104 protein-coding genes, 1 tRNA gene and 3 pseudogenes (1 of these 108 cut by a window edge) are annotated in these 113,638 nt (G+C 66.8%); 66 read left to right on the top strand and 42 right to left on the bottom strand.

Translation table 11 applies throughout. From position 1 onward, the window contains the following. Window positions 1-333 (top strand): annotated as a pseudogene (locus ASE61_RS26820) (hypothetical protein); the annotation flags it as partial. A gap of 43 nt (window positions 334-376) precedes the next feature. On the opposite strand, the gene ASE61_RS15420 reads toward ASE61_RS26820, so the two are convergent. The 4 genes from ASE61_RS15420 to ASE61_RS15435 all read right to left on the bottom strand — a co-directional run bounded on the left by ASE61_RS15420 (window position 377) and on the right by ASE61_RS15435 (window position 3,596). Then, complete coding sequence (locus tag ASE61_RS15420; protein ID WP_061968360.1) at window positions 377-892, bottom strand: OsmC family protein; 516 nt, start codon at window positions 890-892, stop codon at window positions 377-379. 97 nt (window positions 893-989) lie between these two features. Beyond that, entirely contained in the window at window positions 990-1,772 is a 783-nt protein-coding gene (locus ASE61_RS15425; RefSeq protein ID WP_061969105.1) for an ABC transporter ATP-binding protein, read from the bottom strand. A 12-nt stretch (window positions 1,773-1,784) separates the two neighbouring features. Next, a complete protein-coding gene (locus ASE61_RS15430; protein WP_061968362.1) occupies window positions 1,785-2,615 on the bottom strand; it encodes an ABC transporter permease in 831 nt (276 codons plus the stop codon). A gap of 18 nt (window positions 2,616-2,633) precedes the next feature. Continuing rightward, a complete protein-coding gene (locus ASE61_RS15435) occupies window positions 2,634-3,596 on the bottom strand; it encodes an aliphatic sulfonate ABC transporter substrate-binding protein (RefSeq protein ID WP_061968364.1) in 963 nt (320 codons plus the stop codon). A 311-nt stretch (window positions 3,597-3,907) separates the two neighbouring features. Between ASE61_RS15435 and ASE61_RS15440 the strand changes: the two genes are divergently transcribed. The 3 genes from ASE61_RS15440 to ASE61_RS15450 all read left to right on the top strand — a co-directional run bounded on the left by ASE61_RS15440 (window position 3,908) and on the right by ASE61_RS15450 (window position 8,068). Further along, on the top strand, window positions 3,908-6,673 hold the full coding sequence (locus ASE61_RS15440) for a [protein-PII] uridylyltransferase (protein WP_413813543.1): 2,766 nt from the start codon (window positions 3,908-3,910) through the stop codon (window positions 6,671-6,673). A 170-nt stretch (window positions 6,674-6,843) separates the two neighbouring features. Further along, entirely contained in the window at window positions 6,844-7,443 is a 600-nt protein-coding gene (gene grpE, locus ASE61_RS15445; protein ID WP_061968366.1) for a nucleotide exchange factor GrpE, read from the top strand. A 4-nt stretch (window positions 7,444-7,447) separates the two neighbouring features. Beyond that, window positions 7,448-8,068: a trimeric intracellular cation channel family protein gene (locus ASE61_RS15450; protein ID WP_082617458.1), complete on the top strand. Its 621-nt coding sequence runs from the start codon at window positions 7,448-7,450 to the stop codon at window positions 8,066-8,068. Here ASE61_RS15450 and ASE61_RS15455 read toward each other — a convergent pair. The 3 genes from ASE61_RS15455 to ASE61_RS15465 all read right to left on the bottom strand — a co-directional run bounded on the left by ASE61_RS15455 (window position 8,065) and on the right by ASE61_RS15465 (window position 10,652). Next, complete coding sequence (locus ASE61_RS15455; protein ID WP_061968369.1) at window positions 8,065-8,688, bottom strand: alpha-ketoglutarate-dependent dioxygenase AlkB family protein; 624 nt, start codon at window positions 8,686-8,688, stop codon at window positions 8,065-8,067. The genes ASE61_RS15450 and ASE61_RS15455 overlap by 4 nt on opposite strands. A 2-nt stretch (window positions 8,689-8,690) precedes the next feature. Further along, on the bottom strand, window positions 8,691-9,497 hold the full coding sequence (gene dapB, locus ASE61_RS15460; RefSeq protein ID WP_061968371.1) for a 4-hydroxy-tetrahydrodipicolinate reductase: 807 nt from the start codon (window positions 9,495-9,497) through the stop codon (window positions 8,691-8,693). A gap of 162 nt (window positions 9,498-9,659) precedes the next feature. Next, a complete protein-coding gene (locus ASE61_RS15465; protein ID WP_061968373.1) occupies window positions 9,660-10,652 on the bottom strand; it encodes a Tim44 domain-containing protein in 993 nt (330 codons plus the stop codon). Window positions 10,653-10,846: 194 nt separating this feature from the next. Here ASE61_RS15465 and ASE61_RS15470 point away from each other — a divergent pair, with 194 nt between their 5' ends. Both ASE61_RS15470 and ASE61_RS15475 read left to right on the top strand, forming a co-directional pair. Next, on the top strand, window positions 10,847-11,146 hold the full coding sequence (locus ASE61_RS15470) for a hypothetical protein (RefSeq protein WP_142114771.1): 300 nt from the start codon (window positions 10,847-10,849) through the stop codon (window positions 11,144-11,146). A gap of 591 nt (window positions 11,147-11,737) precedes the next feature. Continuing rightward, a complete protein-coding gene (locus tag ASE61_RS15475; RefSeq protein WP_162260105.1) occupies window positions 11,738-12,877 on the top strand; it encodes an extensin family protein in 1,140 nt (379 codons plus the stop codon). Window positions 12,878-12,985: 108 nt separating this feature from the next. Here the strand turns inward: ASE61_RS15475 and mepA are convergent, their stop codons facing one another. Continuing rightward, window positions 12,986-13,924, bottom strand: a complete 939-nt coding sequence (mepA, locus tag ASE61_RS15480; protein WP_061968378.1) for a penicillin-insensitive murein endopeptidase — start codon at window positions 13,922-13,924, stop codon at window positions 12,986-12,988. A gap of 116 nt (window positions 13,925-14,040) precedes the next feature. On the opposite strand from mepA, the gene ASE61_RS15485 reads away from it, so the two are divergent. Continuing rightward, complete coding sequence (locus ASE61_RS15485) at window positions 14,041-15,021, top strand: tripartite tricarboxylate transporter substrate binding protein (RefSeq protein WP_061968379.1); 981 nt, start codon at window positions 14,041-14,043, stop codon at window positions 15,019-15,021. Between the two features lie 91 nt (window positions 15,022-15,112). After that, window positions 15,113-15,283, top strand: a complete 171-nt coding sequence (locus ASE61_RS26010; RefSeq protein ID WP_082617459.1) for a DUF3309 family protein — start codon at window positions 15,113-15,115, stop codon at window positions 15,281-15,283. 24 nt (window positions 15,284-15,307) lie between these two features. Here the strand turns inward: ASE61_RS26010 and ASE61_RS15490 are convergent, their stop codons facing one another. From ASE61_RS15490 to ASE61_RS15520, 7 genes are all read right to left on the bottom strand, one after another. Next, on the bottom strand, window positions 15,308-16,261 hold the full coding sequence (locus ASE61_RS15490; RefSeq protein ID WP_061968381.1) for an ornithine cyclodeaminase family protein: 954 nt from the start codon (window positions 16,259-16,261) through the stop codon (window positions 15,308-15,310). Beyond that, on the bottom strand, window positions 16,261-16,599 hold the full coding sequence (locus tag ASE61_RS15495; RefSeq protein ID WP_061968383.1) for a LapA family protein: 339 nt from the start codon (window positions 16,597-16,599) through the stop codon (window positions 16,261-16,263). The genes ASE61_RS15490 and ASE61_RS15495 overlap by 1 nt, the downstream gene beginning before the upstream one ends. 37 nt (window positions 16,600-16,636) lie before the next feature. Beyond that, window positions 16,637-16,921, bottom strand: coding sequence for an integration host factor subunit beta (gene ihfB / locus ASE61_RS15500; RefSeq protein WP_061968384.1), 285 nt, complete (start codon window positions 16,919-16,921; stop codon window positions 16,637-16,639). A 28-nt stretch (window positions 16,922-16,949) separates the two neighbouring features. Further along, window positions 16,950-17,921: a signal peptide peptidase SppA gene (gene sppA / locus ASE61_RS15505; RefSeq protein ID WP_061968387.1), complete on the bottom strand. Its 972-nt coding sequence runs from the start codon at window positions 17,919-17,921 to the stop codon at window positions 16,950-16,952. 161 nt (window positions 17,922-18,082) lie between these two features. Next, window positions 18,083-19,372, bottom strand: a complete 1,290-nt coding sequence (locus ASE61_RS15510; protein ID WP_061968388.1) for an Hsp70 family protein — start codon at window positions 19,370-19,372, stop codon at window positions 18,083-18,085. 157 nt (window positions 19,373-19,529) lie between these two features. Further along, window positions 19,530-21,233, bottom strand: a complete 1,704-nt coding sequence (rpsA, locus tag ASE61_RS15515; protein WP_061968390.1) for a 30S ribosomal protein S1 — start codon at window positions 21,231-21,233, stop codon at window positions 19,530-19,532. Window positions 21,234-21,547: 314 nt separating this feature from the next. Continuing rightward, window positions 21,548-22,069, bottom strand: a complete 522-nt coding sequence (locus ASE61_RS15520) for a hypothetical protein (protein WP_244492868.1) — start codon at window positions 22,067-22,069, stop codon at window positions 21,548-21,550. A gap of 199 nt (window positions 22,070-22,268) precedes the next feature. Between ASE61_RS15520 and ASE61_RS15525 the strand changes: the two genes are divergently transcribed. Further along, window positions 22,269-22,826 (top strand): LemA family protein, encoded by a 558-nt coding sequence (locus ASE61_RS15525; RefSeq protein ID WP_061968393.1) that lies wholly within the window; start codon window positions 22,269-22,271, stop codon window positions 22,824-22,826. A gap of 37 nt (window positions 22,827-22,863) precedes the next feature. Beyond that, complete coding sequence (locus tag ASE61_RS15530; protein WP_061968395.1) at window positions 22,864-23,937, top strand: M48 family metallopeptidase; 1,074 nt, start codon at window positions 22,864-22,866, stop codon at window positions 23,935-23,937. 3 nt (window positions 23,938-23,940) lie between these two features. Here the strand turns inward: ASE61_RS15530 and ASE61_RS15535 are convergent, their stop codons facing one another. Both ASE61_RS15535 and ASE61_RS15540 read right to left on the bottom strand, forming a co-directional pair. Next, a complete protein-coding gene (locus ASE61_RS15535) occupies window positions 23,941-24,840 on the bottom strand; it encodes a hypothetical protein (protein WP_210171888.1) in 900 nt (299 codons plus the stop codon). 10 nt (window positions 24,841-24,850) lie between these two features. After that, window positions 24,851-25,459 carry a 2-hydroxychromene-2-carboxylate isomerase gene (locus ASE61_RS15540; protein WP_061968398.1) on the bottom strand — a complete coding sequence of 203 codons (609 nt, stop codon included), beginning with the start codon at window positions 25,457-25,459 and terminating at the stop codon, window positions 24,851-24,853. Between the two features lie 247 nt (window positions 25,460-25,706). Between ASE61_RS15540 and ASE61_RS15545 the strand changes: the two genes are divergently transcribed. Further along, entirely contained in the window at window positions 25,707-26,939 is a 1,233-nt protein-coding gene (locus ASE61_RS15545; RefSeq protein ID WP_061968400.1) for an argininosuccinate synthase, read from the top strand. A gap of 123 nt (window positions 26,940-27,062) precedes the next feature. Here ASE61_RS15545 and ASE61_RS15550 read toward each other — a convergent pair whose 3' ends face one another. Beyond that, window positions 27,063-28,292: a hypothetical protein gene (locus ASE61_RS15550; protein ID WP_061968402.1), complete on the bottom strand. Its 1,230-nt coding sequence runs from the start codon at window positions 28,290-28,292 to the stop codon at window positions 27,063-27,065. Between the two features lie 178 nt (window positions 28,293-28,470). Here ASE61_RS15550 and ASE61_RS15555 point away from each other — a divergent pair, with 178 nt between their 5' ends. Further along, window positions 28,471-28,824, top strand: a complete 354-nt coding sequence (locus tag ASE61_RS15555) for a hypothetical protein (protein WP_061968404.1) — start codon at window positions 28,471-28,473, stop codon at window positions 28,822-28,824. Window positions 28,825-28,893: 69 nt separating this feature from the next. On the opposite strand, the gene ASE61_RS15560 is transcribed toward ASE61_RS15555, so the two are convergent. From ASE61_RS15560 to fabA, 5 genes are all read right to left on the bottom strand, one after another. Continuing rightward, entirely contained in the window at window positions 28,894-29,139 is a 246-nt protein-coding gene (locus ASE61_RS15560; RefSeq protein ID WP_061968406.1) for a DUF2188 domain-containing protein, read from the bottom strand. A 54-nt stretch (window positions 29,140-29,193) separates the two neighbouring features. After that, window positions 29,194-30,027, bottom strand: a complete 834-nt coding sequence (gene fabI, locus ASE61_RS15565) for an enoyl-ACP reductase FabI (protein WP_061968407.1) — start codon at window positions 30,025-30,027, stop codon at window positions 29,194-29,196. A 124-nt stretch (window positions 30,028-30,151) separates the two neighbouring features. Continuing rightward, complete coding sequence (locus ASE61_RS15570) at window positions 30,152-30,424, bottom strand: DUF3303 domain-containing protein (RefSeq protein ID WP_061968409.1); 273 nt, start codon at window positions 30,422-30,424, stop codon at window positions 30,152-30,154. 7 nt (window positions 30,425-30,431) lie between these two features. Then, window positions 30,432-31,658 (bottom strand): beta-ketoacyl-ACP synthase I, encoded by a 1,227-nt coding sequence (gene fabB / locus ASE61_RS15575; protein WP_061968410.1) that lies wholly within the window; start codon window positions 31,656-31,658, stop codon window positions 30,432-30,434. Window positions 31,659-31,769: 111 nt separating this feature from the next. Next, on the bottom strand, window positions 31,770-32,282 hold the full coding sequence (fabA, locus tag ASE61_RS15580) for a 3-hydroxyacyl-[acyl-carrier-protein] dehydratase FabA (RefSeq protein ID WP_061968412.1): 513 nt from the start codon (window positions 32,280-32,282) through the stop codon (window positions 31,770-31,772). 285 nt (window positions 32,283-32,567) lie between these two features. On the opposite strand from fabA, the gene irrA reads away from it, so the two are divergent. Both irrA and ASE61_RS15590 read left to right on the top strand, forming a co-directional pair. Continuing rightward, window positions 32,568-33,032: an iron response transcriptional regulator IrrA gene (gene irrA / locus ASE61_RS15585; RefSeq protein WP_061968414.1), complete on the top strand. Its 465-nt coding sequence runs from the start codon at window positions 32,568-32,570 to the stop codon at window positions 33,030-33,032. A 32-nt stretch (window positions 33,033-33,064) separates the two neighbouring features. Next, window positions 33,065-33,835, top strand: a complete 771-nt coding sequence (locus ASE61_RS15590) for a YbaY family lipoprotein (protein ID WP_061968416.1) — start codon at window positions 33,065-33,067, stop codon at window positions 33,833-33,835. A gap of 15 nt (window positions 33,836-33,850) precedes the next feature. Here ASE61_RS15590 and ASE61_RS15595 read toward each other — a convergent pair whose 3' ends face one another. Further along, the gene (locus ASE61_RS15595; protein WP_061968418.1) at window positions 33,851-34,381 is read right to left on the bottom strand and encodes an SH3 domain-containing protein; all 531 of its coding nucleotides are present in this window, start codon (window positions 34,379-34,381) and stop codon (window positions 33,851-33,853) included. 178 nt (window positions 34,382-34,559) lie between these two features. Here ASE61_RS15595 and ASE61_RS15600 point away from each other — a divergent pair, with 178 nt between their 5' ends. Next, the gene (locus ASE61_RS15600; RefSeq protein WP_061968419.1) at window positions 34,560-35,555 is read left to right on the top strand and encodes a 2-hydroxyacid dehydrogenase; all 996 of its coding nucleotides are present in this window, start codon (window positions 34,560-34,562) and stop codon (window positions 35,553-35,555) included. 9 nt (window positions 35,556-35,564) lie between these two features. Here the strand turns inward: ASE61_RS15600 and ASE61_RS15605 are convergent, their stop codons facing one another. After that, window positions 35,565-36,245, bottom strand: a complete 681-nt coding sequence (locus tag ASE61_RS15605; protein ID WP_061968421.1) for an HAD family hydrolase — start codon at window positions 36,243-36,245, stop codon at window positions 35,565-35,567. Between the two features lie 19 nt (window positions 36,246-36,264). Further along, entirely contained in the window at window positions 36,265-37,269 is a 1,005-nt protein-coding gene (locus tag ASE61_RS15610; RefSeq protein WP_061968423.1) for a complex I NDUFA9 subunit family protein, read from the bottom strand. A gap of 285 nt (window positions 37,270-37,554) precedes the next feature. Here ASE61_RS15610 and ASE61_RS15615 point away from each other — a divergent pair. Then, window positions 37,555-37,641 (top strand) — tRNA-Leu (locus ASE61_RS15615). A 328-nt stretch (window positions 37,642-37,969) separates the two neighbouring features. Here the strand turns inward: ASE61_RS15615 and ASE61_RS15620 are convergent. The 3 genes from ASE61_RS15620 to ASE61_RS15630 form a co-directional block, all read right to left on the bottom strand. After that, a complete protein-coding gene (locus tag ASE61_RS15620; protein ID WP_061968424.1) occupies window positions 37,970-39,121 on the bottom strand; it encodes an ABC transporter substrate-binding protein in 1,152 nt (383 codons plus the stop codon). Next, window positions 39,121-41,304 carry a TonB-dependent receptor gene (locus ASE61_RS15625; protein WP_244492870.1) on the bottom strand — a complete coding sequence of 728 codons (2,184 nt, stop codon included), beginning with the start codon at window positions 41,302-41,304 and terminating at the stop codon, window positions 39,121-39,123. The genes ASE61_RS15620 and ASE61_RS15625 overlap by 1 nt, the downstream gene beginning before the upstream one ends. 296 nt (window positions 41,305-41,600) lie before the next feature. Next, window positions 41,601-42,347, bottom strand: a complete 747-nt coding sequence (locus ASE61_RS15630; RefSeq protein WP_061968428.1) for a Crp/Fnr family transcriptional regulator — start codon at window positions 42,345-42,347, stop codon at window positions 41,601-41,603. 222 nt (window positions 42,348-42,569) lie between these two features. On the opposite strand from ASE61_RS15630, the gene ASE61_RS15635 reads away from it, so the two are divergent. The 4 genes from ASE61_RS15635 (at window position 42,570) to ASE61_RS15650 (ending at window position 47,528) form a co-directional block, all read left to right on the top strand. Then, window positions 42,570-43,919, top strand: coding sequence for a substrate-binding protein (locus ASE61_RS15635; RefSeq protein ID WP_061968429.1), 1,350 nt, complete (start codon window positions 42,570-42,572; stop codon window positions 43,917-43,919). Window positions 43,920-44,101: 182 nt separating this feature from the next. Then, the gene (locus ASE61_RS15640; RefSeq protein WP_061968432.1) at window positions 44,102-44,977 is read left to right on the top strand and encodes a branched-chain amino acid ABC transporter permease; all 876 of its coding nucleotides are present in this window, start codon (window positions 44,102-44,104) and stop codon (window positions 44,975-44,977) included. Between the two features lie 5 nt (window positions 44,978-44,982). Continuing rightward, on the top strand, window positions 44,983-46,833 hold the full coding sequence (locus tag ASE61_RS15645) for an ABC transporter permease subunit (protein ID WP_061969109.1): 1,851 nt from the start codon (window positions 44,983-44,985) through the stop codon (window positions 46,831-46,833). Further along, a complete protein-coding gene (locus tag ASE61_RS15650; RefSeq protein ID WP_061968433.1) occupies window positions 46,830-47,528 on the top strand; it encodes an ABC transporter ATP-binding protein in 699 nt (232 codons plus the stop codon). Before ASE61_RS15645 ends, ASE61_RS15650 begins: the two co-directional genes overlap by 4 nt. A 152-nt stretch (window positions 47,529-47,680) precedes the next feature. On the opposite strand, the gene ASE61_RS15655 is transcribed toward ASE61_RS15650, so the two are convergent. Further along, complete coding sequence (locus ASE61_RS15655; protein ID WP_200959644.1) at window positions 47,681-48,598, bottom strand: LysR substrate-binding domain-containing protein; 918 nt, start codon at window positions 48,596-48,598, stop codon at window positions 47,681-47,683. 97 nt (window positions 48,599-48,695) lie between these two features. On the opposite strand from ASE61_RS15655, the gene ASE61_RS15660 reads away from it, so the two are divergent. The 8 genes from ASE61_RS15660 to ASE61_RS15695 all read left to right on the top strand — a co-directional run bounded on the left by ASE61_RS15660 (window position 48,696) and on the right by ASE61_RS15695 (window position 58,543). Next, window positions 48,696-49,916 carry a pyridoxal-phosphate dependent enzyme gene (locus tag ASE61_RS15660; RefSeq protein ID WP_082617462.1) on the top strand — a complete coding sequence of 407 codons (1,221 nt, stop codon included), beginning with the start codon at window positions 48,696-48,698 and terminating at the stop codon, window positions 49,914-49,916. Further along, window positions 49,913-50,755: a transporter substrate-binding domain-containing protein gene (locus tag ASE61_RS15665; protein WP_061968438.1), complete on the top strand. Its 843-nt coding sequence runs from the start codon at window positions 49,913-49,915 to the stop codon at window positions 50,753-50,755. Before ASE61_RS15660 ends, ASE61_RS15665 begins: the two co-directional genes overlap by 4 nt. Window positions 50,756-50,826: 71 nt before the next feature. Further along, window positions 50,827-51,489, top strand: coding sequence for an amino acid ABC transporter permease (locus ASE61_RS15670; protein WP_061968440.1), 663 nt, complete (start codon window positions 50,827-50,829; stop codon window positions 51,487-51,489). 10 nt (window positions 51,490-51,499) lie between these two features. Further along, window positions 51,500-52,216 (top strand): amino acid ABC transporter permease, encoded by a 717-nt coding sequence (locus ASE61_RS15675; protein WP_061968445.1) that lies wholly within the window; start codon window positions 51,500-51,502, stop codon window positions 52,214-52,216. A gap of 37 nt (window positions 52,217-52,253) precedes the next feature. Further along, window positions 52,254-53,753: an argininosuccinate lyase gene (gene argH, locus ASE61_RS15680; RefSeq protein ID WP_061968446.1), complete on the top strand. Its 1,500-nt coding sequence runs from the start codon at window positions 52,254-52,256 to the stop codon at window positions 53,751-53,753. After that, window positions 53,750-54,514 (top strand): amino acid ABC transporter ATP-binding protein, encoded by a 765-nt coding sequence (locus tag ASE61_RS15685; protein WP_061968448.1) that lies wholly within the window; start codon window positions 53,750-53,752, stop codon window positions 54,512-54,514. Before argH ends, ASE61_RS15685 begins: the two co-directional genes overlap by 4 nt. Next, the gene (locus ASE61_RS15690; protein ID WP_061968449.1) at window positions 54,507-55,832 is read left to right on the top strand and encodes an NAD(P)/FAD-dependent oxidoreductase; all 1,326 of its coding nucleotides are present in this window, start codon (window positions 54,507-54,509) and stop codon (window positions 55,830-55,832) included. The genes ASE61_RS15685 and ASE61_RS15690 overlap by 8 nt, the downstream gene beginning before the upstream one ends. A gap of 149 nt (window positions 55,833-55,981) precedes the next feature. Continuing rightward, entirely contained in the window at window positions 55,982-58,543 is a 2,562-nt protein-coding gene (locus ASE61_RS15695; protein WP_061968451.1) for a bifunctional acetate--CoA ligase family protein/GNAT family N-acetyltransferase, read from the top strand. Between the two features lie 33 nt (window positions 58,544-58,576). Here the strand turns inward: ASE61_RS15695 and ASE61_RS15700 are convergent, their stop codons facing one another. Beyond that, complete coding sequence (locus tag ASE61_RS15700; protein ID WP_061968452.1) at window positions 58,577-59,329, bottom strand: IclR family transcriptional regulator; 753 nt, start codon at window positions 59,327-59,329, stop codon at window positions 58,577-58,579. A gap of 192 nt (window positions 59,330-59,521) precedes the next feature. On the opposite strand from ASE61_RS15700, the gene ASE61_RS15705 reads away from it, so the two are divergent. From ASE61_RS15705 to ASE61_RS15735, 8 genes and pseudogenes are all read left to right on the top strand, one after another. Continuing rightward, complete coding sequence (locus tag ASE61_RS15705) at window positions 59,522-60,463, top strand: ABC transporter permease (RefSeq protein ID WP_061968454.1); 942 nt, start codon at window positions 59,522-59,524, stop codon at window positions 60,461-60,463. Next, on the top strand, window positions 60,460-61,341 hold the full coding sequence (locus tag ASE61_RS15710) for an ABC transporter permease (protein ID WP_061968456.1): 882 nt from the start codon (window positions 60,460-60,462) through the stop codon (window positions 61,339-61,341). The genes ASE61_RS15705 and ASE61_RS15710 overlap by 4 nt, the downstream gene beginning before the upstream one ends. Beyond that, window positions 61,341-63,128 carry an ABC transporter ATP-binding protein gene (locus ASE61_RS15715; protein WP_061968457.1) on the top strand — a complete coding sequence of 596 codons (1,788 nt, stop codon included), beginning with the start codon at window positions 61,341-61,343 and terminating at the stop codon, window positions 63,126-63,128. The genes ASE61_RS15710 and ASE61_RS15715 overlap by 1 nt, the downstream gene beginning before the upstream one ends. A gap of 25 nt (window positions 63,129-63,153) precedes the next feature. Further along, window positions 63,154-64,506 carry an MmgE/PrpD family protein gene (locus tag ASE61_RS15720; protein ID WP_061968459.1) on the top strand — a complete coding sequence of 451 codons (1,353 nt, stop codon included), beginning with the start codon at window positions 63,154-63,156 and terminating at the stop codon, window positions 64,504-64,506. Between the two features lie 71 nt (window positions 64,507-64,577). Beyond that, a pseudogene (locus ASE61_RS27420) lies at window positions 64,578-64,970 on the top strand (ABC transporter substrate-binding protein); the annotation flags it as partial. Window positions 64,971-65,013: 43 nt separating this feature from the next. Continuing rightward, window positions 65,014-66,072 (top strand): ABC transporter substrate-binding protein, encoded by a 1,059-nt coding sequence (locus ASE61_RS15725; protein ID WP_274532876.1) that lies wholly within the window; start codon window positions 65,014-65,016, stop codon window positions 66,070-66,072. A gap of 52 nt (window positions 66,073-66,124) precedes the next feature. Next, window positions 66,125-67,420: an NAD(P)/FAD-dependent oxidoreductase gene (locus ASE61_RS15730; protein WP_061968461.1), complete on the top strand. Its 1,296-nt coding sequence runs from the start codon at window positions 66,125-66,127 to the stop codon at window positions 67,418-67,420. A 25-nt stretch (window positions 67,421-67,445) separates the two neighbouring features. Beyond that, window positions 67,446-68,831: an RNB domain-containing ribonuclease gene (locus ASE61_RS15735; RefSeq protein ID WP_061968462.1), complete on the top strand. Its 1,386-nt coding sequence runs from the start codon at window positions 67,446-67,448 to the stop codon at window positions 68,829-68,831. Between the two features lie 22 nt (window positions 68,832-68,853). Here the strand turns inward: ASE61_RS15735 and ASE61_RS15740 are convergent, their stop codons facing one another. After that, window positions 68,854-69,477 (bottom strand): alpha/beta family hydrolase, encoded by a 624-nt coding sequence (locus ASE61_RS15740; protein ID WP_061968463.1) that lies wholly within the window; start codon window positions 69,475-69,477, stop codon window positions 68,854-68,856. Window positions 69,478-69,677: 200 nt separating this feature from the next. On the opposite strand from ASE61_RS15740, the gene ASE61_RS15745 reads away from it, so the two are divergent. The 4 genes from ASE61_RS15745 to ASE61_RS15760 are packed head-to-tail and all read left to right on the top strand — an operon-like array spanning window position 69,678 to window position 73,259. Continuing rightward, window positions 69,678-70,148 carry a MarR family winged helix-turn-helix transcriptional regulator gene (locus tag ASE61_RS15745; RefSeq protein WP_061969111.1) on the top strand — a complete coding sequence of 157 codons (471 nt, stop codon included), beginning with the start codon at window positions 69,678-69,680 and terminating at the stop codon, window positions 70,146-70,148. Beyond that, window positions 70,141-71,382, top strand: a complete 1,242-nt coding sequence (locus tag ASE61_RS15750; protein ID WP_082617463.1) for an HlyD family secretion protein — start codon at window positions 70,141-70,143, stop codon at window positions 71,380-71,382. Before ASE61_RS15745 ends, ASE61_RS15750 begins: the two co-directional genes overlap by 8 nt. A gap of 17 nt (window positions 71,383-71,399) precedes the next feature. Further along, window positions 71,400-72,950: a DHA2 family efflux MFS transporter permease subunit gene (locus tag ASE61_RS15755; RefSeq protein WP_061968465.1), complete on the top strand. Its 1,551-nt coding sequence runs from the start codon at window positions 71,400-71,402 to the stop codon at window positions 72,948-72,950. A 9-nt stretch (window positions 72,951-72,959) separates the two neighbouring features. Beyond that, window positions 72,960-73,259, top strand: a complete 300-nt coding sequence (locus ASE61_RS15760; RefSeq protein ID WP_061968467.1) for a hypothetical protein — start codon at window positions 72,960-72,962, stop codon at window positions 73,257-73,259. Here the strand turns inward: ASE61_RS15760 and ASE61_RS15765 are convergent. Further along, on the bottom strand, window positions 73,229-74,950 hold the full coding sequence (locus ASE61_RS15765) for a glucan biosynthesis protein G (RefSeq protein WP_200959647.1): 1,722 nt from the start codon (window positions 74,948-74,950) through the stop codon (window positions 73,229-73,231). The two genes, ASE61_RS15760 and ASE61_RS15765, sit on opposite strands and share 31 nt — an antisense overlap. 199 nt (window positions 74,951-75,149) lie before the next feature. Here ASE61_RS15765 and bglX point away from each other — a divergent pair, with 199 nt between their 5' ends. Both bglX and ASE61_RS15775 read left to right on the top strand, forming a co-directional pair. After that, complete coding sequence (gene bglX, locus ASE61_RS15770) at window positions 75,150-77,549, top strand: beta-glucosidase BglX (protein ID WP_200959648.1); 2,400 nt, start codon at window positions 75,150-75,152, stop codon at window positions 77,547-77,549. 185 nt (window positions 77,550-77,734) lie between these two features. Beyond that, the gene (locus ASE61_RS15775; protein WP_061968470.1) at window positions 77,735-79,147 is read left to right on the top strand and encodes a mannose-1-phosphate guanylyltransferase/mannose-6-phosphate isomerase; all 1,413 of its coding nucleotides are present in this window, start codon (window positions 77,735-77,737) and stop codon (window positions 79,145-79,147) included. A gap of 52 nt (window positions 79,148-79,199) precedes the next feature. Here the strand turns inward: ASE61_RS15775 and ASE61_RS15780 are convergent, their stop codons facing one another. Beyond that, window positions 79,200-79,646, bottom strand: coding sequence for a VOC family protein (locus ASE61_RS15780; protein ID WP_061968472.1), 447 nt, complete (start codon window positions 79,644-79,646; stop codon window positions 79,200-79,202). Between the two features lie 282 nt (window positions 79,647-79,928). Here ASE61_RS15780 and ASE61_RS15785 point away from each other — a divergent pair, with 282 nt between their 5' ends. The 8 genes from ASE61_RS15785 to ASE61_RS15820 all read left to right on the top strand — a co-directional run bounded on the left by ASE61_RS15785 (window position 79,929) and on the right by ASE61_RS15820 (window position 91,001). After that, window positions 79,929-81,524 carry an acyl-CoA carboxylase subunit beta gene (locus ASE61_RS15785; protein ID WP_061968474.1) on the top strand — a complete coding sequence of 532 codons (1,596 nt, stop codon included), beginning with the start codon at window positions 79,929-79,931 and terminating at the stop codon, window positions 81,522-81,524. Window positions 81,525-81,529: 5 nt separating this feature from the next. Continuing rightward, window positions 81,530-83,524, top strand: a complete 1,995-nt coding sequence (locus tag ASE61_RS15790; protein ID WP_061968475.1) for an acetyl/propionyl/methylcrotonyl-CoA carboxylase subunit alpha — start codon at window positions 81,530-81,532, stop codon at window positions 83,522-83,524. 94 nt (window positions 83,525-83,618) lie between these two features. Next, window positions 83,619-84,539, top strand: coding sequence for a GntR family transcriptional regulator (locus ASE61_RS15795; RefSeq protein ID WP_082617523.1), 921 nt, complete (start codon window positions 83,619-83,621; stop codon window positions 84,537-84,539). A 149-nt stretch (window positions 84,540-84,688) separates the two neighbouring features. Then, window positions 84,689-85,969: an aspartate aminotransferase family protein gene (locus ASE61_RS15800; RefSeq protein ID WP_061969117.1), complete on the top strand. Its 1,281-nt coding sequence runs from the start codon at window positions 84,689-84,691 to the stop codon at window positions 85,967-85,969. 40 nt (window positions 85,970-86,009) lie between these two features. Then, window positions 86,010-86,849 carry a hydrolase gene (locus ASE61_RS15805; protein ID WP_061968479.1) on the top strand — a complete coding sequence of 280 codons (840 nt, stop codon included), beginning with the start codon at window positions 86,010-86,012 and terminating at the stop codon, window positions 86,847-86,849. A 70-nt stretch (window positions 86,850-86,919) separates the two neighbouring features. Then, complete coding sequence (locus tag ASE61_RS15810) at window positions 86,920-88,473, top strand: ABC transporter substrate-binding protein (protein WP_061968480.1); 1,554 nt, start codon at window positions 86,920-86,922, stop codon at window positions 88,471-88,473. A 222-nt stretch (window positions 88,474-88,695) separates the two neighbouring features. Then, a complete protein-coding gene (locus ASE61_RS15815; RefSeq protein WP_162260106.1) occupies window positions 88,696-89,907 on the top strand; it encodes an MFS transporter in 1,212 nt (403 codons plus the stop codon). Window positions 89,908-90,053: 146 nt separating this feature from the next. Then, on the top strand, window positions 90,054-91,001 hold the full coding sequence (locus tag ASE61_RS15820) for an N-carbamoyl-D-amino-acid hydrolase (RefSeq protein WP_061968484.1): 948 nt from the start codon (window positions 90,054-90,056) through the stop codon (window positions 90,999-91,001). 18 nt (window positions 91,002-91,019) lie between these two features. Here ASE61_RS15820 and hydA read toward each other — a convergent pair whose 3' ends face one another. Further along, window positions 91,020-92,462, bottom strand: a complete 1,443-nt coding sequence (gene hydA, locus ASE61_RS15825) for a dihydropyrimidinase (RefSeq protein ID WP_061968485.1) — start codon at window positions 92,460-92,462, stop codon at window positions 91,020-91,022. Between the two features lie 70 nt (window positions 92,463-92,532). On the opposite strand from hydA, the gene ASE61_RS15830 reads away from it, so the two are divergent. Continuing rightward, on the top strand, window positions 92,533-93,384 hold the full coding sequence (locus tag ASE61_RS15830; RefSeq protein ID WP_061968487.1) for a hypothetical protein: 852 nt from the start codon (window positions 92,533-92,535) through the stop codon (window positions 93,382-93,384). A 20-nt stretch (window positions 93,385-93,404) separates the two neighbouring features. Here the strand turns inward: ASE61_RS15830 and ASE61_RS15835 are convergent, their stop codons facing one another. The 5 genes from ASE61_RS15835 to ASE61_RS15855 all read right to left on the bottom strand — a co-directional run bounded on the left by ASE61_RS15835 (window position 93,405) and on the right by ASE61_RS15855 (window position 97,470). Further along, a complete protein-coding gene (locus ASE61_RS15835) occupies window positions 93,405-94,079 on the bottom strand; it encodes an amino acid ABC transporter permease (RefSeq protein WP_061968489.1) in 675 nt (224 codons plus the stop codon). After that, window positions 94,079-94,753, bottom strand: a complete 675-nt coding sequence (locus ASE61_RS15840) for an amino acid ABC transporter permease (RefSeq protein ID WP_061968490.1) — start codon at window positions 94,751-94,753, stop codon at window positions 94,079-94,081. The genes ASE61_RS15835 and ASE61_RS15840 overlap by 1 nt, the downstream gene beginning before the upstream one ends. 6 nt (window positions 94,754-94,759) lie before the next feature. Beyond that, window positions 94,760-95,509, bottom strand: a complete 750-nt coding sequence (locus tag ASE61_RS15845) for an amino acid ABC transporter ATP-binding protein (protein WP_061968491.1) — start codon at window positions 95,507-95,509, stop codon at window positions 94,760-94,762. 14 nt (window positions 95,510-95,523) lie between these two features. After that, a complete protein-coding gene (locus ASE61_RS15850; RefSeq protein WP_244492871.1) occupies window positions 95,524-96,399 on the bottom strand; it encodes a substrate-binding periplasmic protein in 876 nt (291 codons plus the stop codon). Between the two features lie 144 nt (window positions 96,400-96,543). Continuing rightward, the gene (locus ASE61_RS15855; protein WP_061968493.1) at window positions 96,544-97,470 is read right to left on the bottom strand and encodes a LysR family transcriptional regulator; all 927 of its coding nucleotides are present in this window, start codon (window positions 97,468-97,470) and stop codon (window positions 96,544-96,546) included. 176 nt (window positions 97,471-97,646) lie between these two features. Here ASE61_RS15855 and ASE61_RS15860 point away from each other — a divergent pair, with 176 nt between their 5' ends. The 7 genes from ASE61_RS15860 to ASE61_RS15890 all read left to right on the top strand — a co-directional run bounded on the left by ASE61_RS15860 (window position 97,647) and on the right by ASE61_RS15890 (window position 104,666). Next, complete coding sequence (locus tag ASE61_RS15860) at window positions 97,647-98,744, top strand: DUF917 domain-containing protein (protein ID WP_061968495.1); 1,098 nt, start codon at window positions 97,647-97,649, stop codon at window positions 98,742-98,744. A 49-nt stretch (window positions 98,745-98,793) separates the two neighbouring features. Next, on the top strand, window positions 98,794-100,143 hold the full coding sequence (locus ASE61_RS15865; RefSeq protein ID WP_061968497.1) for a dihydroorotase: 1,350 nt from the start codon (window positions 98,794-98,796) through the stop codon (window positions 100,141-100,143). 5 nt (window positions 100,144-100,148) lie between these two features. After that, the gene (locus ASE61_RS15870) at window positions 100,149-101,393 is read left to right on the top strand and encodes a Zn-dependent hydrolase (RefSeq protein WP_061968498.1); all 1,245 of its coding nucleotides are present in this window, start codon (window positions 100,149-100,151) and stop codon (window positions 101,391-101,393) included. A 4-nt stretch (window positions 101,394-101,397) separates the two neighbouring features. Beyond that, window positions 101,398-102,060, top strand: a complete 663-nt coding sequence (locus ASE61_RS15875; RefSeq protein ID WP_082617465.1) for a flavin reductase family protein — start codon at window positions 101,398-101,400, stop codon at window positions 102,058-102,060. Continuing rightward, window positions 102,057-102,740 carry an aspartate/glutamate racemase family protein gene (locus tag ASE61_RS15880; RefSeq protein ID WP_061968500.1) on the top strand — a complete coding sequence of 228 codons (684 nt, stop codon included), beginning with the start codon at window positions 102,057-102,059 and terminating at the stop codon, window positions 102,738-102,740. Before ASE61_RS15875 ends, ASE61_RS15880 begins: the two co-directional genes overlap by 4 nt. 211 nt (window positions 102,741-102,951) lie before the next feature. Continuing rightward, entirely contained in the window at window positions 102,952-103,881 is a 930-nt protein-coding gene (locus ASE61_RS15885; protein WP_061968502.1) for a dihydrodipicolinate synthase family protein, read from the top strand. Continuing rightward, complete coding sequence (locus ASE61_RS15890) at window positions 103,881-104,666, top strand: SDR family oxidoreductase (RefSeq protein ID WP_061968504.1); 786 nt, start codon at window positions 103,881-103,883, stop codon at window positions 104,664-104,666. Before ASE61_RS15885 ends, ASE61_RS15890 begins: the two co-directional genes overlap by 1 nt. A gap of 184 nt (window positions 104,667-104,850) precedes the next feature. On the opposite strand, the gene ASE61_RS15895 is transcribed toward ASE61_RS15890, so the two are convergent. Further along, on the bottom strand, window positions 104,851-105,066 hold the full coding sequence (locus ASE61_RS15895) for a hypothetical protein (protein ID WP_156407117.1): 216 nt from the start codon (window positions 105,064-105,066) through the stop codon (window positions 104,851-104,853). Between the two features lie 234 nt (window positions 105,067-105,300). Between ASE61_RS15895 and ASE61_RS15900 the strand changes: the two genes are divergently transcribed. Then, the gene (locus ASE61_RS15900; RefSeq protein WP_274532880.1) at window positions 105,301-105,960 is read left to right on the top strand and encodes a beta-ketoacyl-[acyl-carrier-protein] synthase family protein; all 660 of its coding nucleotides are present in this window, start codon (window positions 105,301-105,303) and stop codon (window positions 105,958-105,960) included. 27 nt (window positions 105,961-105,987) lie between these two features. Here the strand turns inward: ASE61_RS15900 and ASE61_RS15905 are convergent, their stop codons facing one another. Then, on the bottom strand, window positions 105,988-107,334 hold the full coding sequence (locus ASE61_RS15905) for a UDP-glucose dehydrogenase family protein (protein ID WP_061968509.1): 1,347 nt from the start codon (window positions 107,332-107,334) through the stop codon (window positions 105,988-105,990). A 330-nt stretch (window positions 107,335-107,664) separates the two neighbouring features. Here ASE61_RS15905 and ASE61_RS15910 point away from each other — a divergent pair, with 330 nt between their 5' ends. The 7 genes and pseudogenes from ASE61_RS15910 to rfbA all read left to right on the top strand — a co-directional run. Beyond that, a complete protein-coding gene (locus ASE61_RS15910; RefSeq protein ID WP_061968511.1) occupies window positions 107,665-109,083 on the top strand; it encodes a phosphomannomutase in 1,419 nt (472 codons plus the stop codon). Between the two features lie 89 nt (window positions 109,084-109,172). Next, window positions 109,173-110,020, top strand: an 848-nt coding sequence (locus ASE61_RS27185) for an acetyl-CoA C-acyltransferase (RefSeq protein ID WP_244492875.1), incomplete at its 3' end; no start/stop codon positions are given. A 1-nt stretch (window position 110,021) separates the two neighbouring features. Next, window positions 110,022-110,481 (top strand): annotated as a pseudogene (locus ASE61_RS27190) (3-oxoadipyl-CoA thiolase); the annotation flags it as partial. Window positions 110,482-110,716: 235 nt separating this feature from the next. After that, window positions 110,717-111,772, top strand: coding sequence for a dTDP-glucose 4,6-dehydratase (gene rfbB, locus ASE61_RS15920; protein WP_061968513.1), 1,056 nt, complete (start codon window positions 110,717-110,719; stop codon window positions 111,770-111,772). A 12-nt stretch (window positions 111,773-111,784) separates the two neighbouring features. Next, complete coding sequence (gene rfbC, locus ASE61_RS15925) at window positions 111,785-112,342, top strand: dTDP-4-dehydrorhamnose 3,5-epimerase (RefSeq protein WP_061968514.1); 558 nt, start codon at window positions 111,785-111,787, stop codon at window positions 112,340-112,342. Beyond that, window positions 112,342-113,247 carry a dTDP-4-dehydrorhamnose reductase gene (rfbD, locus tag ASE61_RS15930; RefSeq protein WP_061968515.1) on the top strand — a complete coding sequence of 302 codons (906 nt, stop codon included), beginning with the start codon at window positions 112,342-112,344 and terminating at the stop codon, window positions 113,245-113,247. The genes rfbC and rfbD overlap by 1 nt, the downstream gene beginning before the upstream one ends. Window positions 113,248-113,249: 2 nt before the next feature. Continuing rightward, on the top strand, window positions 113,250-113,638 hold the 5' portion of the coding sequence (gene rfbA / locus ASE61_RS15935) for a glucose-1-phosphate thymidylyltransferase RfbA (RefSeq protein WP_061968517.1). Its footprint extends 487 nt past the window's final position; the window shows 389 of its 876 coding nt (coding positions 1-389); the start codon lies at window positions 113,250-113,252; its stop codon lies beyond the right edge, outside the window.

A 113,638-nucleotide genomic window follows, 5' to 3' on the forward strand; every position in this document is an offset into this window, starting at 1 on the left:
AACGGCATCGACGAGATGAGCCAGGCGGTGGCGCATCTCGACGAGATGACCCAGCAGAACGCGGCTCTCTCCGAGCAGAGCGCGGCCTCGGCCAACGCCCTCTCCGGCCGGATCGAGCAGCTCAACGGACTGGTCGCGACCTTCAAGACCGATCAGGGCCAGACCTCGGCGTCGCGCGCGCCTGTCCCTGCCCGCCCGGCAGCGTCGGAGCCGGACCGGTTGCGCCAGCTCGCCGAAGCGGCCTTCCAGCAATCGCGACGCCCTGCCCCTGCCGAGACCGTGAAGCGCACGGCCAATGCCCGCAACGGCAGCACAGGCTGGGAGGAGTTCTAGCTCCTCCCGACCCATCCTGCTTCCGCTCGCTTCCCGGTTCGCGTCAGGAAGCGTTGCGTTCCAGGGTAGCCGACAGCTCGGGCTTCACGTTCAGCGTCTGGAAGACCACGCAATAGCGCTCGGTGAGCTTGAGCAGCGTGTCGAGCTTCTCCTGCGGCGCGTCGGTCTCGACGTCGAAGGAGAGGCGGATCGCCTTGAAGCCGACGGCCGCGTCCCTGGCGACACCGAGCGTGCCGCGGAAATCGAGATCGCCCTCGGCGCGGACCACGCCCTTCTTCAGCTCGATCTCGAGCGCCGTCGCGACCGCCTTCAGCGTCACGCCGGCGCAGGCGACCAGCGCCTCCAGCAGCATGTCGCCGGAGCAGAGCTCGGCGCCCGAGCCGCCCGTGGCCGGATGGAGGCCTGCGAGCGCGATGGCACGGCCGGTCTCGACCTTGCAGGCGATGTGCTGGTCGTCGAGCTCGCCATGGGCCTTGAGCGTAATGACCGCCGCCTCGGGATTGGTCCGGTATTCATCCTTGAGGGGGGCCTGCAAGGCCCGCAGTGCGGTGACGTCCATGGAATTCGAGCCTCTCGTTCGTCCTGAAGATCGCTTATGCGGCTGATAGGCTGAAAGCAGGGCTGCGTGCCAGCCCGGCCGATGCGATCCGGTCCGGCTACCACCACATGCCCGCGGTCTCGGCCGCCTTCTCCTGATGCGGGGCCTCGTCGCGCAGCGAGCGGTCGAGCGCGCGCAGGGCCTCGCGCTTCGCCGCCTCGAAGGCCGGCGAAAGCCGGTCGCGCGGGCGGGCGAGCGGGTTGTCGAGCTCGTCGAAGATGCGACCGGGCTTGGGCTGCATCACGACGATGCGGTCGGCCAGCGTCACGGCTTCCTCGACGTCATGCGTGACCATGACCACCGTCGGCCGGCTCTCCTGCCAGAGCGCCAGCAAGTGGCCGTGCAGGCTCGCTCGCGTCGTCGCGTCGAGCGCCGAGAAGGGCTCGTCCATCAGCAGGAGCTTCGGCCGGGTCACGAGGGCGCGCGCGATGGCAACGCGCTGTTGCTGACCGCCGGAGAGTTCGCGCGGCCAGCGCTTCTCATGGCCGGCGAGGCCGACGCGGACCAGCGCATTGGTCACCAGCCCCTCGCGCTCGAAGGCCGAGAGATGCGACAGGCCGAAACCGACATTCTCGGCAACGCTGAGCCAGGGGAAGAGCCGCGGCTCCTGGAAGATGACGCCGACATCGGCGCGCGGCTCGGCGATCGCCTCGCCGTCGAGGCGGATCGCGCCCTCGCTCGGCCGGTCGAGCCCGGCAATGAGGCGCAGCAAGGTGGTTTTGCCGCAGCCGGAGCCGCCGAGCAGCGCGACGATCTCGCCGCGCCCGACATCGAGCGCGATCGATGCCAGCGCATGCGTGCCGTCGGCATAGGTTTTGGACAGCCGGTCGAAACTCAGCACGGGGTTCAACCTTCAGAGCTTGTCGCGCGCCGTATCCTGCCAGGCGAGGAAGGGCCGCGTGATGGCGACGAGCAGGCCGTCCGCCAGCTTGCCGAGCACGGCGAAGCTGATGATGGCCGCGATGATGGAGTCGGGGCGGCCGAGCTGCTGGCCGTCCACGAGCAGATAACCCAGCCCCTCGCTCGCCCCCATGATCTCGGCCGCGACCACGAACATGAAGCCGAGGCCCAGTCCGGAACGCAGCGCGACGATCCAGTCCGGCAGGATCGCCGGCAGGAGCACGCGCCTGACCATGGCGAGGCGCGAGAGGCGGAAGACGCGGCCGACCTCGACGATCTTGCGGTCGATGCCCTGGATCGCCGCGGCGACGCCGAGATAGACCGGGAAGAAGACACCGGCCGCGATCAGCGCCACCTTCGAAGCCTCGAAGATGCCGAACCAGAGAATGAAGAGCGGCACCCAGGCGATCGAGGGGATCGCGCGCAGCGCCTGCAAGGTCGGATCGAGCAGGCTGCGGGCGACAGGCAGCGCGCCCGTCACTGCACCGAACACCGTGCCGGCGAGCGCGCCGAGGCCGAAGCCCGCCCCTACCCGCCAGAGCGTCGCCCCGGCATGGGTCAGGAGTTCGCCCGAGGCGGCGAGGCCCCAGAGCGTGCGCCCGACGACGCTCGGCGGCGGCATCAGGCGCCCGTTGGCGATGCCGGCAGCGACGAGGCATTCCCAGAGGATGGCCAGCACGACCGGCAGGACGAAGCCGGCAACCGCGAGCCCGTAGGAGCGGCGCGGGGCGGCAGGACGCCGCTCCGGCTCGTCCAGGGCATCTGCGATCTCCAGGACGCTCATCGCCTTGGGCTTATGCCGTCAGTTGGTCGCCGCGAAGCGCCGGTCGAGCAGCGCGTCGACCGCGGCCTTCACATCGGTCGAGGCCGGCAGCACGCCGGCATCCTTCAGCGCGATGCCGGCGGCGGTGATGCCGTCGATCTGGGCCTGGCCGATGCTGGAATGGGTCAGCTCCGTACGGGTGAGCTGACGCTCGATTACGGCGTCGGAGAGCTTGGTGGCGTCGACCAGCACCTTCTTGACCTCGGCCGGATTGGCGAGCGCATAGGCGCGCGCTTCCTCGTAGGCCGCCAGCACCTTCTTCACCAAAGCCGGGTGCTCGTTGGCGAAGGCCTCGCGGACATTGAGGATGCCCCAGGTGTTGTCCTCGGGCTTGCGGTAGAACAGCCTGGCGCCGCTCTCGACCTCGGCTGCGGCCATCATCGGATCGAGCCCGGCCCAGGCATCGACATCGCCGCGCTCCAGCGCGAGGCGGCCATCGGCATGCTGGAGCAGGACGAGCTTGACGTCCTTCTCGGTCAGCTTGGCATCGGCCAGCGCGCGAACCAGGAAGATGTGCGGGTCGGTGCCGCGCGTGACGGCGACGCGCTTGCTCTTGAGGTCGGCGACCTTGGTGATCTCGCTCTTGGCGCCGGTGACCAGCGCCGTCCATTCCGGGCGGGAATAGACATAGATCGACTTGATCGGGTTGCCGTTGATCTTGCCGATCAGCGCAGCGGCGCCGGCGGTCGAGCCGAAATCGATCGAGCCGGCATTGAGGAATTCGAGGGCCTTGTTCGATCCGGCCGAGAAGACCCAACGGACCTTGATGCCGTCGGCTTCGAGTGCCTTCTCGAGGATCCCGCGTTCCTTCAGCAGGAGGCTGACGGGATTATAGGTCGCGTAGTCGAGCCGGATTTCCTTGGGCGCCTGCGCGAAGGCCGGCGCGGCGAGGCCGGCGGCAGCGATGAAGGCCAGCGCGAGGCGGCGGGTGATGCTGGTCATGGGGCTTATCCCTCTGTCGATGGTGCGAGGGATCGGGACGGGTGGCGTCCCTGGCCCCACGCTTTAGCTGCACTTGTTTCGCGCCCGCAAGCTGGTGGCTCAAATCGGCGCGTATCCGACCTTTAGGTCCAATCGTTCTGTTTGTCAAACAACACGGAATGAAGCGTCCTTTTCTTTATTTCACATTTTTCAGACGTTTAATTTTGCACTCTGCCTGCCCTCGCCTCCATGTTACGAAAGGCGACGTCCGCCGCAACGGAGCTTTCGTGACCACGCCTCCCGCAAAGCCTGTCCTGTCGCTCGCCGAGATGCTGCAGAGTCCCGAGGCCGAAATCGTGCGGCTGTTCGAGACGGTCAACCGGCGCGACAAGGCCAGGATGCGGCAGCTTCTGATCGCCGGACTCCGGGAGGTGCTCGACGCAGGGCATGCCTCGGCCCGGGCGATCCTGGCCGGCCCGCGCGGCGGGCTCGCCTGCGCACGCCGACTCTCGGCCGTGATGGATGCGGTGGTGCGCGGGCTGCACAGCGCCGCGACCAGCTATTTCTACCCGGCCGACAACCCCTCGCAATCGGAGCGGATCGCGGTCGTCGCCGTCGGCGGCTACGGGCGCGGCACGCTGGCGCCGGGCTCGGATGTCGACCTGCTCTTCCTGTTTCCGCACAAGCAGACGGCCTGGGGCGAGAGCGTGGTCGAATCCATGCTCTATCCGCTCTGGGACCTGAAGCTGAAGACCGGCCATTCCGTGCGTTCGATCGACGATTGCGTGCGCGAGGCCCGCGCCGACATGACGATCCGCACCGCCTTGCTGGAAGCACGCTTCCTGGTCGGCGACCGCCCGCTGTTCGACGAAATGGTCCGCCGCTTCGATGCCGAGGTGGTCGAGGGCACGGCCCCGGCCTTCACCGAGGCCAAGCTCGCCGAGCGCGAGCTCAGGGTGCAGCGGGCCGGCGCCTCGCGCTATCTGGTCGAGCCCAACGTCAAGGACGGCAAGGGGGGCCTGCGCGACCTCAACACGCTGTTCTGGATCGCCAAATACGCCTATCGCGTCCATGACGTGCGCGAACTCGTCGAGGCCGGGCTGTTCGACGAGCAGGAGTTGCAGATGTTCCAGCGCTCGGAGGAATTCCTCTGGCGCGTGCGCTGCTGGCTGCATTTCATCACCGGCCGGGCCGAGGAGAGGTTGTCCTTCGACCTGCAGCGGCAGGTCGCGGCCGCGATCGGCTATGCCGGACGCAGCGGGCAGGCTCCGGTCGAGCGCTTCATGAAGGCCTACTTCCTGATCGCCAAGGATATCGGCGACCTCACCGCCATCGTCTGCGCCGCGCTGGAGGCGCGCCAGCAGAAGCCGCGCGCGACGCTGTCGAAGCTGCTCGGCACCTTCGCCAAGCGCAAGCGCGAGCGTTCGCTCGGCCATACCGACTTCAAGCTGACCAACCAGCGCCTCGATGTCGTCGACGACAGCGCCTTCGAGCGCGATCCGGTCAACCTGCTCCGGCTCTATGCCATCGCCAGCCGCGAGGATCTCGCCATCCATCCGGATGCCAGCCGGCTGGTGACGCAGTCGCTGCGGCTGGTCACGCCCGGCCTGCGCAACGACCCCGAAGCCAACCGCATTTTCCTGGAGATCGTGACCGGCCGGCGCTCGCCCGAGGTGGTGCTGCGGCGCATGAACGAATCCGGTTTGCTCGGCCGGTTCGTCCCGGATTTCGGCCGCATCGTCGCGATGATGCAGTTCAACATGTACCACCACTACACGGTGGACGAGCATCTGATCCGGGCCATGGGCGTGCTGGCCGAGATCGATGCCGGCGCGCTCGAGGCCGAGCATCCGCTCTCCAACGAGATCATGCCGGCGATCTCCAACCGGCGCGCGCTCTATGTCGCGCTTTTGCTGCACGACATCGCCAAGGGGCGGCCGGAGGACCACTCGATCGCCGGCGCCCGGATCGCACGCAAGCTCGGCCCGCGCTTCGGGCTGACCAGCGCGCAGACGGAGACCGTCGCCTGGCTGGTCGAGCACCATCTCGACATGTCGACGGTGGCGCAGAGCCGCGACCTCGGCGACCCCAAGACGATCGAGAGCTTCGCCGCGACCGTGCAGACACTGGAGCGGTTGAAGCTCCTGCTGATCCTCACCGTCGCCGATATCAAGGCGGTCGGGCCCGGCGTCTGGAACGGCTGGAAAGGGCAGTTGCTGCGCACGCTCTACTACGAAACCGAGCTCGTGCTCACCGGCGGGCATTCGGCCGTCGAGCGCAAGGCGCGGGTCGCCATGAAGCAGGACGAATTGCGCCGGCGCCTGTCCGACTGGAACACCGAGGAGCGCGATGCCTATGTCGCGCGGCACTACCCCGCCTACTGGATCAAGGTCGATCCGGAGCAGCAGGAGAAGCATGCGCGCTTCCTGCGCGAGGCGGAAGCCGCCGGGCGGACCACCGCGACCATCGTCGAGACCGACCAGTTCCGCGGCGTGACCGAGCTGACCGTGCTGGCGCCCGACCATCCGCGCCTGCTCGCCATCGTCACCGGCGCCTGCGCCGCGGCCGGCGGCAATATCGTCGACGCGCAGATCTTCACCACCAGCGACGGGCTGGTGCTCGACACGATCTCGGTCTCGCGCGCCTTCGACCGCGACGACGACGAATTGCGCCGGGCCGAACGCATCGCCGCCGCGATCGAACGGGCGCTGAAGGGCGAGATCAAGATCGCCGATCTCGTGGCGCAGCGGCGCGCCCCGCCGCCGCGCGGCCAGACCTTCCAGGTCGAGCCCGAAGTCGTGATCGACAACGTGCTCTCGGCCCGCCACACCGTGCTCGAAGTGTCCGGCCTCGACCGGCCGGGCCTGCTCTACGATCTCACCACCGCGATCGGGAAGCTCAACCTCAACATCGCCTCGGCCCATATCGCGACCTTCGGCGAGAAGGCGGTCGACGTGTTCTACGTCACCGACCTGACCCATGCGAAGATCGTCTCGACCGGCCGGCAGCTGACGATCCGCAAGGCCCTCATCGACGTCTTCAAGTTCGAGGCGGAGAAGCCGGGCCCGACCAAGGCGAAAGTGCCGGCCCGCGCTTGATTTAAACGACCATAAGGCCGATATCCGGCACGAACGCGGCTGCGGCCCCGCAAGGGGCGGCGCAGCCAAGTCTTTATTTGCCGCATTTTCGCTGACGCGGACCTTCGGTTCTTCACGCGAACCGGCATCCACTTCGCTCGAAAATGCTGAGAAAGGGACGTGACGATAAAATGACGCAGAACCCTGCGACGGAAGACCCCAACCTCGAAGCCGGCGCGGACGCGCCCGAGCAGGCGGCCAACGCCGAGGCAGGCCTCGACGCGCAGCTCGCCAAGCTCCAGGCCGAACGCGACGATCTCAAGGACAAGCTGCTGCGCACGCTCGCCGAGATGGAGAACCTGCGCCGACGCACCGAGCGCGAGATCGCCGATGCGAAAACCTATGCCGTGACCAGCTTCGCCCGCGACATGCTCGGCTCCTCCGACAATCTCCGCCGGGCGCTGGAAAGCCTGCCCGCCGATGCCTTGAAAGCGGCCGATGCTGCCGTGAAGACGCTGCATGAAGGCGTCGAATTGACCGAGCGCGAACTGCTCAAGACGCTGGAGCGTCACGGCGTGCGCCGCATCGACCCGCTGGCTGAGAAATTCGACCCCAACCTGCACCAGGCGATGTTCGAGGCGCCCGACGCCACGATCGCCAAGGGGCTGGTCTCGAAGGTCGTGCAGATCGGCTACAAGATCGGCGAGCGCGTGCTGCGCCCGGCGCTGGTCGGTGTCTCCGCGGGGGCGCCCAAGGCGGACGCGCCGGCCGACGAAACCAGCCCGCACTGACGCCGTGTTCGAGGCCGCCGGCGTCGCCATCTTCGCGCTGACCGGTGCCCTCGTCGCCGCCCGCAAGGGCATGGACCCGTTCGGCTTCATCCTGCTGGCGACCGTCACAGGCGTCGGCGGCGGAACCTTGCGCGACGTCCTGCTCGGGCGCGGCATCTTCTGGGTGCGCGATCCCAGCGACGTCATCGTCTGCACCGCGGTCGCCCTCGGTTGCTGGGCCCTCGCCTATCTCAAGCCCGGCGTCCTCGAAGGCTGGGCCGGCCGCAAACTGCTGATCTGGGCCGATGCCGCCGGCCTCTCGCTCTTCGCCGTCATCGGTACGCTCAAGGGCCTCGACGCGGCCGTTCCCGTACTCTCGGCGGTCGCGCTCGGCGCGATGACCGGGACCTTCGGCGGCATCCTGCGCGACATCCTCGCCGGCGACCGGCCGATGGTGCTGTGGAGCCGCGATTTCTACGTCACCGCCGCAACCGCCGGAGCCGGCACCACGGCACTGCTCGCCGGCCTCGGCCTGCCCGGCCCGATTGTGATGCTCGGCGGGTTCGCAGCCTGCTTCGGCCTGCGGGCGGGATCGCTGCTGTTCGGCTGGTCGTTCCCCAGTCTGCCCGGCAAGCCGGCCGATTAGGGCTTCGGCTTCGTCACTCGCCGCAGTGTCAGGTTGATCCGCCCGCCCTCGGGCAGCAGCGTCGACGATCCCCTCAGGATCCGGTCAATGCCGTGATAGGCGAGCCGCGCCTCACCGCCAAAGATCAGGACATCGCCCGACGCGAGCTTGAGCGAGGTGGTCTTGCCGCCGCGCGTCGTGCCGCCGATGCGGAAGAGCGCGGCATCGCCGAGCGAGACCGACAGGACCGGAGCGTCGAAATCCTGCTCGTCGCGGTCCTGATGCAGGCCCATCTTGGCGCCCGCCGCGTAGAAATTGACGAGGCAGGCCTCGGGTGGATGCGGATAGCCGGCCAGCTCCGCCCAGAGATCGAGAAGCGGCGCCGGCATCAACGGCCAGGGCTCGCCCGTCTCGGGATGCTCCGGCTGGTAGCGATAGCCATTGATGTCGGAGACCCAGCCGAGCGAGCCGCAATTGGTCATGCGGACCGAGAAGGGCTTGCCGGTCTTCGGCATGCGCGGCTGGAAGAACGGCGCCTTGCGCGCCACGGCGCGCAGCTCCGCCACCAGGGCGGCCTGCTCCTCCGGCGCCAGCCTCCCCGGCCAGTGGACGACGCCCGGTGCGACGGTGACGCGCGTCATCGTCAGAGCGCGTCGAGGCCGAGCACGTCGGCCATCGAGTAGAGCCGCGCTTCCCGTCCCTTGCCCCAAAGGGCGGCCTTGACCGCGCCCTGTGCGAAGAGGCTGCGATCCTCCGCGACATGGGCGAGTTCGAGCCGCTCGCCGGCGCCGGCGAAGATCACCTTGTGATCGCCGACGACCGTGCCGCCACGCAAGGCAGCAAAGCCGATCGTGCCGGCCTGGCGCGCGCCGGTGATGCCGTCGCGGCCGGCGACGCGCTGCTGTGCGAGATCGACCGCGCGCCCTTCCGCCGCCGCCTCGCCAAGCAGGACGGCCGTGCCGGAGGGCGCATCGACCTTCATACGGTGATGCATCTCGACGATCTCGATGTCCCAGTCGGTGCCGAGCGTCGCTGCGACCTTGCGCACCAGCGCCGCCAGCAGGTTGACGCCGAGGCTCATGTTGCCGGAGCGGATGATCGGCGTGCGCTTCGCAGCCTCGGCCAGCTCAGCCAGATGCGTGGGCTCAAGCCCGGTCGTGCCGACGACATGCAGGATTCCGGCATCGGCGGCGAGCTTGGCAAAGGCGACCGTCGCGTCCGGCGCCGTGAAATCGAGCACGCCATCGGCGGATGCGAAAGCTGCGGCGGCGTCGCTCGTCACCTTGATGCCGGATGCCGGCAGGCCGGCGAGAATCCCGGCATCCTCGCCGAGCGCGGCAGAGCCCGGCCGCTCGATCGCGGCCACAAGCGTGCAGCCGTCGGCCTGATCGATGGCGCGAATGAGCATCCGGCCCATCCGCCCGGCGGCACCGACGACGACGAGACGCATATCACTCATGGAAGGCGGGCTCCGGGCTGGTTCTGCGACGAAAGCAGATGCCTTCGCCAGTAGCGCAATAGGCCCGGCTCCGCCAGCGGCCCACCCGAAAGCCGCGCATAGCAAAACGGCCGGGTTGCCCCGGCCGTTCCTGTTCTCGCAAGAGGTCGGCGCTCAGGCCGCCTGCTGGATGCCCGAGAGCTTCCAGGCGGCGCCGCGCTCGCGCAGGAAGGTCCAGTATTCGCTGACCTCCTGGGTCTGCGTCGCGCTGCCCTCGACGACATTGCCGGACTTGCGGTCATAGAGCGCGTTGATCAGGCTGAAGCGCATCGCCACCGTCGCGTAATCGGCGTCGCCCTCGTGCCAGGCCTGCGACAGGTCGCCCTGCAGCAGCTTGACGTCGGAGACGCGGTCGACCAAGCCGCGGCGGGCGTTGTCGCTGAGATCCTCGTCGAAATAGCCGAACATCTCGGGTGTCGTCCGCTGACGCAGGCCGGCCTCATCCTCGTTGGAATAGGCGGTGTTGACCTCGCCGAGCAGGCGCTCGAAGGCGTTGAAATCCTCGCCCGAAAGCTCGATCGGCTGGGGCTGCACCGCCGCAGCAGCGGCACCGCCACCGAAGCCGCCCATGCGGGCGGCGGCAGGCTGTTGCTGCGGGGCGTCATAGCCCTGGCGGGCATAGGGCGCGCCCGCGCTGGCGAGCTGCGGCTCGGAACGGCGGCGGAAGAAGCGGATGGCGAGCATGACGATGCCGGCGATCAGCGCGAGCTGAAGCAGGAAGCCGAGCACACCGGCGAGCGAAGCCAGACCGCCGAAGAAGCCGGAGCCCGACAACATGCCGAACAGACCGGCGCCGAGCAGGCCGGCACCGATGCCCATCATCATGTTGCGCGCGAAGGACGGGCGGGCCGCCTGAGCAGCCGCACCGGCGGCCGAGGGGCCAGCCATCGACGGCGACGCCGGCGAGGACGGGGCCGAGCGCTGGAAAGTCTGGGCGCCGCCCGGCGTCGTATTCGTCGACGGCGGCGCGCTATTGGTGAATGACCCACGGCTGCCCGAGCTGCGGCCGCCGCCCGGACGGGCTTCGGCAACGAGCGGCACGAGCAACAGGGCCCCGGCAACCAGGGCGACGGCACGTCCACGATGGGCAAGCGAAATCAGAGACATTGTTCCTCCCGGAGCCCCCCAATGGGCCCACCGCTGCCCAATATGGAGAGAGCCCGCATTCCACGCAAGGCCCGATCCGGCTAACAGACTGAAATTCCTGACTATTTCAAATCGGTACATAATTATTCGTTGCGATCGGGCCGATATGGTAAACTCCTGATCCGTCTCGCCATGCGAGGCGCAGGGAGAGAGCCATGACCGGATCCGGACCGAGGCCTCACCGACATCGCGTGCTGAGCTGCATGCTCGCGCTCGCCGTGCTGTTCCTGTTCAGCGAAGCGGCAGCCGCCGGCGAGCCGGCCGTCGCGCTGGACAAGCCGCGCCTGGCCCAGGCGCCGGAGCCGCTCTGCTTCTGCTGGAACGACGGCCGCAAGATCGCTGAAGGGTCGATGTCCTGCATCAGGACCACGCAGGGCCGGCGCGTCGCGACCTGCGGACGGGTGGTCAACATGATGTCCTGGCAACTGACGGAAACCGCCTGCCCGGAGAGCTGAACGCTCCCGCCTGAGGCCTGAGCCCAAACAGAAACGCCGCCGGGACTTCTTCCCGGCGGCGTTGTTGTCATTGCTCTTGTGGTCCTAGCGACTTCGAGACTGACCCGTTGTCAGAACGCTCCCAGAACGATCGCCATCATGAAAACGAAGGCCGCACCCATGATCAATCGGTCGAGACGTAGCGTGACACTCATCACACCCTCCTGTGTCATTGACCTGTCGTGGAGGCTATCAGAACTGACGAAGGCCGCAAGGGGGCAGCATCGTGGCGGGGCCGGGACGGAGGGTAGAACATCCTTAATCAGGGGTTAAACCATTGATTAGATTTGGGGATATTCCTGACTGCGAAATTTCGTCGCGAGTCTGCTCCAACGCGGCGCCACAGCTTCGCCACGGTTCGACCTGAGCCCCCACGGCCTGATCTTGGCAACATCTGGGAGATGGTTCGAGACGGCGAAACCCGCCCTGGTTAAGGCCGGGAACAGTGCATTAAGGCGCGATTCACCACGGCGCCAAAGTTAATCCGCCTGTGGCGGCCGGAGCGCAGTCGGTTGAGAAACCGTTCACCAAGCGGTTCGCATTTGAATGGTCATGCGACGCGCTCATCTCGCCCTCATCGCACTCGGCATCGCCGGCGCAGCCGGCCTGGCAGGCTGCGGCAAATTCCAGAAGCCGCAGCGCGCCGCCTGGCGCGACCAGGCGGAAGCCGCCTGCATGGCCTCCCGGCAGGTCCAGATCTCGTCCTATGTCAGCCTGCGCGGCAAGGCGATCGACGGACCGGGAACCTGCGGCATGCAGCAGCCGCTGAAGGTCTCGGCCTTCTCGAATGGCGGCATCGGCCTGACCAGCTCGGCCACCCTCTCCTGCCCGGTCGTCGCGACCACCGACAAATGGCTGGCCGAAGTGGTGCAGCCGGCGGCGATGAACGTGCTCGGCGCCCAGGTCGTCGAATTGCGCGCCGGCTCCTATTCCTGCCGGGCGATGAACAACGGCACCAGGACAACGCGCACCTCGGAGCATGCCTTCGGCAACGCCGTCGACGTCTTCTCCTTCCGGCTCAACGACAACCGCGTGATCACGGTGAAGGATGGCTGGCGCGGCTCCCCCGAGGAGCAGAATTTCCTGCGCGAGGTCTTCGTCGGCGCCTGCCAGCATTTCTCGACGGTGCTCGGCCCCGGCGCAGACCCGCTGCATTACGACCATTTCCATATCGACCTGGCGCGGCACTCGAAAGGCCGGCACATCTGCAAGCCGGTGATCAAATACACGCCGAACTACAATCTGCAGCCGCCGGACCCGGCGCGACCCTACGCCTCGTCCCAGTCGCAGCCGCGTGACATGGCGCCGGCGGCCGGCACCATGGTCGCGGATGGCAGGCTGCTCCGGCAGCCCAGCGATGGCTTGCGGCCGCCCGGCGCGGTGCAGGGCGGCTACCCGGTCGCGAACTATGGCCGAGGCCAGGCCCAGAGCCTCGATGCGCAGCAGCGCTTCCTGGAGCAGTACGACACGCGTCAGCGGCAGGGGCACTTCCAGCCGCAGCCGCTGCCCAGCGAGAATGCCGGGCCGCTGTCACTGCCGGGCGCGGTGCCGCCGACGGAGGAAGCCGTTCTCGGCGACGAGGGCGGGACGGGTGTCGTCGACATGGAAGGCGAGGACCAGGCCCAGCCGATGATCACGCCGCAGCACGACCCCTTCGCCTACAGCTCCGGGCGCGTGCCGCCGCGGCGCTAGATCGCCATGCGTCCTATCGGGCGCAAAGTGGCGATCTAGCCCATCGCCTAGCATCAGGTTGCTCCGAAAAGTGGGTTCCACTTTTCGGTCCGATGCTGAGCCCCACGCTCAGCGCGAGACCAGCACCTGCCGGCATTCCGGCGGCAGGGCATCGAGCGACATCGGCGGTTTCGGCTTGGGTTTCGGGCCCGGCCTCGGCTTCGGCGGATTGAAGATGGCCTTGTGCTGGCGCTCGATCCAGCCGCTGAGCTCGGCGCCGCAGCCATCGCCGAAATTCGGAGGTTCCTGGCCCTGGCAACTCGCCATGCCGGCCGGACAGGCCAGCCGGATATGGAAATGGTAGTTGTGGCCCCAGATCGGGCGCACCTTGTCCAGCCAGCTCTTGTCGGCGCCGGCCTCGCGGCAGAGCGCGACCTTGAGCGCCGGGTTGACGAAGATGCGCTCGACCTTCGGCTCGGCCGCCACCGTGCGGATCAGCCTCGTATGGGCCGGGGTCCAATGGCGTGGATCGACATCGCGCCAATCGGAGCGAGCCATGTTGACCGCCGACATGTTCTCGCGCTGCTCGCGGTCGAGCCGGCCCCGCGGCATCGGCGTCAACCAGACATCGGCATCGAGCCCGATCTGGTGCGAGGCATGGCCGGTCAACATCGGCCCGCCGCGCGGCTGCGACATGTCGCCGACGAGCAGCCCCGCCCAGCCGGTGATGCGCGGCACGTCGCGCGCCAGCTTCTCGAGATAGTCGATCAGGGCGGGATGGCCCCAGTTGCGATTGCGGTTGAGCCGCATGACCTGCCAGCTTGGCCCATCGACCGGCAAGGCTTCGGCGCCGGCGAGGCAGCCGCGCGCATAGGAGCCGATCGCTCGTGCCTGCATGCTCGCCGGCGCGGTCTTCTGGCCGAAGAGCGTGCGGGCGGCATCGGGCCAGGCGGCAATGTTGGCGGCGCGGTTCTTCGCCTCCTGATCCGCCGTCGACTGGGCGAGTGCTGCAACCGGCAGGAAGGCGAGCGGAACGAGGAGGGCTGCGATTCGGGAGATAGCGCGCATATCCTGAGAATCACCGCGACCAGCCATCGCGGTCAAGCGCCGTGGCTGGACAAGCGGCGCGGCGAATTGCAGCCTTGCGCATCGGCGCCGCAGAGCACCTTTCAGGGAGGATACCGATGACGGCCAGGATCGACCGCCGCAGCATTCTTGCCGGCGCAGGCGCCCTTCTCGCAGCACCGACCGCAGGCCTCGGCCAGCAACCCTGGCCGCAGGGGCGGGTCCTCAAGCTCGTCGTGCCGTTTCCGCCGGCGGGCGCGACCGATGTGCTGGCGCGCCTCGTGGCCGACAAGCTCGGCCGGACCTGGGGGACCAATATCGTGGTCGAAAACCGTCCGGGCGCCGGCGGCAATATAGGCACGGATGCCGTCGCCAAGGCCGAGCCGACCGGCGACACCTTCCTGATCGTCTCGGTGGGCATGGCGACCAACCAGTATCTCTACCAGAAGCTGACCTACGATCCCGCCAGGGACCTGGCGCCGATCACCATGGTCGCGATGGTGCCCAACCTGCTGGTGGTCAACAAGACGGTGCCGGCGAACAACGTCGCCGAGCTGATCGCCTATGCGAAGGCCAATCCCGGCAAGCTCACCTATGGCTCGTCCGGTATCGGCACCTCGGTGCATCTCTGCGGCGAGCTGTTCCAGAAGCTGACCGGCACCACGATGGTGCATGTGCCCTATCGCGGCACGGCGCAGGCGACGCAGGACCTGATCGGCGGGCGCATAGACCTGATCTTCGACAATATCCCGCAGGCGCTGCCCCATGTCCGTGCCGGCTCGATCCGCGGCTTCGGCATCACCACGGCGAAGCGCTCGCCGACGGCGCCGGAATTCGCGCCGATCGCCGATACCGTGCCGGGCTTCGACGTCTCCTCCTGGTTCGCGCTGTTCGCGCCTGCGAAGACACCGCCCGCTGTCATCGCCAAGATCCAGGCCGACACCAAAGCGGGGATTGCCGACCCGGCCGTGCGGGCGAAGATGGATGCGCTCGCCGCGGAACCCGTCGGCAATAGCCCGGACGAGCTTGGTGCGTTCCTGCAGGCCGAGATGAAGCGCTGGGGCGACCTGATCAAGGAGGTCGGCCTCAAGGTGGAATGATCCGGAGCCGCCCGGGCGGAACCGAGGCTTCGCGGCCGGCGTTTCCCGCTAGACCTCGCCCGAAACGGGCGCTGCTTTACGGGAGTTCGCCATGTCCACCCTTCTCATCATCGTGCTGCTGATCGTGCTTCTCGGCGGCGGCGGCTATTACGGCCATCGCAGCTATGGAACGGCCGGGCTCGGCGGCGTGCTCGGACTCGTCCTCGTGATCGTCCTGATCCTGTGGCTGCTCGGCGCCATCGGCGGCGCGCGCATCGCCTGACGCCTCGACCGGCGTGCGCCGCGATCAGCTCGCGGCGCGGCTCTCCCAGACCGCGACAGCCGCGGCCAGATCCTCGAGCGCGACGCCGACGGACTTGAACAGGGTAATGCCGCCGCCCTCGACCGGGCCGGCGATCCGGCCGTGGCAGAGATCGGCCAGTGTGCCCGCCACCTTGTCGGCGCTGTAGCTGCCCTCGGCGATGGCGACGGCGACATCGCCGCCTTCGTCGATCGCCTTGCTGGAATCGACGATGACGCGGGCACGGTGCAGCGCATCGGCATCGGCCTCGCGCATCTGCATGGTGAAGCCGCCGATCAGGTCGAGATGGGCTTCGCGCTTCAGCCAATGGCCGTGGATCAGCGGTTCGGTCGCATTGGTCGCGCAGGAGATGATGTCGGCCGTGCGGGCCTCGCCTTCGAGATCGGTGGTGGCGCGAGCTTCGATGCCCTCCTTCGCCAGTTCGGCGACGGTCGCCTCGGCGGCTTCGGGCCGCCGCGCCCAGATCGCGATCTCGGTCAGCGGCCGGACGGAGCGATGCGCCTTGATGATGAAGGGCGCGAGCGCGCCGGCCCCGACCATCAGCATGCGGCTGGCCTCGGGGTTCGACATGTAGCGCGAGGCCAGGGCCGAGGCCGCCGCCGTGCGCCATGTCGTCAGCCGGTTGCCGTCCATCACCGCGAGCGGCTTGCCGGTCGCACCGTCCATCAGCAGGTAGGCGCCCATGACGCCCGGCAGATTGCGCTTGCCGTTGCCGAAGAAGACCGAGACGATCTTGGTGCCGATATAGGGATTGGCGACATCCGGCCCGCTCCAGGCCGGCATGGTCAGCAGGATCGCATCGGTCTCGCCCGGCCGCTCGATCGCGTATTGGCCGCGCTTGGGCGCGATGACCTCGCTGCGGAAGGCGTCGTCGAGAAGGTCGATCAGGCCAGGATAACTCAGGGCCGCATCGATCTCGGCCACGTCGAAAAGTCGCATCAATTCCGTCCGTTGGTCAGTGCCGGCAACGCGGAGTCGGGCACGGCCGAACGCAGCGCCTGGGTTTCGGAGCGCAATGCCTCCGCCTCACGGCGGTTGCGGCGCGCCGCCTTGCGGTGCTTGCCCTGCGCGACCCAGGAGGCCAGGCCGCCGACCAGAACGCCGACGGCGATCGCCGCGAGCACCACGGCGAAGAGCGGTAGCTCGAAGGAGAACACGGGTAAGTCGCGGCTGAACGGATCGAGCGAGACGCGCACAGTGCCGCGGTTGGCGACCGAAAACAGCACGATCACCAGCGCGACGGGAACCAGCACCAGCGCCTTGAAGAAGGCCTTCATCACAATCTCCGTGTGGCCGCGGGACCGGCGCCTCAGCTCAACCCTTGCCGTTGAGGCGCAGCCGCAGCTCCTTGCCCGTCTTGAAGACGGGGACGAACTTCTCTTCGACCTCCACCGCGTCGCCCGTGCGGGGGTTGCGGCCGATGCGGGCCGAGCGGCCCTTGCGCGAGAAGGCGCCGAAGCCGCGCAATTCAACCCGGTCGCCCCGGGCCAGCGCCTTCACCACCTCGTCCAAAATGGCCGAGACGATGTTCTCGATATCGCGTTGGTAGAGATGGGTGTTGCGGTCGGCGATCCGCTGAACGAGTTCGGATTTAATCATCGCTGGGGCATAACCATTTGTATCAAAATCACTTTTCAGCGGCAGGCTGCCAGAGCGCCAAGGGCGCGTCAAGCCGCAAGCCGAGCGGTTGGTCCGCTGCGCGCGCGATCGTCGTGGCGAGTGCATCGAGGCCGGCGCCACGCGCCATCGCCTCGGCGAGGCTCCACAGGCCGAAGGAGGAGGATTCGCTGCGGCGGCGCCAGTCGCGGACCTTCAGGTCCTTGGCGACGCTTTTCTCACGCTCCATCCAGGCGATCGCCTCCGGCTCGCCGCCGATCTGGTCGATGAGCTTCAGCCCCACCGCCTGGCGGCCGGAATGCACCCGCCCATCGGAGACCGAAGCCACTTCGCCCTCGGCGAGATGGCGGCGATCACGCACCATGTCCTTGAACCAGGTGTAGTTGTCGTTGACGACACGCTGCAGCGCCTCACGCGCCTCGGGCGAGGTCGGCTCGAAGCCATTCGGCGCCGCCTTGAGCGGGCTCGACTTGACCGTTTCGACCTTGACCCCGACCGTATCCAGCAGGTTCGACACGTTGGGGAACTGGAAGAGCACGCCGATCGAACCGACCAGCGAGGTCTGCCGAGCGACGATACGGTCCGCCCCCATCGCCGCGATATAGCCGCCCGACGCCGCGAGACCGTCGACGACCGCGACCATCGGCTTCTTCGCCGCGAGCTGGCGCAAGGCCGTATGCACCGCCTCGGAGCCGGAGGTGGTGCCGCCGGGACTGTCGATGCGGAGCACGACGGCCGAGACCGCCTTGCTGTCCTCGACCGACTTGATCAGGTCGAGCGTACGGCGATCGCCGGAGATGAAGCCGGAGATGGTGATGCGCGCGATATGGGCGCTCGACAGGCCGGCCGGACCATCGCCCTTCCAGGCGAAACCGCCGACCACCGCTGCGACGATCACGCCGAGCACGGCGAGCACACGCCAGAGCGTCAATTTGCGGCGCAGGCTGCGGCGGTCTGCGAGCAGATCGGCATCGGACGACATCGGTTACTCCTGGAGCATGTTCGGTCCGAACATGCTCAGCTTTTTGATTTCGCGCGAATTCTTTTCGTTCGACCGGTTCCGGCCGAACGGAAAGCGCGCGGCGGCTGCGGGTCCGTGATGTAGACCTGCTGGCCCGGACGGGCAAGGCGGGAGGCGCTGCGTCAGGCCGCGACCGAGGCGCGCGCCCGGTCGAGCGCGAGCAGCGCAAGCCCGCTGGCGACCGAGCGGAAAGCATCGCCGATATGCACCTTTCCGGCACCGAAGCGGCGGTCGAACAGGCTGCGCACCGCCGGAACGTAGGAGGTGCCGCCGGTCATGAACACCGCCTCGATGCGGTCGCCCCCGAGCCCGGCCTCGGCCAGCGCGCGGTCGAGCGCGGCTTCGATGGCGCCGACATCGTCGGCGATCCAGCGCTCGAAATCGGTCCGGCGGATCGGCTTCTCGATGGTGACCCCCACCTGGCTGAAGCTCAGCGTGGTCGCCTCGTTGTCGGAGAGCGCGACCTTGGCGGCGGAGACGGCTCGGTAGAGCTCGTAGCCGAGATCGTATTCGATCACCGTCAGCAGATCCTCGAGCTTGCCGGGCTCGACCGCCTCGCGGATCAGGGCGTTGAGCTCGGCCATGGTCTCGCGGCTCTTCATCAGCGAGAGCTTGTGCCATTGCGCGAAGGCGGCGTGATAATGCGCCGGGACAGGCAGCAGCTTGTCGAAGGAGCGGTATTCCGTGCCCTTGCCGAGTGCCGGCGAAACCGCATGCTCGATGATGCGGTAGTCGAAGGTGTCGCCGGCGACGCCGACGCCGGCATGAGAGAGCGGGATCGCCTCCAGGCTGCCATTGCGGCCGGGCTCGAAGCGCATCACCGAGAAGTCGCTGGTGCCGCCGCCGAAATCGGCGACCAGCATGGTCTGCGGCTCCTTCAGGTCGCGCGCATACCAGTAGGCGGCGCCGAGCGGCTCATAGGCGAAATCGACCTGGGCCATCCCGGCCTTGCCGTAGGAAGCCTTCAGGCGGCCGACCGCCAGTTCCTCGTCCGGGCGCTCGCCCGCGAAGACGACCGGGCGGCCGGAGACCAGCGGCAGCGCTTCGCGGTCGGCGAGCCCCTCGGAGAGGTCCGACAGGAAGACGCCGATCAGGTCCTCCAGCCGGAAGAGCTTGCCGAAGAGCCGAGTCTCCTGGAAGGCGCGGCTGGAAAGATGGGTCTTGAGCGATTGCAGGAAGCGATGCTCGGTCGTCATGCCTAAGGCCATGTCGAGGGCGTCGGGGCCGCTGACATGGGTGATGCGGGTCTGCGGCGGGCGGCCCTCACGCCAGAACATCAACGCCGAGCGATAGGCATCGACCGCGCCCTGCTTCGTGGCGAAGGAGCGCGTCATGACCGATCCGTCAGCGCCAGCCAGCGCGACGACGCTGTTGGTGGTGCCGAAGTCGATGCCGATGGCGGCGGGGGTCATGGCGGGCTCCTTTCACGGGACAGACGAGCCCTCACCCGAAGCGCAGCGGTGCGACGCCTCGGGTGAGGGCTGGGTAAAATCAGCCGAAACAAAAGCCCGCGCGGATCGCTCCGCGCGGGCTGTCTTGGATGTCCGGCCGCTTCACGCGGCCGAAACCTCACTTCTTGTCGGTGGCCTTCTTGAGCGCGGCGCCCAGGATGTCGCCGAGCGAGGCACCGGAATCGGCGGAGCCGTACTGGGCCATCGCTTCCTTCTCCTCGGCCATTTCCAGGGCCTTGACCGAGACCTGGATCTTGCGGGCCTTCTTGTCGAAGAGCACGACGCGGGCGTCGATGCGCTCGCCGGCCGCGAAGCGCTCGGGGCGCTGCTCGGAGCGATCGCGAGCCAGCTCGGCGCGCTTGATGAAGGTCATCATGTCGGTGTCGGCGATCTTCACGTCGAGACCGGACTCCTTCACCTCGACCACCTCACAGGTGACGATCTGGCCCTTCTTGAACTCGCCGGCATCCACGAAGGGATCCCCGCCGAGCTGCTTCAGGCCGAGCGAGATACGCTCCTTCTCGACGTCCACATCGAGAACGATCGCCTGCAGGACGTCGCCCTTCTTGTATTCCTCGATGACCTGCTCGCCCGGACGGTTCCAGTCGAGATCGGAGAGATGGATCATGCCGTCGATATCGCCTTCGAGACCCAGGAACAGGCCGAACTCGGTCTTGTTCTTGACCTCGCCCTCGACCGTCGAGCCCGCAGGGTGCTGCTCCGCGAAGAGCTCCCACGGGTTGCGCAGGGTCTGCTTGAGGCCGAGCGAGATGCGACGCTTGACCGGATCGACCTCGAGGATCGCGACGTCGACTTCCTGCGAGGTCGAGACGATCTTGCCGGGGTGGACGTTCTTCTTGGTCCAGGACATCTCGGAGACGTGGATCAGGCCTTCGATGCCCGGCTCCACCTCGACGAACGCGCCGTAGTCCGTGATGTTGGTCACGCGGCCCTTGAGACGGGTGCCGACCGGGTAACGCTCGGCGATGCCATCCCACGGATCGGCCAGCAGCTGCTTGATGCCGAGCGAGATGCGGTGCGTGTCCTGGTTGATCTTGATGATCTTGACCTTGACCGTCTGGCCGATGGTCACGACCTCCGACGGGTGGTTCACGCGGCGCCACGCCATGTCGGTGACGTGCAGCAGGCCGTCAATGCCGCCGAGATCGACGAACGCACCGTATTCGGTGATGTTCTTGACGACGCCGTCGATGACCTGGCCCTCTTCGAGCGAGGCGACGAGCTCGGAACGAGCCTCGGCGCGGGTCTCTTCGAGAACGGTACGGCGCGACACGACGATGTTGCCGCGGCGGCGATCCATCTTGAGGATTTCGAAGGGCTGCGGCTGGCCCATCAGCGGGCCGACGTCGCGGATCGGACGGATATCGACCTGCGAACGCGGCAGGAAGGCCACGGCGCCGTCGAGATCGACGGTGTAGCCGCCCTTGACGGTGTTGAAGATCATGCCGCTGACCTTCTCGCGGGCCTCGAAGGCCTTCTCGAGCTTGACCCAGCTCTCTTCGCGGCGAGCCTTGTCGCGCGAGATGACGGCTTCGCCGAGCGCGTTCTCGATCCGGTCCAGATAGACCTCGACCTCGTCGCCGACGTTCAGTTCCTGCTCACGGCCGGGGCCGGTGAATTCCTTGAGCGCGACGCGTCCTTCGGTCTTCAGACCGACGTCGATGATCGCCATATCCTTCTCGATGGCGACGACCTTGCCCTTGATGACAGAGCCTTCGAGGGCATCGTTCTTGCCGAAGGATTCCTCGAGCAGGGCGGCGAAATCCTCGCGACCCGCGCTGTAGCTTTCAACTGCTGACATGTAATCTCCTGGGAGCCGGCCGCGTATCCCGCGGGTGTCCGGCCTTAAGCGCCGTGGTTGGTGCTGCGTTCCGGATCGCGGCCGTCGGCACCTCCTCTCGGAGGTTTCCACCTCCCCGTCAGGCGGGGTTGGCGGAGGCGCCAGGACCAGCGGCTCGATCCGTATCCGGACGACCTGCTTCAAACACGAAACGGGAGCAGGTCTTGCAGACCGCCCCCGGCGCATGATCGATCACGGCCCTTCGGACAGGGGCGATGTAATGCAAACCGGCCTTCAGGGCAAGGTCGAAACCAAGCCCCGAGACGCCAGTTCGATCAGGGATGCAGCAGCTTGTAGCGCTTGTGCGTCAGGCAACTGTCGACGACCAGCGCATAATCGGACGAGGCCTTCTCGACCGCGGCCGCGCCGCTTTCCGCGGTCGCCCCGCCGACGGACTGCACCGCGTTGGCGGCCCCCGCCAGCACATGGGCTTGTCGAAACCCCGGCACCGGGATGTAGCTCGCCAACGTACCGGCGACCGCGATGGCGGTGCCGGTCTGCTGCTGCTGCGTCGCGCGCTTTACCGCAGCGAGTTGCGGCGCCGCCTGCTGGCGACAGGCGGTCAGATCACGCTGATAGCGGTCGGGATTGACACGATGCATGTCGACGAGCGGCTCGTAGACGGAGGTACCCGGATCCTCAATGGGCGCGGCTGCGCCCGCAGCGCTGGAAGCCAGCCGCGGCCCCTCCGGTGGCAAGGCGGGCGCTGCCGGCAATGCAGCCGCTACCGGCTCAGGCCCTTCCGATTGCACCGTCTGATTGCAAGCACCCACAGTCAGCGCCAGCAGCGCCGCCACAAAAACCCTCATTGCCCCGCCCCCTGCTCTTTCGGATATCTTTATTCTTGAGTGTCGCGCGACCCGCCTTTCGTCACGACAGCGCTCAAGACAGAACATAACGTTACGTCACATTCAATATCCTGCCGAGCCGCTTCCCCAGCATCGCGCGCCATGCCAGTCTGCGGGCAGGTTTCACGGCATTTCGCGGGAGCATTCCATGGGCTGGGCCATTCTGGGACTGATCGTCGTTCTCGTCGTCTACCTGATCATGACCTATAACGGGCTCGTCGCGATGCGGCAGCGCGTGAACCAGGCCTTCGCCGATATCGACGTCCAGCTGAAGCAGCGCCACGACCTGATCCCGAACCTGGTCGAGACGGTGAAGGGCTATGCGACGCACGAGAAGTCGACGCTCGATGCGGTGATCGCCGCCCGCAACGCGGCACAGGGCGCGACCGGCGTGCATGACAAGGCCGCGGCCGAGCAGCAGCTCTCCGGGGCAGTCGGCCGGCTGCTTGCGCTGGGCGAGGCCTATCCCGACCTCAAGGCCAGCGCCAATTTCCAGCAGTTGCAGGTCGATCTCGGCAATGTCGAGGACAAGCTGGCGGCGGCGCGGCGCTTCTTCAACAATGCAGTCGGCGAGTTCAACGCGGCGATCCAGGCCTTCCCGGCAGTGCTGTTCGCGCCGCAGATGGGCTTTACCCAGCGCGAATTCTTCGATGTCGGCCCGGAAACCCGCGCCCAGATCGAAGTCGCACCCAGCGTGAAGTTCTGACGGCGGCAAGACGTTCACGGCAACGGGAGCGGCTGCGATGGCCGAGGCCTTCGGGCTCTATACCCACCAGCGCAACAACCGGATCAGGTCCAACCTCCTGATCGTCGGGCTTTTCCTGCTGGTCTATCTCACCGCCTGGGGCCTGCTGCTCGTCGCCTTCGGTTATGGCGGCGTGCCGCGTGGGCGCACCGCCTTCGGCGAGGCCGGCCGCATCTTCCGCTCGTGGTTCCCTTTCATCACCGCGGGGACGATGCTCTGGGTCTTCGTCGGCTTCCGCATGAATGTCGCGATGATCAACGCCGTGACGGGGTCGACGGGTCTCGCGCGCGAGGACAACCCGAAGCTCTACCGGATGCTGGAGAACCTCTGCATCTCGCGCGGGCTACCGATGCCGAAGCTCGCCATCGTCGAAAGCGAGGCACTCAACGCCTTCGCCAGCGGCGTCAACGACAAGCAGTTCACCGTCAGCGTCACGACCGGGCTCCTCGCCCAGCTCAACGATGCCGAGGTCGAGGCGGTGCTGGCGCATGAGTTGACCCATATCCGCAACGGCGACGTCCGGCTGATGGTGATCGCGGTGGTGATCGCCGGGGTGATCTCCTTCATCGGCGAAATCGTCTTCCGCGGCTTCGGTCGCAGCCGGGTCAGGGTTTCGTCGGATGATGCGAAGAAGGGCAACGGCCTTGCCATCATCATCGGCATCGCGGTGATCGCGATCTCGTGGTTCCTGGCGGTGCTGATCCGGCTGTCGCTGTCGCGCTCGCGCGAGTACCTCGCCGATGCGGGGGCGGTCGAACTGACCAAGAACCCGGATGCGATGATCTCCGCCCTGCTCAAGATCTCCGGCCGGGCCGATATCGAGGGGGTGCCGTCGGGCGTGATGGACATGTGCTTCGAGAACGACCCCGACGATTTCGCCGACCTGTTCTCGACCCACCCTTCCGTCACCAAGCGCGTGCAGGCGCTGGTCGAGACGGCCGGCGGGCGGATGCCGGCGATGCCGCCGCACCCGCCGAAGATCGGCGAGCGTCAGGACCTGCCGACCATGGTCGAGGAAACCGCGGCGCGCGGGCCATGGGCGCGGCCGCCGCAGGCGCCTGGCTCGCACTAGAACTCAGGCGACGAGCTTGGCCGGATCGATCTCGAAGACCAGCGGATAGAAGGTGCTCCAGCGGCTCCAGCGCTGCGTTCCGGCCTCGCCGACCGCCCAGAGCCTGCCATCGGGCGCGAAGCCGAGATCCTCGATCCCGCCGGGAGCGGGGTAACGCGCAAGCACGGCCCCCGTGGCGGGGTCGAGTTGCGACAGGAAGGCCGGCCGGTTGCCGGAGCTCTGCGAAATCCAGACCTTGCCCGCCTTGTCGAAGGTCGCGCCCTGCGAAAGGAGCGGCAGCGGCAGGATGGCCCGGCTATCGGCAAGACCGATCGGCGTCTCGCCGCCGGCAAGGACGCGATCGATGGGAACTGCGTGCAGGTTCGGTGCGCCTTCGCGGCGATAGGGGCCGAACCAGAGCGCATCGCCCGACGTCGTCAGGAAGGAAGGCCCCATCGACTTGTCGACGCGCATCTCCTTCAGCGGCACGCATTCGCCGCTGCGACAGGATTCCTTGAAATCGAGAGCCAGGAGCCGCCCGGAATTGGCGACGAACAGCGTGTCCCGCGCCGTGGCGAGCCCACCGGGATGGCCATAGGTCGCCGGCAGCGCGAAGCTGCCGAGCAGGCGCCCGTCCCGGCGCGAGAGCCGGAACAGCCGCGCGGGGCCGTTGTCCTGGTCGCGCTCGGTGCTGCGATAGGCGGCGATCAGGATCTCGTCGCCGAAGACGGTGAGCCCCTGCGGCACATAGCCCTCGTTGAGGCCGGGCGACCAGTAGCGTCGGCCGATCGCGGCCGCGTTGGGCACGGCGGTCAATTCACGGGCGTCATAGGTCGGCGCCTCGCCGGGCAAGGCGGGGCGCGCCCGCGCGCCCGAGGCCAGGCACAGGCCGGCGCCCGCCATCAGCATGTGGCGCCGGGTCACGCTCATCGCCTCAACGCCCTTCCGTCGCCCATTCCAGAGCTTCCTCCAGACGGTCGTCGCCCCAGAACAGTTCGCCGTCGCCGGCGACGAAGAAGGGCGCGCCGAAGATGCCGATCGACTTGGCATATTCGATCTCGGCACGCAGGCGGCCCTTGACCTCCTCGCTGCGCGAGAGCGGGATCGCGACATTGGGATCGCTGCCCGCCTCTTTCAGCGCGGCGCTCAGCACGGCTTCCTCGGCCATGTTGCGGCCTTCGCAGAAATGCGCCTGGAACAGCGCCTTCGAGAAGGCAGGCGTCCAGCCGCCGTCGCGGCCGGCGAGCGCCAGCCGCGCCGCCGTCAGCGAATTCTGGGGAAAATTCTCCGGCTTGACGATGGCGACGCCCTGCCGCCGGCCGCGCCGGGCGGTATCGCGCCACATATAGCGGCCCTTGCTGGGATAGAGCGCGAAGGGCGAGGTGTTCCAGCCCTGTGCCGCGAAGATCGGCCCGAGCAGGAAGGGCCGCCAGCGCAAGGTGACGCCGGCCTCCTCGGCCAACTTCTCGATTCTCAGGGCGCTCAGGCAGGAATAGGGCGACGCGAACTCATACCAGAAGTCCAGAACGGGACGATTCGGCATTCAGCCTCCGAACAGGTCGTCATGTCGTGTCGCGCCCGATCGAGCCTGCGCCCTTCGTAACGCGACCGCAAGCGCCGAGAATGAGCGCCTGTGGAATGGAAGGACGACGCGCTCGCCCGCATCGATCCATCAGCGGACGACGCGGGATCGATCAGAAGGTTCCGATTGCTTCGCCCCGAACGCTGGGATAGTGCGCCATTGCGTCCGAAACGCGGCCCATGGGGGCTGCCAGAAGGAAAATGAACAGATGGCTGACAGCAGCGTGAAAAAGGTCGTCCTCGCCTATTCCGGCGGTCTCGACACCTCGATCATCCTCAAATGGCTGCAGACCACCTATCGATGCGAGGTCGTGACCTTCACCGCCGATCTCGGCCAGGGCGAGGAGCTCGGACCGGCGCGCGACAAGGCGCTGCTGCTCGGCATCAAGCCGGAGAACATCTATATCGAGGACCTGCGCGAGGAATTCGTGCGCGACTACGTCTTCCCGATGTTCCGCGCCAATGCCGCCTATGAGGGCGTCTATCTGCTCGGCACCTCGATCGCCCGTCCGCTGATCGCCAAGAAGCTGATCGAGATCGCGGAGGCGACCGGCGCCGACGCCGTCTCCCATGGCGCGACCGGCAAGGGCAACGACCAGGTCCGCTTCGAGCTGACCGCCTATGCCCTGAAGCCCGACGTCGTCGTGATCGCGCCCTGGCGCGAATGGGACCTGCGCTCGCGCGAGCAGCTGATCGCCTTCGCCGAGCAGCACCAGATCCCGATCGCCAAGAACAAGCGCGGCGAGGCGCCCTTCTCCGTCGACGCCAACCTGCTGCACGCCTCCTCGGAAGGCCGCGTGCTGGAGGACCCGGCGGTCGAGGTGCCCGATTACGTCTATTCGCGCACGATCTCGCCGGAAGATGCGCCCGACAAGCCGACGATCATCACCATCGGCTTCGAGAAGGGCGACGCGGTTTCGATCGACGGCCAGAAGCTCTCGCCGGCGACGCTCCTCGCCAAGCTCAACGATCTCGGCCGCGACAACGGCATCGGCCGGCTCGACCTCGTCGAGAACCGCTTCGTCGGCATGAAGTCTCGCGGCATGTACGAGACGCCCGGCGGCACGATCCTGCATGCGGCGCATCGCGCCATCGAGTCGATCACGCTCGACCGCGGCGCAGCCCATCTCAAGGACCAGATCATGCCGCAATATGCCGAGCTGATCTATAACGGCTTCTGGTTCTCGCCGGAGCGCGAGATGCTGCAGGCGCTGATCGACAAGAGCCAGGAGTTCGTCACCGGCGACGTGCGCCTCAAGCTCTACAAGGGCGGCGTCCATGTCATCGGCCGATCGAGCGACTATTCGCTCTACGACCAGGACCTCGTCACCTTCGAGGAAGGTGCGGTCGCCTACGACCATCGCGACGCAGCCGGCTTCATCAAGCTCAATGCGCTTCGCCTGCGTACGCTCGGCCAGCGCAAGAAGAAGCTGGGTCTCTGAATCATCTGCCCACGCCGCATCTGACCATTTGCGGCGTGGGCGACACCCAACCGAGAGCAGGTTTCGATCGGGCGAGCCAACCGTCGCGATCGGCACGCGAAGCCGCCGACACTCGGAACTTTGCTACTGGATGACGCTGCGAAGCATCATCCAGTGATAGGATAAATTACCTATTTTGCCGTGAGCGGTCGCAGTCGGCGGGCCGACACGCAAAAGCGCTTTGTCCGGGATATGGATAAATGAGCCCGGCGGCGGCTGCGGATACTCCGATCGCCCATGGCTGTCGGGTTTGGGCGGTGCCCATTGCGAGATCCAGGTGGCTCGCGCGTTCGTCGTCCACACCCACGGCTTCTTGCGCTCCCTCACGATCCAGCGGCTATCAAAATCGAAGGTCTCCGCCACCAACCCCGTACCGGCGAACAAATTCAGGAAAGCCTGCTGGAAGTAGATTCCGGAGCTGTAGCTCGCGACGCCAATCCGTTGCAGCTTGTGAGGCTGGCGAGGTCCGGTAATGGGAAGGCGCGCGGCCATCTCGCGATGCGTTGCCGTTACGATGGCGCTCAGGGTCTCGACCGGGCGAGTGGAAAACATGTTCCAGGCGGATTCGGGATCCCTGGCGGGGTCGGGCATGAAGGGCACGATCAACAATGTCGGCCGCACTGCGGCCATCTGGGTCCCAATCGTCGGGAGATAGCGCCATATCTTGTTCCATCCGCCCGCAAAGCGGGGGTAATCGCCGACCGTGGCGACAACGACCTTTCCTTGCGTCGGGGTCGGGTGAATAAAAATCTGTGCCTGGGTGAAATCACTGGTCAGCGGCGAGGCCGCGACCCCAACCCAATAATTGCGCCCATCCTTCTCGATCCGAAACCGGAATGGGTAGAAGACACCGACCACAGGAACCTGCATGGCCGGCATTCCCGGGATAAACGGCGCCAGCACCATCTTCTTTTCCACGACAGGCACGGCTGCGTCGGGGTTCATCTGCTCGACGAGCATGCCGTGGATCAACTCCGGATTCGTGCCGCCAGGGCCGACGGGCAGCGGGCCCGATGGCGCGCCCGCAAGCGCATCCAGCTTCCCCAGCGTCTTGCCGTTGGGATCGACAACACTGTCGACCTTCGGTATTTCGCCGGTCGGTTGCCAGCGCTGCTGAAACTGCTTGATCGCCGCGACCAAAGCGGAAGGCGGCGCATAACGCCGACCCGGCGAAGGCTTGGACCAGGCGCCGCTCTGCCCCCCATCCGACGGCCCGATCCGATCCAGCAGGTCGATAATCTTGCGCTGATCGTCAGGGGCGCTTAGCACGGCCACGCCGTTACGCCGTCCAACTGGCCCGTCCAGTGTCGTCATCGCGTTTCCTGCCCCGTTCCGGAGGCAAGCGTCCGTGGCGACCGGCAAGATGTCGTCCTTCGTTTGGCGGACTTGCGAGACGCGCCAGCAGCTCCGGCGGCCGCCATCTCGATCGCGCGATTGAACTCTCCGTGCTTTGTCGCGTTCTCGTCTCACCGTTCAATGTGAGAGGCTTCGCATGCTGCGCCTTCTGGCTCCTGCCCTGATCTCGACTGTCCTGCTGTCCGGGCCTGGATCAGCCCAGGAAGTCCCACCGAAAAGCGAGAAACCGGCAACGCCGGAGATCGCGACCTGCAAGACGGCTGCGCTGCAGGCGCTCCACGCCAAGGAACCGGAGATCAAGGACATCTATATCGACGAGGACGCCGCCACGGTCGCGGTGTCCGAAGCGAAGATCGAAAACATTCCGGTGACGCGCATCGTCATGGCCGAGGCCTATCTGCGGACCGATCGCTCGGACAAGCCGCGCCGCTTCCTCTGCCTGCTCGGCGAGAAGAACAAGGTGCTGCTGACCTTCTTTACCGCGCGCTGAGGCCTGCCGGCAGGCAAAGCGAAAGGGCCGCTCAACGGCCCTGTTGCTCTCCTGGGAACGAGCCGCCGCTCAGCCGCCGTCGACGACCCTGGTTGCGGGCCGGTCATGGCCATCCGCCAGCTCCTCGTGCCAGCGGCCGTTCTGATCCTGATAGACGATCCCGTCGGTATTTCCGGCGACCGTCTGCCGGGCGGCGGCCCGGTTTGCCGCCTTCAACGCCGCATCATGCGTCGGAAAGGTCTCCGACAGCGCGCCGCCGACCTTGTAGGCCCAGCCGCCATCATGCTCGACCACCTCGTACTTGACCATGACCATCGCGCATCCTCCTTTCAATCGAAGGAAAACCGCGCCCCGGCCATGGGGTTCCGGCTAATCGCCGTTGCCGCTATCGGCCGCGCGCAGCGAATCCAGCACCGGCATCGAGGTGATGTGGTAGCCGGCATCGACATGATGGATATCGCCGGTGACACCTCCGGAGAGATCCGAGAGATAATAGAGCGCCGAGCCGCCGATCTCTTCAAGCGAAACCGACTTGCGCAAGGGCGAATTGGCGCGCTGCCAGGAGAGCATCGCGCGCGCATCCGAGATTCCGGCGCCGGCCAGCGTCCGCACCGGCCCGGGCGAGAGCGCGTTGACGCGGATGCCGCGCGGGCCGTAATCGCCGGCGAGATAGCGCACGCTCGCCTCAAGCGCCGCCTTGGCGACGCCCATGACGTTGTAGTTCGGCATGATCCGCGTCGAACCGCCATAGGTCAGCGTGATCATGCTGCCGCCCCTGGGCATGCGCTCCGCTGCCCGCCGGGCGATCTCGGTGAAGGAGAAACAGGAGATCACCATGGTTCGCGAGAAGTTCTCGCGGCTGGTGTCGGCATAGAGGCCCTTGAGCTCGTTCTTGTCGGAGAAGCCGATGGCGTGGACGATGAAGTCCAGCGTGTTGCACTCGGGATCGCCGCCCCAGGCCTCGTCGAGCGCAGCAAAGGCGGCATCGACCGAAGCGCTGTCCTCGACATCGCAGGGCACGACCAGCTTCGAGCCGATGCTCTCCGCCAGCGGCCGGACGCGCTTGCCGAGCGCATCGCCCTGATAGGTGAAGGCGATCTCGGCGCCATGGGCGTGAAGGGTGCGGGCAATGCCCCAGGCAATCGAATTCTGATTGGCGACGCCCATGATGAGGCCGCGCTTGTTGTGCATCAGCGGGAGCATGGCAAACTCGGAAGGGGCTTCAGGAACGGGTCCGAAGGCGGGGAAACGGAGGGAAGTCGGCTGGTCGGGTGGATCGAACTCTCGGCATATCGGCACTGCCCGGTTTTTGCGGGCACGAAAACGGCTAGTCTGTCCTGGTGATCGCGGCGGCGGCGGCCTTCGAGGTCGAAACCGGCACGATCTCGAAACGCACGAAATCGTTCCATTGCAGGACCCATTCCTGCAGCAGCGCGACATCGTCGCATTCCATGATCTGGAAGCAGCGGCCGAGATCGGCCGAGACCCAGCTCTCGACATAGCGCACGCCGGCCGGAGCCATCCGCCCGCTATGCTGGAAGCGGGCGTAGACGTCCTTCACGCGGGCCTGATCGAAATGCTCGATCACCATGAAGAGCATGGCGCTCTCAGACCTCCAGGCGCTTCATCACGATGGTGGCGTTGGTGCCGCCGAAACCGAAGGAATTCGAGAGCACGCAGCCGAGGCCGGCATTGTCGATGCGCTTGCGCACGATCGGCATGTCGGCGAAGGCCGGGTCGAGCTCGTCGATATGGGCGCTCTCGCAGATGAAGTCGTTGTTGAGCATCAGGAGCGAGTAGATCGCTTCCTGCACGCCGGTGGCGCCGAGCGAATGGCCGGTCAGCGACTTCGTCGCCGAGATCGGCGGCGACTTGTCGCCGGCGCCGAAGACCTCGCGGATCGCCTCGATCTCCTTGGCGTCGCCGACCGGGGTCGAGGTGCCATGCGGATTGATGTAGTCGACCTTGGCCTTCACGCCTTCCAGCGCCATCTTCATGCAGCGCACCGCGCCCTCGCCGGACGGGGCGACCATGTCGTAGCCGTCCGAGGTCGCGCCATAGCCGACGATCTCGCCGTAGATCTTGGCGCCGCGCGCCTTGGCGTGCTCCAGCTCCTCGAGCACGACGACACCGGCGCCGCCGGCGATGACGAAGCCGTCGCGGGCCAAATCATAGGCGCGCGAGGCGCGCGCGGGCGTTGCATTGAAGTCGGAGGACATCGCGCCCATGGCGTCGAAGAGGACGGAGAGCGTCCAGTCCAGCTCCTCGCAGCCGCCGGCGAAGATGACGTCCTGCTTGCCCCACTGGATCAGCTCATAGGCATTGCCGATGCAGTGGTTCGAGGTCGCGCAGGCGGAGGAGATCGAATAGTTGACGCCCTTGATCTTGAACCAGGTCGCCAGCGTCGCCGAAGCGGTCGAGGACATGCCCTTGGGCACGGCGAAGGGGCCGACCTTCTTCGAGGAACCGCTCTCGCGGGCCTTGTCATAGGCGTCGATCAGGGCGCGGGTCGAGGGGCCGCCGGAACCCATGATGATGCCGGTGCGCTCGTTGCTGATCTCGGCCGTCTCCAGGCCCGCATCGGCGATCGCCTGCTCCATCGCGACCTGGTTCCAGGCCGAGCCGCCACCATGGAAACGCATGGCGCGCCGGTCGAGCACCGTCGCGGGATCGAGCGTCGGCACGCCGGCGACCTGGCTGCGGAAGCCGTGCTCGGCGAAATCCGGAACGAAGGAAATGCCCGATTTCGCCGATTGCAGCGACGCCAGGACCTCCTGCGTGTTGTTGCCGATGGACGAGACGATGCCCATCCCGGTGACCACGACGCGTCTCATGCTCGCTACTCCAGCTCTCAGCACGCGGCGGGCAAGCCCGGCCGCTTCTGGATTCCTATCGCGCAAATGGACCGAGCGGCAGCTGCGCGCAAGGTCGGGCTGCGTTTTTCCTCAGGCGGCTTCCGGCTTGAACAGGCCGACGCGCATGTCGCTGACCGTGTAGATGCGCTTGCCGTCGGCCTCCAGCCAGCCATCGGCGATGCCCAGGACGAGCTTCGACTTGAAGACGCGCTTGAAGTCGACGCCGTAGACGACCTTCTTGACGGATGGCAGGACCTGATCGGCGAACTTGACCTCGCCGACGCCGAGCGCCCGGCCGCGGCCCGGCAGGCCGAGCCAGCCGAGGAAGAAGCCGGTGAGCTGCCAGAGCGCATCGAGCCCGAGGCAGCCCGGCATCACCGGATCGCCCTTGAAATGGCAGTCGAAGAACCAGAGATCGGGCTTGATGTCGAACTCGGCGCGGACCATGCCCTTGCCGTGCTCGCCGCCCTCTTCGGCAATCTCGACGATGCGGTCGAACATCAGCATCGGCGGCAGCGGCAACTGCGCATTGCCCGGCCCGAACAGTTCCCCACGACCGCAGGCGAGGATCTCCTCGTAGCTGAAAGACGACTGACGCTGCATTCCCGTGAGGCTCCCTCGCACCGGCCGGATTCGGCCGGTGTCTCCTGTGCCGTGCCTAACACAGCGGAAGCCGGAAACGAAAGAGCAGCGGACGTGTCGACCCACACCGCAACGCCGAAAACCACAACGAAACCGTGCCAGATCAATGCAGCAAGGGGCGCCCACCGCCTGGAAGCCGGCGCGACGCTTGCGACGGGAAGCCCGACGCCCTACATTTCAGTTGAAATCATTCAAGAGACGGAGCCTCCAGGACATCCGTTAGACAAAAGGGCACGCGAGCACGGCATGAGCGACCTGACCTCCCAGGACCAGGGCTATGGAACGTCGGCGCGGCAGGGCTGTCCCTTTCACGATATCCGCCAGAAGCTGCGGCGCGTCGGGTTGCGCCCGACCCGCCAACGCGTCTCGCTCGGCTGGGTGCTCTTTGCCAAGGGCCAGCGCCATGTCAGCGCCGAGATGCTGTTCGAAGAGGCGATGAAGGAGCGCATCCCGGTCTCGCTGGCGACGATCTACAACACGCTGCGCCAGTTCACCGAGGCAGGCCTGCTGCGCGAGCTCACCCTCGACGGCGCCAAGGCCTATTTCGACACCGCCGACCATGATCACCATCATTTCGTCGTCGACGGCGAGAACCGGGTGATCGACATCCCGGCCGACGAGATCGACGTCGCCAGCCTGCCGGTGCCGCCTGCGGGCTATGAGATCGCGCGGGTCGACGTCGTGGTGCGGCTGCGCAAGATCGACGGCTGATCGCCGCTCCGCCGCTTCCGGAGACGATATTCATGCGTTTCACCGATTCGCCGCTCTCGCGCCGCGCGCTTGCAGGCCTCCTGCTCGCAGCGGCCGTTCCCGCCACGCCGGCGCTCGCCGCACCGCGCGTGCTTCGGGGCACCGTCGCCTATCGCGAACGCATGGCGCTGCCGCCCGGCGCTGTCGTCGAGGTCAAGCTGCTCGACGTCTCGCTGGCCGATGCCCCCTCCCGCACGATCGCCGAGACCCGCGTTTCCGGTCGGCGCATCCCGGCGCGCTGGACCCTGCGCTTCGATTCGCGGCGGATCGAGCCCCGGCACAGCTACGCGCTGCAGGCGCGCATTCTCGACGGCGACCGGCTGCTCTTCATTACCACGGAACGGCACAGCGTTTTCACGGGCGGGCCGGACAAGACCGATATCTGGGTCCAGCGCGTCTCGGGCGATGACCGGCCGCCCGCCGCCGCCCCCTCCCCGATCGGAAGCTGGCGTCTCGCAAGCCTCGGCAGCAAGGACGTTCCCGGCTCGATCGTCACGACCCTCGCCATCGCGGCGGACGGCAAGGTGTCAGGTCGGGGCGGTTGCAACGGCTTCGGCGGCAATGCGACGCTCAAAGGCCGGACGATCCGGTTCTCGCGGATGGTTTCGACGATGATGGCCTGCGCGCCGGACGTGATGACGCAGGAGCGCGGCTTCCTCGACGGGCTTGCCAAGGTCCGCCGCTGGGATATCCATCGCGGCTCCGGCCTGCTCGCGCTGCTCGACAGCCGCGGCCGGCCGGTGATGGTGCTGACTGCGCAGTAGCGCAGGCGGCCAGCGTCAGTCGACCTTCTCGTTGGGATAGACGCCCCAGAGACGCTCCTGGCGGATAAAGCCATCGATGTTGCCGACGCTGATGCGACACCAGGCGTTGACGCAGGACGAGACGCTGGTGACGACGCCCGGCTGCAGCCTGGCGACGACGGCTGACTCCTCGTTCGCAGCGCTGCGCATCGGGAAGTTCTCGTCCTTTTTCTTCGACCAGGGCGCGACGAGCGCGGTGCGGCGGCCGGAGAGCAGGCTGTGCAGCACCCAGCCCTCGGTGCCGTCGGCATCGCGCACGCGGCGCCAGGTCTCGAATTCCGCGGTGACTTCCATCGGCAGGCCGGCGCGCTGATAGACCCAGCGCGTCCGGTGCTCCTTCGAGGGGCCTTCGCGCAGGTTCACGCGATCCGTCTTCAGGCTGACATAACGCGGCACCGGCAGCCCGGTGACGGAGCCTGCCTGCATGTCCTGGGCAGAGGCGACCGCAGGCAAGCCGAGGAGGGCGAACGTCGCCAGGGCCAGGCAGCGCATCGACGAGATTTTCATGCCGCCACTCTCCTTCGCGTCCGCTTACCCCCGGCGAAGGGGCAAGTTGTCATCCGCCGCGCTGCCGCCTAGACAACGATCATGGTGCCGCGCAACAATTCCCATTCCTGGGCCACCAGGGTTAATGGCGGGTTGAGGATATCAGGCCGATACGGCCAATGACGGAAGGGTGACCGCCATGTCGAAGAAGAAGCCCTTGGTGGTGGTGACGCGCAAACTGCCCGCCGTGGTCGAGACCCGAATGCGCGAACTCTTCGACGCACAGCTCAACATCGACGACAAGCCGATGTCGCAGGCCGCCCTGGTCGAGGCGGTGAAGACCGCCGACGTGCTCGTCCCGACCGTGACCGACAAGATCGACGCCGCCGTGATCGCGCAGGCCGGCGACCAGCTGCGCCTGATCGCCAATTTCGGCAACGGCGTCGACAATATCGACGTCGCCAGCGCCGTGCAGCGCGGCATCACCGTCACCAACACGCCGGGCGTCCTGACCGACGACACCGCCGACATGACGATCGCGCTGATCCTGGCCGTCGCCCGCCGCATTGCCGAGGGCGCGCGCGTCATCCCCGATGACGACTGGGCCGGCTGGTCGCCGACCTGGATGCTCGGCCGGCGCATCACCGGCAAGCGCCTCGGCATCGTCGGTATGGGCCGCATCGGCCAGGCACTGGCGAAGCGCGCCGCCGCCTTCGGCCTCTCGATCCACTACCATAACCGCCGCCGGGTCGATCCGCGCACGGAGGAAGCGCTCAACGCGACCTATTGGGATTCGCTCGACCAGATGCTGGCGCGGATGGACATCGTCTCGGTCAACTGCCCGCATACGCCGGCGACCTATCACCTGCTCTCGGCCCGCCGCCTCAAGCTGATGAAGCCGGACGCGATCCTGGTGAACACCGCCCGCGGTGAGGTCGTCGACGAGACCGCGCTTGCCCGCATGCTGGAAGCCGGCGAGCTCGCCGGCGCCGGGCTCGACGTGTTCGAGAGCGAGCCGGCGGTCAATCCGCGCCTGCTCAGGCTGGCGCGCCAGCACAAGGTCGTGGTGCTCCCGCATATGGGCTCGGCCACGCATGAGGGCCGCGCCGACATGGGCGAGAAGGTCATCGTCAACATTAAAACCTTCATGGACGGCCACAAGCCGCCGGACCGCGTGCTGCCGAGCATGCTCTGAGGGCACGCTTCAGGCGGCGCGCAGCCCCGCAAGGCGCGCCGCTTCCGCCGGCCATTCCCTGAAATCGTCGACGACCGCTGCCGCTCCGGCGGCCAGCAGGCGCTCGCGCATGCGCCCCTTGTCATGGGCGACGCCGGTGAATCCGGCGACCTGCATGCCGGCCGCCCGCGCCGCCAGCACGCCCGGCACCGAATCCTCCAGCACCAGGCAGCGCCCGGCCTCAGCACCCATCTGCGACGCAGCGAACAGAAAGACATCCGGCGACGGCTTGCCGCGCGCCACCTGCGAGGCCGAGAAGACATGGGGATCGAACAGGTCGATCAGGCCCGCCAGCGCGAGATTGCGGCGCAGCGGCTCGAGCACGGTTGAGGACGCCACGCAGCGGCGCCCGGCCAGAACGGTCAGCGCCTCCCGCACGCCGGGAAGCGCGCGCAATTCGGTTTCCAGACGCAGCGCGACCGCATCCTCGATACGTGTTTCGAAATCGGCCGGGAGAGGCCGGCCCAGCGCGATTTCGATGATCTTCATGCCGTCGGCCCAGGGGATGCCGACGAGCTGCTCGACATAATGATCGAGTGTCCAGTCGCTCAGCCCGACCTCATGGCACATGGCGAGGCTGACCTCGCCATAAAGCGTCTCGGTATCGATCAGCGTGCCGTCGCAATCGTAGATGACGAGGTCGAACGGCACGGGCCTTGCTCCCGGCCGCTCAGCGGGCCTGGAGCGCGTCGAACTGGCCGGTCTTGCGGAAACGCCAGAGATAGGAGGAGATGACCGCCTCCGACGAGGTCGGCGCCAGCCCGAGCCCGGCGAAGTCGCGGCCCTCGGCCTTGGCCTCCGCAGAGACCACGTTGTCGCTGGCGAGCAGCGTAACCTGATCGCGCGTCATGACGAGTTCGTCCGGGATCAGGCCGAGCGTCAGCGTATCGGCGACCTGCAGCACGCTGCCCATGATCCGCGCCAGCGGGAAGGGCAGCGGCGCGAGCAGGCGCTTGCGGCCGGTCACCTTGCAGACCTCCTCGACGATCTGACGCAGGCTCTGCACCTCCGGCCCGCCAAGCTCGTAGACGCGACCGCCTTGCACGATGCCGTCGACGGCACGGGCGACGATCTCGGCGACGTCGCCGACGAAGGCCGGCTGGAACTTCGTCACGCCATCGCCGACCAGCGGCACCACCGGCAGCATCCGGGCGAGCGAGGCGAAGCGGTTGAAGAAGGTATCCTCCGGCCCGAACATCACGGACGGCCGCAGCACGACCGCGCCCGGCACGGAGGCGAACATGGCGGCCTCGCCCTCGGCCTTGGAGCGGGCATAGGCCGAAGCCGATTCGGCGGAGGCACCGAGCGCCGAGACCTGGACCACGCGGGCGATGCCGGCAGCGGCGCAGGCCTGCGCGACGGCGCGAGCGCCATTCGCCTGCACGGCCGGGAAGCTCTGGCGACCCTGCTCCTGCATGATGCCGACGAGATTGACGACGGCGTCAGTGCCCTTCACGGCGGCCGCGACCGAGGCGGGATAGCGCAGATTGGCCTGAACGGCGTGGATCTGGCCGACAGTGCCCAGCGGCTGGAGGAAATTGGCGAGATCCGGCCGACGCACGGCGACGCGCACCCGGTAGCCGCGCTTGACGAGCGCGCGCACGACATGGCGGCCGACGAAACCGGAGCCGCCGAAAACCGTGACGAGTTGCTGGGCCGGGGCTTGGGAAGCCATCGTGAAAGCTCCGTTTAGAATGCTTCTGCCCTCCTAGATCATGTTCCGCCAAAGTGGAAACGCCTTTTGCGGCAGAGACCTCCTGCGCCCAGGCCCTGCGGCGTTCCGCCCTACTCCCAGACGCGGCATCCCCCATTCAACGTCGATCGGCCGCTTTCGCACCGGAACGGCCCGGAATTCGCTATGGCCGCTGAGACCCTTTCCACAGGACCGCAAAAACAAATTCATTTCGCCGCGACAGGGCCGTTGACAGGACGACTCGGCCCCCGTAAACGAACCGCCGTTGCCCAGGTGGCGGAATTGGTAGACGCACCAGCTTCAGGTGCTGGCGCTCGCAAGGGCGTGGAGGTTCGAGTCCTCTCCTGGGCACCACTCAGCTTTCTACCGAGCTGAAAACATTATGGTTTGTTACGCAAAATCCCGCACCTGATCACAGGGTGCGGGATTTTGCGTTCATGGGCTGTGCTTCCTCGTCGGGAATTTCGTCCTCCGCCTTCAGTGCCGGCCGGAGCATCTGAACGGCAGCCGCGACACGTCGCGCCCGGTCAGCCTTCTTGATGTAGGCGGAGCTCTCCTGGCTCCCTTGGGCTCATCCGAAGATGGCATTCATCCGCGCCTCGGTTGGCGCCGCGCTCGGGGGCCTCATGCATCGATGAAAAGCTATGGCTGGGCAGCGATGAGGATAATTTCCGCGGCGCAATCACAGGCCGCCAGCCAGCCCAATCCAGTAGCCAGGCTGATACTGGATTGGCAGAAAGCGCTCGTGCAGCTCCCGCAGCGTTGCCTCTGCATCGATATCGCCGAAAAGCTCCGGGTGAAGCCAGCTTGCGATGCGCTGCAGGGCCACGAACTGGTAGGGGCTGTTGTAGAACTGGTGCCAGATCGCAAAAACGCGTTGTTCGGCGACGGCTTTGCCATGCGCGAATGCCGGACGCTTCGCCAGCGCCTTGAGCTTGCTGCGAGCTGCCGATAGGTCAGCCCCCGGACCGAGGCCGACCCAGCCGCCACCGGGAGCCAGCGCGTCCCAGTTTCCGCCCGTTACGATGACGACGTCCGGGTCCCGGGCGATGATCGTTTCAGGATTGATCGTGCCGAACGTTCCCGCAAGAAGTTCGGAGCCGAGGTTATGGCCGCCAGCCATTTCGACCATGAGGCCGAAATTCTCCTTCCCGAAGCTCATGCAGCAGGCGTCCGAATAGCCGGGGATGCGATCCAGCATGACGAGCGGCCGCTTGAGGTCCGGGTTTCTCGCTATCGGAGCCGTCACGCGGGCGATCTGGTCTCTGCGGAAGGCGATCAACGCGTCCGCAATCGCCTCGCTTCCAAACAAGCGCCCGAGCAGACGCAAGGATAGCTCCGTGTTTCGGAGCGGTGCATGGCGGAAGTCGACATAGAGCACCGCGATCCCCACGGAGGCGAGCTTGTCGACGAGCTGCATCTCGGCACTGGCCCGCTCGGCTTCGTAGTTGAGGAGAAGCACGTCGGGCTGAAGCGAAATCGCCTTCTCGACGTCGAAATTGCCAGCTCCCACGCTGCCGAATTTCGGGATGCCGGCGACCTCCGGAAAGCGTTCGGCATAGGCGCGGTAGCTGTCGGGGTCGGATTTTTCCAGGTCCTCCCCCCAGCCGACGATCCGCTCAAATGGGTTGCCGCGGTCCAGCGCCGCAATGGCGTGGATCTGCCGCCCTTCGCCGAGCAGCACCCGCCGAACAGGAAGCTGCACCGCGACCTCCCGTCCAAGGATGTCGGTGACCTTGATCGGCGCGGCTGACGGCCGGCTGGCCGCGATGAGCGGCAGGCCCAGGCCGACGGCACCGAGAAGACCGCGGCGAGAGAGGCGGAGGCGCGCCATCACAGGTCCATGGACATGGACAGGAGATATGTCCGCGGTGCCCCTTGCGTGAACGTCCCGAAGGAAGCGGCTCCCGCCCAGTATTTCGTGTCGGTCACATTCACGACATTCGCCCGGAACGTCGTCTTGCGGCCGTTGAGTTCGGTCGCGTAGCGCAGCCCGAGGTCGAGGCGCGTCCAGTCCGGCAAGGCCTGCGTGTTGGCGGCATCGACGTACTGCTTGCCGGTGTGGATGATCGCGGCATTGACCGTCAGGCCTGCAATCCAGGGCACATCCCATTCCGCGCCGAGATTGAGCTGAATGCGCGGCACGCCGATGGGCGCATTGCCGATATTGGCGATGGCCGCCGTCCGGGTCAGTTCCCCATTGAGAAGGGTCACGCCGCCGAGCACACGCCATTGCGACGAGATCTGACCGAAGGCCTGGAGTTCGAGGCCCCGGACCCTCTGCTCTCCCGTTTCGGCGAACCTGCCGGCAGGGCTGAGTTCGCCAACAGGCCGCGTGATCTGGAACGCCGCGAGCGAGGCTCCGAAGCCATTGTAGTCCAGCTTGACGCCGGCCTCGATCTGGCGGGCCACGTAGGGAGCGAGTATCTCGCCGGCATTGGTGGCCGTAACCGGCGCAACGTCGCCGCGGCTCAGCCCTTCGATATAGTTTCCATAGAAGGAGACGTGCTCCCAGGGACGGATGACCAGTCCGACGAACGGCGTCGTGGCGCTCTTGTCGTAGGACGAGGCCAGCGTCCCGACATTGGACACATAATTTCGTGCCTGAATGTTCTGACGCCGGACGCCGAGCGTCAGCAGGACGCTCTCGTCGAACGCCGAAAGGGTGTCGGCCGCCGAGAGGCTGGTCAGCGTGCTGTCGGACAGCGGTGCCTGCCGCCCCACGCGCAGAGCCGCAATTTCCGGCACGCGCACGGGATTGTAGATGTTCGAGATGTAAGTCCCGCCGACAGCGCCGAACTCGCGCTTGGTCTCCTCATGATAACGGGATGCCTGCACGGTCAGGTTATGACGAATGAAGCCTGTCTCGAACTTCGCCCTGATGCCACCCTCGAAGGTGTGGCGATCGATACCCATGCCGTAGAATTGCGGTGAGGTGCTGGTCGTCCCCAGCACGCTGGTGATCATCGGCGCGGAAGCGAAGAAGCGCTCGACATTGCTGTGCGAGGCACCGGCGTTGCCGAACACGGTGATGCCGTCAGCGACGTCGTATTCCAGCTTGAGCAAGCCGCCACGATCATCGACGTCCGAATATTCCCAGGGCTGAGTGACGTTGCGGCGACCATCCGCAGCTTTGGGAACCGGCACTCCCGCGCGCATGAAGAATGGCCGGGCAGGCGCGTTGAAGCGGTCGGATTGAGCGAGGACATAGGCCCATGCGCGGAACCGCTCGCCCTGATAGTCGATGGCCAGAGCTCCGACGCCCGACTGCTCCTTCTGATGGTCGACAGCTGTCCTGCCGTCATTCAGGCTCGTGATGGCCCGCACACCCCATTCCCGATTGGCACCGAAGCGTCGGGACATATCGAGCTGCCCGCCGCCTCGTGCGTTCGAACCATAGTTCAGCGTAAAGCGCGTCAGGTCGCCTTCAGCACGCTTCGGAACGATATTGACGACGCCGCCGATCCCGCCATTGGGTGAAACGCCGCTGATCGCTGCCGAAGGCCCCTTCAGCACCTCGATGCGCTCGGCGTAATCGGAGAAAACGCGGAAGCTCGGCGCGACGCCGTAGACGCCGTCGAACGCGATCTCGCCGCTGGTGCCCTCGTTGATCGGGAACCCGCGGATATAGAGCGAATCGAACGGCGCGCCCGTGCCCTGGGTTGCCCGGACCGATGGATCGAGCGCGAGGGCTTCGGAGGCCGTCCTGGCCTGGCGGTCGCGGATGAACTGTTCGGTGTAGCTGGTGACGCTGAACGGCGTCTTTGCAATGTCGGTGTTGCCGAGAGCGCCGATGCGAGCCCCGGTCGCAACCTGTCCGCCTGCGAACGGCGCCGGAACCTGCGAGGGACGCGTCCCTTCGACGATGATCTCGTCGAGTTGGACCTGGCTCTGCTGCTGAGCGACGACTGGCGTGCAGGACAGGGAAAGACTCGTGGCGACAATCGCCGTCGCGCTCACCGCCGGCAGCGCCGTAAGCTTTCCTCTTCGCGCCATCATAACGATGGAGAATTTCATGACATTCATTCCAGCACCACAAGCCGCAATCGAAACTAAAACGCCCCGACCTGATGATATCTGCGGTGCATTCTTGTCAATAATCCAACCGAATATCTGATAATAAACTCAATGATAGTCCAGATACGCGCGCCGTAATTTTTAATTACTCAAATTAACACCCGGAACCGAGGCACGACCACAGGGATTTGCCATTGGCACACGCTGCAAAGCACTTGCCACAACATAGCGAGGTCGAGCAGGCCTTCATCGATGGCAGTTTCGGGAGGCCTGCCTCCAAGAGCCTGCCTGCTGCCTCATAAGCCGCGCTGGGCCGTTGGCTCGGCTGGAATGAGAGCAAGGTCTACCGGTTGATATTGTGCCAGGCGGCGCAATCCTGCGATGTCCGGCAGCTCCATGAGACGCGAGGTGCTGACGATCAGCCGCTCGGCACGCAGTTCCTGCATCACGCGATTGAGGTGCGGAACGCTGAGCCCCAGCACATCGGCCAGAATACCTTGCGAAAAGGGAAGATCGAACCGCGTCTGTTCGGCGCATCCGACCTCCAGCAGGCGGTCGTGAATCTCGAGCAGGAAATGCGCGAGCCGCTCGATCGGCGTGCGCCGGCCGAGATTGACGATGTGCTCCGCACAAATCGCCGCTTCCCGGGCTGCGAGCCAGGTCAGGACGAGGCCGAATTGCGGCCGCTCGTAGCAAAGACGCACATAGGAACTGAGCGGGCAGACGCTGTAGCTGAGATTGCTCACCGCCACGACCGCATAGGTCGCGCGGTCGAAGAAGCTGACGGGAAAGCCGATCACGTCGCCCGGCAGAATCACGTTCAGAATCTGCCGCTTGCCGTTCCGCAGCAGCCTGTAGCGGATCGCGTAGCCGCTCCGGACGAAACACAGGTCGCGATGCTCCGCCCCGTGGACGATGAGATCGTGCCGCTTCGCTGCCGTACCCTCGCGCTCCATGATCGCCTCGAGGCTATCGAGGTTCCCGGGGTTCATATCCATGAGGCGAGAAATCTTTGTGACGAAGGGATGTCCGGTGAGCGGCATGATGCGGTTTACACCCCTTATCGATTGGTTCTCATGGAGTATTCTGCGGCCGATTATTAATCGAGATCAATAATCAATATTATCGGACGAAAGTGGCATTGACCATATAGCCAATGCAGCGGGGAATGGCCGCGACGTGTCTTCAGATATTCGGTGCCGACAGCACGTCCAAACCCCCGCATGACGAAGGGGAGGATCGGACACCAGAGGGGAAGGACGCACATGACATCCGACAATCGCAAGCTCACGAACCTGTCCCGGCGCACGCTGATCCAGGGCGGCCTTGGCGTTGCGGGCGGCGTGATCCTGCCGGCGGGCCTGTTCCCGGTCCACGCGGCCGGCCAGACGGCAATCGGCACCTGGCCCGAAGGGTCCAAGGGCGACACCGTCAATATCGGCGCAGCCGTGCCGCGCACCGGCGCCTATGCGGTGCAGGGCGAGGACGAGCTCAAGGGCTGGCAGCTCGCCGTCGAACACATCAACACCAACCATGAGCTGATGAAGAAGCTCGCGCCGAAGATCAACAACGGCGTCAACGGCAAGAAGGTGAACCTGCTCGCGGCCGACTCCGCCGCCAAGCCGAACCAGGCGGTGCAGGAACAGCAGACCTTCATCAACCAGAACAAGATCATCCTGATGACCGGCTCGACCTCGTCAGCCGTCGCGGTGGCGCTCAACAAGTTCGCGCAGCGCGAGAAGGTGCTCTACGTCGCGGCCATTTCAGGCTCGAACGACACCACCGGCAAGGATTGCGTGCGCTACGGCTTCCGCCAGAATTTCTACGGCGAGACCGCCGCGAACGCGATCGGCCCGCAGCTCGTGAAGGCCTACGGCAAGAACCGCAAGGCGGCGTTCATGACGCCGGACTACACCTACGGCCACACCGTCACCAAGTCGGTCAACGACTACCTGACCGAGAAGGGCGGCTGGACCCAGGTGACCAACCAGGTCTCCCCGCTCGGCACCCAGGATTTCAGCCAGTACCTGACCAACATCGCCAATTCCGGCGCCGAGTTCATCATCAACGTCAACTGGGGCCGCGACGCGGTGCTCTCGGTGCAGCAGGCCAAGCAGTTCGGCCTGACGCCGGCGATGAAGATGGTGATCCCCTACCAGATCCCGTTCCTCGCCAAGGAAGCGGGGCCGGAGCTGATGGAAGGCGTCTTCGCCGCGACCGATTACTGGTGGACGCTCGAGGACAAGTATCCGCTGGCCAAGATGTTCAACGAAGCCTTCGTGAAGAAGTTCGGCTATCGCCCGGAATGGGGCGCTGAGAACGCCTACGTCAGCTTCGCGCATTGGGCGCGCATGGTGACGGAGGCCGGCAGCTTCTATCCGCCGGATGTCATCAAGCAATACGAGAAGGGCGAGACGATTCCCTCGCTGCTCGGCGACGTGCGCTATCGGCCGGAAGACCACCAGTGCATCCGCCCCGTCGTCATCGTCCGCGGCAAGGCCGTCAAGGACATGAAGAACAAGGAAGACTTCTGGGAGGTTCTCGAGGTCCTTCCGGGCGAACCGCTGATGCAGAAGCCGGATGCGTTCGGCTGCAAGCTCGGCGACTACACCTGACCGATCGAACCCGCCGCCGCGCTGGCTGAGAAGGCGGGTTCTCCGGATTGCGGGAGGGGGTGCGGGAGGCCGAACGTCGGTCTCCCGCGGCTCCCTGCCCCAGCCCCCGTCCGACGACAAGACAAGCGCAGAAGCCGGCGCGAGGCCGGACTCTACCCGCGTTCAGGCAAACGGATAGCATCGTGGTCAACTGGGCGAACTTCATCTCGCAATGCTTCAACGGGCTCGTGCTCGGCGCGCTGCTCGCGCTGATCTCGTCCGGCCTGACGATCATCTACGGCACGCTCGGCGTGCTGAATCTCGCGCATGGCGCGATGTTCATGCTCGGCGGCTATGCCGGCTGGGTCGCCTACACCTATAGCGGCTCGTTCCTGGTCGCGGTGGCGGCAGGCTCGCTCTTCGTGATGCTGGTCGGCATCGTGGTCGAGCGGCTCATCATCCGGCATTTCTACACTCGCCCGCATGAGGACCAGCTCCTCGTCACCTTCGGCCTCAGCATCGTGTTCGTCGAGGCGGTCCGGTTCTTCTTCGGCAGCCTGTCGAAGATGGTGCCGCCGCCGGGCCCGCTGGTCGGCATCACGCCGCTCGGCTTCATGATGTATCCGACCTACCGGCTCGCCCTGCTCGGCATCGTCGCCGTCGCGCTGCTGGCGCTCTATTTCGTACTCTACCGCACCCGGATCGGCATGATCGTGCGCGCCGGCATCGAGGATTCGGTGATGGTCGATTCGCTCGGCATCGACGTCTACAAGATCTTCATGCTGGTGTTCGGCATCGGCGCCATGGCGGCGGGCTTCGCCGGCATCGTCAATGCGCCGGTGGTCTCGATCGCACCGGATGTCGGCGAGGCGATCCTGGTGCAGACATTCGTCGTGGTGGTGATCGGCGGCGTCGGCTCCTTCCCCGGCGCGATCCTCGGCGGCCTGATCGCCGGCCAGATCATCTCCATCACCTCCATGTTCAACCCCGGCTATGCCTATATCATGCTGTTCGTGGCGATGACGCTGGTCCTGGTGCTGAGGCCCTACGGGCTGCTCGGCGCAGCCGGCCGCGAGTGACGCCGATGCGCAGCCAACGCCCCTTCCTCGCCGAGACCATCACCGCGATCGCGCTAATCCTGGCGCCGTTCGTGCTGCCCCATCTCGGCTTCACCCCGAACACCATCAACCGCATTCTGGTCTGGGGCCTGTTCGGCCTCGGCTTCGATATCCTGTTCGGCTATACCGGCCTCCTCTCCTTCGGCCAGTCGGCCTTCTTCGGCACCGGCGGCATGTTCGCCGCCTATCTGCTGACGGAAGCCGGCTTCGGCTATGTGATGGCCGCCGTCTTCCTCGGCACGATCGTGGCGGCGATCGTCGGCTATCTGATCGGCCTGATCGCATTGCGCCGCACGGGCATCTATTTCGCGATGATCACGGTCGCGATCGCGGAGGTGTTCTTCTTCGTCGAGTTCAATCCGCTTTCCGCCTTCACGGGCGGCGAGAACGGCCTGCCGGGCGTGCCGAGGCCCAGCATCTTCCTCGGCTTCACGACGCTGGAATTCAACACCGATTTCCAGGTCTACGGGTTCCTGGCATTCTGGTATTTCGTCGGCCTCGTCATCGCGCTGCGCATCGTGCGCTCGCCGGTCGGCGCGATCCTTTCCGCGATCCGCGACAATCCGCAGCGCGCCGCCGCGCTCGGCCACGACATCCACAGCTACAAGCTGACCGCCTTCGTCGTGGCGGCGGCCTATGCCGGCTTTGCCGGCGGCATGCTTGGCCTGATGCAAGGGTTCATGCCGCCGGATGCCTTCATGTTCGAGACCTCCGGCCAGCTCGTGATGCAGACGGCGATCGGCGGCGCCGGCACCTTGTTCGGCCCGCTGGTCGGGGCGGCGGTCTGGCTCTATCTCAGCGACTTCTTCCAGAACACGCTGCATCTGGGTGCCACCTGGAAGCTCGTCCTCGGCATCGTGTTCGTGCTGCTGGTCTGCTTCCTGCGCCACGGCATCGTCGGGGCCGTGATCGATCTCTACCGTCTCGTCGCCGGCCGGCGGGCGGAGACGGCTCCCGGGGCGGGCGTCGTCCCTCCCGCGAGCGTGCCCGCCACCGCTCCGACTGTCGCGATGATGCCGGCCCGCCGCCGCGATACCGACCGCTCTTCCGGCCCCATCCTCCAGGCCACCGGCCTGACCAAGCGCTATGGCGGCGTGGTCGCCAACAGCGACATCGACTTCACCGTCAACCATGGCGAGTTGCGCGGCATCATCGGCCCGAACGGCGCCGGCAAGTCGACCTTCTTCAAGATGCTGACCTGCGAGGTGCCTCCGAGCTCCGGCCAGATCCTGTTCGAGGGCAAGGACATCACCGGAATGGGCGTGGCCGATGTCTGCCAGCTCGGCCTCACCAAAAGCTACCAGATCAACCAGCTCTTCAACCGGCTCACCGTCCGCGAGAACCTGATGATCGCCGCGCTCGCCGAAACCCGCGGCAAATTCAAGCTCGACCTGTTCAGCAATCCCAGGAACAGCCCCGAGCTGACCGAGCAGGTCGACCATGCGATGGCGCTGGTCAATCTCGCCAGCCGGGGCGATGCCCAGGTGTCCGAACTGGCCTATGGCGAGAAGCGGCGACTCGAGATCGGGCTGGCGCTCGCCACCTCGCCGTCGCTGCTGCTGCTCGACGAGCCGCTTGCCGGCATGAGCCCGGCCGAGCGCATCGAGACGGTCAAACTGCTCAAGTCGATCAGCCGGGGGCGTACGATGATCGTGATCGACCACGACATGGACGCGCTGTTCGAGCTCGCCGAGCGCGTCACCGTGCTCCAGGAGGGGCGCGTGCTGGTCGAAGGCACACCCGACGAAATCAAGGGAAACACCAAGGTGCAGGAAGCCTATCTGGGCGGCGTGCACGATGTGTTGGCGGCCCAATGAGCATGCTCGAAGTCACCGGCCTGAATGCCCATTACGGCGACAGCCACATCCTGTTCGATGTCGCGCTGCGCGTCGATCGCAACGAGGTCGTCGCGCTGCTCGGCCGCAACGGCGCCGGCAAGAGCACGATGCTGAAGAGCCTGATGGGCGTGGTGAAGCCGAGCAGCGGCTCGATCCTGTTCGACGGGGAGCAGATCGCCGGCCGCAAGAGCCACATGATCGCGCGCGCCGGCATGCAGCTCGTGCACGAGGACCGTCGCATCTTCGGCAGCCTGAATGTCGAGGAGAACCTGGTGCTGGCCGGGCTGACCGCCAAGGGCCGCTGGCCGCTCGATCGCGTCTACAAGATATTTCCACGCCTGAAGGAGAGGCGCACGAGCCGGGGCACCGATCTTTCCGGCGGCGAGCAGCAGATGCTCGCGATCGGGCGGGCGCTGGTGCGCGACCCCAAGATCATCCTGCTCGACGAGCCGTTCGAGGGTCTGGCACCGGTGATCGTGCAGGACCTCGTCAGGACCTGCCGCGAGCTTGCGATGGCCGGCCAGACGATCATTCTGGTCGAGCAGAACATCGCGGCCGCGCTGACCCTGGCGACGCGCGCCTACATCATCAATAACGGCCATATCGCCCATGAAGGCCCGACCGGCGAGATTCGGGCCCAACCCGAACTCCTGCAGCGGTATCTGGGGGTCTAGGACACCGGACTGAATACGGTATTCAGTCCGGTGTCCTAGGCTTTTGATTTGCATCGGCATTTTCCGAAAACCGCGTTCCACTTTTCGGGCCGATGCTCTAGGCGTCTTGCCCGGCCATCGCGCCTGACGCACGACAGGCGGGTGCGGGTGCATCACATCGGCCCGTTCGGGGGCGGTTCGCCACGATGCGCGGACGTCGTCTCGTATCCGGCGAGCTCTTCGCGCACGACGGCAAGAAAGCCATCGACGAGCGGATCGGCGCGGTAGTGGCTGGGAAACATCGCGTGGCCGTGGAACATGACCTCCGGCTTGAACGGGCGGAAGGCGATACCGCTGCGCCGGTAATCGTCGGCAGCGATCGGATTGACGATGCCGATGCCGAGCCCTTGCTCGACAAGCGCGCAGATGGCGGCGCTGAAGGGCGTCTCGATCGCGAGATGGCGGCGCACGCCCGCATCCTGGAAGATGCGATCGACACGTGCCCGCGCACCGTCCTCCAGCGAGAGCGAGATGAAGGCCTCGCCTTCGAGATCCTTGGCCGTGATGCGATCGCGCTTTGCAAGCCGGTGCCCCGGCGGGAGCGCGCAGACGCCGGGGATCATGTAGAGCGGACGATGCTCGACGAGCGGAATGTCGATCACGTTCGCGATGAAGCCGATGTCGCAATAGGACGACGACATCCAGCGCGTCACCGTGCCGTCATGGCCCATCTGCAAGGAGACGCTGACCTGCGGAAAGCGCTCCTTGAAGCGCCGGATGCAGCGGGGGACGAAGCCCAGCGCCATCACCGGCATCGCCGCGATGCGCAGGCGCCCGGTCCCGAAGTTGCGGATGTCACGCGCGGCGTAGGAGAGGGTCTCCAGTCCGATATAGCTGCGTTCGACCTCGCGATAGAAGGCAAGGCCCTCCTGGCTCGGTCGAATCCGCCCGGCTTTTCGCTCGAACAGCTTAAGTCCGATCTCGGCCTCCAGCTCGGCGATCAGCCGGCTGATACTGGGTTGCGAGGTCCGCAATTCCTGCGCGGCCGCCGTCATCGAGCCGCGCAGGATAATGGTTCGGAACGCGTCCACCTGCCTCAAATTCATAGGCCTGCTCATATCAGGAGTGAATAGAAGAGCCAAAAACTGAGATTTGACCAGATAGTTGGCCGCGGCAATACTTTTGGTCATGTCAACGCGCCCAAACACCGCTGTGACGTCCCGCCTCACCGGCATGGTCTGCCTGCGCTGCGCAGAGCCCTGGCCGGTTGCGGATTACGAAGCCGGGTGTCCGCGCTGCGCGACCGAGGGGCATGCATCCAATCTGCGGCTGACCTACGCGCCCGGCGAGCGCGGTGTCTCGCTCCCCTATCCTGACACGCCATGCCTGGGGGAAGGCGCGACCCCGCTGGTCGAGCTGCCTGAGCTGGCGCGCGCGCTGAAGCTCGGCAGGCTGTCCGCCAAGATCGAATGGTGCAATCCGACGGGGTCTCACAAGGACCGGATGAGCGCGCAATTGATCGCGCGGGCTCTCGATCGCGGCGCCCCGCGCGTCGTGGCGGCATCGAGCGGCAATGGCGGCCTCTCGGTGGCAGCCTATGCGGCGCGCGCAGGGCTCGCCGCGGAGATCGCAACGACCGATGCCCTGCCGCAGGTTTACCGCAGTGCCATCACCGCACATGGCGCGAGCATCGCCAGCTTTGCCGGCAGCATGACGCGCTGGCAGCATCTCGCGAAACGCGTCGGGCAAGGCGCCTTCGCTGCGACGAACTACAAGGTGCCGGCCATCGGCACCAACCCGTTCGGCATCGAAGGCTACAAGACGATCGCGGCCGAGCTCGCGTCGGAGACGATGCCCGATCTCGTCGTCGTGCCCTGTTCGCGCGGGGACCTCCTGTCCGGCATCCGCCTCGGCTTCGAGGAGATCGGCGCATGCTTGCCGATGCTGGTCGCAGCCGAGCCCTTCGCGCGCCTCGAGCGGGTGCTCGCCGGCGCCGATTATCGCGAGCAGTTCGCGGGCGATACCGCCCAGGCTTCGATCGCCGGCAGCACGGTGACATGGCAGGCCGTCGCGGCCCTGCGCGCCAGCGCCGGCCGTGCCGTTTCTGTCGATGATGGCGCGGCGCGGGCGGCACAGCGTCGTCTCGCAGCCTGCGGTCTCCATGCCGAACTGTCCGCAGCCTCCGCATTGGCTGCGCTCGCCGCCATCGCCGCGGATGGTGGGCTTTCCGGCCGCCACGCCGTGATCGTGCTCACGGGAGCAGGCTCCCGTGATCCCGGCGACACCGACCTGGCCGCAAGGCCCTGGAACGAAGCTGCCTCCGAAGAGGCGCTCGCGCAGCCGGCAACGACCGGCGCCTTACCACAGAGAACCGATCCATCGGTCCAACAGAAGAGGGAAAACGGATGACCACCTATGTCTCGCTCCTATCGGCGCTCTCGGCTGCCGCAGCCGCCGTCTTCACGCTCTCGGTCGGAGCTCAGGCCCAGGGCCTGCCCCCGCTGCCGGAAGCGATCAAATCCGCAGGCATCCTGAAGGCCGGCGTGCGCTGCGACCAGCCGCCCTATGGCTACAAGGACGAAACCGGCAAGTTTGCCGGCGTCGAGACCGACATGGCGATCCAGATCGCCGCCTGGGCCTTCGGCTCGCCGGACAAGATCGAGCTGACCTGCGTGACGGCCGAGAACCGCATCCCGCAGCTGGCCGGCAAGAAGGTCGACATCCTGATCGCCACGCTCGGCGTCACGCCCGAGCGCGCCCGCGTGGTCGATTTCTCCAAGCCTTATCGCTGGGGCGGCTCGGACATGCTCGTCGCCAAGGACAGCCCGATCAAGAAGCTCGACGATGTCGCCGGCAAGACCGTGATCATGCTCAAGGGCTCGACCCAGGCGAAATGGTTCGAGGACAACATGCCCAAGCTCGAGAGCATGCGGCTGAACACGGCGTCCGATGCGCTGCAGGCGCTCAAGCAGGGCCGCGGCGACGCCTATACTCATGATGCCGCGACGCTCGTCGTCATCGCCGCCAAGGACCCGAGCCTGCGCCTCGTCGGCGAGTCCTTCGCGGTCTCGGACGCTGCCGTCGGCGTGCGCAAGAACGAACCCGAATGGCTCGCCTATGTCGATGCAGCCCTCGATCGCATGAAGGCCGAGGGCCTCTACGCGAAATGGGTCGAGAAGTGGATTCCGGCCGAGATCAGGCCCTTCTACGTCGACGCCTTCACCAAGCCGAAGCCGACCGCGCGCTGAGCGAAAGGCAAGCGCCGGGAGCGGTCTGAGCTCCCGGCAACCCGATACCTGGCAGCGGAGGAGCGCGTGCCATGGAATTCGACGTCGCCTATCTCAACGCGCAGTGGCCCGCGCTGATGCGCGGCCTGTGGCTGACGGTACAGGTCAGCGCGCTCTCGATCGTGCTCTCCATCCTCGTCGGCGTGCTCGGCGCGGCGGCGCGCGTGCTGCAGGTTCCGGTGCTCGGCAAGCTCGTCGTCGGCTATGTCGAGTTCATCCGCAACACGCCGCTGCTCGCCCAGCTCTTCTTCATCTTCTACGGCCTGCCGGGACTCGGCCTCAGGCTCTCGCTGTTCTGGTCGGGCGTGCTCTGCCTCACGGTCTGGGCCGGAGCCTACCAGATCGAGAATGTCCGTGGCGGGCTTGAAACCGTGGGCAAGGGGCTGCGCGAGGCCGCCTTCTCGCTGGGCTTGTCGCCCTGGCGCTTCTTTCGGCTCGTCGCCGCGCCGATGGCGATCCGCGTCGGCCTGCCGTCGATGCTGAACACCTCGATCTCGCTGCTGAAGAACTCCTCCTACCTGCAGGCGATCGGCCTCGCCGAGCTGACCTATGTGGCAATCGACCGGATCTCGATGGACTTCCGCACCATCGAGATGTTCGCCGCGATCTGCGTGATCTACCTCCTGCTGGTCCTCACCCTCTCCTTCTTCGCGAGCCGGCTGGAATACCGGCTCAACGCCCCGTTCAGGCTTTGAGGGGGGCGAGATGGAACTGCTGATCCGCAACCTCCCCTTCATCCTGCAAGGCCTTGCCATGACGCTGGGCCTGGCGCTGGCGACGCTGTTCTTCGCGACGATCATCTCCTTCCTGCTCGGCACGCTGGCGACGCTGCGCTTCGGCTGGCTGCGCGTGCTGGTGAAGATCTATGTCGAGCTCTTCCGCGACATCCCGCTGGTCGTGAACATCTTCTTCGTGTTCTTCGTGGCGCCGCTGTTCGGGCTGGAGCTCTCGCCCTTCGCAGCCGTGACGGTGGGGCTTTCGGTCTGGGGCAGCGCCAATGGCATCGAGATCGTCCGCGGCGGCTTCAATGCGGTGCCGCGGCATCAATGGCAGAGCGCCGCTGCGCTCGGGCTGAAGACCTGGGAAATCTATCTCTTCATCACCGGTCCACAGGCCCTGCGCGCGATCCTGCCGCCCTTCGTCGGGCTGCTCACGCTGCTCGTGCAGGCGACGTCGCTCGGTGCGCTCGTCGGGGTCAACGAGTTCTTCAAGGTCGGCCAGATCATCGTCGAGCGCACCACGATGATGGAGGGCTGGAATCCGGCCTTCACGGTCTATGCCGCGGTGCTCCTCACCTACTTCGTCATCTGCTCGACGCTGAGCTGGTTCGGCCGCTGGCTGGAGCGCCGGCTGAAGAGCGACCGCCCGCAAGCCCGGCCGGAGGCGATCTCCCCGGCCGAGCCGGCAACGCAATTGCCCTGATCCTTCGCAAACTCACCTGCAGACCGGGAAAGCCGCCATGGAATCGAAAGTCAGCCGCCGCCTGACCGAAAAGGTCGCCGAAGAAGTCTGCGAGCACATCTATGCGCCGCGGCTTGCACGGGATTTCCGCACGGTCTTCGACCATATGAGCGACCTCAACCAGGCGCATGTGCTGATGCTTGCCCGTTGCGGGCTGATCTCCCCGCAGGCCGCCAAAGCGCTCGCCGGCGGGCTCCTGCGCATGGAGGAGGAAGGGCCCGAGGTCGTCGAGCTCGACCCGCAGCGCGAGGATGCGTACTTCAATTTCGAAGCCCATCTGATCAAGCTGATCGGCACCGAGGCCGGCGGGCGGATGCATATCGCCCGCAGCCGCAATGACCTGACGGCCGCGATCGACCGGCTGCGGGCCCGCGACCTGCTGCTCGATGCGAGCCAGGCGCTTCTCTCGGTCGAGGAGCATGCGCTCGACGGCGCCTTCCGCTTCCGGGACGTGGTGATGCCCGGCTACACCCATCTCCAACCGGCGCAGCCCATCACCTACGGCTTCTATCTCGCCGGCGTCGCGCAATCGCTCGAGCGCGACCATGGCCGGCTCGCGGATGCCTGGGCGCGCACCAATATCAGTCCGCTCGGAGCAGGCGCGCTTGCCGGGACGACCTTCGCGATCGACCGGGAGGCGGTGGCGCGCTCACTCGGTTTCGAGGGGCTGGTAGAAAATGCCCTGGATGCCGTCGCGACCCGGGATTTCGGATTGGAAATCCTGTCGGCGCTCACCCAGATCGCATTGGGCTGGAGCCGCGTGGCGCAGGACTATCATGTGATGGTCTCGCACGAATTCCAGACGATCGAGTTCCCCGACCGCGTCACCGGGACCTCGAGCATCATGCCGCAGAAGAAGAACCCGGTGGTGCTCGAACACCTCAAGGGCAAGGCCGGCCATCTGCTCGGCCTCTATGTCGCATCCGCGACGGCGGTGAAAGCGACGCATTTCACCAACACCATCGACGGCAATCGCGAGGGCATGCGCGGTGTCTGGGAGGCGGGCGAGGAGACGCTGCGCTGCCTCTCGCTGTTCGATCTCATCATCGCGACGGCCCGGCCGAACGCGGCGCTGATGAAGCGACGCGTCACCGAGGATTTCGCCTCCGCGACCGATCTCGCCGACCTGATGGTGCGGGAAGCCGATCTCTCGTTCCGCGAGGCGCATCATGTCGTGGGCGGGGTCGTCCGCGCGGCGATGGATGCCGGCCTGGCGGCTGACGGCATCACCTCCGCGATGGTCGACGCGGCAGCCCAGGAGCAGCTCGGCCGGCCGCTCGGCCTGCCGGCGGACCATGTCCGCGAAAGCCTCGACCCGGCGGCAAGCGTCGCCGCGCGCCTCGTCCCCGGCGGGCCGGCACCGGACAGGGTCGCGGAGGCTGTGGAGGCAGCGCAGGCACGGCTCGAAAATCGCCGCGGCATTCTCGCACGCAAGCGCAGTGACCTGAAGGATGCGCGGGAAGCGCTGAAACGCGCGATGCGGGAGCTCGCCACATGAGCTCCTCCCCGCTGATCAGCCTGCGCGGCATCGCCAAGCGCTTCGGCGCGCATCAGGCGCTGCACGGCATCGACCTCGATGTCGAGGCCGGGAGCGTCGTAGTGCTGATCGGGCCGAGCGGCTCCGGCAAGAGCACGCTGATCCGCTGCATCAACGGCCTCGTCAGGCCGGACGAAGGCACGCTCCGCATCGCCGGAAGCCCGGTCGACATCCACCATGAGCGCGCCTGGCAGCAGATGCGGACCGAGGTCGGCATGGTCTTCCAGGACTACGCCCTGTTCCCGCATCTCACCGTCCTGCGCAACATGACGATCACGCCGGAGCGCCGCCGCGGCGTTCCGCGCGCCAGGGCCGAGGAGGAGGCACGCGCGCTGCTGACGCGCGTCGGCCTCGCCCACAAGGCGCAGGACTATCCGTCCGCCCTGTCGGGCGGGCAGCAGCAGCGCGTCGCCATCGTCCGCGCGCTTGCCATGCGGCCGAAGGCGATCCTCTTCGACGAGCCGACATCGGCACTCGATCCCGAGACGATCGGCAGCGTCCTCGACGTGATGAAGGACCTCGCCCGCGAGGGCACGACCATGGTCGTGGTCACCCACGAGATGGGCTTTGCCCGCGAGGTCGCCGATCGCGTCGTGTTCATGGCCGAGGGACGGATCGTCGAGGAGGCGCCGCCGGGTGCCTTCTTCGACGCACCCCGCCACGAACGCACCCGCGCCTTCCTGTCCAGCATCAGATCCTTCGGAGAGGCCGCCCATGCCTGAGCCTGCCGGCGTGCTGGCGCCGAACTTCACCACCGATCCCTACTGGTGGGATGCAGCCCCGCCCGAAACCGCGCGCGACCCTTTGCCGGCGGAGACCGATGTCCTGGTCGTCGGCTCCGGCTATTGCGGGCTCTCGGCGGCGGCTGAGCTTGCGCGCAATGGCGTCGACGTCACCGTCGTCGATGCGGAGGAGCTCGGCGCCGGTGCCTCGACGCGCTCGGGCGGCATGGTCTCGAGCGGTCAGAAGCTGGTGATCGGCGGCGCGATCAAGGGCGTCGATGCCGCCCGCATGGAGCGGCTCCTGGAGGATTCGCTGTCCTCCTACGAGCATCTCAAGTCCCTGATCCACGAGAAGGAACTCGATGCCGATCTCGGCGTCTTCGGCCGTTATTTCGGCGCCCATGTCCCCCGTCACTACGACCGGCTGCGCCGCCACGGCGAATTGCTGGCAAGGCATACCGGCGTCACCGTCCACGAGATTCCGAAGTCACGGCAGCACGAGGTGACGAAGACGGATTTCTACCATGGCGGCATCGTCATCGACGACTATGGCGGCCTGCATCCGGCGAAGTATCATCGCGCCCTGCGCCGCCTCGCGCAGGCCAATGGCGCCAGGCTGCGCTCGCATGCGCCAGTCCTCGGAGTCGACCCCGTCGCCGATGGTTTTCACGCGGTACGGACCGGCCGCGGGATCGTTCGCGCCCGCCACGTCTTCTTCGGCACCAACGGCTACACCGACAAGGCGAGTGGCTTCCTGCACAAGCGCATCGTCGGCGTGCGCAGCTATCAGATCGCGACCGAGCCGCTGCCGCCGGAGCTGATGGCCGAGATCAATCCCGGCCGGCGCATGATCACCGATTCCAAGCGCGAGCTGATCTATACGCGCCCATCGCCGGACGGCACGCGCATCCTGTTCGGCAGCCGGCCGGGCCTGTTCACTCTGCCGGAACGCGAGGCCGCGCCGCGCCTCCACGCCATGATGCTGAAGGTCTGGCCGCAGCTCGCGGGCTACAAGGTCACCCATTGCTGGAGCGGCAAGGTCGGCATGAGCGCCGACAAGATCGCGCATATGGGCAAGCTCGGAGGCATCGACTTCGCCGTCGGCTGCAATGGCAACGGTGTCGCGCTGATGACCTATCTCGGCCACCAGTCAGCCCTCAAGCTGCTCGGGAAGCAGAACCGCAAAAGCGCCTTCGACGATCCTGCCTTCCCGGAGATTCCGGTGCCTCTCTATGATGGCCGCCCATGGTTCCTGCCGATCGTCAGCGGGTGGTATCATCTCCAGGACGCGATCGATCGCCGTCTGGCACGGCTCTGAGGAGATGATTGCGAACAAAGATTGCAGCCCCGGCGGCAGGCCGTTCGCTATCGCCTGAAAGGCTCGTGGAACGCGTTCGCAGAAGACGTCTGGCTTGACGGCCGGGAATCGCGTCTGCTGGTCTTCCCGAGAACGGAAACCGCCGACCGATGACGCTCGCCCTGCTCAGACGCGCGCTTGAACCCCGGACGGTCACGGCGATCGCCGGCTCTCCCGAAACGGATGTGCTGGTGGCGCAGATCCGCGCGGAGCCGTATCGCGGCGAACTCACCGTGCTTTCCGATCCGAGTGCTCTGCCGGCGCTGCCGTCCTGCGATCTCCTCATCGCCCCCGTCGCGATTGCGGAGCAGGTGCTGGCTGCCGCAGCGGGGCGCGGTTGTGCCGGGCTTCTCGTGCCCGATGGTGCAGCCGCCGATTGCGATCGCCTCCGAAGCGCGGCACGGGCCGCGGGCTTGCGCCTGCTCGGGCCGTCGTCGCTCGGTCTCGCCGCGCCGCGTCTCGGCTTCAACGCGACCGCTGTCCCGGTGCATCTGGCTGCGGGTTCGCTTGCCCTCGTCGCGCAGTCCAATTCCGTGGCCGCCGGCATCATGGCCTGGGCTGCCAGGCGCGGTGTCGGGCTTTCCGGTGCCGTCGTCCTGGGCGAAGGCGCCGATGTCCATATCGCCGATTGCCTCGATCACTTCGGCGCCGACCCATCGACGCGCACCATCCTGCTGGCGATCGACGACGTCACCGATGCCGCGCGCTTTCTGTCGTCCGCCCGCGCTGCGGCGCGGCTCAAGCCGGTGCTGGTGCTGAAGCCGCCGCGCCGGGAGCCGGCATGGCCGGCCCTGACGCATTCGGCCCTGATCGTGACCAGCGACGCCGCGCATGAGGCCGCCTTCCACCGGGCCGGCCTGCTGCGGGTCAGCGATCTCGACGAGCTCTTCGCGGCGGCCGAGACGCTGGGACGCGCCCGCGCCGCCGATGCCGGCCGACTGGCGATCGTCAGCAATGGCGACGGGCTGGCGGCGCTCGCCGCAGCGCGATTGCGGCAGGCCGGCGGCGTCGATCACCTGGACCGGGAGCCGGAGATCGTCCGGACGGCGCAGGATTATCGCGAAGCCGTGACACGCCTCCTGGCCGAGAGCGATATCGATGCCGTGCTGGCACTCAACGCCCCGCTCGCACCGGACGAACCGGCCGATTGCGCCCGCGCCGTGGCCGAGGCCCGCTCGACGTCGCCCGCGCAGAAACCGGTTCTCGCTGTATGGGTCGGAGGCGGCGAGGAGATGGCGGGAATATTCGCAGCCGCCGGCATTCCCTCATTCGCGACGGAGCAGGACGCGATCCTGGGTTTCCAGCATCTGACCCGCCATGCCCGCCTGCTCAAGGAACTGATGGCGACCCCGCTCGCGCTCGATGAAGGCGATCAGCCGGACATTGCCGCTGCCGCCGCGCTCGTCGACGGGGCGATCGGGCAAGGCCGCAGCTGGCTCGAGCCGGATGAGGTCGCGCAGTTGCTCGCCCTGTTCCGGATTCCGACGCTCGGTCTCGTCATCTCGGCGGATGCCGCAGGAGCCGCTGAGGCTGCCAAGGTGCAGTTCGCAGCCGGACGCACGGTCGCCCTCAAGATCGTCTCGCCGGATATCGCGCATAAATCGGATGTCGGCGGCGTCGAGCTCGACCTTGCCAATGAACAGGCTGTGCGGGAGGCGGCCAACCGAATGGCCGGGCGATTGCGGCAGCAGCGCCCCGAGGCTCGATTGACGGGTTTCATGGTGCAGCCGATGGCGCATCGTGCCAAGGCGCGCGAGTTGATCGCCGGCTTTGCCGTCGACCCCTGCTTCGGCCCGGTCATCGTCTTCGGGCGCGGCGGCACGGCAGCCGAACTCATCGCCGATACGCATGTCGCATTGCCGCCGCTGGATCTCGCCTCCGCCGAGAACCTGATCGCCCGGACGCGGGTTTCCCGCATCCTGGCCGCCTATCGCGATGTTCCCGCCGCCGACCGGCGCGCCATCGCGGCTGTCCTGGTGGCGCTCGGGAACATCGCCTCCACCCTTCCGCAAATCCGCGCGATGGACCTCAACCCGATCCTCGCCGATGCCAAAGGCGTCATCACGGTCGACGCGCGCGTCGTGCTGGAGCCGGACCCGGCGCGCCGCCGCTACCCGGCGATCCGGCCCTATCCGGCAAGCTGGACCTTGCAGCTTGCGCTCGGCGAGCGGCGCTTCTTCATCCGCCCGATGAAGCCGGAGGACGAGCTTCCGATCGGCGCGATGCTGGCCCGGGTCACGCCGGAGGACCTGCGATTGCGCTTCTTCGCGCCGCTGAAATCATTCAGCCACGCCTTCCTCGCCCGCCTGACCCAGCTCGACTATGCGCGCGAGATGGCCTTCATCGCCATCGAGGAAGGCAGCGGGGACGCCGCCGGCGCCGTTCGCCTTCACGCCGATCCCGGCCATGTCGAGGCCGAATATGCGATCCTGCTGCGCTCCGACCTGAAGGGCATCGGGCTCGGCCGCGCGTTGATGGAGCTGATCATCGACTGGGCCAGGGCCGAGCAGCTGGAGCGCGTCCATAGCCAGGTGCTGGCCGAGAACGGACCGATGCTCGCGCTCTGCCGCGATCTGGGTTTCGAGGTCAGGCTCGATCCCGAGGACGTTTCGATCAGGCGCGTGACGCTCGACCTCGGCACCATCGACGACGAGGGACGGGCCAAACGCTGATCTGCCACCCGTTCCGGCGGCCAACATCACCACTCAAGGCAGGCATTCGCTGAGCGCGCCGATCTGGCTCTCGACCCAGTCGTCCGTCATCATTTCGAGCGGCGCGTTGAAGGAGACGGCCATGTTGACGTCATGGGGGGCCTGGCTGGCCCGCGGCAAGCCGATGCCGCCCTGCCCCGGAAAATAGTAGCCCATGTTGAGTGCGTAGCCGCGGCGCTGCGCATCGGCGACCTGCCCCAGGATGACATCGCCATCGACATGGCGCCCCGACGGGTGCTTGAGGTAGCGCTCGGCATTCGCCTCGATGATCTGCTGGATCGCGGCGTCCGGCAGCAGCGACATCAAGGCAAGGCTGCCCGCGCCGACGCCCATCGGCACACGGTAGCCCACACCCATCGAGAACTGGCGCCGCGTCGAACGGCTGATCATTTCGGCGCAGACCGCATCGACCCCGGACTGCACGATCAGGTAGACGGTGAAGCCCGTCCGGCGCGCGAATTCGGTCATGCCGGGCCGGATCTTCTGCACCTGCGGCTCGAGCCGCTCCTGTCGCCGCGCCAGCATCGGCACGGCCGAGCCGAGGCGGTAATGGCCGTATCGGCCCGTCGGCTCGGCGAAGCCCTTCTGCAGGAGGGCGACGAGGCTGCGATGCGCCGCCGATTTAGCGCAGCCCATGCGCTCGGCGATCTCCGCCAGGCTCAGACCTTCAGGCCCGACCTCGCCGAGCGCGAGGACGATGTCCAGTGCCCGCTCGGCATTCGACGAGGAACTCAGAGGCTTCGTCACGGGAATAATTCCGATTATCAGAACAAATATCGCCTTATCATACCGAATACAGGAATTTGTTGACAAGGGCCGGTTTGTCCGTTCCGCTAGGGACGCTGCCGGAGCGTCGAGACGTCTAGGAGCGCTCGCGAACCGGCCGCCAAAGGCAGCCGCCAGCTCCATCGCTGGTCGGACAATGCGGGGGCGAACCGGATGGTGTCATTCCTGGCGAGGCGTCTGGGCTTCGCCGTCGTCACGTTGTTCAGCGTCCTGACGCTGGTCTTCCTGATCGTGCGGATTCTGCCGGGCGATCCCGTCCTGGTGATCCTCGGCGATCAGGCGAGCCCGGCCAGCGTCATCGCGCTGCGCCAGCGGCTTGGCCTCGACCAGCCGCTCCTCGTCCAGTACGGGCGCTTCCTCCTCCAGGCGATCCAGGGCGACCTCGGCACCTCGATGATCTCGGGCCGGCCGGTGACGGAGGAGATCCTCGCAGTCCTGCCCTATACGCTGGAATTGACCATCGCTGCCCTGATCCTGGGCGCCGCGCTCGGCATCCCCGCCGGCGTCTGGGCCGCGGTCCGTCGCAACCGGCTTCCCGACTATGTGCTGCGCCTGCTCTCGTTGCTGGGTCTTTCCCTGCCGGCCTTCGTCGCGGCGATCATCCTGCTGATGGTCTTCGCCATCCAGTTCCGCTGGTTCCCGGTGATCAGCGCCGGCGGCGCCGACACACTGACCGAGCGGCTGCGGCAGATGGCGCTGCCGACACTGGCGCTCGCGCTGATCATGATGGCCTACATCACCCGCGTGACCCGCTCGGCGATGTTGGAGGTGCTCAGCCAGGACTTCGTCCGCACCGCGCGGGCCAAGGGCGCTTCCGCCTCGGCGGTGATCTGGTCGCATGCGCTCGGCAACTGCCTGATCCCGATAACCACCGTCATCGGCCTCTATCTGGGCATCCTGATCGGCAATTCGGTGCTGACCGAGATCGTATTCTCGCGCCCCGGCCTCGGCAAGCTGATCCTCACAGCGTTGAGCCAGCGCGACTACACGCTGCTGCAGGGGATGATCGTGGTCTACACGCTGATGGTCGTCGTCGTGAACCTGCTGACCGACCTGACCTACGGCTTTCTCGATCCGAGGGTGCAGTACAAATGAGCGAGACTGCAGCGGAAACCGCTCACCCCACCACCCCCCAGAACGCCTTCCGCGGCGTGCTGGGCCGGCTCAACCTCTCGACCTGGGCCGGCATCGCCATCGTCGTGCTGCTCGTGCTGGCCGCGATCTTCGCGCCCTATCTCGCGACGCATCCGCCGGCCAAGCAGAGCATCATGGACCAGCTCGCCCCGCCCGGCGGCGGCTACCTGCTCGGCGCCGACCAGTTCGGCCGCGACATCTGGTCGAGGCTGCTCTTCGGCGCGCGCTATTCCCTCACCATCGGCCTCTTCGCGATCCTGACCGCCCTGATGATCGGATCGCTGATCGGGATGACCGCGGGCTATCGCGGCGGGCGCACCGACATCCTGCTGATGCAGGTGATGGACGTCATCCTCGCCTTCCCCTCGCTGATCCTGGGCCTGGCGCTCGTCGCCCTGATGGGCGCGACCATGACGAATATCGTCATCGCCATCGCCTTCACCGCCACCCCCGCCTTCGCCCGGATCGCGCGCGCCGCCGTGATCGCCCAGCGTGACCGCGAATATGTCCAGGCCTGCCGCGCCATGGGCTTCTCGGGCGGGCGCATCCTGTTCCGCCACATCCTGCCGGCGATCCTGCCGGAGGTGATGGTGATGACCTCGCTCTGGATGGCGACGGCGGTGCGCACCGAAGCCTCGCTCGCCTTCATCGGGCTCGGCCTCGCGCCGCCGACGCCGACCTGGGGCGGCATGGTGCGCGAGGGCTTCGAAAACATTCTGAGCTCGTTCCATCTCGCGCTCTTCCCGAGCCTCGCGATCCTGATCCTGGTGCTCGCCTTCAACCTGATCGGCGACGGCCTGCGCGACGCGATCGATCCCCGTCTGAAGGACGCCTCCTGATGGTCGGCAAGAATACGAGCGACAAGCCGGTCCTGTCGGTCAGCGGCCTGACCATCGCCTTCGGCTCCACCACCGTCGTGCATGATCTCAGCTTCGAGATCGCCGCCGGCGAGACGCTCGCCGTGGTCGGCGAATCCGGCTCGGGCAAGAGCGTGACGTCGCTCGCGATCATGGGCCTGCTGCCCGAGCGGATCGGACGGGCGAGCGGGTCTGTAAAACTCGGCGATCGCGAATTGCTGACGCTCGGTGAAACCGAGATGCGCGGCGTGCGCGGCGGCCAGGTCAGCATGATCTTCCAGGAGCCGATGACCTCGCTGAACCCGGTCCAGCGTATCGGCGACCAGATCGGCGAGGCGATCCGCATCCACCGCGGCCTCAAGGGCGCGGAATTGCGCGAGGCGGTGCTGGAGATGCTGCGCAAGGTGCGCATTCCCGACCCCGAGGAGCGCATCGACAACTACCCGCACACCTTCTCCGGCGGCATGCGTCAGCGCGTGATGATCGCGATGGCGCTGGCCTGCAACCCGGCATTGATCATCGCCGACGAGCCGACGACCGCGCTCGACGTCACCGTGCAGGCGCAGACGCTGGCGCTGCTCAAGGAACTCCAGCGCGAGACCGGCACGGCGATCCTGTTCATCACCCATGACATGGGCGTGGTCGCGGAGATCGCCGACCATGTCCTCGTCATGCGCCGCGGTCGTGCGATCGAGCAGGGCACGGTCCACGAGGTTTTCTCCAACCCGCGCGACGCCTATACCCGCAGCCTGATCGCAGCAGCGCCGAGCCTCGTCGGCAAGCTCGCGGACGGAGCCATCGCCGCGCGCGGCGTCGAGGGCGTGCCGCTCTCCTTCCGCGGCGATGCGCCGGTGCTGGAGGTGCGCGACCTCTCGGTCCGCTTCCCCTCGCGCGGCGGCCTGTTCGGGCGGCTGAAAGGCGAGGTCCATGCCGTCGAGCAGGTCTCCTTCGCCATCGGCAAGGGGGAGACGCTCGGCCTCGTCGGCGAATCCGGCTCGGGCAAATCCACCATCGGCAAGGCGATCATCGATCTGGCCCCGCGCCATTCCGGCGAGATCACCGTCGCCGGCCGCCGCATCGACTATGCCGATCCGAAGAGTCTCGCGAGCTTGCGCCGCGACGTGCAGATGATCTTCCAGGATCCGTTCGGCTCGCTCGACACCCGCCAGAGCATCGGCTCGGCGATCATCGAGCCGATGCAGGTTCATGGCATCACCTCCGGCAAGGAGGCGCGTTCCAAGATGGAATGGCTATTGGAGCGGGTCGGGCTCGATCCGGCCCGCGCCACGAGCCTGCCGCACGAGTTCTCCGGCGGGCAGCGCCAGCGCATCTGCATCGCCCGGGCGCTCGCGATGTCGCCGAAGCTGATCATCGCCGACGAGGCCGTCTCGGCGCTCGACGTCGCGATCAAGGCGCAGATCATCGACCTGATGATCGATCTGCAGAAGGAATTCGAGGTCTCCTATCTCTTCATCAGCCACGACATGGCGGCGGTCGAGCGCATCTGCGACCGCGTCGCAGTTATGTATTTCGGCGAGATCGTCGAGATCGGCGCGCGCGACGACGTGATCGGCCGGCCCGGCCACGGCTATACGCAGCGGCTCCTCTCGGCGATCCCGATCACCCATCCCGACCAGCGCAGCGGCCGGCCGCCCCAGCGCGTCGACGCCACGCCGCCGCGCAGCCCGATGAAGCCCGTCGGCTACCGCCCGCCACCGCAGAGCTGGGAGATGATGGCTGAGGGCCATTTCATCCGCCGGGCGAGCTAGTCATTCAGGAGCCGGAACGCGAACCATGCACGCCATCGAGGAACTCGCCGCCTTCGTCGCCGACCACCCTGAAGGCTCCCTACCGGCAGAGACACGCGAAAGCGCCTCGCTCCTGGTCGCGGACCTCATCGGGGCCACCGCCGCAGGGCTCGATTCACGGCTCGCCATCGCCGCCCGAGCCGCCGCCGAACAGCTCTACGGCTCGGGCCCGGCTGGCATCTGGCTGACCGGCACCAAGCTCAGTGTCGCCGGCGCCGCCATGGCCAATGCGGCAGCGGCGAGCGCACTCGATATCGACGACGGCCATCGCGGCGCCGCCGGCCATGCCGGGGCCGGCGTCATCCCGGCCGCCTTCGCCGTCGGCCAGGCGCTCGACGCCTCCGACGCGCGCATCTTCGACGCGATCACGCTCGGCTACGACGTCGCGCTCCGGGTCGCGACATCGCGGCCGACACCGACGATCGAGACCTATAGCAGCGGCCGCTGGGTGAATTACGGCGTTGCCGCCGCGGCCGGGCGCCTGCTCGGGCTCGACGCTGCGGCGCTCGCCCATGCCATGGCGATCGCCGGGGCCGAGGGGCCGATCAGCTTCCCAATGGGTTCTTCCAAGTATCAAGGCAGCACGGTGAAGGAGGTCATTCCGCCCGCCGTCGTCGCCGGGCTGACCGGCGCCTACCGGGCGCGGGCCGGCGCCACCGGCCCGCGCGACCTGCTCGACCGCGACGACCGTTTTACCCGCAGCGTGCTGACCGGCGGGCTCGGCGAACGCTGGTGGCTGCAGGACTGCTACCTCAAGCCCTATGCCTGCTGCCGCTACATGCATGCCGCCGTCGATGCCATCCTGGCGCTACGCGAGCTGGGCAAGCCGATCCTGTCGCTGCGCATCGAGACTTTTCCGCGCGGGCTTGGCCTCGCCAACGAGCGGGCACCGCAGACGCTCGAAGGGGGGCAGTACAGCTATTATTTCAGCTGCGCGCTGGCGGCGATCCACGGCGCCGCCGCCCTGCAGCCGGTCGACCCCGCGCATCTCCGCGATCCGCAGGTGCTCGAACTCGCCGGCCGGATCGAGCTCTCCGCGCATGATGATTTCGCGGCCGCCTTCCCGAAGAGCACGCCCTGCCGCATCGTCATCGACCAGGGTGATGGTCCGCGCAGCCTGAGCGTGCCCTACCCGCTCGGCGACGTCGCCAACCCGATGAACCGGGCGCAGGTTACCGAGAAATTCCGGCGCATCGGCGCGGCGAGCGTCGCGCCCGATTGGCAGGACGCGATCCTGACCGCGCTCGACGGGCTGACAAGCGCCGGCTTCCGGCCACTTTTCGCCGCGCTCGGCACGCAGCCGGCGCGGCTGCGACTGGTTTCAACAGGGGAAGGCTAACAATGAAAAACACCACATTGACCAAAGCCGGACTACTCGCCGGCGTCCTCGGCTTCGGCCTGCTGGCATCCATGCCGGCCTTCGCCGCGAAGACCGAACTGACCTTGGGCGCCGCCGCCGTCGATGTCGGCACGCTCGACCCGCACTATGCCAGCAGCACCTCCGACCGCATCCTCTCGGCCTGGATCTTCGGCGGGCTCGTCCGCTTCGCCCCGGGCTCGACCGACCCGGCCACGATCGAGGCCGATCTCGCCGAGAGCTGGCAGGCAAGCGACGACCGCCTCGTCTGGACCTTCAAGCTGCGCCCCGGCGTGAAATGGCAGCATGGCTATGGCGATGTCACGGCCGACGACGTCGTGTTCAGCCTCGACAAGGCGCGCGATCCCAAGCGCTCGGCCTTCGCCAGCGATTATGCCGCCTTCCAGAAGGTCGAGGCGGTCGATCCGCAGACGGTCCGGATCACGCTGTCGAACCGCGTGCCGAGCCTGCTCGGGCTGCTCACCAATTATGCCGGCGGCTTCATCATCTCGAAAAAGGCGTTCGAGGACCGGCGAAGGCTTCCGGCGCGCGCCGGTCGGCTTCGGGCCGTTCGCGCTCGATGCGATCACGCCCGGCCAGGCCGTGACCTTCAAGGCCAACGACGCCTATTTCCGCGGCAAGCCCAAGCTCACCAAGATCACCTATCGCTTCCTCAACAACAACGCCGCGCGCGACCTCGCCTTCGTCGCCGGCGAGGTCGATGCGGCGACCGGCCTCGCCGACCAGCGCTGGCTGCAGCGCACGCTCGCCAATCCCGGCGTGGTCGTCGACAGCTTCGACCCGGCCGAATTGACGACGCTCAGCGTCAACGTGACGAAGCCGCCCTTCGACAACATCAAGGTTCGCCAGGCTCTCGCCTATGCGATCGATGCGCCCAAGATCGCCCAGTATCGCGGCCCCCGCTTCACCCGCGCCGGCAAATCCGCGATCCCCTCGAACAATCTCGGCTTCACCGAGGATGCCGGCGTCCTGCCGCATGATCCGGCCAAGGCCAAGGCGCTGCTGAAAGAGGCCGGATTCCCCAACGGCCTGACCGTGACCATGCTCGCCAGCCAGTTGCCGAGCCTGGAATCGACGGCGCAGATCATTCAGGGGCAGGTCGCCGAAGCTGGCATCACGCTCAATCTTCAGCCGGTCGAGCACGCCACCTGGCACCAGATGATCCGCAAGGACCTGAGCCCGCTCGTCATGTACGGCGCCGCGCGCTTCCCGATCGCGGACAACTACCTGACGCAGTTCTACCATTCGAAGAGCGCCATCGGCCAACCCGGGCAGGTCGTGAACTTCAGCCATTGCGACGTCGCCGACAAGCAGATCGAGGCGGCGCGCGGCGAGACCGATCCCAAGAAGCAGATCGCGCTCTGGCAGGAGGCGCAGAAGCTGATCATCGGCAATGTCTGCGTCATCCCGATCACCGAGACCGGGCAGGTCTGGGCTCGCCGGGACAAGCTCAACTGGGGCTTCGACCTCAAGGGCTCGATGTCGCTCGGCCCGCTCGTGACCGAACAGACCCATTTCGTCGACTGAACCGATCGGCCGCGCCCATTCGGGCGCGGCCCCCTCCATCTGCGGCCGAGCCATGTCCAAGCTGACCTATCCGAACTACACTAACCATTGCGGCTGGAACGCGATGCTTCCCGCACGTACGCCGCAGGCCCCGCTGAGCGGGGACATCACCGTCGATTATGCCGTCGTCGGCGCCGGCTATACCGGCGTCGCGGCGGCCCGGCGCCTGCATGAGCTCGACCCGCAGGCCCGGATCGTCCTGCTGGAGGCGACGACGGTCGGCGAAGGGTCCTCGGCCCGCAATTCAGGCTTCACCGCCCCCGATGTCCTGCCTCGCACGGCGTCGATGGAGATGGCCGAGAAGGCCCGCAACCAGACCCGCCTCTTCACCGAAGCCTTCGACTGGCTGACCGGCATTCTCCGCGACAACGCCATCTCCTGCGACATGCAGAAGGTCGGTTCGATCCGCACCGCCGCGACGGAAGCGGGAGAGGCTTCGCTGCGCAAGGTCGCGGACGTCGCCCGGGCCAATGACCTGCCGCACACGATCCTCAACCGAGCGGATATCCGCGAGCGGATCGGCGCGGATTACTATCGCTACGGCATCTACCTGCACGACACATGGCTGCTGCAGCCGGCGGCGCTGATCCGCGGCCTCGCCGATGCGCTGCCGGCGGGTGTCACGCTCCATGAAAACAGCCCGGTTCGCGAGATGCGCCGGGAAGGCTCCGGCTGGCGGCTCATCACCGAAGGCGGTGCCGTCCGCTGCCGGACGGTGGTCCTGGCCAATAACGGCTTCATCCCGAGGCTCGGCTTCCTGAAGTCGCGGATGGCGACGATCTTCACCTATGCCGCCGTCACCGAGGCGGTGAAAGAGAGCGATATCGGACATCTCGGCCAGTCCCCGGCCTGGGGTGTGCTGCCCTCTCACCGGCTCGGCACCACCTTGCGTCGCATCGGCCGCGACCGGCTCATGGTTCGCTCGCTCTATGCCCATGACGCGGAAATCGCGCAGGCCACGGCGGTGCGGGAACTGCGCGATCGCTTCCATCGCCGCTGGCCCGGGCTGCGGCATGTCGATTTCGAGTTCGTCTGGGGCGGGACGACGGCCTTCACCATGAACGGCGCGCCCTGGTGGGGGAAGATCGAGGACGGGCTCTATGCCTCGGGCGGCTGCAATGGCAGCGGCATCGCCAAGGGCACGATGCTCGGCCGCAAGCTCGCCGATCTGATCCGTGGCGCCGGCACGCCCGGCGAGGTCGAGGCGGTCATGGGCACGGCAAGCTGGATCGCACCCGAGCCGTTCCGGTCGATCGGCTTCCAGATCATCTCGGCGCTGGAAAGCCGCAAGGCGGGGCTGGAGGCCTGACGAGTGTTCCGGTAACCCGGTGACGATGAAGACCCTGATCGACTCCACCCATGCGCTGATCGGCGGGCTGGCCGCGATCCGCCGGCAATTCAACGTTCCCGAGCAGTTTCCGCCCGCGGTCCTCGCGGCAGCCGACAGCGCTGCACGGCGCCAACCGACCGCGCATGCCGATCGCACGGACCGGCCTTTCGTCACGCTCGACCCGGCGACCTCGACGGATCTCGACCAGGCCTTCGCGATCGAGCGCAGCGGCAACGACCTGCTGCTGCATTACGCCATCGCCGATGTCGCCTGGTTCGTCGGGGATAGCGATGCGATCGACCGGGAAGCCTGGCAGCGCGGCACGACGATCTACCTGCCGGACGGCCGGGCCGGGCTGTACCCGCCTGTTCTCGCCGAAGGTGCCGCAAGCCTGTTGCCCGCCGTCATCAGGCCAGCCGTGATCTTCACGACCCGGATCGACGGGGATGGCAATGCCCGCCTGGACGGTGCCGAGCGCGCCATTATCCGCAGCAGCGCCAAGCTCGCCTATGATGCGGTCAAGGCTTCGGACCTGCCTGCCGATTTCGATGAGCTGGCCCGCCGCATCGAGGCTGCTGAGAGCCGGCGCGGCGCAGCGCGCGTGGACCCGCCCGAGCAGGAGGTCGATGCTCTCGGAGACGGCCGCTACCAATTGCTCTTCCGCCCGCGCCTGCGCTCCGAGGAGCAGAACGCGACCCTGTCGCTGGCCAGCAATATGGCGATCGCAGACGCGCTCCTGGCGGCCCGGACCGGCCTGTTCCGGGTCATGCCTGAACCGGACGAGCAGGCCGTGCAGCGCCTGCGCCAGAGCGCGCGGGCACTGGGGCTGTCCTGGCCGGAGATGGAAACGCTCGTCCAGTTCGAGAAGACGCTCGATCCCGCCGACAGCAGCCACGCGGCCTTCATGCTGGCGGTGCGCAGGGCCAGCGGCGGGGCGAGCTATGTGCCCTATCGCGACGGCATCGTGCCCTGGCATGCCCCGATGGCGGCGACCTATGCGCATGCGACGGCGCCGCTGCGACGCCTCGCGGACCGCTATGTCGTGCGTGCCGCGCTCGCGGTCGCCAACGGCCAGCCGGTGCCGCCGGAGGTATCGGCCGCGTTCGAGGAGCTGCCGGCGGTGATGGCGCGGGCCGATGCGCGCGACGGCCAGATCGACCGGAACGTGATCGATCTGGCCGAGGCCCTGATGCTTCAAGGCAGCGAGGGCACCACCTTCGATGCGGTGGTGACCGACGCGGACGAGCACGGCCTGCGCATCCAGCTCTGCGAGTTGCCGATCGTCGCAAGGGTTCGCGGGCCGGGCGAGAAGCCCGGCGACAGGATAAGGATCAAGCTGACATCAGCCGATCCGCTGCAGCGCAGGATCATCTTCGAACGCGCGGGCTGACCCGGCATCATCGCGCGATGTTCTAACGCTTGGCCCAGGTAGAAACCGCCCCGGCCATGGTCGCGAGATGATCGGCGGCTGAAAAACCGGACACCCGCTTGCGGGGCTTCAGATCATGGTCGCCATCCTCCAGCCACAGGATGTCGATCTCAGGCGAAAGCCCGTAGGTCGGGACCTCCTCGCGCGTGCCGAACTCGTCCCGCGTTCCCTGCACGATCAGCGTCGGGGTCTTCAGCTCGGCGAGGTGCGCGGTTCGCAATTGCCCGGGCTTGCCGGGTGGATGGAAGGGATAGCCGAGGCACAGAAGGCCACGGATCCGGCCCTGCGCGAACAGCTCGTCGGCCACCATGCTCGCGACGCGGCCTCCCATCGACTTGCCGCCGATGATCAGCGGCCCCGTCGCGCCGAGCGCATCGATGGCGGCGATGTATTGCGGATTGAGCTTCTCGGCGCGCGGCGGCGGGGTCCGCGCCGCTCCGGTCCGCCGCGCCGCCATGTAGTCGAACTCGAAGCGGGCCACGCGAAAACCGGCTCCGGCCAGCGCTTCTGCAGCCGCCGTCATCGAGGCCGAGTCCATCGGTGCTCCGGCTCCATGCGCCAGCAGGATGGTGACATCGGCCTTCTCGGGACCGTCGAAAAGAAACATGGCTCTTTCCTGCTTCGGCGAGCCATAGGGCCCGGCTGCGGCTCGCCAACCTAGTCCAACAGCCCTGCCGCGTCGAAAGCTTCCTGGCTTCAGCGGCAGGTTTGCCGGCGCCTCGTCAAGGCGTCGGGTGCGCATCGGACCTGCCAAAGCTCGCGTTGACCCCTCGTCAGCCGAATTTTATATAGATGCTTATGATCAGCATGCCTAAGACCCCGCCGCCGACCGTGGGCTTCCTGCTCCACGACGTCGCGCGCCTCCTGCGCAAGCGCTTCGAGCAGCATGCGCGCGATTCCGGGCTGACCCGTTCCCAGTGGCAGGTGCTGGCCTATCTCGACCAGAATGCCGGCATCCAGCAGGGCGCCCTGGCCGAGTTGATGGATGTCGAGCCGATCACCGTCGGGCGCATCCTCGACAAGCTCGAAAGCTGCGGCCTGGCGGAACGCCGCCCGCACGCCACCGACCGCCGCATCTGGCAGCTCTACCTGACCGAGAAGGCCAGGCCGAAGCTGACGGAACTCCGCGCGCTCGGCGACGTCACACGGTCCGAGGCCTTCGGCGCGATTTCAGCCGCCGATCGCGAGCAGCTTCTCGCGACGCTGGGGCAGATGAAAGCGAATCTCACGGCCGCCTGCCAGATGCCGGTGGCCGAAAGGCAGGCCCACCATGGATGACGCAGCCAGAAACACCGAAGCGGCCGCCCGCGAGGAGGCCGAGCAAGGCTCCTCAGGCGGCGGGGCGGAAATCCGGCAATTCGAGCCGAAGACCTCGCCCCGCGCCGAAACGGTTGCGAAGGAGGTGCCGGAGACGAAGCCGGAGATTCCTGCACAGGTCGTGCCTGGCCCGACGCCGCGGCACCGACGCAACCGCACGCGCCGGCTGCTCTTCGTGCTGCTGCCGATCGCATTCGTCGTCGGCGGCTATTACTACGTCACCGGCGGGCAGGTGATGTCGACCGACAACGCCTATGTGCAGGCGGATATCCTGGGCATCTCGACCGATGTCGCGGGCATCGTCGGCGAGATCGACGTGCGCGACAACCAGCAGGTGAAGGCCGGCGACGTGCTGTTCCGCCTCGACGACAGGCAGTTCCGCTTCGCGCTGGAGCGGGCCGACGCCCAGATCGGCGTGGTCGGCAACGACCTCGCGGCGCTGAAGGCCAGCTACAAGGGCATGCAGAGCCAGATCGAGCAGGCCCATAGCGACATCGCCTTCTACGAGACCGCGTTCAAGCGCCAGCAGGACCTCGCCACCAAGTCGGTCGCATCGCAGGCGACCTTCGACCAGGCCAGGCACGATCTCGACAGCGCCCGGCTGAAGCTGGCGCAGCTCGAAAGCCAGCTCGCCGGCATCGCCGCCAATCTCAACGGCAAGCCCGATGCACCGGCCGAGGATCACCCGCGCTACAAGGATGCCGTCGCGGCCCGCGCCGAGGCCCAGCGCCAGCTCGACCACACGACGGTGCGCGCGCCGATGGACGGCATCGTCACCAATGTGCCCTCCCTGCAGAAGGGCCAGTATCTGGAGGCGGCGACCAACGCTTTCAGCCTGGTCTCGACCGACCATGTCTGGATCCAGGCCAATCCGAAGGAGACCGAGCTCACCTGGGTGAAGCCCGGCCAGGAGGCGGAGGTCTATGTCGACACCTATCCGGGCGCCGTCTGGAAGGGCACGGTGGACAGCATCAGCCCGGCCTCGGCCGCGAGCTTCTCGCTGCTGCCGGCGCAGAACACCAGCGGCAACTGGGTGAAGGTCGTGCAGCGCATCGCCATGCGCGTGAAGATCGAGACCCCGCCTGACCAGCCCCGGCTTCGCGCCGGCATGAGCGTGACGCTCGACATCGACACCGGCCATGCCCGCGGCCTGCCAGGCTTCGTCGGCGAGGCCGTCGGCAAGGTCAGCCAGTAACAAAGAGGCCGCCTGCCATGGCCAGTGCCGCCACTCCGGCCGGAGCACCCGTCGCCAATCGCGGTGCCATCACCGCCTGCGTGATCCTCGCGGTCATCATGCAGGCGCTCGACACCACCATCGCCAATGTCGCGCTGCCCTATATCCAGGGCAGCGTCTCGGCGAGCGCGGACCAGATCAACTGGGTCCTGACCTCCTATATCGTCGCCGCGGCGATCATGACGCCGCCCTCCGGCTTCCTCGCTGCCCGCTTCGGCCGCAAGCGGGTGCTGTCCGTCGCGATCATCGGCTTCGTCGTGGCCTCGATCCTGTGCGGGGCAGCGCAATCGCTGACCCAGATCGTCGGCTTCCGGCTGATGCAGGGGTTTTTCGGAGCGTCGCTGGTGCCGCTCTCGCAGAGCATCCTGCTCGACATCTACACGCCGGAAGAGCGCGGCTCCGCCATGGCGCTGTTCGGCATCTCGGTCATGGTCGGGCCGGTGCTCGGGCCCGTGCTCGGCGGCTGGCTGACCGAGAACATCTCCTGGCGCTGGGTGTTCTACATCAACCTGCCGCTCGGCATCCTGGCGCTGGCCGGGGTCTCCGCCTTCGTCACGGAGACCCGGTCGAGCGCGCTGGCCAAGCTCGACTGGACCGGGTTCGGGGCCCTCAGCATCGCGATCGGCGCACTCCAGCTCTTCCTCGACCGCGGCGCCCAGCTCGACTGGTTCGACTCCCCGGAGATCATCGTCGAGGCGGCGATCTGCGTCGGGGCGCTCTACATCCTCGTCGTGCACACCTTCACGGCGGAGAATTCCTTCATCAAGCCGCGGCTCTTCCTCGACCGGAACTTCAATGTCGGCCTGATCTTCATCTTCATCGTCGGCATCTGCTACCTGGCCTCGCTCGCGCTGCTCACACCCTTCCTGCAGACGCTGCTGGGCTATCCCGTGGTGACCGCCGGCATCGTCATGGGCCCGCGTGGCCTGGGCACGATGGCCTGCATGTTCCTGGTCGGCCGGCTGATCGGCAAGGTCGACACGCGCATCCTGCTCGGCGCCGGTTTCCTGGTCAGCGCCTGGGCGATGTACGACATGGCCGGCTGGACGCCGGATGTCTCGCAGCAGCGGATCATGTTCACCGGCTTCGTCCAGGGCGGCGGCCTCGGCCTGCTCTTCGTGCCGCTGACGACGATCACCTTCGCGACGCTGCCGGCGGAATATCGCGGCGACGGCACCGGCCTCTACAACCTCTCGCGCAATATCGGCTCCAGCGTCGGCATCTCGCTGGTCAGCTATCTCCTGACCCGCAACGTGCAGGTCAACCATGCCGAGATCGCCAACTACGTGACGCCCTATAACCGCCTCTTCGAGATCCCCGCGATCAAGCATGCCTGGGATCCGGCGACGCTCGCCGGACGCGCCGCGCTGGACGAGGTCATCACCCGCCAGGCGACGATCATCGCCTATATCGACGATTTCAAGCTCCTGATGATCCTCTGCCTCGCGGCCCTGCCCTTCCTCGTTTTGCTGCGCACACCGCGCCGGGAGGCTGCGCCGGCGGACGATCACGCCATGGTCATGGAATAGCGCAGAGCCGTGGCGGCACGCGCCGAACGCGCGGAACAAGGCAGGCAAAGCCAGGGGCGCCGGCGACCGGGCGCGGGCCTTGCGGCGCTGACTCTCAATTTCACGCAGCTCATCGCGGTGCTGACGGTTTCGTCGCTCTCGCTGGCGCGCGACCTCGCCACCATGCTGCTCCGCATCGGCCTGACCCTGGCGCTGTCCTGGCTCGTCCATCGCCTGGTCGAACGCCCGATGATCCGGTTAGGGCGCCCGCTATCGTCGAGAAGCGATGCTCCCGCCGGCTATTCCATCGCCTTGAAGCGGTTCAGATAGGTTTCCTTGTTCGTCGCGGCCTGCGACGGCGGCAGCCTGAACTTCCAGGTCTCGGTCAGCGCGCGGTCGCCCAGCTTCAGGACCGCATCGAGATCAGACGAAGCGGCCGGGTTCTTCAGCTTGACCCGATAGGTGAGACGCCAGCCCTGGGTCGCCGGGTTGGGCTGCAATTCGGTGCCGACGATCTCGACATTGTCGCTGGCGTTGACCGCAGCGGTCGGCCGAACGCCTTTCGGCAGCTTGCGCAGCGACGGCCCCTGGAAATCGATCAGGAAGGCGAGCGTGCCGTCGCCGGCGCGGATCAGGTTGGATTGATAGACCTCGCCGGTCGCGCGCATCGTCTGCGCGACATGGGAGACGTCGCCCTTCATCAGCGCCGGCTCGTCCATCGTCCAGTGCATGCGATAATCGAACCGCATCGGCTCGCCGAACGGGGGCCTGTTCTCGGGCACCCAGAGCGTGACGATATTGTCGTTGGTCTCGTCGGCGGTGGGGATCTCGACGAGGCGGACATTGCCCTTGCCCCAATCATTGGTCGGCTCGATCCAGGCGCTGGGGCGCAGATCGTAGCGGTCCTTCAGGTCCTCATAGCGCGAGAATTCGCGCCCGCGCTGGAGCAGGCCGAAGCCCTTCGGATTCTCGGCCGCGATGTCGCTGATCGCCACCATCGACGGGTTGACCAGCGGGCGCCAGATCCACTCGCCATTGCCGCCGCGGACGGCCAGCCCGTTGGAATCATGGATCGCAGGGCGGAAATTCGGGGTCTGCGACGGCTGCTGCGGGCCGTAGAGGAACATGCTGGTCAAAGGCGCGATGCCGAGCGTCGTGGGCGAAGCGCCCTGCCGCAGGAAAATGCGCGCCTTGACGCTGAGCACGGCGTCCGAGCCCGGCACCAGCGTGAACTCATAGGCGCCGGAAGCCCGCACCGAATCCATCAGGGCATAGAAGGTCAGGTGCCGGTCCTTCGGCTTCGGGCGACGCAGCCAGAATTCACGGAAGGCGGGGAACTCCTCGGCAATCGGCAAGCCGGTATCGATCGCAAGGCCACGGCCCGACAGGCCGTAGATCTGCTTCTTGCCGATCACGCGGAAATAGCTGGCGCCGAGCACGCTCATGATCTCGTCGAGCTTGCCGGGCTGGTTGATCGGATAGACCACGCGGAAACCCGCCCAGCCGAGCTTGCTCGTCGCCTCACGGTCGAAATGCAGATCGGCGAAATCGAAGCGCCCGGCATCGTAGGGAATTTCATGCGCGGCGCCGTCGACGATCTCGCTGATTTTCACCGGCGTGTTGAACTGCATGCCCTGATGGTAGAAGGCCAGCTTGAACGGCGTCTTGTATTCCATCCAGGCGAAGCGCTCGGGCTTGGGCTGCATCTTCTGGTAATCGGCGAACTGCATCTTGCTGAAGACGTCGGGCAGGTTGCTGACCGGCGCGACATAAGGCGCATCCGCCAGCGCCTTGGCCTTGGCGACCACGTCGTCCAGCCCGAATTTCGGACGCTGCTGCGCGAAAGCCGCCGACCCGGCGAAGGCCGCCACGGCCAGCCAGCCGAGCACCATGCCAAGCCGCGCGACGCCGGGCCTGCCCCGGCCTGTTCCACACCAAGCCAGTACCGGCATCAGCAGGCTTCGAGCCGAGGACGAAAGCCGGGCCGCGATGCGGGCCCCGCCAGCGGAACGGGTCGACAAGTTCAAGCTAGCTCCTTAAAGGTGACATCGACGGGACGGAGCGCGCCCGCCCTATCTTGGCAGTGGCGCACCCGAGCACAAATGCCCATCATCGCCACAAGGGTCAAGGAATGAGCGCCGTTCTCTCCGAACCGCTCCCGCGCTATTCTTCGCCGCCCTCCACCCAGCCGCCCTCTCTTCTCAAGTGAACGAACTCAGCATGGATCATTCGAACGGTGCGCCGGCTTCCCGCGAGCTGGAGACGGTGTCCTGCCAGGACGAGACAGGGAACGGCCTGTCCCGCCGACAGGCGCTCGGCGCCATGGCGACGGCGGCCTTTGCGGCCGGAATGGCCGCGTTTCCCGCCGATGCCAGGCCCAAAATGGCCCGCACCGCCGATCCGGCCGCCACGAAGAAGGCCTTCGTCGACAAGCTGATCGCCCGGATGACGGTCGACGAGAAGGTCGGCCAATTGCGGCTGATCAGCATCGGCCCGGAAATGCCCCATGCCAAGCTGATGGACGAGGTCGCGGCCGGGCGGATCGCCGGTTCGTTCAACACCGTGGTCCGGCGCGACAATCGGCCGCTCCAGGAGGCCGCCGTCAACCGCAGCCGCCTGAAGATCCCGCTCTTCTTTGCCTATGACGTGGTGCACGGCCATCGCACCACCTTCCCGATCCCGCTCGGCCTCGCGGCAAGCTTCGACATGTCCGTGATCGAGCGCATGGCCCGCGTCTCGGCGGTCGAGGCCTGCAATGACGGCGTCGACATGACCTTCGCGCCGATGGTCGACATCAGCCGCGATCCGCGCTGGGGCCGCACCTCGGAGGGCTTCGGCGAGGATCCCTATCTGGTCAGCGAATGCGCCCGGGCCAGCGTGCGCGGTTTCCAGGGCACCTCGCCCGACCAGCCGGACACGATCATGGCCGCCGTGAAGCATTTCGCGCTCTACGGCGCGGTCGAGGGCGGGCGCGACTACAACACGGTCGACATGAGCCCGCTGCGCATGCACCAGGTCTATCTGCCGCCCTACAAGGCGGCGATCGACGCGGGTTCCGGCGGCGTCATGGTCGCGCTCAACTCGGTCAACGGCGTGCCGGCCACCTCCAATACCTGGCTGATGCAGGATCTGCTGCGCAAGCAATGGGGTTTCAAGGGCGTCACCGTCAGCGACCACGGCGCGATCACGGAGCTGACGCGCCACGGCGTCGCCCGCGACAACCGCGAGGCCGCCAAGCTCGCGATCAAGGCCGGCATCGACCTCAGCATGGCCGATCAGGTCTATCTCGCCGAGGTCCCCGGCCTGATCGCCTCGGGCGAGATCAAGATGGCCGAGCTCGACGCCTGCGTGCGCGAGGTGCTCGGCGCCAAATACGACATGGGCCTGTTCGCCAACCCGTTCCTGCGCATGGGCAAGGCGGAGGACGATCCCGTCGACGTGCGTTCCAACGACCGCCTGCATCGCGAGCCGGCCCGCGAAATCGCCCGCGAGACCATCGTGCTGCTGGAGAACCGCAACCAGACCCTGCCGCTGAAGAAGCAGGGCACGATCGCGCTCGTCGGGCCGCTGGCCGATTCCGGGCTCGACATCCTCGGCAGCTGGTCGGCGCAGGGCGTCGCCGAGCAGGCCGTCACGGTCAAGGCCGGCATCGAAAAGGCGATCGAGGGCAAGGCGCGGCTCCTGACCGCGCGCGGCTCCAACGTGCTCGACGACCCGAAGATCGTCGAATACCTGAACTTCCTGAACTGGGACAAACCCGAGGTCATCCAGGACCCGCGCCCGATCGACGTGATGATCGAGGAGGCCGTCGCCGTCGCCAACCAAGCCGATGTGGTGATCGCGGTCGTCGGCGAGGTCCGCGGCATGTCGCATGAATCATCGAGCCGCGTCACGATCGAGATGCCGGGCTCGCAGCGCAAGCTGCTGCAAGCGCTGAAGGCGACCGGCAAGCCGCTCGTCGTCCTGCTGATGAACGGCCGGCCGCTCGCAATCGGCTGGGAAAAGGACAATGCCGACGCGCTGCTGGAGACCTGGTATACCGGCACCGAGGGCGGCAACGCCATCGCCGACATCCTGTTCGGCGACCACAACCCCTCGGCCAAGCTGCCGATCAGCTTCCCGCGCTCGGCCGGGCAGATTCCGACCTATTACAACGCGCTGCGGATCGGGCGCCCCTATACGGAGGGCAAGCCCGGCAACTACACCTCGCAGTATTTCGAGGAGGAGCAGGGCGCGCTCTATCCGTTCGGCTTCGGACTGAGCTTCAGCACGTTCACCCTGACCGACCTCAAGCTCTCGGCCAGCCGCATCAAGCGCGGCGAGAAACTGACCGCCGAGGCGACGCTGACCAATACCGGCAGCTTCGAAGGCGCCAATGCCGTCCAGCTCTACATCGCCGATCCCTATGCTTCGATCGCCCGGCCGGTGAAAGAGCTGAAGGGCTTCCAGAAGGTCTCGCTCAAGCCCGGCGAAGCCAGAGTCGTGCGTTTCGAGATCGGCCCCGACCAGCTCAAATTCGTCAACGGCGACCTGAAGGAGGTGATCGAGAACGGGCAGTTCAACGTCCAGCTCGGCCTCGATTCCCGCAATGTGCTGGAGCAGTCGTTCCTGCTGGCGTGAACGGGCCAGGCAGGAGCTCAGGTAGCGATCGCCGCTTGAAGGCGGCCGGTATCGCGTAACGTCGTGGAAAGGTCACCTGCGGTATTATGAGGCCACGCTCCAAGGAGTTCTCCCTACTCATCGAATGACCGTTCGATATGCTCGATCGAACGCCCGCCATAGAGAATCGTGCAGGTCTATCGCCCATGTCTTCGAAGATTATACCTGTCGTGATGTGTGGCGGCTCCGGGACGCGGCTGTGGCCGGTTTCGCGTGACACGATGCCGAAGCAGTTCATTTCGCTTTTCGGCCAGGATTCTACCTTCCAGCGGGTCATGAGGCTGGTTTCGAATGACAAGGTCTTCGCGCCTGCGATCGTCATCACCAATGTCGCGTATCGCTTCACGGTTCAGGAGCAGATTCAGGCCTGCGGGGCGACGGGGCAGATCGTGCTCGAACCGATGCGGCGTGATTCCGCGGCAGCCGTCGCAGCGGCGACCGAGCTTGCGCTTGCCCGCGACCCCGACGCCATCGTCGGCGTTTTCGCGGCCGATCATGTCGTCCAGGATGGCGATCTTTTCGTCGAAACCTGCCGCATCGCGGGGCTCGTCGCCGCACGGGGGCAGATCGTCACGATCGGCATTCCTCCGACGTCTCCAGCCACCGGCTACGGCTATATCCAGCCCGGAGACGAGCTCCAGGACGGAGCCCGCCGCATCGCCGCCTTCGTCGAGAAGCCCGACGCCAGGCGCGCAGCACAATATCTGCTGGACGGATATCTCTGGAACTCCGGCAATTTCATTTTCGACGCGGCCACCATGCGGGCTGAACTCGAGACCTTCGAGCCGGATGTCATGGCCCCGGTTGCCGAGGCCATTGCCCGGGCCGAGCCCGATCTCGATTTCCTGCTGCTGGATTCCACAGCCTTCGGCCAGGCCAAGACCATCTCGATCGACTATGCGGTGATGGAACGTACCCGGAAAGCCGCCGTCGTCACCGGTAATTTCGGCTGGTCGGATGTCGGCGGCTGGTCGGCGGTCTGGGAGCTTTCCGAGAAGGACCCGGACGGCAACGTCATCGACGGGCGCGGCTATGTGCTGAACGGCGCGAACAACCTCATCCGGTCCGAGGATGCGGTGGTGGCGGTGATCGGCCTCGACGACATCGCGGTCATTTCGACACGCGACGCCGTTCTCGTCGCGCCCAAGGCGAAGGCCGACCAGGTCAAGGAGATGGTGGCGCTGATCACCGCCCATGGCGAGTCGGAAGCCGGTGCCCATCGCGAAATCCAGCGCCCCTGGGGGAAATATCTCTCGGTCGACATGGGCGCGCGCTATCAGGTCAAACGAATTACCGTGAAGCCGGGCGGCGTTCTTTCACTGCAGAAGCACTATCACCGCGCCGAGCATTGGGTGGTGGTGCGCGGCACCGCCGAAGTGACGCGCAACGACGAGACCATCATCGTGCATGAGACGGAATCGATCTATCTGCCGATCGGCTGCCTGCATCGCATGGCCAATCCCGGCAAGATACCGCTCGAGCTGATCGAGGTTCAGGTCGGCTCCTATCTCGGCGAAGACGACATCGTTCGTATCGAGGACATCTACAGGCGCGTCTGAGAGGCGCAGCGAAGCACCTCTCAGGATCGCGTCGGATTTCTGAAGCTGCGGCTCAGCCCTGCGCCGGCTTCCAGTCGGCAGCGGGGATGGTGTTGATCATCCAGGGGATGCCGAATTTATCGACGAGCGAGCCGAAGCCCGGCGACCAGAAGGTTTCGCTGAACGGCATGACGGCCCGCCCGCCCGCGCCGAGCTGCTCGAACCAGCGCTGCCCCTCTGCCTTGTCGCCGGTATGCAGGGTGACGTCGAAGCCGTTCTTGGGCTTGTCGACATTGGGGGCCCATGCGGTATCCATATCGGCGCCCATCAGGGCCTGGTCACCGACCTCCAGCCAGCAATGCATCAGCCAGGTCTTGTACTTCTCGTCGGTGATCGGCATCCCCGGCGGCGCGTCGCCATAGGGTATGGCGGCGGTGATCTTTCCGCCGAGGACCTGGGCGTAGAACTCGAATGCCGCCCGGCACTCTCCTCGGAAGCTCAAGCTGGTCACGATCTTCATGGTCGTCTCCCTTCTGTTGGGGCCTCGGCGCTCCTCCGGCGGAGCCGAGGAGCGCGACAGCTCCCCGATTGGATTGATATCAAGATATCTACCCCATGCGTGTCAGCATACGAATTCCGGCCACAGCCGAACGTTCCCTGAAAGCCAGAGCGCACATCCCATCACCCGCCGGAATGGCAGCACCATCGTTTCCTCTTGCTCAACTGCCTACCGGCAGGTAGGTAAATGAATGCACCCTGCTGGCGAGCTGGCCGACAGGAGCGTCCGCGGAGGCTCAGACACATGCCGGTCATCGAAACCAGGGTCGGCACGGCAGCCGGGCAGCAGGAGAAGCGAGCCGCCTACGGGGCGCTGATCCAGACCTTGCGCGAACGCCACGCGCGTGTCCTCGGGGGTGGTGGCGAGAAGCTGCAGGCGCGCCATCGCGAGCGCGGCAAGATCCCGGTGCGCGAACGCATCGACCTGCTCGTCGACCCGCTCTCGCCCTTCCTCGAACTCTCCCCGCTCGCCGCCTGGGAGCTCTATGGCAACGAAGTACCTGCCGCCGGCATCGTCACCGGCATCGGCGTGGTCGCCGGCACGCCCTGCATGATCATCGCCAACGACGCGACGGTGAAAGGCGGCTCCTTCTTCCATGAGACGGTCAAGAAGCACCTGCGGGCACAGGAGATCGCCTTCGAGAACCGCTTGCCCTGCCTCTATCTCGTCGATTGCGGCGGCGCCTTCCTGCCGGAGCAGGACCGCGTCTTCCCCGATCGCGACCATTTCGGCGGCGCCTTCCTGCAGCAATGCCGGATGTCGGCGGCCGGCCTGCCGCAGGTTTCGGCGGTGTTCGGTGGCTGCACGGCGGGCGGCGCCTATATCCCGGCGCTGTCCGACGAGGTCGTGATGGTGCGCGGCACCGGCCGCATCCATCTCGGCGGGCCGCCGATCGTGAAGGCCGCAATCAACGAGATCGTCGACGGTGAGACGCTGGGCGGCGCCGCGATGCATACGCAAGTCTCGGGGGTCAGCGACTATCTCGCCGAGGACGAGTTCGAGGCGATCGCCAAGCTCCGCGACATCGTCGGCGCGCTCAACTGGCCCGCGCCGCGCACGCTCGCGCGCCCTGTCACGGCGCCGCTCTACGACCCCGCCGAGATCGAGGCCATCGTCGGCACCGACCTGAAGCAGCCCTGCGACGTGCGCGAAATTATCGCCCGCATGGTCGACGGCAGCGTCTTCGACGCCTTCAAGCCGGATTACGGCGCGACGCTGGTCACCGGTTTCGCCCATATCCACGGCCAGCCGGTCGGCATCATCGCCAATAACGGCGTGCTGTTCTCCGACAGCGCGCTCAAGGGCGCGCATTTCATCGAGCTCTGCGACCAGCGCCGCATTCCGCTGCTCTTCCTGCAGAACATCACCGGCTTCATGGTCGGCACGGAGGCCGAGCGCGGCGGCATCGCCAAGCATTCGGCCAAGCTGGTCTATGCCGTCTCGAATGCGCGCGTGCCGCGCTATACCGTGATCATCGGCGGTTCGTACGGCGCAGGCAATTACGGCATGTGCGGCCGGGGCTTCCAGCCGCGCTTCCTCTTCGCCTGGCCGAATGCGCGGATCGCGACGATGTCGCCGGATGTCGCCGCGACCGTGGTGACCGAACTCCGGCGCTCCAGCCTGACGCGCGGCAATGCCGATGAAGCCGAGATCGAGAAACTCGACCGGGAGACGCGCCGCCAGTTCGAGGAGCAGAGCACGCCCTATTACGCAACGGCCCGGCTCTGGGATGACGGCATCATCGAGCCGGCCCAGACCCGCGACGTGATCGGATTGTGCCTCTCGCTCGCCGCGCGCGAGATCGACCTGCCCGGGCATCGCCCCGTCTACCGGATGTAATCCCGATGATCGGTTCCCTCCTCATCGCCAATCGCGGCGAAATCGCCGTGCGGATCATGCGGACCTGCCGGCGCATGGGCATCCGCACCGTCGCCGTCTTCTCCGATGCCGATCGCGACGCGCAGCATGTCGCCTATGCTGATGAAGCCGTGCGCATCGGCCCCGCCGCCGCGCGCGACAGCTATCTGCGGGCAGAAGCGATCATGGAGGCGGCCGCGCGCAGCGGCACTGATGCGATCCATCCTGGCTATGGCTTCCTCTCCGAGAAGCCGGACCTGCCGCTGCTCTGCCGACAGGCGGGGCGCATCTTCGTCGGCCCCTCGGCCGAATGCATCACTGCGATGGGGCCGAAGATCGGCTCGAAGCTGATCGCCGAGAAGGCCGGCGTTCCAAGCGTGCCCGGCTATGCCGGCGACGACCAGTCGAACGCGGCGCTGGCGGAGGCTGCAGCGCGGATCGGCTATCCCGTGATGATCAAGGCCTCGGCCGGCGGCGGCGGCAAGGGCATGCGCCGCGTCTTCACGGCCGCGGAACTGCTGCCGGCACTCGACATGGCGCGCGCGGAGGCGCAGGCCGCCTTCGGCGATCCGGCGCTCTTGATCGAGAAGCTAGTGATGCGCCCGCGCCATCTCGAAGTGCAGGTGGCCGGCGACAAGCATGGCAATGTCGTGCATCTCTTCGAGCGCGACTGCTCGGTCCAGCGCAACAACCAGAAGGTGCTGGAGGAGGCGCCCGCCCCCCATCTCGCTCCGGCGATCCGGGGCAAGCTGCTGGAGCGCGGCGTCGCGCTGGCAAAGGCCATCGGTTACGATAATCTCGGCACGGTCGAATTCATCCTGGAGGACGGTTTCGACGAGCCGTGGTTCCTGGAGATGAACACGCGCCTGCAGGTCGAGCATCCGGTGACCGAAGCGATCACCGGCTACGACCTCGTCGAGTGGCAGATCCGTATCGCCGCCGGTGAGAGGCTGCCGGCCTTGCAGCCCGATATCCGCGAAAGCGGGCATGCGATCGAGGCCCGCATCACCGCCGAACGCGCCGACCAGGGTTTCCGGCCCGATACCGGGCGGATCGAGGGCTATGCCGAGCCAGCCTCGATCCGCATCGACAGCGGTGTGAAGGCAGGTTCCGAGGTCACATTGTTCTACGATTCGCTGCTGGCCAAGGCGATCGCGGCGGGGCCTGACCGTGCCACAGCCTGTGCAAGGCTGGCGGCCGGCCTGCGCGATTTCGCCATTCTCGGCCCCGCGACCACCCTGCCCTTCCTGATCGATGCGGTCGAGCATCCGCTCTTCGCTGGCGGCAAGGCGACGACGCGCTTCATCGAGGAGGCTTTTCCCGATGGCTGGACGGCGAAGCGACCGCGTCAACGGCTGGCACGAGCCGTCGCGGCCCTGCTCTGGCTGGAGAAACAGAAGGCAGCGCGTCCGAACGTCGATGCCTGGAATAGCCTCCCGGGCTTCCGCCTGCTGGCGCCGGCCGGCGGCGTGGCGACGAGCCGCCTGATCGCCGAGGAGGAAGACGAAGCGACGAAGCTGGCAATTCGCTTGCTGCCGGATGGCAGGCGCCGCGTCGGCGACGCCGACGGCGAGATCGAGCTGGCCTTGCGCACAGGTCCCGAAAGCTTCGAACTCGCTTTCGAGGATCGCATCCTGCGCGGCAGCCATGCGACGGCCGGCGGGGGCATCCGGTTGACGCTCGACGGCGAGACCTTCGATATCGGGATCGGCAGCGAGGCGCGGCCCGCGGCGGCGACTGGCGGCGGCGGAGCCGGTTCCGGAGCGGTGCTCGCCCCGATGCCGGGGGTTGTGGCCGAGATCCGCGTCGCGCCGGGCGACAAGGTCGAAGCCGGGCAGATCGTGGCCGTGCTCGAATCGATGAAGCTCTTCACCTCGCTCTCGGCCGGCGTCGACGGCGTGGTCGCCGATATCGCCTGCCAGCCGGGGGACACGGTCCAGGCCGGCAAGAGGCTCGTGCTGATCGAGCCGCCCTCCGCTTGAAGCATCAGCGCAATTGCTCTCTGCTTGCGGGATGGAAAGAAAGGTGTCTTTTTTCAGCGATTAGAACCAGAACAGCAAAGAACCGATGACCGACATGAGCGACGCGCCCCGCCCCGGAAAGGCTGCGGCCAAGCCGAGCGGGCTGCATCTCTCGCTGGCAAGGCGCATTGCCGCGCTGGCCGCCGAGCGGCGCTGGCCCGCCGGCTTCCATCTGCGCGAGATGGAAATCGCCCGCGCCTTCGAGGTGTCGCGAACGCCGGTTCGGGCAGCGCTTGGCGTGCTGGCCGCCCAGGGCCTGGTCGAGAACCGCACCAACCTTGGCTTTTTCCTGTCGCGCGAGGGCGCCGAGCTTGAAACAGCGGAACGATCGCTGCCGGCGGCGCAGGAAGACGATGTGCTCCGCGCCATCCTGCGCGACCGCGAGGCCGGGCGGCTCCCAGAGCAATTGATCGAGACCGATCTGCAGGAGAGCTACGGCATCGGCCGCAGCGGCCTGCGCAAGGTCCTGCTGCAACTCGCCGAAGACGGGCTGATCAAGCGGCGCAGGGGCCATGGCTGGAGTTTCGTGCCGTCGCTCGCTTCGACCGAGGCCCGCGAGGAGAGTTATCGCTTCCGCCTGATCATCGAATGCATGGGGCTTCAGGAGCCCGGCTTCCGTGTCGACAGGCACCAGTTCGCACGCAGCCGGGCGGCGCATGAAGCCTTCATCGCCGACCTGCATCGCTCGCCCTCGGTCGAGCGCTTCTTCGAGATCAATGCCGGCTTCCACGCCATGCTGGCGGCCTGCTCCGGCAACCGCTTCCTGCTGCAGGCCATGGAGGCGCAGAACGCGCTGCGGCGGCTGACCGAATATGCCGATTACGGCGAGCTCGACGCCGCGGCACTGCTCAAGTCCTGCCGCGAGCATCTCGCCATCCTCGACGCGCTCGAGCAGGGCGACCTCAACTGGGCGGTGATCCTGATGCGCCAGCACCTGACCCGACCGGTAAACGGCGCGGCGCCGCCCGCAGGCTGATCACAGCAGCGACAGCACTTTTCTCATCGACTCGCACGTTCGCTTGACATTGTATTTTTTCTCCAAATAATTCATTTCATCCTCATCCAGCAGCGAGACCGAACGTGCCCGCCACCGCCGCCCGCCCCAATGATCTCGATGCACATTGGATGCCCTTCACGGCGAACCGCCGCTTCAAGAGCGCGCCGCGGCTCTTCGTCGGGGCGGAGGGCAACTACTACCTCTCGTCGGACGGGCGCCGGATCCTCGACGGCATGGCCGGGCTGTGGTGCGTCAATGCCGGCCACGGCCATCCGCGCATCCGCGAGGCGATCAAGGCCCAGGCCGACGGGCTCGACTACGTCTCCTGCTTCCAGATGGGACATCCGGACGCCTTCACGCTGGCGAACCGCATGGTCGGCATGCTGCCTGACGGGCTCGACCATGTCCTGTTCTCCAATTCAGGCTCGGAAGCCGTCGATACCGCGCTGAAGGTCGCGCTGGCCTATCATCGCCAGCGTGGCGAAGGCGGCCGCTATCGCCTGATCGGACGGGCGCGCGGCTATCATGGCATGGGTTTCGGCGGGCTGTCGGTCGCCGGCATCAGCCGCCACCGCCGCGATTTCGGGCCGCTGCTGCCCGGCGCCGCCCATCTGCCGCATACGCTCGACCTCGCGCGCAACGTGTTCTCGCGCGGCGAGCCCGAGCATGGCGTCGAGCTTGCCGACGATCTCGAGCGGCTCGTCCAGATCCATGACGCCTCGACCATCGCCGCCGTGATCGTCGAGCCCGTCGCTGGATCGACCGGCGTCCTGCCGCCCCCGAAGGGCTATCTCAAGCGCCTGCGCGAAATCTGCGACAGGCACGGCATCCTGCTGATCTTCGACGAGGTGATTTCGGGCTTCGGGCGGCTTGGCGCCTCCTGTGCGGCGGAGGCCTTCGGCGTCACGCCCGACATGATCACCTGTGCCAAGGGCCTCACCAACGGTGCCGTGCCGATGGGCGCGACGGTCGTCGGCAAGCACATCTACGACGCCTTCATGACCGGGCCGGAATCCGCGATCGAGCTGTTCCATGGCTTCACCTATTCCGGCCATCCGCTGGCCTGCGCCGCCGGGCTCGCAACCTTGCAGGTCTACGAGGAGGAAGGGCTCTTCGAGCGCACCCGCAAGATCGCCGATCATTGGGAGCAGGCCGCGCATGCGCTGAAGGGCGCGCCGCATGTCATCGACATCCGCAATATCGGCCTCGTCGCCGCGATCGAATTCACGCCGCGACCCGGTGGCCCCGGCCAGCGCAGCGCCGAATGCGCCGAGGCCTGCTACCAGGACGGCGTGCTCGTCCGGGCCGGAGCCGATCTCATCGTGCTGTCGCCGCCGCTTACCATCGAGCCCGACGAGATCGACCGGATCTTCGCCAGCATCCGCAAGGCGCTCGACACGATCGCCTGAGCCATCAGACCAGCCAGCGGCTCATTGAAGAGAGGGCGGAATGCGCAAGGGACACGGCCAGACCATCTCCTACTACCTGATGGGCCGCACGGCGCTCGCCGCCTGCCGGGCCGACCAGCGCTTCTCGTATTGCTGCTACCTGCCCGAAAGCTATGAGGAGACCGGCACGCGGCGCTATCCGCTTGCCGTTCTCGTCCATGGCAGCCTGCGCGATGCGACGAATCTGCGCGACCAGTTCATCGATTTCGCCGAGGCCAATCAGTGCGTGCTGCTGGCGCCGCTCTTCCCCTGCGGGATCGAGGAACCCGGCGATACCCATAACTACAAGCGCATCCTCTATCGCGGCATCCGCTACGACCAGATCCTGCTCTCGATGATCGACGAGATCGCAGGTCTCTACCGGCTGGAGACCGACAAGCTGCTGATGCACGGCTTCTCGGGCGGCGGCCAGTTCGTGCACCGCTTCTTCTATCTCCACCCCGAGCGGCTCGCCGCCGTCTCGATCGGCGCGCCGGGCGTGGTGACATTGCCGGACCCGGACAAGCCGTGGTGGCGCGGCACCGGCGACATGAAGGCGATCTTCGGGCGTGAGCCCGACCTTGCGGCGATGCGCCAGGTCGCCGTGCAGATGGTCGTCGGCGGCGACGATATCGAGACCTGGGACGTGACCGTTTCGCCGAAATCCTCGAACTGGATGGAGGGGATCAACGAGACCGGGGCGACGCGCGTCGAGCGCCTGCGCTCGCTCGAAGCCGCCTTCCTGAAGCGCGGCATTGCCGTGCGCTTCGATGTCGTGCCCGGCATCGAGCATATCGGCTACCTCGTTCACCCGCCGGTGAAGGATTTCTTCGGCGACATGCTGCGCCGCCGGCGGAACTAGCGGCAGCGCGGATTAACGATTTCTGCGGTGACACCGGAAAGCCGGGCCCGCCCCTTGGGAGAAGCAGACCATGAAGCTTGGATGGCTCGCGGCCGTCGCCGCATTCGCTTGCCTCACGCCCGCCCTGGCGCAGGAACCGAAACCCGGCGGCGAATTGCGGATCGCGATCTCCGGCGACATCACCAGCAGCGAGCCCGGCGTGCGCCGCAGCGGCGATGCCGACGCGGTCCTGCACCATGTCGTCGAGGCGCTGGTCGCCTATCGCGAGGATCTCAGCATCGCGCCGATGCTGGCGGAGAGCTACGCGATGTCACCGGACGGGCGCAGCTACACCTTCAAGCTGCGCGACGGCATCACCTTCCATAATGGCGCGCCGATGACCTCCGCCGACGTCAAGTGGAGCTGGGATCGGATGCTCGACCCGGCGACGCGCTGGCAATGCCGCGGCTGGTATGACGGCACGCAGGACATGAAGGTCGAAGCGATCGAGACGCCCGATCCGAAGACGGTGGTGTTCCGGCTCGCGAAGCCCTCGGCGCTGTTCCTGCACTATGTCGCCAATATCCAGTGCATGACCGGCATCCTGCATCGCGACTCCGTCAATGCCGCCGGCGAATGGGTGAAGCCGATCGGCACCGGCCCCTTCGCCTTCACGGAATGGCGCAAGAACAGCTTCATCCTGCTCAAGAAATTTGCCGACTACAAATCCCGCAGCGAGCCGACGAGCGGCTATGCTGGGGCGCGCAAGGCCTATGTCGACCAGGTGCGCTGGATGGTAGTGCCCGACGATGCGACCCGGCGCGCCGGTTTGCAGGCCGGGCAGATCGACTGGATCATCACCGATGTCGCGGATATCGTCGAATTGCGTGCAGCCAAGGGCGTCAAGGTCGCGACGGCGCAGGGGCTGAGCTGGAACGTCCTGCTGATCCAGACCCGCGACCCGCTCCTCGCCGATCCCCGTATCCGCAAGGCGCTGGCCCATGCGATCGACCTGAAGACGCTGGTCGAGAACCGCACGGACGGGCTGGGCAAGCCCAATCCCTCGGCCATCCCGACGACCAGCGGGAGCCATACGGCGATCCATGACCAGGGCTACACATACGACCCCGACCTCGCCCGCAAGCTGCTGAAGGAAGCCGGCTATGACGGGCGCCCGATCAAGCTGCAGACCTCACAGAAGCTGGTCCATCTCTACGACACCGCCATCATCCTGCAGGAGATGCTCAAGCAGGCAGGCTTCAACGTCGAGCTCGACATGCTGGAATGGGCGACGCAGCTCGACCGCTACAGCAAGGGCAATTTCCAGCTCCAGTCCTTCCGTTTCACCGCACGCTTCGACCCGTCGTTCAACTACAAGACCTTCGTCGGCTCGAAGGACGAGGATGCCGATGTCCAATGGGAGGACAAGCGCGCGGTCGAGCTGCTGCTGGCCTCGGCGACCGAGCTCGACCCGGCCAAACGACAGGCCATGTTCGATGAGATGCACCAGCGCATGATCGAGCAGGTGCCGATCATCAGCCTCTACAACACCCCGCTCGTCGAGGCCTCGACCGACCGCATCGCCGGCGTCGAACTCACCAGTTCCGGCAAGACGCGGGCCTGGGGCGTGTGGGTCACCCGGTAGACATACCGGGCGGACGCATGCCACCGAACCGGCACACGACCCGATAAAGGCCGCGGCGGGGCTGCGCGGGAGCGCGCATGCTCCTGGCGCAGCCCCGTCAACCCATCAATCCATCTCGACCGCTCGCGGCCCTTGCCGGAAGAACGAACCAACGCTGACGTTTTCACCCGCCCGAATCCTGAAGCGGGACGAGCGCGCGGCGACGGGATCGGGGGAACCGTCTTGAAGCTGCCTTTGTGGGGAAGCGCGCTCAGCGCCACTCTGCTCGTCCAGGTCGTGAGCTCGTTCGCCGGAGCCGCCATCCCGCTTCTCGGCCCGCTCCTGCCCCTGCGCTGGGGCCTTGCGCCCGAAAGCATCGGCTATGTTTCGGCCGTGGTCTCGACGGGCATCTGCTGGTTCCTCGCCTGCGGCAATCCGATGCTCGACCATCACGGCCCGGTTCGGGCGCTGCAGATCGGGCTGGCCTTCGTCGCCGCCGGCCTTCTGCTGCTGTCGCAGCCCTTCGGACTCATCGGGCTTGCCGGCGCGCTCCTGGTCGGGCTCGGCCTCGCGCCCAACACTCCGGCCGGCAGCCAGATCCTGATGCGCACGGCGCCAGTCGATCACCGGACCCTCGTCTTCTCGATCAAGCAGGCCGGCGTCCCACTCGGCGGCGCCATCGCGGGCTTCGCCGTCGCACCCATGGTCCTGGGTTTCGGCTTCACCGGGGCGATCTGGGCCGTGGTCGCCATCGTCCTGGTCAGCGCGCTGGCGGTCCAGCCCTTCCGCGGGAGTCTCGACGCGGAGAAAGGCACGCAGAACCGCGCCTGGGCGCGGATGTTCCTGTCGCCGTCGTCGCTGGCGCGATCGGCGCGGGTGCTGAGCTCGCATTCCTCGCTGCCGATGCTCACCGCGCTCGGCGTCTCCTTCTCGATCACGCAGGCCTGCATCACCGCCTTCACCGCGACCTATATGGTGACCCAGCACGGCAAGACGCTGGCCCAGGCCGGGCACCTCGTCGCGGCCCTGCTGGTGGCGAGCACGGTCGCGCGCATCTTCTTCGGCTGGCTGGCGGACCGGATGGACGGCGGCCTGCGACTGCTCTGCCTGCTGGCGCTCGCCGCCGGCTCGACCATCGCCCTGCTGATCGGCACGGCAAGCACGAGCCCCTGGCTGATCTACCCCTGCATGGCCCTGGTCGGCGCGACCTCGATGGGCTGGAACGGCGTCCACATGGCCGAGCTGGCGCGCGTCTCGCCACCCGCGCTGATCGGCGACGTTACCTCCGGGGCGAGCCTGTTCGGCTTCGTCGGCTCGATCTGCGGGCCGCTGGTCTTTGCCGTGATCGCAAACCGGACCGGCAGCTTCAACTGGCCCTTCCTGCTGGTCGCCGGCCAGCTTGCCGTGTTCGGGGCCTTCGCTCTCTGGCATCTGCGCCGCTCGGCGCAGGCCTGATCGCTCCGCAGATCCGGATAACATCAGGTTATACCTGATCCCGAATAAAGCATGAGAACAATGGAGGCGGGGCCTCTAGACCTTATCCTGGGGTTCGGCCCGTCGCGTCCGGTCCCGAGGTCATACGCCAATCCAGGAATCCGTCGATGTCCCGCCTCATCACCGTTGCCGCCGCACAGTTGGGTCCGATCCAGCGGGCCGACAGCCGCAAGCAGGTCATCGACCGGATGATCGCGCTGCTGGAGAAGGCCAAGGCGCAAGGCGCGACCTTCGTCGTGTTTCCCGAGCTCGCGCTGACCACCTTCTTCCCGCGCTGGTACCATGAGGATCGCGCCGAGGCGGATCAATGGTTCGAGCGCAGCATGCCCGGCCCGGATACCCAGGCGCTGTTCGACAAGGCCAAGGAGCTCGGCCTCGCCATGAGCTTCGGCTATGCGGAGCTCACGCCCGAAGGCCGGCATTTCAACAGCTCGATCCTGGTCGACCGCGGCGGCCGTATCGTCGCCAAATACCGCAAGATCCACCTGCCCGGCCATGTCGAGTTCGACTCCGAGCGGACGCATCAGCATCTCGAGAAGCGCTATTTCGAGCCGGGCGATCTCGGCTTCCCGGTCTGGGAATTCGAAGGCGGGCTGTTCGGCATGGCGATCTGCAACGACCGGCGCTGGCCCGAGACCTATCGCGTCATGGGATTGCAGGGCGTCGAGATGGTCGTGCTTGGCTACAACACCCCGTCCGCCAATTCGCAATCGCCCAACGAGACGGCAGCCGACCGGCTGTTCCACCACCGCCTGTCGGTGCAGGCCGGCGCCTACCAGAATTCGACCTGGGTCGTGGCCGTCGGCAAGGCCGGAACCGAAGACGGACACCATCTCTTCGGGGGAACGCTGATCGCGGCGCCGGACGGCAAGATCGTCGGGGAGATCGACCATGAGGAAGACGGCGTGCTCGTCCATCCCTGCGATCTCGACGATACCCGCTTCGGCAAGGCGACGATCTTCGATTTCATCCGCCATCGCCGTGTCGAGCATTACGGCCTGATCACCGAACGCACCGGCGTCGGCGCGCCGCTCGGAAAGCCCGAGGGCGCCTGAGCGCCCTCGTTGCCGGCTTTACCGGAACGGGTCGAACGGGGTCGGGAAGCGACCGGTCGGCGTGATCTCGGCGTAAGGCGCGCGCGCCAGCAACTGCCCCTGCCCCGGCTGCGCCAGCACGCGCTCGCCATCGAAGACGAGGCGGCCGCGCTGATAGGTCGCCGCCGGATAGCCCTGCACCGCCATGCCCTCATAAGGCGTGTAGTCGCTGCCATGATGCTGCATGGCATTGGTGAGGGTGACGCGCCGGTTGGGATCGAACAGCACGATATCGGCATCGGCCCCGACCGCGAGCGCGCCCTTGCGTGGCGCCAACCCGAAACGCCGCGCCGGATTGGTTGCGACGAGATCGACGAAGCGGCGCAGGTCGATGCGCCCCTTGGCGACACCCTCCGAGTAGAGAATGGGCAGGCGTGCGGCGAGACCGGGCACGCCGTTCGGGATCTTGTTGAAGGGTGCGCCCTCGCCGTGCTGTTTCTTGCCGCGCGGGTCGTCGTAGCGCAGCGGCGAATGGTCGGACGAGACGATGTCGATGACGCCGTCGCGCAGGAACTGCCAGAGCGCCTCCTGGTCGGCGGTCGAGCGCAGCGCCGGCGAGATCATGAACTTGGCGCCCTCGAAGCCCGGACGATCCATGTCGGCCTCGTCGAGCACGAGATATTGCGTGCAGGTCTCGGCCCAGGCCTTCTGCCCGCGCTTCTGCGCCCGCTCGACCTCTTCGCCGGACTGCCGGCCCGAGACGTGGAAGACCTGGATCGGCGTATCCAGCGCCTCGGCCAGGGCGAGAATGCGATGCGTCGCCTCGCGCTCGACAACCATGGGCTTCGCCCAGGCGAGATGGCGCGGCGCCGTCTGCCCGGCCGCCAGCAGCGCCTGCGTCAGCCAGGTGATCAGTTCGTGATGCTCGGCATGGACGCAGACGAGCGCGCCGGCGCGCCGCGCCGCGGCCAGCGTCTGCAGAATCTGCGCATCGCCGAGACGGTTGCTGTCATAGGTCATGAAGATCTTGACCGAGCGATGCCCGGCCTCGACCAGCGCCGGCAACTCGGTGTCCAGCACCTCCGGAGTGGGATCGTTGACCAGAAGATGGAAGGCATGGTCGATCCGGGCCTGCTTCGCCTTCTCGGCATAGGCGGCAACCGCGCCGGCGAGCGAGCCGCCGCGAACCTGAGGTGCATGGCAGACGACCGTGGTCGTGCCGCCCGCTGCGGCAGAGGCCGTGCCGCTATCGAAGCCGTCGGCGATGTCGGCGCCCGAGGAGAAGGGCTGGTCGAGATGAACGTGGCTGTCGACCCCGCCGGGGAGGACGAGCAGGCCCTTTGCATCGACCTCCTCCTTGCCGCGCGGCAGCCCCGCGCCGATCGCGGCGATGGTGCCGCCGGCGATGCCGATATCGAAAGCTCCGATGTCGGAGGCGGTGACGGCCGTGCCGCCGCGGATGACGAGATCGAAATCGCTCATGGTCTTTCTCTCCATGCGACGGGGGCCGTGAAACGGCAGCCCGCAGCGCGCGAACAGCGACGAGGTCAGGATGAAAACGGAACTGCGCGTCGCGCTCGGCGACAGGCTCTATGGCATCGAGCGCCCCTGGGGCGCCCTGCCGGCGACGCCGGGGCGGATCACCGATCTCACAGTCGGCAAGGACGGGCTGGTGCATGTCCTGCTGCGCCGCGACAGCGCCGTCGATCCCGAGGGGCCCTGCGTGATCACGCTCGCGAGCGATGGCAGCTTCGTCAGGAGCTGGGGCGAGGCGCTCTGCGTGGATGCCCACAAGATCGCGACGATGCCGGATGGCGGCCTCGCCATCGTCGATCGCGACGCCCATCGCATCTTCTTCTGTGACGTCGAAGGCCACGTCCGTCAGCAGATCGGCGAAAGCCATCGGCCGGGGCAGCCCTTCAACCATCCGAGCGATATCGCCTTTGCGCCGGATGGCGGCTTCTATGTCGCCGATGGCTATGGCAATGGCCGCATCCATCGCTACGACTCCGGCGGCAGCCTGATCGCGAGCTGGGGCTCGGTCGGGACGGCGCCGGGCGCGTTCCTGACGCCGCACGGCATCTGCGTGCTCGGCGACGGGCGCGTGATCGTCGCCGATCGCGAGAACAGCCGCGTGCAGAGCTTCACCGCCGGGGGCGAACGTCTCGCGGTCTGGGATGCGTTCCTGCGCCCGCAGGATGTCGTCGCCGATGCGGATGATCGAATCTATGTCTGCGACTCGATCCCGACGCTGAGCCTGCTCTCGGCGGATGGCGCCCTGCTCGGCCGCTGCCGGCCGGTGCTCAACGGCGCCCATGGCCTGTGGCTTGGAACGGCCGGCGATATCTTCCTCGCGGAGACCAACCCCAACCGCATCACGCGGCTTTTCCCCGTCGCGAGCTGACGCGACGGGCCACCGCGCCCTCATGCGGCGGAGACGGCCGTGCGGTTCTGCAGGCGCGAGACCAGCCGCACGAAGGGCCAGAACATCAGGAAATAGACGATCGCCACCGCGATCAATGGCGTCGGATTGTAGAGCAGGCCCTGGGCAAGCTGGGCCGAACGCAGCAGTTCCTGAAGTGCAACGGCGGATGCGATCGAGGTCTGCTTCACCAGCTCGACCGTGTTGCTGATCAGGTCCGGCAGCACGTTGCGCGTGCCCTGCGGCACCACGACATGGATCATGCTCTTGTACCAGCTCAAACCCGTGGAGCGGGCCGCTTCGCGCTGGCCCCTCGGCACGGATTCTATGCCGGCGCGGAAGATCTCGGCGAAATAGCTCGAGCCGTTCAGCGTCAGCGCCAGCACGGCGGCCGTGAACTCGTTGAGCTTCAGGCCGAGGAAGGGCAGGCCGAAGAAGATGAAGATCAGCAGCACCAGCGGCGGGATGGCCCGCATCACGTCGACATAGGCGATCAGCAGGAAGCGCAGCAGCCGGTTCGGCACGTCCTGCGCCATGGCGATGGCGATACCGCTGACGACCGAGAGCGGCACGGCGACGGCGGCTAATGCCAGCGTCATCCAGAAGCCCTGCAGCAGCAGCGGCCAGACCTGCTTGAGGACGTCGATATTGAGGAAGGTCGTGACGAGATCGTCCATCATGACCTCGGATGCGCATAGGCGCGTTCGAGCCAGCGCGTGAAGCGCACGAAGGGCAGGAACAGCACGAGGAAGAGCAAGGCGCCGACGGTCAGCGCGGTCGGGTTGGCGACGTTGGACTGGATGCTGGAGGTCACGTTGAGCAGCTCCGGCACGGCCACGACCGAGCCCAGCGTGGTGCCCTTGCTGATGCCGATGGCGCGGTTGGTCAGGGGCGGGATCGAGATGCGCACCACCTGTGGCAGGATGATGTAGGCAAGCGTCTTGCTGAAGCTGAGGCCGGTCGAGCGCCCGGCTTCCCATTGTCCCTTATGCACGGCGTTGATGCCGGCCCAGAAGATCTCCTCGGCGAAGGCCGAGAGCACGATCGCCAGCGCCAGCACCGTCGCTGTGATGGGCTCCAGCACCAGCCCGAAATAGGGCAGCGCGAAATAGGCCAGCACGATCAGGACGAGCTGCGGGATCGAGCGGAAGAAATCGATATAGAAGATGATCAGCCAGTTCAGCGGCCGGATGCCGTATAGCCTGAGGATCGCCAATGCGAGGCCGAGCGGGATGCCGATCAGGACCGTCAGGATCGACATCTGGACGGTGATCAGGAAGCCGCGCAGGATGTCCGGCCAATAGGCCGACATCAGCGAAAAATCGAAGAAATAGCGGACGATCTGATCCATGCGCCGTCAGCCGTGCGAGCGCATCACGAAGTCGCGGATGCGCTGGTGCTGCGGGTTGATCAGGATCTCCTGCGGCGTGCCCTCGGCCAGGATCGCGCCATGGTCCATGAAGACGACGCGGTCGGCGACGTCGCGCGCGAACTTCATCTCATGGGTCACGACGATCATGGTCATGCCCATGTCCTTGGTCCGGACCATGACGTTGAGGACTTCGCCGACGAGTTCGGGGTCGAGCGCCGAGGTCGGCTCGTCGAAGAGCATGACCTGCGGCTCCAATGCCATGGCGCGGGCGATGCCGACGCGCTGCTGCTGACCGCCGGACAATTCGGCCGGATAGGCATCGGCCTTGTGGGCGAGGCCGACGACTTCGAGATGGTGGCGGGCCTTCGCCTCGGCCTCCTGCTTGCTCAAGCCGACGACCTTGCGCAGCGCGAGCGAGACGTTCCCCAGCGCCGTCTTGTGCGGGTAGAGATGGATACCCTGGAAGACCATGCCGATGCCGCGGCGCAGGCGGTCGAGATCGACCTTGGGGCCGGTGACCTCCTGCCCGCCGAGGCGGATCGTGCCCGCCGTCGGCTCCTCAAGCCGGTTGATGCAGCGCAGGCAGGTGCTCTTGCCCGAACCGGAGGAGCCGACGATCACGACGGCCTCGCCCTTGCCGACCTTGAGGTCGACACCGCGCAGAACCTCGACATTGCCGAAGCTCTTGCGCAAGCCCTCGATCGAAACGATCGTTTCGGAAGGCGTGGCCGTCATGGCGGGCGCTGAGGTCACTTGCAGGCGGCCTTGTGCGGGGTCGCGTCGTAACCCTCGAAATCCGGCGCGCCGATGCCCGGATAGACCTTGGCGCTGGAGGAATCGGCCGCCGGCTTCACGCCGAACCACTTCTCATGGATCGCGGCCAGCGTGCCGTCGCTCTTGATGCATTCGAGCGCGGCCTCGACCTTGGCGCGGAACGCCGCGTCCTCCTTGCGGAAAGCGATGCCGAAATTGTTGCCGCTGTTGAGCACGAAGGCGACCTCGGCCATCGGCGTCTGCGTCGAGACATAGCGCGAGACCGGGACGTCGGCGACATTGGCGAAGGCGCGCCCGATCATCACGGCCTGCACGGCGTCGGCATTCTTGTTGTAGCGCTGGATGGTGTAGCCGTATTTGGCTTCGTTGTCGGTCAGCCACTTGTCGGAGATCGAGCCGTTATTGACGGTCAGCGCCTTGCCCTTCAGCTCCTCCAGATTGGCGATCTTGGCGCCCTTCTTGACGAGGAAGCCGAGGCCCGTCGGCATATAGGGCTCGCTGAACAGCATCTGCGCGGCGCGGTCTTTCGTGATGTTGGTCGGCGCCGGGATCATCTCGTAGCGCTTGGAGAACAGGCCCGCGAAAATCGCCGAGAAATTGGAATCCGTGACCTCGACGCCGGGGCGCCCGAGCTGCTTCGCCAGCGCAGCGGACATGTCGTAGGTGAAGCCCGTCGCCTCGCCGGCCGGCGTCTTGAAGCAGAACGGCGCGAAGCCGAGATCGCAGGCCACCTTCAGCTTCTCGCCCTGCGGATGGTCGGCATCCTGCGCCAGGGCCGGCATGGCGAGCATGGCGCCAAGCACGGCGCCCGCTGCAAAGGCACGTGTCAGCTTGATCGAATTCAGCTTCATCTTTCCCGCTCCCGTTATACGTTGTGGCTACGCCGCGATTGCTGCCCCCTGTCCCTGCAACAATCCGGCCATGTCCAAGGGGAGCCTAACAGGGCGAAATCATGCCCAGCCAATCATTTATTGTCGGGTGGCCATAACCTGATGTTAAGTTCCGGCCTCACCGTCCTCGCCGGAGGCGGCGGGAGGCGACGGCACCAGGCCGCGCAGGATATCGACGAAAGCACTCGCCGTGCGTGACAGCGGCTCGAAGCGCGGCGTCAGCAGATGGGCGCGGACGCGCGTCTTGGGTGCGAGCGGGCGCGACACCAGTTCCGGCCAGGTCCGCCCACGCAGCACGAACTCGTCGACGACCCCGACACCCGCCCCCGCACGCACCATCGCGCAGGCGACCGGCGTGAAGCGGACAACGGTGCTGATCCTGAGCGGCGCGGATTTCAATGTGAGGGCACGCCCGACGACATCGCCATAGGGCGTCTGCGGCCCGAACCCGATCAGCGGATAAGGCGCGAGATCGGCCGGGCGGACCACGCGCAATCGCGCCAGCGCATGGTCGCGCGGCATGATCACCATCAGCCGCCCTTCCGTCAGGATCTCCGTATTGAGCGTCGGCTCGTCGACCGGAATGATCGAGACGCCGAGATCGGCACGGCCCGCCACGACCTTGGCGACGACCTCCAGAAGCGTCAGCACCTCGAACTCGACGCGCAGGTCCGGGAAGCGCTCGCGCAGCCGCGCGATGGCATCCGGCACCAGCGCCTGGCCGACGCTCGGGCTCGCGACGATCCGCACCGAGCCTGTACCGCGCTCGCGCAATTCCTCGGCGAGCTCGTTGACCCTGACCACGCCCTGATGGACCTGGTCGACCTCCTGGAACAGGCGGCGCGCCTCCGGCGTCGGCTGGACGCGGCCGCGCACGCGCTCGAACAGGCGCAGCGCCAATCGGTCCTCGGTATAGGCCAGCAGGCGGCTGATCGCCGGCTGCGAGACCGAGAGCAGGCGGGCCGCACCGCTGATCGAGCCGGTGATCATGATGGCCCGGAAGACTTCGATCTGCCGGAGATTGAGACGCATGGCGATAACATCCGTTTATGGTCGGCCGCATAATAAGCATGATTCATTTCGCGCCTAGCGCTCTAAGCTCGACCTCGTGCCGGTAACGACCGGCTCGACAGAGCATGGCGCGAAAAAGTGGGAACCGGTTTTTCGCTTCAGCAATGCTCCCAACCAAAGCAGGGTGAGGCCGGCCGATGAGACGCTTTCTGACGAGCAGGGATGTCGAGGCCGCCGTGGCCGGCGGGTCCGTCTTCGCAGCGGGCGGCGGCGGCTGGGCTGATCACGGCCGCATGCTCGGCACAGCCGCGGTCAATACCGGCAGGCCCGAGCTCGTCACCATGGACGAGATTCCCGACGACGCGATCATCGCGACCGCCGCTGCCATCGGCGCGCCCGGCGGCACGACCGAGTGGGAGATGTGGGGCATCGACTACGTCAAGGCCGTGCAATTGCTGCAGGAGGCGCTGGGCAAGCCGATCTACGGCCTGATCATCGGCCAGAACGGCATGTCGAGCACGCTGAACGCCTGGCTCCCGAGCGCGATCCTCGGCGTCAAGGTGGTCGATGCCGTCGGCGATATCCGCGCCCATCCCACCGGCGACATGGGCTCGATCGGCCTCGCCAACAGCCCGGAAGCGACAATCCAGGTCGCGGTCGGCGGCAACCGCTCCAAGAACCAGTACATCGAACTCGTGACACGCGGCGCGACCGCCAAGATCTCGCCGATCCTGCGTACGGCGTCGGACATGTCCGGCGGCTTCATCGCCTCCTGCCGCAACCCGGTTTCGGCGGCCTATGTCCGCAAGAACGCCGCGCTCGGCGGCATCTCGATGGCGCTGGCGCTGGGCGAACGCATCCTCGCCGCCAAGCCGAAGGGCGGCAGCGCGGTGATCGACGCGATCTGCGACGAGACCGGCGGCTCGATCATCGCGCGCGGCACGGTCGTGAAGAAGGACGTGCGCTACACCAACGAGGCCTTTGACATCGGCACGATCCAGGTCGGGACCGGCGCCGCCGCCCGCGTCATCCATGTCATGAACGAGTACATGGCGGTGACCGATCCCGACGGCACCCGGCACGCCTGTTTCCCGGACGTGATCACCACGCTCGACGCCGACGGCCAGCCGGTCAGCTCCGGCCATGTCCGCGAGGGCATGGAACTCTCGGTGCTGCGCGTGCCCAAGGACAAGATCCCGCTGAGCTCCAGCGTCACCGATCCCAGCGTCTATCCGATCGTCGAGAAGGCGCTCGGCATGAACTTCACCGATTACGCGCTCGGTCGCGAAGGCTGAGCACACATTCTTCCGCCTCCCTCCCGCAGGATCAACCGGATACCCTGACATGAGTGATTTCGATCTCGTCCTCCGCGGCAATATCGTGCTGTCCGACCGGATCATCGAGGATGGCTATGTCGCCGTCAGCGGCGGCAAGGTCGGCAAGGTCGGCCAGGGCACGCCGCCGGCAGCCCGCGAAACCCAGGATTTCCGCGGCCAGTGGATCATTCCCGGCGTTATCGACGGGCAGGTCCACTCGGGCAGCCAGGCCAATCACGAGGGCATCGGCATGTGCTCGCGGGCTGCGGCGGCGGGCGGCGTCACCGTGATGGTCGACATGCCCTATGACGAGCCGGAGCCCGTCACCAGCGCCAAGCTCTTCAACGAGAAGGTCGCGGTGGTCGAGCGCGACGCCCATGTCGATGTCGCGCTCTACGCCACGATCACCATCGAGAACGGGTTGCATGCCATTCCGGGCCTCGTCGAGGCCGGCGCCTGCGCCTTCAAGTTCTCGACCTTCGAGGCCAACCCGACGCGCTTCCCCCGCATCGGCGACGACACGCTCTACGAGGCCTTCAAGCTGATCGAGCCGACCGGGCTGCTCTGCGGCGTCCATAACCAGGACCAGGAGATGACCCGGCGCAATATCGCGAAGCTGATCGAGGCCGGCGATACCGGCCCGGACGCCTTCCTGCGCGCCCATCCCCCGCTCGTCGAGAACCTCGCCACTGCCCGGATCTACGAGATCGGCGCCGAGACCGGGGCGCGTGCGCACGCTGTCCACGTCTCGACCTCGCGCGGCTTCGAGATCTGCAACATGTACAAGCAGGCCGGGTACAAGGCGACGGTCGAGAGCTGCGTGCAGTATTTCATGCTCAATGCCGAGGAGCACGGCCCGCGCTTCGGTGCCAAGATCAAGCACTACCCGCCGATCCGCCCGAAGGCCGAGAGCGACCTGCTCTGGAGCCATCTCGCCGCCGGCCACTGCGACTTCATCTCGTCGGACCACGTCTCCTGGGGGCTGGAGAAGAAGGGCGATCCGATGATCTTCAAGAACACCTCGGGCGGGCCCGGCATCGAAACCCTGCTGCCGGCGCTCTGGACCGGCTGCGAGGAGCACGGCCTGTCGCCGACCATCGTGGTGAAGCAGCTCTGCGAGGGTCCGGCCAAGGCCTTCCTGCTCGCCGACAAGGGCCGGCTCGAAGCCGGCGCCGATGCCGACATCACCGTGCTGGAGCCCGGCCGCTTCATCCATGACCCCAGCAAGAGCCTCGCAGCCGTGAAATGGAGCTCGATGGAGGGCCGCGAATTCCGCGTCCGCGTCGCCGCGACCTATGTGCGCGGCCAGCTCGCCTGGGACGGCAAGGAGATCCGCAACAAGGCCGGCGACGGCCGCTTCCTGCGCCCGGCGGCGTGACCGTCATGTCGATCGATCAGGACCGGCTCTGGCGCCGCATCGAGGCTCTCTCCGGGATCACCGACCCGGAGCGTCCCTGGACGCGTCGCTCCTTCACCCCGCGCTTCCTGGAAGGGCGCGAATGGCTGGCGGCGGAGTTCCGCGAAGCCGGGCTGGAGACTGAGCTCGACGCGGCCGGCAACCTGATCGGCCGGCTCGCTGGCGCCGATCCAAGCTTGAAGCCGATCCTGATCGGTTCGCATTCCGACACCGTGCCCTCGGGCGGGCGCTATGACGGCATTCTCGGCGTGCTCGCCGCGCTGGAAGTCGCACAGAGCTTCAGCGAGCGCGGGGACCGCCTGCGCCATACGCTGGAGGTCGTCGATTTCCTGGCGGAGGAGCCGAGCGAATTCGGCCTCTCCTGCGTCGGCAGCCGCGCGCTCGCGGGAACGCTGAGCGAAGACCATCTGGCAATGACCCGCCCCGACGGCATGACGCTTTGCGAGGGCATCGCTTTCGTCGGCGGGCGGCCGGAGGCGCTGGCCTCGGTCAAGCGGCCGGCAGACGGCATCGCGGCTTATGTCGAGGTCCATATCGAGCAGGGCCGCGTACTGGAGAACGAGCGCATTCCGATCGGCATCGTCACCGATATCGTCGGCATCCGCCGCGAGCGCATCATCGTCACCGGCCGGGCCGACCATGCCGGCGCGACGCCGATGCCGCTGCGGGCCGACGCGCTGGTCGGCGCCGCGAAGCTCATCGAAGCCGCCTACAAGCGCGCGCTTTCGACCGCGCGGGACAACCAGCCGCTGGTCGCCACCTTCGGGCGCATCGAGGTCAGCCCCAACGCCTCGAACGCCGTGCCGGGCGAGGCGGTGATGACGCTCGAAGTCCGCTCCGGCAACGAGGCGGCGGTGAAGGCCTTCGGCGAGGCCTTGGTGCGCGACCTGCGCCCGGCCCTCGAAGAACTGCGTCTCACCATCGCGGTCGAGCCGATCAGCCATGTCGCGCCGACGGCCTGCGCGCCGGAGGTTCGCTCGGCCATCGCCAATGCGTCCGCCTCGCTGGGCCTCGCCACGCGCGACCTGCCGAGCGGCGCCGGCCATGACGGCGTCCACATCGCCCATATCGGCCCGGTCGGAATGCTCTTCGTGCCCTGCCTCGAAGGGCGCAGCCATGCTCCGGAGGAATCGATTACGCCGGACCAGGCCGGCGACGGCGCCCGCGTGCTGGCCGAGACAGTGCGCCTGCTCGACGCGCAGCTGGGCTGAGGCGATGGACTGGGCCGCAAGCGACCTTGGGGAGCGCGATCTCTACAAGCTCCTCGTCAACACGGTGCTGCCCCGTCCGATCGCGCTCGTCACCACGGTCGACGCGGAGGGACGCGCCAATGCCGCGCCGTTCAGCTTCTTCAACGTGTTCAGCCATGCGCCGCCACTGGTCGTGCTCGGCATCGAGGGACGCAGCGGCGCGGCGCCGCTGAAGGACACAATGCGCAATATCCGCGAAACCGGCGGCTTCGTCGTCAATCTCGTCGACCGGGCGATGGTCGCGGCGATGCAGGTCTGCGCCATCGATTTCCCCTCCGAGATCGACGAGATCGCAGCGGCCGGGCTCGATATCGCGGCGAGCGCCAAGGTCGCGGCGCCACGGCTCACAGCCTCGCCGGTCCAGCTCGAATGCCGCGAGACGGTCTCGCTCTCGCTCGGCACGCGGCATCGCAATCTCGTCGTCGGCGAGATCGTGCATCTTCATATCCGCGACGGCATCGTCGACGAGCGGCTGCATGTCGATATCGACAAGCTCGACCTCGTCGGCCGGCTGCATGGCGCCGACTGGTATCTCGGCCTGGGGGACCGCTTCCAGGAGCCGCGCCGGACGCTGGACGACTGGCGCGAACGGGTCCGCCCCACCATTCCAGAAGGAGAGGCCTCGTGAGCGGCACGATCTACGTCATCAACCCGAACTCGACCGAGCGCGTCACGCGGGGCATCGATGAGGCCATCGCGCCGCTGCGCATGGCCGGCGGCCCGGCGATCGAATGCCTGACACTCGCCGAGGGGCCGCCCGGCATCCAGTCGCAGCGTGATGTCGACGGACTGATCCCGGCCCTGCTCAAGCGCGCCGCTGGCCTTGAGAACGAGGCCGCCGCCTTCGTCGTCGCCTGCTTCTCCGATCCCGGCATGCATTCACTGCGCGAGCAGAGCACGAAGCCGGTGCTCGGCATCGCGGAATGCGGCGTGCTGACAGCGCTGACGCTCGGCCAGCGCTTCGGCATCGTCGCCATGCTGCAGAATTCGATCCCGCGGCATCTGCGCTATCTCGGCGCCATGGGCATGATGGACCGGTTCGCCGGCGACCTGCCGGTGAACCTCACCATCCAGGAGATGGCCGACGAACGGATTACGCTGGAGCGGATGATCGGCGTCGGCCGGACCTTGCGCGACACGCACCATGCCGATGTGCTGGTGATGGGCTGCGCCGGCATGGCGCGCTTCCGCGAGCCGCTGGAGCGCGAGCTCGGCGTACCCGTCGTCGAGCCGACGCAGGCCGCGGTGACCATGGCGATCGGGCGCGTCCGGCTGGGCTGGGGCGGGCGCTCTCTGGCCGAGAGCTGAAATCGCTTATCGCGGATAAGACTGAATAGCATTTGCAATAGATGTCTTCGCAACCACGCCTTCGGCCGCACCATCAATCAGCGTGCCAACGGCGCCCCGCACAGCAAGGCCGGAAGGTAATCAGGCCTGTCGGGCGCAGTGCTCGCCCGACGGGAAAGAACCTCTTCATCCGGGCAGATGATTGCCCTTCCACCAGCAACTGAGGACCACCATGGCTCTGCTCAATGAGACCGCTGACGGCGTCTACGTCATTGCGGTGACGCCCTTCACCGAGACTGGCGCACTCGATCTCGACAGCACCGATCGCATGGTCGATTTCTACCTGGAGAAGGGCGCGACCGGCCTCACCGTGCTCGGCATGATGGGCGAGGCCCCGAAGCTGACGGCGGAGGAATCCCACATCTTCGTGCGTCGCGTGCTGAAACGGGTGGATGGCCGCGTGCCGGTCGTCGCCGGCGTCTCGGCAGCGGGCTTCGCTGCGATGGCCGAGCTCAGCGAGAGCGTGATGGGCGACGGCGCGGCCGGCGTCATGGTCGCTCCGCCCTCCAATCTGCGCACCGACGACCAGATCGTCTCCTATTACGCGATGGTCGCGGAGACCCTGGGCGCGAAGACGCCCTTCGTCCTGCAGGATTTCCCGCTGGTCACGCAGGTGCAGATCACGGCGGCCGTGATCCTCAAGATCATCGCCGCGCATCCGTCCTGCGTCATGCTCAAGCACGAGGACTGGCCGGGTCTCGCCAAGATCTCGGCCCTGCGCGCGGCCAGTGACAAGGGCGGCCGACGCATCTCGATCCTCGTCGGCAATGGCGGCATGTTCCTGCCGGAGGAACTGTCGCGCGGTGCCGACGGCGCCATGACCGGCTTCGCCTATCCCGAGATGATGGTCGATGTCTGGAAGGCGCATGCTGCCGGAAACGTTGAGCGGGCACATGACCTGTTCGACGCCTATCTGCCGCTGGCACGCTACGAGCAGCAGCCCGGCCTCGGCCTCGCCATCCGCAAATATACGCTGGCGAAGCGCGGCGCGATCGCCGCGGCCACCCTGCGCAAGCCGGGTGGGGCATTGTCCAAGGCGGATATCGCCGATATCGAACGGCTCGTCGCGCGGCAGGAGCGCCGCCTCAAGGAGATCGGCTGATGGATCTGGGACTTGCCGGAAAGCGCGCCCTCGTGCTGGGCGCCAGCCGCGGGCTCGGCGCGGTGATCGCGCAGACGCTCGCTGCGGAGGGCGCGACGGTGATCGCCGCCGCGCGCAGCAGCGATGCGACCGAGAGCTGGATCGCCGGCCTGCCGGCCGAGCAGCGCGGCCGTGCCAGCTCCGCCAAGCTGGATCTCACCGATCTCGCTTCGATCGATGCTCTCGCCGACAAGCTGATCGCGGAAGGCGGCGTCGATATCCTGATCGGCAATTCCGGCGGCCCGCCGCCGGGCGAGGCACGCGATGCCAAGCGCGACGACTGGCTGAAGCACTTTGAAGGGATGGCCGCCAACCTGTTCCATCTGACGCAGCGCCTGCTGCCGGGGATGACGGAGCGCGGCTTCGGCCGCATCGTCACCATCGCCTCCTCCGGCGTCGAACAGCCGATTCCGCGGCTTGCTCTCTCCAACGGCATCCGCGCCGCCGTGATCGGCTGGTCGAAGACGCTGGCCTCGGAGGTCGCGGGCAGCGGGGTCACGGTCAATGTCGTGCTGCCCGGCCGCATCCATACCGAGCGCGTCGACCAGCTCGACGATGCTGCGGCAGCTCGCAGCGGCGGCACGCGCGAGGCCGTGGCCAAAGCCTCTATCGCGACGATCCCGGCCGGGCGCTACGGCAAGCCGCAGGAATTCGCCGATGTCGTCACCTTCCTCGCCAGCGAACGCGCGAGCTATGTGACGGGCGCGAAAATCCGCATCGATGGCGGGTTGATTAGGGGAATTTAACACCCTGGCGTAGGTGCGGGTCAATCGCCGTTTCCCGCACCTTCACCTGCAATGGCGGAGTAGGCCAGCGCTTTGAATGGCCATTCCGGGCAAGCACTCTGTGCCGGGATCGATAGCGCTTCTCCGTGAGGCCGATCGGGAGATCGCGTCGGGGGAGCGGCCAGCGGCGGATCGCTTTTCCGACTCAGCGCGGCAGCCGGTCAAGGCGCACTGTGCCGCTGAGGCCATCGCCGCTCAAGGCCAAGGTGTCGCCCTCGAACAGACCGATGAACTGCTGCCCCCCGATTGTGAAAACCGCCATGCGCTCCGTGATGTTTCGAATGATCAGCGCGTCCCGCTGGAAGGGTTTTGCGAAGTCGTCGACCCCGCCAAACAGGCGTTCCATGTTCAGAAGGACCACGTCCCCCTCGCCCTGCGCGAGACCATCCATTAAACGCACTGAATGTGGTGCCGCCGGCGCCTCCGTACCCAGGCAGATCGGCCCTAGACGAGCAGCGCATATCGTACCCGCGGCGCAAGGCCAAAAATCAGCCGACCTAGCCTTCTGAGCGCAAACGATGATCGACGGTCAGCACGACCTGCCGCTCATCCAGCGGGCGAAGGCTCTCGGGATCAGCCGAGGCCGGTCCACTATCTGCCTAGCACGGCAGCCCCACTTTCGGCAGGAACCCTGCTCGCCTGGGACGCCATGAAGATCATGTCGCGTACCGCCTGCCGGCCGTTTTCTCTCGGTCGCGACGGCCTCATGCTCGGTGAAGGTGCCGGCATCCTCGTGTTGGAGACGGAGGCCCATGCGCGCGACCGCGGGCTCATTCCTGCGATCGAGGTCGCTGGCTTCGGCTTCAGCGCCGATGCAGGCGATATTGTCGCGCCCAATCTCGACGGCATGACGCGCGCCATGTCCCTCGCGCTGGCCGATGCGGGGCTACAGGCTGGCGACGTTGCCTATATCAATGCCCACGGCACCGGGACCCGCGCGAATGACCGTGCCGAGACGCAGGCGCTGAAGCGCCTGTTCGGCGACCGGCCCGTGCCCCCGACATCATCGATCAAGGGCGTGACCGGCCACGCGCTTGGCGCCGCCGGAGCCTTCGAGGCGATTGCGACGATCATGGCGATCGAGAACGGCATCGCCCCGCCGACCGCCAATTTTGATGCAGCGGACCCGGAATGCGACATCGACTGCATCCCTCATCAGGGCCGTGCGATGCCGATCCCGGTCGCCATGTCGAATTCCTTCGCATTCGGCGGGCTCAATACCGCGCTCGTCTTCAAGGACATGCGATCGAATTGATGGCTTTCGGCAAGCTTGCAGCCGGACTCAAGCCGCGCTTTCGGCTTCCCTGCCCTCCGGCGCGGCGATGCCACGGCCGACATCGACATAGGTGAAGCCCTTCTCGCGCACCTGCTCGGCGCGATAGACATTGCGGAGGTCGACGAGAACCGGCGCCGCCATCGCTGCCTTGACCCGGTCGAGGTCGAGCGCGCGGAAGATGTTCCATTCGGTCACGATGACCGCCGCGTCGGCGCCCGCCACGCATTCATAGGCGTCGCGGCAATAGGTGACGCCCGCCGGCAGCACAGCCTTCGCCTGCTCCATACCCTCCGGGTCGTAGGCGCGGATCGTGGCGCCGCCGTCCATCAGGGCGGTGACCACCGCGATCGAGGGCGCGTCGCGCATGTCGTCGGTATTCGGCTTGAAGGTGAGACCGAGCACCGCGATCGTCTTGCCCCGCACCGAGCCGCCGCAGGCCGCGACCACCTTGCGCCCCATCGCCCGCTTGCGCTGCTCGTTCACCGCCGCCACCGTCTCGACGATGCGCGAAGGCGTGCCGTGATCCTGCGCCGTCTTGATCAGCGCGAGCGTATCCTTCGGGAAGCAGGAGCCACCATAGCCCGGCCCGGCATGCAGGAACTTGCCGCCGATACGGTTGTCGAGCCCCATTCCGCGGGCAACGTCCTGGACATTGGCGCCGACCTGCTCGCAGAGATCGGCGATCTCGTTGATGAAGGTGATCTTCGTCGCCAGGAAGGCGTTGGCCGCGTATTTCGTCAGTTCCGCCGTGCGCCGGCCGGTGTTCAGGATCGGCGCGTTGTTGAGATAGAGCGGTCGGTAGATATCGGCCATCACGGCGCGAGCGCGCTCGTCATCCGTGCCGACGACGATTCGGTCCGGCCGCTTGAAATCCTCGATCGCCGCGCCTTCGCGCAGGAATTCCGGGTTGGAGACGACGGCGAAATCGGCATCGGGCCGGAGCTCGCGGATGATGCGCTCGACCTCGTCGCCGGTGCCTACCGGCACCGTCGACTTGGTCACGATCACCGTGTAGCCACTGATCGCCCCGGCGATCTCGCGGGTCGCGGCGTAGACATAGGACAGGTCGGCGAAGCCGTCGCCGCGGCGCGAGGGCGTGCCGACCGCGATGAAGACCGCATCGGCACCCGCGACCGGGCCGGCGAGATCCGTCGTGAAGGACAGCCGTCCCGCCGCCGCGTTGCTGCGCACCAGATCCGACAGGCCGGGCTCGAAGATCGGGATCTCGCCGCGCTTCAGCGCCGAAACCTTGCTCTCCAGCTTGTCGACGCAGACGACCTCATGGCCGAAATCGGCAAAGCAGGCGCCGGAGACGAGCCCGACATAGCCCGAGCCCACCATCACGATCTTCATCGTTTGCTCCTTGTATCAAGCGCTCCCGGCAACGTATCAAGCGCTCCCGGCAACCCGGGAGGCGCCGTTGTCGCTTTGGCATAGTGCAATCGTTGCAAAACCAAAACCGGGTTCTCGCCAGCCCATTCAGGGAAACCGCGGGATGGCGGCCCTTTCGGCCGGCCGTACCACCACTGCGCAGATGCCCCTGTATCGGCAGGCAGCCTATCCTGCACCACGATAAGGTACCGGAGTTTGACATATTCCCGCTTCGGAGCGCATCGAAGCGGGCGCGCCTCCGCGGACCCGGCAAGGCATGCGCCCGAACCTGATATCGACGGACCACCCGGCATGACCAGCCTGAAATTCGGCACCTCCGGCCTGCGCGGCCTCGTTACGGAGCTGGTCGGCCTGCCGACCTATGCCCATGTCCGCGCCTTCTGCGCCATGCTGCAGGAGGACAGGGCGGCCGGAGCGCGCGGGGAGGTCCTGATCGGCCGCGACCTGCGATCGTCGAGCCCGCTCATCGCGGCGCAATGCGCGCAAGCCATCGCCGATGCCGGGCTTGAGCCGGTGGATTGCGGCGCCGTGCCGACGCCTGCTCTGGCACAGGCGGCGATGGCCGCCGGAAGCCCGGCCGTGATGGTGACCGGCAGTCATATCCCCGATGACCGGAACGGCCTGAAATTCTACCGCGCCCAGGGCGAAATCGACAAGGCGGACGAAGCGCGCATCCTCGCCCATCATGAAGCGCTGGCACTGACGGCTGCTCCGGACGTCTCGGCCGAACCGCAGCGGCGCGACGTCGTCTCCGGCTATCGCGCCCGCTATGTCGATTTCTTCGGGCGCGCCCTGGAAGGCCTCACCGTCGGCGTCTACCAGCATTCCTCCGTCGGCCGCGACGTCATCTGCGACGTGTTGTCGGCGCTTGGCGCCACACCGATCGTGCTGGGGCGCAGCGACAGCTTCATCCCCGTCGATACCGAGGCGCTCCGTCCGGAGGATGAAGAACTGGCCCGGCGCTGGGCCGGCGAGCGCAGGCTCGACGCGATCGTCTCGACCGATGGCGACGCCGACCGTCCGCTGGTTGCCGACGAAACCGGCCGCTTCCTGCGCGGCGACCTCGTCGGCGCGCTCACCGCGCGCTTCCTCGGCGCGGATGCGATCGTCACGCCGGTCACGTCGAACTCGGCGCTGGACCGCCCCGGATCGTTCGCGAGGGTCGTGCGCACCCGTGTCGGCTCGCCCTATGTGATCGCGGGCATGGCGCAGGCCCAGGCCGAAGGTGCCAGGACCGTCATCGGTTTCGAGGCGAATGGCGGCGTCCTGCTCGGTTCGGAGGTCGTGCGGGACGGCCGGCGGCTTGCCGCCCTGCCGACGCGCGACGCCATGCTGCCTATCGTGGCGACGCTCGCACTGGCGCGCGCCACGCAAAAGCCGTTGAGCGCCATTGCGGCGGAAGCCCGCTTCGCCATCGCCCTGTCGAACCGCCTTCAGGAGGTCCCGCAGGACAGGACCACCGCCCTGATCGCCCGGCTCGACGCCGAGGATTCCGGATTCCGCGATACGGCTTTCGCTGCCCATGGCGGGGTCGCGGCGCGCGATCGCCGGGACGGGCTGCGCCTGACGCTCGGCAATGGCGCGACGGTGCATTTCCGGGCCTCGGGCAACGCTCCGGAACTGCGCGTCTATGTCGAGGCCCCGGTGCTGGCAGCGGCCGAAGCCCTGCTCGCCGAGAATCTCGCGTTCGCAGCGGCGCAAACGCGCTGAGTGACGATTTGCAGCCCATCCGCCAGACCGGCAAAGCCCTTCGAAGCCGCGCCTGACCAAACCGCCTTCGAGACAGCAGGATCCGTGACATGACCGAAGCTTTCATCTGCGCCTATGTCCGCACGCCGATCGGCCGCTTCGGCGGCTCGCTCTCCTCCGTCCGTGCGGACGATCTCGGCGCGGTGCCGCTGAAGGCCCTGGTCGAGCGTCATCCGCAAGTCGATTTCGGCACCGTGGACGATGTGATCTTCGGCTGCGCCAACCAGGCGGGCGAGGACAATCGCAATGTCGCGCGCATGTCGCTGCTGCTTGCCGGCCTGCCCAAGGAAGTGCCGGGCACGACGATCAACCGACTCTGCGGCTCCGGCATGGATGCCGTCATCGCAGCCGCGCGCGCGATCAAGGCGGGCGAGGCCGAATTGATGATCGCCGGCGGCGTCGAGAGCATGTCGCGCGCGCCCTTCGTCATGCCCAAGGCCGACAGCGCCTTCTCGCGCCATGCCGAGATCCACGACACCACCATCGGCTGGCGCTTCGTCAACCCGCTGATGAAGGCGCAGTACGGCATCGATTCCATGCCGGAGACCGGCGAGAACGTCGCCGCCGACTGCCATGTCAGCCGCGCCGACCAGGACGCCTTCGCGTTGCGCTCGCAGCTGAAGGCCGTCGCGGCGCAAGGCAATGGCCGGCTTGCCAAGGAGATCGTCCCGGTGCTGATCCCGCAGCGCAAGGGCGATCCCGTTCGCGTCGAGATCGACGAGCACCCGCGCGGCGACACCACGCTGGAGAAGCTCGCCAAGCTTGGCACGCCCTTCCGCAAGGAGGGCGGCACGGTCACAGCCGGCAATGCGTCGGGCGTCAATGACGGCGCCGCGGCGCTGATCATCGCCTCGGAGAAGGCCGCCGCGAAATACGGGCTGACGCCGATCGCGCGCATNAGCCGGCAATGCGTCGGGCGTCAATGACGGCGCCGCGGCGCTGATCATCGCCTCGGAGAAGGCCGCCGCGAAATACGGGCTGACGCCGATCGCGCGCATCCTCGGCGGAGCGACCTGCGGCATCGCGCCGCGCGTCATGGGCCTCGGCCCGATCCCCGCCACGCGCAAGCTCTGCGAGCGGCTTGGCCTGAAGCCCACCGATTTCGACATCGTCGAACTGAACGAGGCCTTCGCCTCGCAGGGCATCGCGGTGCTGCGCGAACTCGGCATCGCCGAGGACGGGGCGCATGTGAACCCGAATGGCGGTGCGATCGCGCTCGGCCACCCGCTCGGCATGTCCGGTGCCCGCATCACCGGCACCGCCGCGCTGGAGCTGTCCCTGACCGGCAAGCAGCGCGCGCTGGCGACCATGTGCATCGGCGTCGGCCAGGGTATCGCCGTCGCGCTGGAACGGGCGTAAGCGCCGTCACGGCTATTTTCTCCCGCACCACAGGCTCCGCCCCTAACCATAAGGGCCTTTGTTTCGCCGCGGTTCGGGCGTTTCGCTGTCGCGCGAAGGCAGTTCATGATAGGGCCGCAGGGTGAAAAGGGGGGTATGAGTTGAGACCGACGGCCAGAACCGCCGATCCGGGCGCGTGCGCCTCGTCCGCTCATTCTCCGCGCCTTCGCGATCACGGCCGCCAGGATTACCCCTTATGCCTCTGAGATTTCTCGTGACCGGCGGCGCCGGCTTCATCGGCTCGGCGGTGGTGCGCAAGCTGATCGGCGAGACGGAGCACGAGGTCTGCGTCGTCGACAAGCTGACCTATGCCGGCAACCTCGCCTCGCTGGAGCCGGTCTCCGGCAGCAACCGCTATCGCTTCGAGCAGGCCGATATCGGCCACAGTGAGCGGATGAAGGCGATCTTCGCCGATTTCCGGCCCGATATCGTCATGCATCTCGCCGCCGAGAGCCATGTCGACCGCTCGATCGACGGGCCGGCCGCCTTCATCGAGACCAATGTCGTCGGCTCGTTCACCCTGCTTCAGGAAGCGCTGCGGCATTTCCAAGGGCTGCCGGAAGATCGCAAGGGGCGCTTCCGCTTCCACCATATCTCGACCGACGAGGTCTTCGGTTCGCTGGGTAGCGACGGCTTCTTCCACGAGGACACGGCCTATCAACCGAACTCGCCCTACTCCGCCTCCAAGGCGGCGTCGGACCATCTCGCCCGCGCCTGGCACCATACCTACGGCCTGCCGGTGGTGATGACCAACTGCTCGAACAATTACGGGCCATACCACTTCCCGGAGAAGCTGATCCCGCTGATGATCATCAATGCGCTCGAGGGGAAGCCGCTGCCGGTCTACGGCAACGGGCTCAATGTGCGCGACTGGCTCTATGTCGACGACCATGCCGATGCGCTGCTCACCGTCGCCACCGCCGGCAAGCTCGGCGAGAGCTACAATATCGGCGGCCATAACGAGAAGACCAATATCGAGGTGGTCCAGGCGATCTGCGCCATCCTCGACGAACTCCGACCCGACTCGAAGGGTCCGCGCGAACGCCTGATCAGCTATGTCACCGACCGGCCGGGCCATGATGCACGCTATGCGATCGACGCCGGCAAGATCGGCCGCGAGCTCGGCTGGGCGCCGAAGGAGACCTTCGAAACGGGCCTGCGCCGCACGGTCGAATGGTATCTCGCCAATCCGACATGGTGGGGCGACATCCGTTCCGGCACCTATCGTGGCGAACGCCTCGGCGCGGCCTGAGCGGGAGAAGACATGCTGAACGTCGAAGACACGGCGATCCCCGCCGTCAAGATCGTCACGCCGAAGAAGTTCGGTGACCATCGCGGTTTCTTCTCGGAAACCTGGAGCCGCAACGCCTTTGCCGAGGCTGGGCTCGATCTCGATTTCGTTCAGGACAATCAGTCTCTGTCGGCCCCGGTCGGAACGCTGCGCGGCCTGCATTTCCAGTCCCCGCCCTGCGCGCAGGACAAGCTGGTGCGGGTCACGCGCGGGCGCATCCTCGATGTCGCCGTCGATATCCGAGCCTCCTCGCCCAGCTTCGGCAAGCATGTCGCGGTCGAGCTCTCCGCCGAGAACTGGAGGCAGCTCCTCGTCCCCATCGGCTTCGCCCATGGCTTCGTCACGCTCGAGCCGGATACCGAGGTGCTCTACAAGGTCACCGCTCCTTACGCGCCCGAGAACGACCACGGCCTTGCCTTCGACGACCCGGCGCTCGGCATCGACTGGCGCCTGCCCCTCTCGGGCCTCACCCTCTCCGACAAGGACCGCAAGCATCCGCGCCTCGCCGAGATGCTGCGGTATTTCGACTGATGACACTTCGCATCGCCGTCACCGGTTGGACCGGCCAGGTCGTCTGCGCCATGCTGGAGCGCGTGCCCGTCGGCGTCGAGGTCATCGCGCTGCGCCGGCCCGATCTCGACCTCGCCGTCCCGAAGACGGTCGCGCCGGCGCTGCGTTCGGCGAGGCCCGACGTGATCGTCAACACGGCCGCCTATACCGCCGTGGATCAGGCCGAGAGCGAGCCCGAACTCGCCATGCGCGTCAATGGCGAGGCTGCCGGCGAAGCGGCGCGTGCCGCAGCGGCGTTGGGCATCCCCATGATCCAGCTCTCGACCGATTATGTCTTCGACGGCGGGCTCGACCGGCCCTATCGCGAAGACGATGCGACCGGCCCTATCTCGGCCTATGGCGCGAGCAAGCTCGCCGGCGAACGGGCGGTCGCGGCCGCCACCGACAACCACGCCATCCTGCGCACGGCCTGGATCTACAGCCCCTTCGGCAAGAACTTCGTCAAGACGATGCTGCGCCTCGCCGAAACGCGCGACGAGGTCGGCGTCGTCGCCGACCAGGCGGGATGCCCGACCAGCGCGCTCGACATCGCCGATGTGATCTTCACCGTGGCGCGCAACCTGACTGCGCGGGCGGATGATGCGGACTTGCGCGGCGTGTTCCACATGAGCGCGGCGGGCGAAGCCGTCTGGGCCGATGTCGCCGAGGCGATCTTCGCCGAGCGCGAACGGCATGGCGGCGCACCGGTCAGGGTCAGGCGCATCGCCACGGCCGATTATCCGACGCCGGCGCGCCGGCCCCCCAATTCCCGGCTCGATTGCAGCAAGCTCGCGCTCGCCCATGAGGTGCGGCTGCCGGAATGGCAAAGCTCGCTCCGGCTTTGCGTCGCACGACTTCTCGAAGATCAGGCCAAGGACCAGAGTTAACGATGAAGGGCATCATCCTGGCCGGCGGTTCCGGCACCCGGCTGCACCCGATGACGCTGGCGATGTCGAAGCAGCTCCTGCCCGTCTACGACAAGCCGATGATCTACTATCCGCTCTCGACGCTGATGCTCGCCGGCATCCGCGACGTCCTGATCATCTCGACGCCGCACGATCTGCCGCATTTCAAGCGCCTGCTCGGCGACGGCTCCGACTGGGGCATGAGCCTCACCTATGCCGAGCAGCCGCATCCCGGCGGGCTGGCGCAGGCCTACCTGATCGGCGCCGATTTCGTCGCCGGCGAGCCCTCCGCTCTCGTTCTCGGCGACAACCTGTTCTATGGCCATTCCCTGCCCGCGATGATGGCGCGAGCCAAGGCGCGCGAGCAGGGCGC

Origin of the sequence: Allobosea sp. Root670, from assembly GCF_001429415.1 — a bacterium.
GTDB classification, from domain to species: domain Bacteria; phylum Pseudomonadota; class Alphaproteobacteria; order Rhizobiales; family Beijerinckiaceae; genus Allobosea; species Allobosea robiniae.

Coding starts and splice junctions, on each gene's coding strand:
- ASE61_RS15420 (WP_061968360.1), bottom strand. CDS start 892: ATGGACGTCACCGCACTGCGGGCCTTGCAGGCCCCCCTCAAGGATGAA.
- ASE61_RS15430 (WP_061968362.1), bottom strand. CDS start 2,615: ATGAGCGTCCTGGAGATCGCAGATGCCCTGGACGAGCCGGAGCGGCGT.
- ASE61_RS15435 (WP_061968364.1), bottom strand. CDS start 3,596: ATGACCAGCATCACCCGCCGCCTCGCGCTGGCCTTCATCGCTGCCGCC.
- grpE (WP_061968366.1), top strand. CDS start 6,844: ATGACGCAGAACCCTGCGACGGAAGACCCCAACCTCGAAGCCGGCGCG.
- ASE61_RS15455 (WP_061968369.1), bottom strand. CDS start 8,688: ATGACGCGCGTCACCGTCGCACCGGGCGTCGTCCACTGGCCGGGGAGG.
- dapB (WP_061968371.1), bottom strand. CDS start 9,497: ATGCGTCTCGTCGTCGTCGGTGCCGCCGGGCGGATGGGCCGGATGCTC.
- ASE61_RS15465 (WP_061968373.1), bottom strand. CDS start 10,652: ATGTCTCTGATTTCGCTTGCCCATCGTGGACGTGCCGTCGCCCTGGTT.
- ASE61_RS15470 (WP_142114771.1), top strand. CDS start 10,847: ATGACCGGATCCGGACCGAGGCCTCACCGACATCGCGTGCTGAGCTGC.
- ASE61_RS15475 (WP_162260105.1), top strand. CDS start 11,738: ATGCGACGCGCTCATCTCGCCCTCATCGCACTCGGCATCGCCGGCGCA.
- mepA (WP_061968378.1), bottom strand. CDS start 13,924: ATGCGCGCTATCTCCCGAATCGCAGCCCTCCTCGTTCCGCTCGCCTTC.
- ASE61_RS15485 (WP_061968379.1), top strand. CDS start 14,041: ATGACGGCCAGGATCGACCGCCGCAGCATTCTTGCCGGCGCAGGCGCC.
- ASE61_RS26010 (WP_082617459.1), top strand. CDS start 15,113: ATGTCCACCCTTCTCATCATCGTGCTGCTGATCGTGCTTCTCGGCGGC.
- ASE61_RS15490 (WP_061968381.1), bottom strand. CDS start 16,261: ATGCGACTTTTCGACGTGGCCGAGATCGATGCGGCCCTGAGTTATCCT.
- ASE61_RS15495 (WP_061968383.1), bottom strand. CDS start 16,599: ATGAAGGCCTTCTTCAAGGCGCTGGTGCTGGTTCCCGTCGCGCTGGTG.
- ihfB (WP_061968384.1), bottom strand. CDS start 16,921: ATGATTAAATCCGAACTCGTTCAGCGGATCGCCGACCGCAACACCCAT.
- sppA (WP_061968387.1), bottom strand. CDS start 17,921: ATGTCGTCCGATGCCGATCTGCTCGCAGACCGCCGCAGCCTGCGCCGC.
- ASE61_RS15510 (WP_061968388.1), bottom strand. CDS start 19,372: ATGACCCCCGCCGCCATCGGCATCGACTTCGGCACCACCAACAGCGTC.
- rpsA (WP_061968390.1), bottom strand. CDS start 21,233: ATGTCAGCAGTTGAAAGCTACAGCGCGGGTCGCGAGGATTTCGCCGCC.
- ASE61_RS15525 (WP_061968393.1), top strand. CDS start 22,269: ATGGGCTGGGCCATTCTGGGACTGATCGTCGTTCTCGTCGTCTACCTG.
- ASE61_RS15530 (WP_061968395.1), top strand. CDS start 22,864: ATGGCCGAGGCCTTCGGGCTCTATACCCACCAGCGCAACAACCGGATC.
- ASE61_RS15540 (WP_061968398.1), bottom strand. CDS start 25,459: ATGCCGAATCGTCCCGTTCTGGACTTCTGGTATGAGTTCGCGTCGCCC.
- ASE61_RS15545 (WP_061968400.1), top strand. CDS start 25,707: ATGGCTGACAGCAGCGTGAAAAAGGTCGTCCTCGCCTATTCCGGCGGT.
- ASE61_RS15550 (WP_061968402.1), bottom strand. CDS start 28,292: ATGACGACACTGGACGGGCCAGTTGGACGGCGTAACGGCGTGGCCGTG.
- ASE61_RS15555 (WP_061968404.1), top strand. CDS start 28,471: ATGCTGCGCCTTCTGGCTCCTGCCCTGATCTCGACTGTCCTGCTGTCC.
- ASE61_RS15560 (WP_061968406.1), bottom strand. CDS start 29,139: ATGGTCATGGTCAAGTACGAGGTGGTCGAGCATGATGGCGGCTGGGCC.
- fabI (WP_061968407.1), bottom strand. CDS start 30,027: ATGCTCCCGCTGATGCACAACAAGCGCGGCCTCATCATGGGCGTCGCC.
- ASE61_RS15570 (WP_061968409.1), bottom strand. CDS start 30,424: ATGCTCTTCATGGTGATCGAGCATTTCGATCAGGCCCGCGTGAAGGAC.
- fabB (WP_061968410.1), bottom strand. CDS start 31,658: ATGAGACGCGTCGTGGTCACCGGGATGGGCATCGTCTCGTCCATCGGC.
- fabA (WP_061968412.1), bottom strand. CDS start 32,282: ATGCAGCGTCAGTCGTCTTTCAGCTACGAGGAGATCCTCGCCTGCGGT.
- irrA (WP_061968414.1), top strand. CDS start 32,568: ATGAGCGACCTGACCTCCCAGGACCAGGGCTATGGAACGTCGGCGCGG.
- ASE61_RS15590 (WP_061968416.1), top strand. CDS start 33,065: ATGCGTTTCACCGATTCGCCGCTCTCGCGCCGCGCGCTTGCAGGCCTC.
- ASE61_RS15595 (WP_061968418.1), bottom strand. CDS start 34,381: ATGAAAATCTCGTCGATGCGCTGCCTGGCCCTGGCGACGTTCGCCCTC.
- ASE61_RS15600 (WP_061968419.1), top strand. CDS start 34,560: ATGTCGAAGAAGAAGCCCTTGGTGGTGGTGACGCGCAAACTGCCCGCC.
- ASE61_RS15610 (WP_061968423.1), bottom strand. CDS start 37,269: ATGGCTTCCCAAGCCCCGGCCCAGCAACTCGTCACGGTTTTCGGCGGC.
- ASE61_RS15620 (WP_061968424.1), bottom strand. CDS start 39,121: ATGGCGCGCCTCCGCCTCTCTCGCCGCGGTCTTCTCGGTGCCGTCGGC.
- ASE61_RS15625 (WP_244492870.1), bottom strand. CDS start 41,304: ATGAAATTCTCCATCGTTATGATGGCGCGAAGAGGAAAGCTTACGGCG.
- ASE61_RS15630 (WP_061968428.1), bottom strand. CDS start 42,347: ATGCCGCTCACCGGACATCCCTTCGTCACAAAGATTTCTCGCCTCATG.
- ASE61_RS15635 (WP_061968429.1), top strand. CDS start 42,570: ATGACATCCGACAATCGCAAGCTCACGAACCTGTCCCGGCGCACGCTG.
- ASE61_RS15645 (WP_061969109.1), top strand. CDS start 44,983: ATGCGCAGCCAACGCCCCTTCCTCGCCGAGACCATCACCGCGATCGCG.
- ASE61_RS15650 (WP_061968433.1), top strand. CDS start 46,830: ATGAGCATGCTCGAAGTCACCGGCCTGAATGCCCATTACGGCGACAGC.
- ASE61_RS15660 (WP_082617462.1), top strand. CDS start 48,696: ATGTCAACGCGCCCAAACACCGCTGTGACGTCCCGCCTCACCGGCATG.
- ASE61_RS15665 (WP_061968438.1), top strand. CDS start 49,913: ATGACCACCTATGTCTCGCTCCTATCGGCGCTCTCGGCTGCCGCAGCC.
- ASE61_RS15670 (WP_061968440.1), top strand. CDS start 50,827: ATGGAATTCGACGTCGCCTATCTCAACGCGCAGTGGCCCGCGCTGATG.
- ASE61_RS15675 (WP_061968445.1), top strand. CDS start 51,500: ATGGAACTGCTGATCCGCAACCTCCCCTTCATCCTGCAAGGCCTTGCC.
- argH (WP_061968446.1), top strand. CDS start 52,254: ATGGAATCGAAAGTCAGCCGCCGCCTGACCGAAAAGGTCGCCGAAGAA.
- ASE61_RS15685 (WP_061968448.1), top strand. CDS start 53,750: ATGAGCTCCTCCCCGCTGATCAGCCTGCGCGGCATCGCCAAGCGCTTC.
- ASE61_RS15690 (WP_061968449.1), top strand. CDS start 54,507: ATGCCTGAGCCTGCCGGCGTGCTGGCGCCGAACTTCACCACCGATCCC.
- ASE61_RS15695 (WP_061968451.1), top strand. CDS start 55,982: ATGACGCTCGCCCTGCTCAGACGCGCGCTTGAACCCCGGACGGTCACG.
- ASE61_RS15705 (WP_061968454.1), top strand. CDS start 59,522: ATGGTGTCATTCCTGGCGAGGCGTCTGGGCTTCGCCGTCGTCACGTTG.
- ASE61_RS15710 (WP_061968456.1), top strand. CDS start 60,460: ATGAGCGAGACTGCAGCGGAAACCGCTCACCCCACCACCCCCCAGAAC.
- ASE61_RS15715 (WP_061968457.1), top strand. CDS start 61,341: ATGGTCGGCAAGAATACGAGCGACAAGCCGGTCCTGTCGGTCAGCGGC.
- ASE61_RS15720 (WP_061968459.1), top strand. CDS start 63,154: ATGCACGCCATCGAGGAACTCGCCGCCTTCGTCGCCGACCACCCTGAA.
- ASE61_RS15725 (WP_274532876.1), top strand. CDS start 65,014: ATGCCGGCGGCTTCATCATCTCGAAAAAGGCGTTCGAGGACCGGCGAA.
- ASE61_RS15730 (WP_061968461.1), top strand. CDS start 66,125: ATGTCCAAGCTGACCTATCCGAACTACACTAACCATTGCGGCTGGAAC.
- ASE61_RS15735 (WP_061968462.1), top strand. CDS start 67,446: ATGAAGACCCTGATCGACTCCACCCATGCGCTGATCGGCGGGCTGGCC.
- ASE61_RS15740 (WP_061968463.1), bottom strand. CDS start 69,477: ATGTTTCTTTTCGACGGTCCCGAGAAGGCCGATGTCACCATCCTGCTG.
- ASE61_RS15745 (WP_061969111.1), top strand. CDS start 69,678: ATGCCTAAGACCCCGCCGCCGACCGTGGGCTTCCTGCTCCACGACGTC.
- ASE61_RS15750 (WP_082617463.1), top strand. CDS start 70,141: ATGGATGACGCAGCCAGAAACACCGAAGCGGCCGCCCGCGAGGAGGCC.
- ASE61_RS15755 (WP_061968465.1), top strand. CDS start 71,400: ATGGCCAGTGCCGCCACTCCGGCCGGAGCACCCGTCGCCAATCGCGGT.
- bglX (WP_200959648.1), top strand. CDS start 75,150: ATGGATCATTCGAACGGTGCGCCGGCTTCCCGCGAGCTGGAGACGGTG.
- ASE61_RS15775 (WP_061968470.1), top strand. CDS start 77,735: ATGTCTTCGAAGATTATACCTGTCGTGATGTGTGGCGGCTCCGGGACG.
- ASE61_RS15780 (WP_061968472.1), bottom strand. CDS start 79,646: ATGAAGATCGTGACCAGCTTGAGCTTCCGAGGAGAGTGCCGGGCGGCA.
- ASE61_RS15785 (WP_061968474.1), top strand. CDS start 79,929: ATGCCGGTCATCGAAACCAGGGTCGGCACGGCAGCCGGGCAGCAGGAG.
- ASE61_RS15790 (WP_061968475.1), top strand. CDS start 81,530: ATGATCGGTTCCCTCCTCATCGCCAATCGCGGCGAAATCGCCGTGCGG.
- ASE61_RS15795 (WP_082617523.1), top strand. CDS start 83,619: ATGAGCGACGCGCCCCGCCCCGGAAAGGCTGCGGCCAAGCCGAGCGGG.
- ASE61_RS15800 (WP_061969117.1), top strand. CDS start 84,689: ATGCCCTTCACGGCGAACCGCCGCTTCAAGAGCGCGCCGCGGCTCTTC.
- ASE61_RS15805 (WP_061968479.1), top strand. CDS start 86,010: ATGCGCAAGGGACACGGCCAGACCATCTCCTACTACCTGATGGGCCGC.
- ASE61_RS15810 (WP_061968480.1), top strand. CDS start 86,920: ATGAAGCTTGGATGGCTCGCGGCCGTCGCCGCATTCGCTTGCCTCACG.
- ASE61_RS15820 (WP_061968484.1), top strand. CDS start 90,054: ATGTCCCGCCTCATCACCGTTGCCGCCGCACAGTTGGGTCCGATCCAG.
- hydA (WP_061968485.1), bottom strand. CDS start 92,462: ATGAGCGATTTCGATCTCGTCATCCGCGGCGGCACGGCCGTCACCGCC.
- ASE61_RS15830 (WP_061968487.1), top strand. CDS start 92,533: ATGAAAACGGAACTGCGCGTCGCGCTCGGCGACAGGCTCTATGGCATC.
- ASE61_RS15835 (WP_061968489.1), bottom strand. CDS start 94,079: ATGGACGATCTCGTCACGACCTTCCTCAATATCGACGTCCTCAAGCAG.
- ASE61_RS15840 (WP_061968490.1), bottom strand. CDS start 94,753: ATGGATCAGATCGTCCGCTATTTCTTCGATTTTTCGCTGATGTCGGCC.
- ASE61_RS15845 (WP_061968491.1), bottom strand. CDS start 95,509: ATGACGGCCACGCCTTCCGAAACGATCGTTTCGATCGAGGGCTTGCGC.
- ASE61_RS15850 (WP_244492871.1), bottom strand. CDS start 96,399: ATGAAGCTGAATTCGATCAAGCTGACACGTGCCTTTGCAGCGGGCGCC.
- ASE61_RS15855 (WP_061968493.1), bottom strand. CDS start 97,470: ATGCGTCTCAATCTCCGGCAGATCGAAGTCTTCCGGGCCATCATGATC.
- ASE61_RS15860 (WP_061968495.1), top strand. CDS start 97,647: ATGAGACGCTTTCTGACGAGCAGGGATGTCGAGGCCGCCGTGGCCGGC.
- ASE61_RS15865 (WP_061968497.1), top strand. CDS start 98,794: ATGAGTGATTTCGATCTCGTCCTCCGCGGCAATATCGTGCTGTCCGAC.
- ASE61_RS15870 (WP_061968498.1), top strand. CDS start 100,149: ATGTCGATCGATCAGGACCGGCTCTGGCGCCGCATCGAGGCTCTCTCC.
- ASE61_RS15875 (WP_082617465.1), top strand. CDS start 101,398: ATGGACTGGGCCGCAAGCGACCTTGGGGAGCGCGATCTCTACAAGCTC.
- ASE61_RS15885 (WP_061968502.1), top strand. CDS start 102,952: ATGGCTCTGCTCAATGAGACCGCTGACGGCGTCTACGTCATTGCGGTG.
- ASE61_RS15890 (WP_061968504.1), top strand. CDS start 103,881: ATGGATCTGGGACTTGCCGGAAAGCGCGCCCTCGTGCTGGGCGCCAGC.
- ASE61_RS15905 (WP_061968509.1), bottom strand. CDS start 107,334: ATGAAGATCGTGATGGTGGGCTCGGGCTATGTCGGGCTCGTCTCCGGC.
- ASE61_RS15910 (WP_061968511.1), top strand. CDS start 107,665: ATGACCAGCCTGAAATTCGGCACCTCCGGCCTGCGCGGCCTCGTTACG.
- rfbB (WP_061968513.1), top strand. CDS start 110,717: ATGCCTCTGAGATTTCTCGTGACCGGCGGCGCCGGCTTCATCGGCTCG.
- rfbC (WP_061968514.1), top strand. CDS start 111,785: ATGCTGAACGTCGAAGACACGGCGATCCCCGCCGTCAAGATCGTCACG.
- rfbD (WP_061968515.1), top strand. CDS start 112,342: ATGACACTTCGCATCGCCGTCACCGGTTGGACCGGCCAGGTCGTCTGC.